The organism is Marinobacter sp. RI1, assembly GCF_041155085.1.
Taxonomy (GTDB): Bacteria; Pseudomonadota; Gammaproteobacteria; order Pseudomonadales; family Oleiphilaceae; genus Marinobacter; species Marinobacter nauticus.
The window spans coordinates 2,580,303-2,695,645 of the sequence record NZ_AP031605.1 but is presented as its reverse complement, the minus strand read 5'-3'; the positions used below and the strand labels follow the sequence as shown (position 1 = coordinate 2,695,645).

Annotated in this window: 101 protein-coding genes, 1 tRNA gene and 1 other RNA gene (2 of these 103 cut by a window edge); 74 read left to right on the top strand and 29 right to left on the bottom strand. The window is 57.2% G+C overall.

Annotated elements, in window-relative coordinates; translation table 11 throughout:
- The 3 genes in view from ACAM27_RS12140 to ACAM27_RS12130 are tightly spaced (at most 30 nt apart) and all read right to left on the bottom strand, a layout consistent with a single transcriptional unit that may run on beyond the window.
- Positions 1-629: the 5' portion of an SDR family oxidoreductase gene (locus tag ACAM27_RS12140; RefSeq protein ID WP_011785102.1), read on the bottom strand. 319 nt of this gene lie to the left of the window's left edge; only the first 629 of its 948 coding nucleotides appear in the window; its start codon is at positions 627-629; the stop codon falls past the left edge of the window.
- A complete protein-coding gene (locus ACAM27_RS12135) occupies positions 629-1,444 on the bottom strand; it encodes a lysophospholipid acyltransferase family protein (RefSeq protein ID WP_022991126.1) in 816 nt (271 codons plus the stop codon). Before ACAM27_RS12135 ends, ACAM27_RS12140 begins: the two co-directional genes overlap by 1 nt.
- Before the next feature lie 30 nt (positions 1,445-1,474).
- On the bottom strand, positions 1,475-2,395 hold the full coding sequence (locus ACAM27_RS12130; protein ID WP_014421327.1) for a D-hexose-6-phosphate mutarotase: 921 nt from the start codon (positions 2,393-2,395) through the stop codon (positions 1,475-1,477).
- 109 nt (positions 2,396-2,504) lie between these two features.
- On the opposite strand from ACAM27_RS12130, the gene ACAM27_RS12125 reads away from it, so the two are divergent.
- The 21 genes from ACAM27_RS12125 (at position 2,505) to ACAM27_RS12025 (ending at position 21,819) form a co-directional block, all read left to right on the top strand.
- Entirely contained in the window at positions 2,505-3,260 is a 756-nt protein-coding gene (locus ACAM27_RS12125) for a 2OG-Fe(II) oxygenase (protein ID WP_369612032.1), read from the top strand.
- A 71-nt stretch (positions 3,261-3,331) separates the two neighbouring features.
- Positions 3,332-3,428, top strand: an RNA gene (gene ffs, locus ACAM27_RS12120) — signal recognition particle sRNA small type.
- Between the two features lie 124 nt (positions 3,429-3,552).
- Entirely contained in the window at positions 3,553-5,466 is a 1,914-nt protein-coding gene (gene dnaX, locus ACAM27_RS12115; protein ID WP_369612031.1) for a DNA polymerase III subunit gamma/tau, read from the top strand.
- A 4-nt stretch (positions 5,467-5,470) separates the two neighbouring features.
- Entirely contained in the window at positions 5,471-5,794 is a 324-nt protein-coding gene (locus tag ACAM27_RS12110; RefSeq protein WP_011785097.1) for a YbaB/EbfC family nucleoid-associated protein, read from the top strand.
- 33 nt (positions 5,795-5,827) lie between these two features.
- Positions 5,828-6,430: a recombination mediator RecR gene (gene recR, locus ACAM27_RS12105; protein WP_011785096.1), complete on the top strand. Its 603-nt coding sequence runs from the start codon at positions 5,828-5,830 to the stop codon at positions 6,428-6,430.
- A 17-nt stretch (positions 6,431-6,447) separates the two neighbouring features.
- Complete coding sequence (locus ACAM27_RS12100) at positions 6,448-7,599, top strand: ribonuclease D (RefSeq protein WP_369612030.1); 1,152 nt, start codon at positions 6,448-6,450, stop codon at positions 7,597-7,599.
- Positions 7,596-7,889 (top strand): YcgL domain-containing protein, encoded by a 294-nt coding sequence (locus ACAM27_RS12095; protein ID WP_369612029.1) that lies wholly within the window; start codon positions 7,596-7,598, stop codon positions 7,887-7,889. The genes ACAM27_RS12100 and ACAM27_RS12095 overlap by 4 nt, the downstream gene beginning before the upstream one ends.
- The gene (locus ACAM27_RS12090) at positions 7,886-8,332 is read left to right on the top strand and encodes a YcgN family cysteine cluster protein (protein ID WP_369612028.1); all 447 of its coding nucleotides are present in this window, start codon (positions 7,886-7,888) and stop codon (positions 8,330-8,332) included. The genes ACAM27_RS12095 and ACAM27_RS12090 overlap by 4 nt, the downstream gene beginning before the upstream one ends.
- Positions 8,332-8,676, top strand: coding sequence for a hypothetical protein (locus ACAM27_RS12085; protein WP_011785092.1), 345 nt, complete (start codon positions 8,332-8,334; stop codon positions 8,674-8,676). Before ACAM27_RS12090 ends, ACAM27_RS12085 begins: the two co-directional genes overlap by 1 nt.
- A gap of 84 nt (positions 8,677-8,760) precedes the next feature.
- Positions 8,761-10,845, top strand: coding sequence for a VWA domain-containing protein (locus ACAM27_RS12080; protein ID WP_369612027.1), 2,085 nt, complete (start codon positions 8,761-8,763; stop codon positions 10,843-10,845).
- A gap of 18 nt (positions 10,846-10,863) precedes the next feature.
- Positions 10,864-11,706, top strand: a complete 843-nt coding sequence (locus ACAM27_RS12075) for a MoxR family ATPase (protein WP_011785090.1) — start codon at positions 10,864-10,866, stop codon at positions 11,704-11,706.
- A gap of 22 nt (positions 11,707-11,728) precedes the next feature.
- Positions 11,729-12,907, top strand: a complete 1,179-nt coding sequence (locus ACAM27_RS12070; RefSeq protein ID WP_369612026.1) for a VWA domain-containing protein — start codon at positions 11,729-11,731, stop codon at positions 12,905-12,907.
- A 419-nt stretch (positions 12,908-13,326) separates the two neighbouring features.
- Positions 13,327-13,800, top strand: coding sequence for an AraC family transcriptional regulator (locus ACAM27_RS12065; protein WP_369612025.1), 474 nt, complete (start codon positions 13,327-13,329; stop codon positions 13,798-13,800).
- Between the two features lie 18 nt (positions 13,801-13,818).
- On the top strand, positions 13,819-15,459 hold the full coding sequence (locus ACAM27_RS12060; protein ID WP_369612024.1) for a tetratricopeptide repeat protein: 1,641 nt from the start codon (positions 13,819-13,821) through the stop codon (positions 15,457-15,459).
- Positions 15,456-18,275 carry an outer membrane protein assembly factor BamD gene (bamD, locus tag ACAM27_RS12055; protein WP_369612023.1) on the top strand — a complete coding sequence of 940 codons (2,820 nt, stop codon included), beginning with the start codon at positions 15,456-15,458 and terminating at the stop codon, positions 18,273-18,275. The genes ACAM27_RS12060 and bamD overlap by 4 nt, the downstream gene beginning before the upstream one ends.
- The gene (locus tag ACAM27_RS12050) at positions 18,272-18,760 is read left to right on the top strand and encodes a tetratricopeptide repeat protein (RefSeq protein ID WP_222533762.1); all 489 of its coding nucleotides are present in this window, start codon (positions 18,272-18,274) and stop codon (positions 18,758-18,760) included. The genes bamD and ACAM27_RS12050 overlap by 4 nt, the downstream gene beginning before the upstream one ends.
- The gene (locus tag ACAM27_RS12045; protein WP_369612022.1) at positions 18,757-19,128 is read left to right on the top strand and encodes a hypothetical protein; all 372 of its coding nucleotides are present in this window, start codon (positions 18,757-18,759) and stop codon (positions 19,126-19,128) included. The genes ACAM27_RS12050 and ACAM27_RS12045 overlap by 4 nt, the downstream gene beginning before the upstream one ends.
- A gap of 26 nt (positions 19,129-19,154) precedes the next feature.
- Entirely contained in the window at positions 19,155-19,805 is a 651-nt protein-coding gene (locus ACAM27_RS12040) for a MotA/TolQ/ExbB proton channel family protein (RefSeq protein WP_206851906.1), read from the top strand.
- Positions 19,806-19,845: 40 nt separating this feature from the next.
- Positions 19,846-20,376 (top strand): biopolymer transporter ExbD, encoded by a 531-nt coding sequence (locus ACAM27_RS12035; protein WP_011785082.1) that lies wholly within the window; start codon positions 19,846-19,848, stop codon positions 20,374-20,376.
- Positions 20,373-20,861: a biopolymer transporter ExbD gene (locus ACAM27_RS12030; protein ID WP_011785081.1), complete on the top strand. Its 489-nt coding sequence runs from the start codon at positions 20,373-20,375 to the stop codon at positions 20,859-20,861. Before ACAM27_RS12035 ends, ACAM27_RS12030 begins: the two co-directional genes overlap by 4 nt.
- Positions 20,854-21,819 carry an AgmX/PglI C-terminal domain-containing protein gene (locus ACAM27_RS12025; RefSeq protein ID WP_369612021.1) on the top strand — a complete coding sequence of 322 codons (966 nt, stop codon included), beginning with the start codon at positions 20,854-20,856 and terminating at the stop codon, positions 21,817-21,819. Before ACAM27_RS12030 ends, ACAM27_RS12025 begins: the two co-directional genes overlap by 8 nt.
- A gap of 13 nt (positions 21,820-21,832) precedes the next feature.
- On the opposite strand, the gene ACAM27_RS12020 is transcribed toward ACAM27_RS12025, so the two are convergent.
- Positions 21,833-22,318: a MaoC/PaaZ C-terminal domain-containing protein gene (locus ACAM27_RS12020; RefSeq protein WP_014421343.1), complete on the bottom strand. Its 486-nt coding sequence runs from the start codon at positions 22,316-22,318 to the stop codon at positions 21,833-21,835.
- A 223-nt stretch (positions 22,319-22,541) separates the two neighbouring features.
- Between ACAM27_RS12020 and ACAM27_RS12015 the strand changes: the two genes are divergently transcribed.
- The 3 genes from ACAM27_RS12015 (at position 22,542) to ACAM27_RS12005 (ending at position 29,514) form a co-directional block, all read left to right on the top strand.
- Positions 22,542-24,218, top strand: coding sequence for a long-chain fatty acid--CoA ligase (locus ACAM27_RS12015; RefSeq protein WP_014421344.1), 1,677 nt, complete (start codon positions 22,542-22,544; stop codon positions 24,216-24,218).
- Positions 24,219-24,345: 127 nt separating this feature from the next.
- A complete protein-coding gene (gene hrpA, locus ACAM27_RS12010) occupies positions 24,346-28,266 on the top strand; it encodes an ATP-dependent RNA helicase HrpA (RefSeq protein WP_369612020.1) in 3,921 nt (1,306 codons plus the stop codon).
- 126 nt (positions 28,267-28,392) lie between these two features.
- The gene (locus ACAM27_RS12005) at positions 28,393-29,514 is read left to right on the top strand and encodes a beta-ketoacyl-ACP synthase III (RefSeq protein ID WP_369612019.1); all 1,122 of its coding nucleotides are present in this window, start codon (positions 28,393-28,395) and stop codon (positions 29,512-29,514) included.
- A 6-nt stretch (positions 29,515-29,520) separates the two neighbouring features.
- On the opposite strand, the gene ACAM27_RS12000 is transcribed toward ACAM27_RS12005, so the two are convergent.
- Entirely contained in the window at positions 29,521-29,928 is a 408-nt protein-coding gene (locus ACAM27_RS12000) for a thioesterase family protein (RefSeq protein WP_014421347.1), read from the bottom strand.
- Between the two features lie 88 nt (positions 29,929-30,016).
- On the opposite strand from ACAM27_RS12000, the gene ACAM27_RS11995 reads away from it, so the two are divergent.
- Genes ACAM27_RS11995 through dinG form a run of 5 tightly spaced genes read left to right on the top strand, consistent with a single transcriptional unit; the run spans position 30,017 to position 36,944 of the window.
- Positions 30,017-30,799: a VacJ family lipoprotein gene (locus ACAM27_RS11995; protein WP_014421348.1), complete on the top strand. Its 783-nt coding sequence runs from the start codon at positions 30,017-30,019 to the stop codon at positions 30,797-30,799.
- Positions 30,800-30,822: 23 nt separating this feature from the next.
- Positions 30,823-32,310 (top strand): DUF3336 domain-containing protein, encoded by a 1,488-nt coding sequence (locus tag ACAM27_RS11990; RefSeq protein WP_113880148.1) that lies wholly within the window; start codon positions 30,823-30,825, stop codon positions 32,308-32,310.
- 6 nt (positions 32,311-32,316) lie between these two features.
- Positions 32,317-34,005 (top strand): ExeA family protein, encoded by a 1,689-nt coding sequence (locus ACAM27_RS11985; protein ID WP_369612018.1) that lies wholly within the window; start codon positions 32,317-32,319, stop codon positions 34,003-34,005.
- A 3-nt stretch (positions 34,006-34,008) separates the two neighbouring features.
- Positions 34,009-34,767: a general secretion pathway protein GspB gene (locus tag ACAM27_RS11980; RefSeq protein WP_222197499.1), complete on the top strand. Its 759-nt coding sequence runs from the start codon at positions 34,009-34,011 to the stop codon at positions 34,765-34,767.
- The gene (dinG, locus tag ACAM27_RS11975; RefSeq protein WP_369612017.1) at positions 34,767-36,944 is read left to right on the top strand and encodes an ATP-dependent DNA helicase DinG; all 2,178 of its coding nucleotides are present in this window, start codon (positions 34,767-34,769) and stop codon (positions 36,942-36,944) included. Before ACAM27_RS11980 ends, dinG begins: the two co-directional genes overlap by 1 nt.
- 250 nt (positions 36,945-37,194) lie before the next feature.
- Here the strand turns inward: dinG and ACAM27_RS11970 are convergent, their stop codons facing one another.
- Entirely contained in the window at positions 37,195-39,945 is a 2,751-nt protein-coding gene (locus ACAM27_RS11970) for a LuxR C-terminal-related transcriptional regulator (RefSeq protein ID WP_369612016.1), read from the bottom strand.
- A 260-nt stretch (positions 39,946-40,205) separates the two neighbouring features.
- Between ACAM27_RS11970 and cysB the strand changes: the two genes are divergently transcribed.
- Positions 40,206-41,183, top strand: a complete 978-nt coding sequence (gene cysB, locus ACAM27_RS11965) for an HTH-type transcriptional regulator CysB (protein WP_014421354.1) — start codon at positions 40,206-40,208, stop codon at positions 41,181-41,183.
- A 73-nt stretch (positions 41,184-41,256) separates the two neighbouring features.
- On the opposite strand, the gene ACAM27_RS11960 is transcribed toward cysB, so the two are convergent.
- On the bottom strand, positions 41,257-41,982 hold the full coding sequence (locus tag ACAM27_RS11960) for a phosphoadenylyl-sulfate reductase (RefSeq protein ID WP_081496559.1): 726 nt from the start codon (positions 41,980-41,982) through the stop codon (positions 41,257-41,259).
- A 206-nt stretch (positions 41,983-42,188) separates the two neighbouring features.
- On the opposite strand from ACAM27_RS11960, the gene thrH reads away from it, so the two are divergent.
- Positions 42,189-42,803 (top strand): bifunctional phosphoserine phosphatase/homoserine phosphotransferase ThrH, encoded by a 615-nt coding sequence (gene thrH, locus ACAM27_RS11955; protein ID WP_022991156.1) that lies wholly within the window; start codon positions 42,189-42,191, stop codon positions 42,801-42,803.
- Positions 42,804-42,851: 48 nt separating this feature from the next.
- Here thrH and pabB read toward each other — a convergent pair whose 3' ends face one another.
- On the bottom strand, positions 42,852-44,201 hold the full coding sequence (gene pabB / locus ACAM27_RS11950) for an aminodeoxychorismate synthase component I (RefSeq protein WP_222197502.1): 1,350 nt from the start codon (positions 44,199-44,201) through the stop codon (positions 42,852-42,854).
- 216 nt (positions 44,202-44,417) lie between these two features.
- Here pabB and ACAM27_RS11945 point away from each other — a divergent pair, with 216 nt between their 5' ends.
- Entirely contained in the window at positions 44,418-44,966 is a 549-nt protein-coding gene (locus tag ACAM27_RS11945; RefSeq protein WP_222197503.1) for a hypothetical protein, read from the top strand.
- A 159-nt stretch (positions 44,967-45,125) separates the two neighbouring features.
- Positions 45,126-45,944, top strand: coding sequence for a DUF6160 family protein (locus ACAM27_RS11940; RefSeq protein ID WP_222197504.1), 819 nt, complete (start codon positions 45,126-45,128; stop codon positions 45,942-45,944).
- Between the two features lie 127 nt (positions 45,945-46,071).
- On the opposite strand, the gene ACAM27_RS11935 is transcribed toward ACAM27_RS11940, so the two are convergent.
- Positions 46,072-46,683, bottom strand: a complete 612-nt coding sequence (locus tag ACAM27_RS11935) for a hypothetical protein (RefSeq protein WP_222197505.1) — start codon at positions 46,681-46,683, stop codon at positions 46,072-46,074.
- A gap of 254 nt (positions 46,684-46,937) precedes the next feature.
- Here ACAM27_RS11935 and ACAM27_RS11930 point away from each other — a divergent pair, with 254 nt between their 5' ends.
- The 10 genes from ACAM27_RS11930 to ACAM27_RS11885 all read left to right on the top strand — a co-directional run bounded on the left by ACAM27_RS11930 (position 46,938) and on the right by ACAM27_RS11885 (position 57,818).
- Complete coding sequence (locus tag ACAM27_RS11930) at positions 46,938-47,960, top strand: DUF58 domain-containing protein (RefSeq protein ID WP_369612015.1); 1,023 nt, start codon at positions 46,938-46,940, stop codon at positions 47,958-47,960.
- Positions 47,957-50,047 carry a DUF3488 and DUF4129 domain-containing transglutaminase family protein gene (locus ACAM27_RS11925; RefSeq protein ID WP_369612014.1) on the top strand — a complete coding sequence of 697 codons (2,091 nt, stop codon included), beginning with the start codon at positions 47,957-47,959 and terminating at the stop codon, positions 50,045-50,047. Before ACAM27_RS11930 ends, ACAM27_RS11925 begins: the two co-directional genes overlap by 4 nt.
- Entirely contained in the window at positions 50,040-51,071 is a 1,032-nt protein-coding gene (gene holB, locus ACAM27_RS11920) for a DNA polymerase III subunit delta' (RefSeq protein ID WP_369612013.1), read from the top strand. Before ACAM27_RS11925 ends, holB begins: the two co-directional genes overlap by 8 nt.
- Positions 51,072-51,136: 65 nt before the next feature.
- On the top strand, positions 51,137-51,487 hold the full coding sequence (locus ACAM27_RS11915) for a PilZ domain-containing protein (RefSeq protein ID WP_008171779.1): 351 nt from the start codon (positions 51,137-51,139) through the stop codon (positions 51,485-51,487).
- 12 nt (positions 51,488-51,499) lie between these two features.
- Positions 51,500-52,414 (top strand): alpha/beta fold hydrolase, encoded by a 915-nt coding sequence (locus tag ACAM27_RS11910; protein ID WP_369612012.1) that lies wholly within the window; start codon positions 51,500-51,502, stop codon positions 52,412-52,414.
- Entirely contained in the window at positions 52,411-53,319 is a 909-nt protein-coding gene (locus tag ACAM27_RS11905; protein WP_369612011.1) for a DUF4892 domain-containing protein, read from the top strand. Before ACAM27_RS11910 ends, ACAM27_RS11905 begins: the two co-directional genes overlap by 4 nt.
- Before the next feature lie 4 nt (positions 53,320-53,323).
- Complete coding sequence (locus tag ACAM27_RS11900; protein WP_369612010.1) at positions 53,324-54,532, top strand: patatin-like phospholipase family protein; 1,209 nt, start codon at positions 53,324-53,326, stop codon at positions 54,530-54,532.
- 75 nt (positions 54,533-54,607) lie between these two features.
- The gene (gene prmB, locus ACAM27_RS11895) at positions 54,608-55,513 is read left to right on the top strand and encodes a 50S ribosomal protein L3 N(5)-glutamine methyltransferase (protein WP_369612009.1); all 906 of its coding nucleotides are present in this window, start codon (positions 54,608-54,610) and stop codon (positions 55,511-55,513) included.
- 37 nt (positions 55,514-55,550) lie between these two features.
- Entirely contained in the window at positions 55,551-56,645 is a 1,095-nt protein-coding gene (gene aroC / locus ACAM27_RS11890) for a chorismate synthase (RefSeq protein WP_121206582.1), read from the top strand.
- An 18-nt stretch (positions 56,646-56,663) separates the two neighbouring features.
- Positions 56,664-57,818 (top strand): MFS transporter, encoded by a 1,155-nt coding sequence (locus ACAM27_RS11885; protein ID WP_369612882.1) that lies wholly within the window; start codon positions 56,664-56,666, stop codon positions 57,816-57,818.
- Here the strand turns inward: ACAM27_RS11885 and ACAM27_RS11880 are convergent.
- Positions 57,812-58,699, bottom strand: coding sequence for a LysR family transcriptional regulator (locus ACAM27_RS11880; protein ID WP_226610810.1), 888 nt, complete (start codon positions 58,697-58,699; stop codon positions 57,812-57,814). The two genes, ACAM27_RS11885 and ACAM27_RS11880, sit on opposite strands and share 7 nt — an antisense overlap.
- Before the next feature lie 545 nt (positions 58,700-59,244).
- Between ACAM27_RS11880 and leuC the strand changes: the two genes are divergently transcribed.
- From leuC to cobA, 20 genes are all read left to right on the top strand, one after another.
- Positions 59,245-60,663, top strand: coding sequence for a 3-isopropylmalate dehydratase large subunit (gene leuC, locus ACAM27_RS11875; RefSeq protein WP_011785051.1), 1,419 nt, complete (start codon positions 59,245-59,247; stop codon positions 60,661-60,663).
- A 17-nt stretch (positions 60,664-60,680) separates the two neighbouring features.
- Complete coding sequence (gene leuD, locus ACAM27_RS11870) at positions 60,681-61,328, top strand: 3-isopropylmalate dehydratase small subunit (protein WP_183578477.1); 648 nt, start codon at positions 60,681-60,683, stop codon at positions 61,326-61,328.
- Positions 61,329-61,346: 18 nt separating this feature from the next.
- Positions 61,347-62,420, top strand: a complete 1,074-nt coding sequence (gene leuB, locus ACAM27_RS11865) for a 3-isopropylmalate dehydrogenase (RefSeq protein ID WP_369612008.1) — start codon at positions 61,347-61,349, stop codon at positions 62,418-62,420.
- A 126-nt stretch (positions 62,421-62,546) separates the two neighbouring features.
- On the top strand, positions 62,547-63,662 hold the full coding sequence (asd, locus tag ACAM27_RS11860; protein ID WP_369612007.1) for an aspartate-semialdehyde dehydrogenase: 1,116 nt from the start codon (positions 62,547-62,549) through the stop codon (positions 63,660-63,662).
- A 313-nt stretch (positions 63,663-63,975) separates the two neighbouring features.
- Positions 63,976-67,149, top strand: coding sequence for a FimV/HubP family polar landmark protein (locus ACAM27_RS11855; protein ID WP_369612006.1), 3,174 nt, complete (start codon positions 63,976-63,978; stop codon positions 67,147-67,149).
- 84 nt (positions 67,150-67,233) lie between these two features.
- Entirely contained in the window at positions 67,234-68,142 is a 909-nt protein-coding gene (gene truA / locus ACAM27_RS11850) for a tRNA pseudouridine(38-40) synthase TruA (RefSeq protein WP_369612005.1), read from the top strand.
- Positions 68,139-68,768, top strand: coding sequence for a phosphoribosylanthranilate isomerase (locus tag ACAM27_RS11845; protein WP_369612004.1), 630 nt, complete (start codon positions 68,139-68,141; stop codon positions 68,766-68,768). The genes truA and ACAM27_RS11845 overlap by 4 nt, the downstream gene beginning before the upstream one ends.
- Complete coding sequence (gene trpB / locus ACAM27_RS11840; protein WP_374730307.1) at positions 68,761-69,969, top strand: tryptophan synthase subunit beta; 1,209 nt, start codon at positions 68,761-68,763, stop codon at positions 69,967-69,969. Before ACAM27_RS11845 ends, trpB begins: the two co-directional genes overlap by 8 nt.
- A gap of 17 nt (positions 69,970-69,986) precedes the next feature.
- On the top strand, positions 69,987-70,799 hold the full coding sequence (trpA, locus tag ACAM27_RS11835) for a tryptophan synthase subunit alpha (RefSeq protein WP_369612003.1): 813 nt from the start codon (positions 69,987-69,989) through the stop codon (positions 70,797-70,799).
- Positions 70,800-70,837: 38 nt separating this feature from the next.
- On the top strand, positions 70,838-71,767 hold the full coding sequence (gene accD, locus ACAM27_RS11830) for an acetyl-CoA carboxylase, carboxyltransferase subunit beta (RefSeq protein ID WP_023010323.1): 930 nt from the start codon (positions 70,838-70,840) through the stop codon (positions 71,765-71,767).
- Positions 71,748-73,070 (top strand): bifunctional tetrahydrofolate synthase/dihydrofolate synthase, encoded by a 1,323-nt coding sequence (gene folC / locus ACAM27_RS11825; protein WP_369612880.1) that lies wholly within the window; start codon positions 71,748-71,750, stop codon positions 73,068-73,070. The genes accD and folC overlap by 20 nt, the downstream gene beginning before the upstream one ends.
- Positions 73,071-73,162: 92 nt before the next feature.
- Positions 73,163-73,834, top strand: a complete 672-nt coding sequence (locus ACAM27_RS11820) for an SPOR domain-containing protein (protein ID WP_369612002.1) — start codon at positions 73,163-73,165, stop codon at positions 73,832-73,834.
- A gap of 93 nt (positions 73,835-73,927) precedes the next feature.
- Positions 73,928-74,497: a CvpA family protein gene (locus ACAM27_RS11815; protein WP_369612001.1), complete on the top strand. Its 570-nt coding sequence runs from the start codon at positions 73,928-73,930 to the stop codon at positions 74,495-74,497.
- A gap of 34 nt (positions 74,498-74,531) precedes the next feature.
- On the top strand, positions 74,532-76,055 hold the full coding sequence (gene purF / locus ACAM27_RS11810) for an amidophosphoribosyltransferase (RefSeq protein ID WP_014421385.1): 1,524 nt from the start codon (positions 74,532-74,534) through the stop codon (positions 76,053-76,055).
- 27 nt (positions 76,056-76,082) lie between these two features.
- On the top strand, positions 76,083-77,306 hold the full coding sequence (locus ACAM27_RS11805; RefSeq protein ID WP_369612000.1) for an O-succinylhomoserine sulfhydrylase: 1,224 nt from the start codon (positions 76,083-76,085) through the stop codon (positions 77,304-77,306).
- A 22-nt stretch (positions 77,307-77,328) separates the two neighbouring features.
- Positions 77,329-79,929 (top strand): DNA translocase FtsK, encoded by a 2,601-nt coding sequence (locus tag ACAM27_RS11800; protein WP_369611999.1) that lies wholly within the window; start codon positions 77,329-77,331, stop codon positions 79,927-79,929.
- A 40-nt stretch (positions 79,930-79,969) separates the two neighbouring features.
- Complete coding sequence (gene lolA / locus ACAM27_RS11795) at positions 79,970-80,590, top strand: outer membrane lipoprotein chaperone LolA (protein ID WP_236040750.1); 621 nt, start codon at positions 79,970-79,972, stop codon at positions 80,588-80,590.
- Positions 80,590-81,924: a replication-associated recombination protein A gene (locus ACAM27_RS11790; protein ID WP_328798419.1), complete on the top strand. Its 1,335-nt coding sequence runs from the start codon at positions 80,590-80,592 to the stop codon at positions 81,922-81,924. Before lolA ends, ACAM27_RS11790 begins: the two co-directional genes overlap by 1 nt.
- 114 nt (positions 81,925-82,038) lie before the next feature.
- A complete protein-coding gene (gene serS, locus ACAM27_RS11785; protein ID WP_113880119.1) occupies positions 82,039-83,313 on the top strand; it encodes a serine--tRNA ligase in 1,275 nt (424 codons plus the stop codon).
- Positions 83,310-84,161 carry a uroporphyrinogen-III C-methyltransferase gene (gene cobA, locus ACAM27_RS11780; RefSeq protein WP_222448052.1) on the top strand — a complete coding sequence of 284 codons (852 nt, stop codon included), beginning with the start codon at positions 83,310-83,312 and terminating at the stop codon, positions 84,159-84,161. The genes serS and cobA overlap by 4 nt, the downstream gene beginning before the upstream one ends.
- A 16-nt stretch (positions 84,162-84,177) precedes the next feature.
- Here cobA and ACAM27_RS11775 read toward each other — a convergent pair whose 3' ends face one another.
- Positions 84,178-85,257: a 3-deoxy-7-phosphoheptulonate synthase gene (locus tag ACAM27_RS11775; protein WP_011785031.1), complete on the bottom strand. Its 1,080-nt coding sequence runs from the start codon at positions 85,255-85,257 to the stop codon at positions 84,178-84,180.
- A 183-nt stretch (positions 85,258-85,440) separates the two neighbouring features.
- Between ACAM27_RS11775 and ACAM27_RS11770 the strand changes: the two genes are divergently transcribed.
- A complete protein-coding gene (locus ACAM27_RS11770) occupies positions 85,441-87,267 on the top strand; it encodes a DUF1631 family protein (protein WP_374730287.1) in 1,827 nt (608 codons plus the stop codon).
- A gap of 8 nt (positions 87,268-87,275) precedes the next feature.
- Positions 87,276-87,692, top strand: coding sequence for a PilZ domain-containing protein (locus ACAM27_RS11765; RefSeq protein ID WP_141066949.1), 417 nt, complete (start codon positions 87,276-87,278; stop codon positions 87,690-87,692).
- A 56-nt stretch (positions 87,693-87,748) separates the two neighbouring features.
- Here the strand turns inward: ACAM27_RS11765 and ACAM27_RS11760 are convergent, their stop codons facing one another.
- The 7 genes from ACAM27_RS11760 to gloB form a co-directional block, all read right to left on the bottom strand.
- Positions 87,749-88,534, bottom strand: coding sequence for an enoyl-ACP reductase (locus ACAM27_RS11760; protein ID WP_014421393.1), 786 nt, complete (start codon positions 88,532-88,534; stop codon positions 87,749-87,751).
- Between the two features lie 67 nt (positions 88,535-88,601).
- Positions 88,602-90,200 (bottom strand): ABC transporter ATP-binding protein, encoded by a 1,599-nt coding sequence (locus ACAM27_RS11755; protein WP_014421394.1) that lies wholly within the window; start codon positions 90,198-90,200, stop codon positions 88,602-88,604.
- Between the two features lies 1 nt (position 90,201).
- Positions 90,202-91,224: an ABC transporter permease gene (locus ACAM27_RS11750; RefSeq protein WP_011785026.1), complete on the bottom strand. Its 1,023-nt coding sequence runs from the start codon at positions 91,222-91,224 to the stop codon at positions 90,202-90,204.
- A gap of 2 nt (positions 91,225-91,226) precedes the next feature.
- Entirely contained in the window at positions 91,227-92,312 is a 1,086-nt protein-coding gene (locus tag ACAM27_RS11745) for a microcin C ABC transporter permease YejB (RefSeq protein ID WP_022991191.1), read from the bottom strand.
- A 43-nt stretch (positions 92,313-92,355) separates the two neighbouring features.
- The gene (locus ACAM27_RS11740; RefSeq protein ID WP_369611997.1) at positions 92,356-94,185 is read right to left on the bottom strand and encodes an extracellular solute-binding protein; all 1,830 of its coding nucleotides are present in this window, start codon (positions 94,183-94,185) and stop codon (positions 92,356-92,358) included.
- 12 nt (positions 94,186-94,197) lie between these two features.
- A complete protein-coding gene (locus tag ACAM27_RS11735; RefSeq protein WP_369611996.1) occupies positions 94,198-95,940 on the bottom strand; it encodes a LysM peptidoglycan-binding domain-containing protein in 1,743 nt (580 codons plus the stop codon).
- Between the two features lie 169 nt (positions 95,941-96,109).
- Positions 96,110-96,901: a hydroxyacylglutathione hydrolase gene (gloB, locus tag ACAM27_RS11730; RefSeq protein ID WP_369611995.1), complete on the bottom strand. Its 792-nt coding sequence runs from the start codon at positions 96,899-96,901 to the stop codon at positions 96,110-96,112.
- A 122-nt stretch (positions 96,902-97,023) separates the two neighbouring features.
- Here gloB and ACAM27_RS11725 point away from each other — a divergent pair, with 122 nt between their 5' ends.
- From ACAM27_RS11725 to ACAM27_RS11710, 4 genes are all read left to right on the top strand, one after another.
- A complete protein-coding gene (locus tag ACAM27_RS11725) occupies positions 97,024-97,833 on the top strand; it encodes a class I SAM-dependent methyltransferase (RefSeq protein ID WP_369611994.1) in 810 nt (269 codons plus the stop codon).
- A complete protein-coding gene (gene rnhA / locus ACAM27_RS11720; RefSeq protein ID WP_011785020.1) occupies positions 97,833-98,276 on the top strand; it encodes a ribonuclease HI in 444 nt (147 codons plus the stop codon). The genes ACAM27_RS11725 and rnhA overlap by 1 nt, the downstream gene beginning before the upstream one ends.
- Before the next feature lie 52 nt (positions 98,277-98,328).
- Complete coding sequence (dnaQ, locus tag ACAM27_RS11715; RefSeq protein ID WP_011785019.1) at positions 98,329-99,039, top strand: DNA polymerase III subunit epsilon; 711 nt, start codon at positions 98,329-98,331, stop codon at positions 99,037-99,039.
- A 210-nt stretch (positions 99,040-99,249) separates the two neighbouring features.
- The gene (locus ACAM27_RS11710) at positions 99,250-100,956 is read left to right on the top strand and encodes a hypothetical protein (protein WP_022991196.1); all 1,707 of its coding nucleotides are present in this window, start codon (positions 99,250-99,252) and stop codon (positions 100,954-100,956) included.
- A gap of 85 nt (positions 100,957-101,041) precedes the next feature.
- On the opposite strand, the gene ACAM27_RS11705 is transcribed toward ACAM27_RS11710, so the two are convergent.
- Entirely contained in the window at positions 101,042-101,356 is a 315-nt protein-coding gene (locus ACAM27_RS11705) for an SCP2 sterol-binding domain-containing protein (RefSeq protein ID WP_011785017.1), read from the bottom strand.
- 232 nt (positions 101,357-101,588) lie between these two features.
- Here ACAM27_RS11705 and sohB point away from each other — a divergent pair, with 232 nt between their 5' ends.
- The gene (gene sohB, locus ACAM27_RS11700) at positions 101,589-102,650 is read left to right on the top strand and encodes a protease SohB (protein WP_369611993.1); all 1,062 of its coding nucleotides are present in this window, start codon (positions 101,589-101,591) and stop codon (positions 102,648-102,650) included.
- 49 nt (positions 102,651-102,699) lie between these two features.
- Here the strand turns inward: sohB and ACAM27_RS11695 are convergent, their stop codons facing one another.
- From ACAM27_RS11695 to metH, 4 genes are all read right to left on the bottom strand, one after another.
- On the bottom strand, positions 102,700-103,206 hold the full coding sequence (locus tag ACAM27_RS11695; RefSeq protein ID WP_224848464.1) for a DUF934 domain-containing protein: 507 nt from the start codon (positions 103,204-103,206) through the stop codon (positions 102,700-102,702).
- Entirely contained in the window at positions 103,199-104,851 is a 1,653-nt protein-coding gene (locus ACAM27_RS11690; protein ID WP_369611992.1) for a nitrite/sulfite reductase, read from the bottom strand. Before ACAM27_RS11690 ends, ACAM27_RS11695 begins: the two co-directional genes overlap by 8 nt.
- A gap of 351 nt (positions 104,852-105,202) precedes the next feature.
- Positions 105,203-105,436, bottom strand: coding sequence for a DUF2970 domain-containing protein (locus ACAM27_RS11685; protein ID WP_014421407.1), 234 nt, complete (start codon positions 105,434-105,436; stop codon positions 105,203-105,205).
- A 15-nt stretch (positions 105,437-105,451) separates the two neighbouring features.
- Positions 105,452-109,150, bottom strand: a complete 3,699-nt coding sequence (gene metH, locus ACAM27_RS11680; protein WP_369611991.1) for a methionine synthase — start codon at positions 109,148-109,150, stop codon at positions 105,452-105,454.
- A 238-nt stretch (positions 109,151-109,388) separates the two neighbouring features.
- Here metH and nfuA point away from each other — a divergent pair, with 238 nt between their 5' ends.
- The 3 genes from nfuA to ACAM27_RS11665 all read left to right on the top strand — a co-directional run bounded on the left by nfuA (position 109,389) and on the right by ACAM27_RS11665 (position 111,752).
- Complete coding sequence (nfuA, locus tag ACAM27_RS11675; RefSeq protein WP_029653412.1) at positions 109,389-109,976, top strand: Fe-S biogenesis protein NfuA; 588 nt, start codon at positions 109,389-109,391, stop codon at positions 109,974-109,976.
- A gap of 183 nt (positions 109,977-110,159) precedes the next feature.
- Positions 110,160-111,371, top strand: a complete 1,212-nt coding sequence (locus tag ACAM27_RS11670; protein ID WP_369611990.1) for a DUF445 domain-containing protein — start codon at positions 110,160-110,162, stop codon at positions 111,369-111,371.
- Positions 111,372-111,392: 21 nt separating this feature from the next.
- Positions 111,393-111,752, top strand: a complete 360-nt coding sequence (locus ACAM27_RS11665; protein WP_369611989.1) for a hypothetical protein — start codon at positions 111,393-111,395, stop codon at positions 111,750-111,752.
- A gap of 23 nt (positions 111,753-111,775) precedes the next feature.
- Here ACAM27_RS11665 and ACAM27_RS11660 read toward each other — a convergent pair whose 3' ends face one another.
- The 5 genes from ACAM27_RS11660 to ACAM27_RS11640 all read right to left on the bottom strand — a co-directional run bounded on the left by ACAM27_RS11660 (position 111,776) and on the right by ACAM27_RS11640 (position 113,968).
- Entirely contained in the window at positions 111,776-112,102 is a 327-nt protein-coding gene (locus ACAM27_RS11660) for a TusE/DsrC/DsvC family sulfur relay protein (RefSeq protein ID WP_031210926.1), read from the bottom strand.
- A 3-nt stretch (positions 112,103-112,105) separates the two neighbouring features.
- The gene (tusB, locus tag ACAM27_RS11655) at positions 112,106-112,393 is read right to left on the bottom strand and encodes a sulfurtransferase complex subunit TusB (protein ID WP_022991207.1); all 288 of its coding nucleotides are present in this window, start codon (positions 112,391-112,393) and stop codon (positions 112,106-112,108) included.
- 9 nt (positions 112,394-112,402) lie between these two features.
- On the bottom strand, positions 112,403-112,753 hold the full coding sequence (locus ACAM27_RS11650; RefSeq protein ID WP_369611988.1) for a DsrE family protein: 351 nt from the start codon (positions 112,751-112,753) through the stop codon (positions 112,403-112,405).
- A 2-nt stretch (positions 112,754-112,755) separates the two neighbouring features.
- Positions 112,756-113,166, bottom strand: coding sequence for a sulfurtransferase complex subunit TusD (gene tusD / locus ACAM27_RS11645; protein WP_369611987.1), 411 nt, complete (start codon positions 113,164-113,166; stop codon positions 112,756-112,758).
- Positions 113,167-113,266: 100 nt separating this feature from the next.
- Entirely contained in the window at positions 113,267-113,968 is a 702-nt protein-coding gene (locus ACAM27_RS11640; RefSeq protein WP_011785004.1) for a Bax inhibitor-1/YccA family protein, read from the bottom strand.
- A 263-nt stretch (positions 113,969-114,231) separates the two neighbouring features.
- Here ACAM27_RS11640 and ACAM27_RS11635 point away from each other — a divergent pair.
- Positions 114,232-114,322: transfer RNA gene (locus tag ACAM27_RS11635), tRNA-Ser, on the top strand.
- Positions 114,323-114,604: 282 nt separating this feature from the next.
- On the opposite strand, the gene ACAM27_RS11630 is transcribed toward ACAM27_RS11635, so the two are convergent.
- A protein-coding gene (locus ACAM27_RS11630; protein WP_369611986.1) for a biotin-dependent carboxyltransferase family protein crosses the window boundary here: on the bottom strand, positions 114,605-115,343 show its 3' portion. It continues 215 nt past the right edge of the window; the window shows 739 of its 954 coding nt (coding positions 216-954); the start codon falls outside the window, past its right edge; it ends in the stop codon at positions 114,605-114,607.

The following is a 115,343-nucleotide window of genomic DNA, read 5'->3' as shown; positions in this document are numbered from 1 at the left end:
ATATCGTCGATATGGATGAACTGCATCATCGGCGAAAAGCCAGCCAATACGGGTGCCCGCTCACTGCTGAGCAGGGTGCTCATGGTATTGCGAACACCGGGGCCCACGATGTTGCAGGGCCGAAGAATAGTGATGTTGAGTTCCGGGTAGCGCCAAAGATAGATGTTGGCGAGGTTCTCAAGCTCCACTGAATCCACCAGGTCGGCACTCAGGCCTGCGCTTTTGAGGGGGGCGGACTCGTCAATCAGCGCCGGGTTATAGGCCACGGCACCATAGACGTGGTAGGTGGAGAGCACAATCACCCGGCGTATGCCGTATTTGTGCGACAGGTCCAGTAGCTTCTGGGTGCCCAGTACATTGGCGTTATAGCGGCGCATGCGGGTCAGTTGGCTGGAGAGGATGCGGCCGAGATGTATCACGCCATCAAACTCGTAGCGTCGGAACAGGTCTTCAAAGACCCGCTTGTTGAAGTCAATGCAGTAGCTGGGAATGTCATCGCCCAGATAAACCTGTTCCCGGAAATCGACGGCCACCAGGTCGCAGCTTTCTCGCAGGCGGCGGATCACCTGCTGGGCCAGCGCACCGGCAGCACCGGTGATCAGAATGCGGGGTCTTTGGTGCTTGCTCATCAGAACAGCCTTTTCCTTTCGCTCAGTCCCTTGTCAATCAGTCGGCTGATCTCGGCTTTCACAGCCTCTACCCGTTCGGTGACCTGTTCTTCAGGGATTTCGGTATCATCAAAATACATGGGTTCCCCGAAATTCAGGTGTACCTTGGCGGGGAGCACCACGGGCAGGGCGACAGGAACGTAGGGTACGCCCAGGGCATTGGCCAGGGGTTTGATGTTGGCAATGGCCGGGATGGTCTCTTCGCAGCCCACTACGCCCACAGGCACAATGGGCGCCTTGTACTTCATGGCCAGATGCATAAAACCGTTGCCGAAACGCTTCAGTTGATACCTGTCCCGGTAGAGCTTGCCGGAGCCTCTTACGCCCTCCGGAAACACAATCACTGCTTCGTTGTTGGCGAGCATCTTCGCGCAGTTAACCGGGTCTCCGAGCACGGCGCCGATTTCGTTCAGGAGGTTGCCAAGCCACGGCACCGTCGGAAAGAAACGCTCGATCATGGCGCGGGGAATTCGAGGATTTTTTTCCCGTGAGGCGAGGGCATAACCAATGAGCAGGCCGTCGATGGGTAACTGGCCGGAGTGGTTGGCAATAATCAGCACCGGGCCCTCTGCCGGCACATTGTCAACGCCGGAGGCGCTGACCCGAAAGTATTTCTCGTAGATTTGTCGGGCAACGGAAAAACCGTACTTCACCGCTTCGTTGTTATAACCCCATGGATCGTAGCCCAGTGTGCCGATGGGTTTGCGAATGCGGTTTACCTGTTCGTCCAGTTCCGCTGGTATCAGTTTCGATCTCAGATACGATGCCAGGCCCATGCCCGCTCCCTGTGTCAAAGAAGTTGCCGCTCAGGCGCGGCCGATGAATACGCCCAGTGTGTGGCTCTGGCCTTCATTTAATACCCGATAATCCGATGCTGCATTGGCTGTTTCGACGCACAGCATTTTCTGCCAGGCAGAGTCTGGAAAATCAGAAAGACGCTGCGCTTTTCCCGGGCCCGGGTTCCAGACCACGGTTGAATCGCTACCCACAGACGTAAGCTTTCGCTTGCCGGAAGGTGTTACTACGGTCAGTGCTTCGCCGGTTTCGTATATCCGGTCCACTTCACCTTCGAAATACACTGGCCCTTCCTGTGAGACGTAGTCCCAGTCTTTCAGCGTGTCGATGTACTGGCTGTTTCCCAGGCCCAGCACGCGGGTTCGCTGAATGTCGTCAGTGGGCAGGTAAGTGTGAAGGGCCTGGCTGAACGCCAGCGGTGCTTTCGAAAGATTGGTGGTTGTCAGTGCGATCTGGCAACCGCGAATGGAAAAACTGAAGGTGATCAGGGCCAGGGCGTGGCCGTCCCAGTGTTCCTGGAAATCGTCGTTGGCGCTGAGGGACAGGCTGACTTCTACCTCGTGGGCGCTTTCCCGAACATCTTCCAGCCGCCATAAAGCGGTGCGGGCAAAGCCATGGGCTGAGGATGACGCTATGCGCTTGCGGATTTCCGGCGGGTTCCGGAGTGGGTCTCCAAACCAGGGCCAGCACACGGGAATGCCACCGCGAATTGCTCGGCCAGGTTGAAAACGGGCGAGTTCACTGAGCCAGAGCCAGTTGCGTTCATCCTTTGGCGCGAAATGGGTGAGGTGTGCCCCCTGTAGAAACAACGTGGCCTGGAACAATGGGTGATGAACTTCAAGTGCCTCCAGTTGCCCGATGGTACTCCAGCGGGTAAATGACCAGTTGCCCGGGCCTCCGGTTGCTGGCGGCTTGCTACTGCTGTCCGACATATTCAGAAACGGCTTCCTTTAGGTAAAACTCCGTAGCTTCAGAGTAATTTAAAACCGTGCGCGCGGCGAGTTTCTGAATACAATACGTCAAAATTGTGAGGGTCTGAACATGGAATCAGAAAATCCGGTAGCGTCGGTCTTGCCGATGCCGGAGCCGCTTCTCGAGCAGTCCGCGGGCCAGTTGGACAAGGTGGCTGGAGACATTATCGGGGCAGCTGGCCGCTGTGATTCTTTGTTGGTCTCCGATGGCTGGTTGGACGAACTTGCCGATAGCCTGAGCGAGAAAGCCTGGATGGAGCTGGATCTGCTCGGTCATTTGCCCGTTGGCCTGATCGCTGCGCTTCGAAACGAGGTAGAGATACTGGGCCGTACCGAAGCCATGGGGCGAGCAGGGATTGGGCGCGGTGCCGATCTGACCCGTGATCGCAGCGTCCGCCGGGATAAAATCGCCTGGCTTGATGGCTATACCGCCGCCCAGTCGGAGCTGTTCCGGTTCTTTGATGCCCTGCGGGTTGGTCTGAACCAGCGCCTGTTTCTTGGGCTGAAGCGCTATGAAGCGCATTATGCCACCTACCAGCCTGGCGATTTCTACAAGCGCCACCTGGACAGTTTCCGGGGCAGGGCATCCCGTGTGGTCAGCCTGGTGCTCTATCTGAATGAAGGATGGCAGCTGCAAGACGGGGGAGAGTTGCGGGTGTTCAGCCCCGACAACGAAGATCAGATGGTTGGTCTGGTGCGGCCGGAAGCAGGGCGTGCGGCTCTGTTTTTGAGTGAGGATGTGCCCCACGAGGTATTGCCCGCCAATCGCACCCGGTACAGCATTGCCTGTTGGTTCCGGCAGGACGAAGTCCCTTTGCCGTTGTAGTCCTTATACCCTTCTGTTAATATGCGCGCCGCTTTCGAGGGAAATGCCCCGAAACGCCGTTATGGTGGCCCCATTGGTGCCTCCGCAACATGAAACCGTGAACCCGGTCAGGCCCGGAAGGGAGCAGCCGAAGCGGTGGATGTGTGTGCCGGGGGATCGCTGGTGGGGTCACCCCCATATCCAGCCTCTTGTTTTGCCTGTTTCCTCTCCCGTTTGTCGCGCAAGCGCATGCTTCTTCTGATTGCCTGTCCATGCTAGAGTTGTTCCCATTTTTCAGAGCAGTTGATGGATCATGAGCTATCAGGTTTTAGCCCGGAAATGGCGCCCCCGTACTTTTGAAGACATGGTGGGGCAGGAACATGTGTTACAGGCGCTTATTCACGCCCTGGAACACCAGCGCCTGCACCATGCCTATCTGTTTACCGGCACCCGGGGCGTGGGCAAAACCACCATTGGCCGCCTGCTGGCCCGCTGTCTGAACTGTGAGACCGGCATAACGCCGAATCCCTGCGGTGAATGCGACAGCTGCAAGGAGATCCTGGAGAACCGTTTTGTTGATCTGATCGAAATCGATGCTGCCTCCCGCACCGGTGTAGATGACATGCGGGAACTGACCGACAACGTGCAGTACGCTCCCACGCGCGGCCGCTACAAGGTGTACCTCATCGATGAGGTGCACATGCTCACCAACCAGTCCTTCAACGCCTTTCTGAAAACCCTGGAAGAGCCTCCTGAACACGTCAAGTTCCTGTTGGCCACCACCGATCCCCAGAAGCTGCCGGTGACGGTGCTTTCCCGGTGTCTGCAGTTCAATCTCAAGCGGATGACGCCGGAGCACATTGTTGGCCACCTGAAGCATGTTCTGACCGAAGAACAGATCCCGTTTGAAGACCCGGCTCTGTGGCTGTTGGCGAGGGCGGCCGATGGCAGTATGAGGGATGCCCTCAGCCTGACCGACCAGGCGATTGCATTCGGCAACGAGAACCTGGCTGCCAGTGATGTCAGCAATATGCTGGGCACCATCGATCAGCGCGATATCCAGCGCATTGTTAACGCATTGGTTGAGCGTGATGGCCCCGGCCTGCTGTCTGAAATTAACCGGATCTCGGATTTTGCCCCGGATTATGGAGTCATCCTGTCCGATATGCTGTCCCTGTTTCATCGCGTCACCATGGAGCAGGTGGTGCCGGGCAGTGCCGACAACGCCATGGGCGATGCTGCCCAGGTGCAGGAACTGGCCCGTCGTCTCAGTGCCGAAGATGCCCAGTTGTTTTACCAGACCGCGTTGATTGGCCGGAAAGATCTGTCGGTAACGCCGGATGCCCGTATGGGCTTTGAAATGACCTTGCTGCGCATGCTGGCGTTTCGACCGGGTGCCGATCGCCGGGAACCGCCGGCACTGGCCTCTGGCAACAGTAACAATGGCCCGGCGGATTCAGAACCTGAGCCTGGCCCGGTTTCGCAAACTGCGCCCACCCAGGCTGTCGCCGCGGCACCGCAACCGGAGCCGGCACCCCAGCCGGTTCTCAGCCCGGAGCCGGTAGCTGAACCCGAGCCACAGCCACCCATGGTGGATGACCCGCCACCCTGGGAGCCGGACGACTACGGTGTTCAGGCAGAACCATCAGAGTGGCAAGAGCGGGTGCCTCAACCGGATTCCAGTATTGAACCTGAGGCAGAGGCGATATCCGAGACAGCGCCAGCGCCGGAACCAGAGCCGGCCCCTGCGCCCGTGCAGTCAGAACCAAGCGCCGACCTGGCCTCGGCGAAGGAGGCTGAGCCGGCACCTGCCGAGCCCGAGCAACCGGTTACCGCCGATGGGTTTGTCTGGGAACGCGATTTCCGTTCGCTGGGTATTACCGGCATGCCCGGTAACCTGGCCAGTTATTCGTCCATGAGAATGGAAGGGCAGGTAGTCGTTCTGACTCTGGACGAAGGCCATGCGCGGCTGCTCAACGCTCGCCACGAAGAAAAAATACTGGCGGCCTTGAGATCACGCTTCGGCGACGCCACACAGTTGAAGATAGAGCAGGGTGTGCCGGGGTTGCATACGCCCGCCGCCTTTGAGGAGCGCCAGCGAGCGGCGCGCCAGAAAGCCGCGGAAGAGTCCATCCGGCAGGATCCTCTGGTCAAGAGTATTGTGGAACGATTTGAAGGGCGGGTCGTCGAAGAAAGTATCCGCCCCGCAGAAACAGCCAGGAGATAAGCAGATGATGAATAATATGGGCGACCTGATGAAAAAGGCCCAGCAGATGCAGGAGCAGATGCAGAAGGCTCAGGAAGAGATCGCCAAAGCGGAAGTTACCGGTGAATCCGGCGCAGGGCTGGTGAAAGTTACCATGAACGGCCGGCACGATGTCCGCAAGGTGGATATCGATCCGTCTCTGCTGTCTGAAGACAAGGAAATTCTGGAAGACCTGCTGGCTGCCGCCGTGAACGATGCGGTTCGCCGGGTAGAAGCAAACCAGAAAGACAAAATGTCCGGCATGATGTCTGGCATGGGGATGCCGCCCGGTTTCAAGATGCCGTTCTGAGCCGGCCTGCCATCGATTTTTTGAGGAGTAGTCATGGCATTCAGCCCCCTGGTTGATGAATTGGTGGAATCCCTGAGATGCCTGCCCGGTGTTGGCCAGAAAACGGCCCAGCGCATGGCCTTTCATCTGCTGGAGCGGGGCCGCTCTGGCGGAACCCGGCTGGCAGCGGCGTTGAATCATGCGATGGACGGCGTGCGCCGTTGCGACAGCTGCCAGAATTTTTCGGATACCGAAATCTGCCAGATCTGCGAAAAACCCGAGCGCCGCAATGGCACCCTGTGTGTTGTTGAAAGCCCTTCAGACCTGCTTGCCATTGAGCAGGCCGGCGATTACAAAGGCAGTTACTTCGTGTTGATGGGGCACCTGTCTCCCATCGATGGCGTGGGCCCGGAGGAGATCGGGATCGAGCGTCTGCTTGATAGAGTGCGCCGTGAAGGCGTAACCGAATTGATCCTGGCCACCAACCCCACGGTGGAAGGTGAAGCGACCGCCCACTACATTGCTGACCGCCTTGATGGCCAGAATATCCTGATCACACGCCTGGCCCATGGCATTCCCGTTGGCGGTGAGCTGGGCTATGTTGACGGCTTTACACTCACCCATGCATTCCGGGGTCGCAAACCCCTGTCTGAATAAGTCCTCAGGTTCTGTCTATGACCCACACCGACCCGGCCGTAACCATTCCAGCGGCCCCGGATACCGTTCGCTGGCTGGAGACACCCGAGCAACTGGATCAGTGGCTCGGCTGTCTTGACCTCGGCATTCCGGTTGCACTTGATACCGAGTTTGAACGGGTTTCCACCTTCTACCCGATTCCAGGCCTCGTGCAGTTAGGCGCTGACGGACAGTTCTGGCTGGTGGATCCGGGGGTAGCCGAGGCCGCTGGGTCGTTCCGGGCCATGCTGGCCGATGAAAGCCGGCCAAAACTGCTGTATGCCATGAGCGAGGATCTGGAGTTATTTCGCCATTGGCTGAAGGTGGAGCCAGCGGGTGTGCTGGATTTGCAGATCGGTGCCGCACTGGCCGGTGCCGGATTTTCCGTTGGTTATGCCCGCCTGGTTGAGACCCTGTTCGGAGAGGCGCTCGATAAATCCGCCACCCGTTCGGACTGGGTGTCACGGCCACTGACGCCGGCCCAGGAACGCTACGCTCTGGACGACATCCGTTTTCTTGAGCCACTTTACGGATGGGTGTTGGCTAACCTCAGGCAGCGTAACCTGGAACATGCCCTGGCGGATGAGTCCCGGCGATTTGCCAACGAGGCCGCTACCCAGGAAGACCCGGAGCAGCATTATCTGAAACTCCGGGGCGGCTGGACCCTGAACCGGGAACAGCAAGCGGTTCTCCGGGCACTGGTCGCCTGGCGCGAGCAGGAGTGTCGACGCCAGGACCGGCCACGCAACAGGGTCCTGAACGATGGCTTGCTGATTGCCATTGCTGAGCGTTTGCCGTCATCTGCTGCGGTGATCAGGGATGTTCAGGGCGTACCCGGGGGGTTCGTTAAACGTTATGGCGAGCAGTTGGTTGAACTTGTGCAGGCCGCCCGTGCTACCGATAATTCCGGGCTTGAGCTCATCCCCAGACCGCTGAGTCGGGATCAGCAAGCGCTTTACAAGAAGGTTAAGCGTTACTTTAGCAATGCAGCCGAACGCTTTGATATTCCAATGGAAATATTGGCGCCACGTAAACGTATTGAGAAACTGATCCAGGATGGCACCCTGGCGGGCCAGACGTTTTTTGAGGGATGGCGCGAGGAAATTATCGCGCCGGTAAAGCAAGATATTGAGGAACTGCTCAACCAATGACTGAACGCGAATTTGTATCGGTGTTTCGCAGCAGCAAGAAAGGCGACACCTATCTCTTTGTCCGCCGAGGGCAAAAGTGGGACGGTTTACCGGAGGCGCTGAGAGGTATCTTTGGCTCGCCCATCCACTCGATGGATCTGCTGTTGACGCCAGACAAGAAGCTCGCGCGCACAACCGGAAAGGAAGTGTTGGCGGCAATTGAGGAAAAGGACTTTTTCCTGCAGATGCCGGAAGAGCAGGACACCTACATCGTCGACTTCAAGCGCAAGATTGAGCAGCACCGGAAATGATTGCGCAGATTCCCTTCTGGCAGCGTAAACGACTGGCGGATATGACGCAGCCGGAATGGGAGTCCCTGTGTGATGGCTGCGGTAAGTGCTGTTTACAAAAGCTGGAGGATGAGGATACGGGGGAGGTGTATTACACCGACCTTGTATGCCGTTACATGGACCTGGATACCTGTGGCTGTGCGGTCTATGAGCAACGATTGAAAAAGGTACCGGGGTGTACGGTACTGACCGCCGATACGGTTCTCAGCTACCACTGGTTACCATACACCTGTGCGTACCGGACCCTCGCCGAGGGAAGGCCTCTGCCGGACTGGCACCCGCTTCGCAGCGGAGATCCTGATACCGTTCATCAAGCCCGTGTTTCGGTGCGGGGAAACGTGGTGTCGGAAGATTCTGTGCCGGAAGAGGATTGGGAAGAACACATTATTCACTGGATTCTGTAATGATGGATACAGACGCTTCACTCGCTTATGGAGTTTTCTGGGCGGCCTATGCAGTCGCTTTCGTTGTGTTTTTCTACATGATGAAATCACTGTTCCGGGTATTGCCCTTTTATGGTCTGCGGACGTTGCTTTTGTCTGCGCTTGTGGTACTGGTGCTGACCCCCGTGGAATCGCCAGACGTGGCCGGCTGGTGGATACCGGCCTGGCTGTTTGCGGGCTATGAGCTGATTCTTGGCGACACCGATGCCGCCGGTCGCGCGCTATTTAATTTCAGCATCGCCGCGATTGTTATGCTACTGGTATGGATACTTGATCTGGTTCGGTACCGGCTGGTTCGCAAGTAGACGTTTTCTGAGAACTACAAAAGATAAGGGCGCAGTTCAATGAAGGGGTTCAAACGCATTTGGGTGGCTGCAGCTTTGCTGCTGATGTCTTGGCAAGCAGGTGCGCAGGACCCGGCACTGTCTCTGCCCGGCAACGCGGATGTGCGTATTGTGGTGGATATCTCCGGCTCCATGAAGGAAACCGATCCACAGAATCTCCGCCGCCCAGCGGTTCGTCTGCTGGCCCGGACCCTGCCGGAAGGGGCCAGTGCCGGTCTCTGGACTTTCGGGCAGTACGTCAACATGCTGGTGCCCTACGGTGTGGTTGATCAGTCCTGGCGCGACGCTGCTATTGAGCGTTCCGAGCAGATCAATTCGGTAGCGCTGCATACGAATCTCGGTTTGGCGATGGAGAAAGCCGCCAACGACTGGTTGTCTGGAGGTACCCTCGAGAACACCCATCTTATTGTCCTCAGCGATGGCAAGGTCGACGTGCCAGGTGGTGACGACGCAAGTCAGGCTGAGGAAAAACGCATAGTCGATTCCTTGTTGCCAGCGCTGAAAGACAAGGGCGCCACAATTCATACGGTTGGTCTGTCTGAGAAAGCGGACATCCGGTTTCTTCGTAACCTGGCCCGGGAAACCGGTGGCAGCTTCCAGCTGGCGCAATCTGCCGAGGCGTTGAATCTGGCGTTTGCCAATGCGCTGAATACCGCAGTGCCGCAGGAACAGGTTCCCATTGAGGGCGATGGCTTTGCCGTTGATGATGGCATCAGCGAGTTTACGGCACTGATCTTCTCCGGACAGGATGCTTCTGGCGAAGAGCCGTTGGCACTTGCTCAGCCTGGTGGTGAGCCGTTCACCCGGGAGAGCGCCCCGGAGAATGTGCGTTGGGCATCTGAGCCGGGCTATGATCTGATCACCGTTACTGAACCGGTCTCGGGCCGCTGGCGTATCATTGGTGATCTTGGCCAGGGGAGCCGCGTGACGGTGGTCAGCGATCTGCGCATGGCCGTGAATCCGATTCCCGCTGAGTTTACCGAAGAGCAGCCTCTGGCCATTGAAGTGGCTTTTTTTGAGGAAGCCGAAAAGATTACCGGGTCAGACTTTCTCTCGGTCATGGACGTTAGCCTGTCGATAACCGCGAGTGATGGTCGGCAAGGTACCAAGGTTTTGTCTCCCGACACCCCGCCGGAAGACGGCGTATATCGGGACACCGTACCCAGATTGCCTGCACCTGGCCGCTATCAGGTTGATGTGGTGGCGGATGGCGGAACTTTCTCCCGCAAATTCAGCGCCATGACGACGTTTACCGTGCCAGGGGAAGAGCCACCTCTGGAGGTGGTGACCGAACCCATGGTGCCAGACCTGTCTGAACAGGCGGAGCCGCTGCCGGATTTTGATGGCGGAGCCAACTCTTCAGAACCGGAGCCGCCAGCGGAAGCTGAGCCTCCGGTCGAAGCTCCGGTTCAGGAATCTGAGCCGGAACCAGAACCAGCGCAGGTCGTCGAGCCAGAGCCTGAAGCGCCGATCGAACAGCCGATTGCTGAACAGGAGCCTGAGAAGGGGACCCTTCTGGGTATCCCGGTTTGGGCCTGGGGTGCCGGCGCAGCCTTGCTGGTTGCTATCGTGGGCCTTGGTTTGTTTGCATGGCGTCAGAAAAAAGCGAGGGCAGAACAGGAGCAGGCGGCAGCGGCTGAGCGTGAAACCCTGGAAGACCTGGCTGAAGAGTCTGAGGAGCCACCAGTGGTTGAGCCGGAACCTCCGGCAGCGTCAGAGTCGGTGGAAGCGGAGGCTGAACCTGAACCTGCCCTGGAAACAGCTCCAGAGCTGGTGTCTGCCGAAGAGCCGGAACCTGAAGACATTCCGGAACTCTCGCAGGCTGACAGCGAACCGGACGAGATTCCGGATGAGGCCGTACCCGAAGTAACGGAAGAGCTGCCATCGGCTGAACTGGAGCCGGAAGAGGATGACATCCCCTTGGCAGACGATACGGTTGGCGCCGAGGCGGAGCCAGATCCTTCTGAAGCTGATGAGATCAGCGAGTCGGAGTTCGACATTGATGAGGACGAGTTTGGTCTGGAAGACTTCGACCTCTCCGAATTCGACGATTTGCCCGATTATGATGAAGAGTCTCCGGAGGACGAAAAGTCCAAACCGGCGGACAAGAAAGAGAATCCGAAAAAGTAACCAACAGGAATCAGACACATGAAGTTTACCGGCACCGATAAATACGTAGCCACCGATGACCTGCAAATGGCAGTCAATGCAGCGATCGCGCTGCAGCGTCCGTTGTTGATCAAGGGTGAACCCGGCACCGGTAAAACCCTGCTGGCGGAGGAAATGGCCGCGGCGCTGGGAATGACTCTGATTCCCTGGCACATCAAGTCGACCACCAAGGCCCAGCAAGGCCTGTACGAATATGATGCGGTGTCCCGCCTTCGGGATTCCCAACTCGGGGACGAGAAGGTCAAAGACATTCGCAACTACATTGTGAAGGGCAAGCTCTGGGAAGCCTTTGAGGCGGACGAGCAGGTGGTTCTGCTGATCGACGAAATTGACAAGGCGGATATCGAGTTCCCGAACGACCTGTTGCTGGAACTGGATCGAATGGAGTTTTTCGTTTACGAAACCCAGGAGTTTGTGAAAGCGAAGAAACGCCCGATTGTGGTCATCACCAGTAATAACGAGAAAGAGCTGCCAGATGCCTTCCTGCGCCGCTGCTTCTTCCACTACATTAGCTTCCCGGATCACGACACCATGAAGAACATCGTGGATGTTCACTTCCCGGGAATTCAGCAGCAGGTGGTGCGGGATGCGCTGGAAGTGTTTTTTGACGTTCGCAAGGTGCCGGGGCTCAAGAAGAAGCCGTCGACATCCGAGCTGATCGACTGGCTCAAGTTGCTGATGGCGGATGAGCTCTCTGCCAAAGCCCTGCAGGAGAAAGACTCCAGTTCGGCTCTGCCACCGCTCTATGGTGCCCTGGTGAAGAATGAGCAGGACGTTCATTTGCTGCAGAAGCTGGCTTTCATGGCGCGTCGCCGAAACTGATCACCGACAAGAGCTCTGCTTTATGTTGATTGATTTTTTCCTCGAAGTACGGCGGGCCAAGGTGCCTGCCAGTCTGCGGGAATTCCTGGACCTGCTGGAGGCCATTCAGCAGCGTCTGGCGTTCGCAGACATGGAGGAGTTCTATTACCTGGCGCGGGTGTGCCTGGTTAAGGATGAGCGGCACTTTGACAAGTTCGATCGCGCCTTCCAGGCCTATTTCGAAGGCATCGAGAATCTCGATGATCTGCTCGAGGCGCTGATTCCGGACGACTGGCTGCGTGCCGAATTCGAGAAACACCTGACCGACGAAGAGAAAGCCAAGATTGAGTCTCTCGGCGGGCTGGAAGATTTGATCGAAACCTTCAAGAAGCGCATGGAAGAGCAGAAGGAACGTCACGCCGGTGGTAACAAATGGATTGGTACCGGCGGAACCTCACCGTTTGGTGCCAACGGTTATAACCCGGAAGGCTTCCGCATCGGCCAGAACAAAGGTCGCCACGGCCGGGCTGTCAAAGTCTGGGAAAAGCGCGAATTCCGTGATCTGGACGACAGCATCACCCTGGGCATCCGCAACATCAAGGTGGCCCTGCGCCGGTTGCGTAAATTTGCCCGACAGGGTGCCGCAGACCAGCTCGACATGGATGACACCATCCGCTCAACGGCCCGCAATGCCGGATATCTGGACCTGAAAATGGTTCCCGAGCGGCACAATGCCGTGAAGGTTCTGATTTTCTTTGATGTGGGCGGTTCAATGGATCCTCACGTTCGCGTGTGTGAAGAGCTGTTCTCCGCGGCACGTCTTGAGTTCAAGCACATGGAGTATTTCTACTTCCACAATTTCATTTATGAAAGCGTGTGGAAGAATAACATCCGGCGCATGAACGAGACGCTCAGCACCTGGGACATCCTGCATAAATATACGCCGGACTATAAGGTGATTTTTGTCGGGGATGCCACCATGGCGCCTTATGAGATCACGCATCCCGGTGGCTCGATCGAACACTGGAATGAGGAAGCAGGCGCCACTTGGTTCCAGCGTGTGACCGAGCATTTCCGAAAGGTGGTGTGGCTCAACCCGTTACCGGAAAGCTACTGGGGATCGGGTGGTTCACTGGGCATTACCCAGCAATTGGTCAATAATCATATGTACCCTTTGACCATTGAGGGGCTCGAATCGGCCATGAGGCAGTTGAGTAAATAAAAAAAGCCGATGCGGTTGAGGGCATCGGCAAAGCTCGGCATATTCAAGCGGGGGTTGCCTGAAAGGCGCTCCCGCCAACTCTGGTAGAGCAAATCCGGGGCCATGCCCCTGTATAAATGATTAATATCAATAGCTTGCATCGTCATAGGGCCGGTCGGTCCTTTGTGATCAGCCTTCCTTTCCTTTATTTCTGTCAAATTAGTCGACACTTTTCGTTGCCGATACCCGGCCAAATGCTCATTTGGTGAAATGGATACCGTTCTTGGTTGTTAGCGGGTGTTACTCTTTATTTCGAAATGTTACCTGAGCCGCGCACCAGCACGGCCCGGCAAGGCAGGAAAGTGATGTTCGGCAGACAAAAACCACAAAAGTGCCGGATTGCCCCAGGGATCAGGGGGCTTTGTATATCCGGAATGATCATGGCCGCGATGGCGGCCACCTCCCACGCATCGTCGCTCGATGCGCAGATCGAGCGTCTGAACGCTGACATTACCCGGCATACCGCAAGTGTGCATGCCCTCGAGCAGAAACTGCTGCACCCGGTGAATACCCGGGTGGCGGTCTTTCTGTCTTTGGCGAACAGGCAAGCTCTTGAGCTGGATTCGGTAGAACTGTTCGTCAATGAGCAGCCGGTTACCGCTCATCTTTACACAGAAAACGAACGGAGCTCACTGGGCCAGGGCGGCGTGCATCAACTGTTTATCGGCAATCTGGCGGACGGACGGCACAGCCTCAAGGCGGTGATCAACGCCCGGGCGGCCAACAATCGTTTCGTGCGCCGGGAGATTGTCCACGACTTCCGGAAGCAGCCGGGCACTCTGCGCCTGCAGATGACGCTGAACGCCAAGGCACCGGACTATGAACCGGAAGTTTCATTTGTTGAGTGGAAATAACCGGCCATGAATGGGCGCATGTCTCTGCTTTTCCGAAATAGCCTCGGTGTCTTGGCTGCGATGCTTGCAGGTGTGGCAGCTCCGGTGGCAAACGCCATGGACAACCCGCTGGCAACCGGTGTGGTTCGCTTTGCGCTTGATACGGGTGAAGCTGAGAAGGTTGTCGGGTTGGCCGCGAAGCTTGAAGGCGAATCGGCCGATTATCTCCGGGCCAGACTGTTGCTGGCCTCTGGGCAGGATAACAAGGCCAGGGCAGGGTTTGAGGGTGTATTTAACGGTGCCTCTCACCGTGGCGAAGCGGCCTTGGCTCTGGCTGAAATGGCACAGGAAGAGGGCGATCTCACCGGTGCGGAAAACTGGTACCAACAGGCGCGCCGAACCGGCTATGGCGAAGTTTCTCAAAAAGCGCTTCTTGGTCTGGCGGAGCTGGCCAGAATACAAGGTAAGACAGACGCGGCCGGTCAATACCTTGCGCGTATGGAAGATGGCTACTGGGCGGCTGTGGGCTATATGAACCTGGCGGCGGATTTCGCCCGCGATGATCTCGATTCGTCACGGGCCCTGGTTTCGCTCCGGGTTGCCATGGCCATGGCTGCCAAGGATACCGACACCAGCCGGAGCCGGGCACTGCTTGATCAGCTCAATCTCCGGGCGGGCTATCTCGCACTGGGTAGCGAAGATTACGACAAAGCGATTGATTTCCTTGAGAAGGTCTCTCTGGAAAGCTATCACACACCTCAGGCTCTCTATCTTCATGGCCTTGCCCTGTCGAGCAAAGGCAACCACCGTGCCGCCATGCAGAGCTGGCACCGTGCCAAGAAATTTCCGCTGGCATTTCCGGGTGTTTCAGATGCGTGGATTGGTATGGGCCGTGGTTATGATCTTTCCGGGTATCCGGGCCAGGCGGGAGAATCATGGTTGGCAGCCAACGCGGCCTATGAGGGAGAACGGGTTACTCTTGGCAAATTGTCCGAAAGGATCACGGCTGAAGGAGCCTACAAAGCTCTGGTTCAGGATGCCCGTAGTGACGACATTCAATGGTTTTTGGCCGATAACCGAACGTTAACCCAGCCACGAATGGCGTATCTTCTGCGCTTCATGGAAGAACCCGGGGCCCAGGTGGCGGTGCGGAGGGTAGCGCGCCTTGATGAGATGGTCGCAACACTGGATGCGAGCAAGTACAACCTGGAGGTTTTCATCCAGGCCCTTGAAGTCTTTATGGCCTCGGCCGGTTCAGGGGGGGTGGCGCCACAAACCGCTGGGCTTGAGCAACAGCAGAGTGATCTGGAATCCAGGTTGAATGGGTTGGTGGAGCAGGCGGCAACGCCTGCCCAGGTCACAGAGTTGCGTCAGCTAAAACAGTCCCTGGCAGGAGCCGGCCGCCGCATGGGCGCGTTGAATGAGCAGATCCTCCAAAGACCTGAGCGCCTGGAAAAGGTTCTGGACGAAGCTCGTGCAATGAGAGACGCCACCAAGGATTTACGTTACAAGGCCCTCAGTCTCCGGGAGCAGGCTGCGCGAAAACTGGATGCACTGGCACTGGCGTTTGTTAAAAAGCAGACCCAGCACATGACTCACGCGCTGGACAAAACCGAGCAGCAAATCGCCCATCTCTACGAGTATCTGGCTCTGGAAAACCTCGGGGAGGGTGCACAGTGAATCTGCCTTTTGCTCCCAAGTCCTTTGCGACATCCCTTGTCATGATTATGGCGTTGGCCCAAGAGCCGGTTTCTGCGCAGGAATCGTTCCGCGTGGAGTTGGGGCGGGATGGTGAAACCCTGGGGGATATGCGCCCGGTGTTTCTGAAATTTGAGAGCCGGCCGCTGCCGGCGATTTCGCCTCTTGAAGTGGCTCGCCGTTATCAGAAGCTGTTTGAGTCCTCGGATGAGCCTGAAGTGCGGATAGACGCCCTGAATCGGCTCAACAACATCCGTGATAGGTCTGGAGAGGACGTCGGGTTCTCCGAAGAGCGGGAAGCGGCCATCTATGAGGAAGTGCTCGAGAGCTACGAAAGCATTCTGGCCAAAGGGTCCTTTTCCGGGCGTCTCGACGAGTTGCTGTACCAGATGGCCAAGGCCCACGCGCTGACCGGGCAACCGGAGCAGTCCATCGCAAGACTGAAACAGCTTGTTGGGCTTTACCCGAACTCGGAACTGGTACCTGAGGCCCGTTTTCGCATAGCGGAAGCGGCCTTCTCCGCCGGCCGTTACGCAGAGGCTGAGGCCGGTTACCGGCAGTTGCTGGAGCATGACAGCCATCAGGAGCTCGCCGCCAAAGCCCGCTACATGCTCGGCTGGAGTCAGTTTAAACAGGGTGAGCCCGCCTGGACCCGCGCGGCAGATACGTTCATGGCGGTACTGGATCAGCAATTGCCCGACCAATCCACGCTGGCCAACCCGCCGGCGCAGTCCATGGATATGCTGGAGGACACCTTCCGGGTGCTGGCTTTGATGGCGTCCCGCCAGAGTGATGCCCGGACCCTTGCCGGCTGGCTGGATGGTCGTGAGTCATCAGCATGGCAGCATCTGTTATACGACCGGCTTGCGGATCTGCATGCGGTGGAACGTCGTTATGAACGGGCGGTGTCAGTCAACAACGCTTTTGTGTCCGAGTTTCCGGGCCACACAGCGAGCCCGGATTTCCTGGCCCAGAGTGTGTCCTACTGGCAACTGGCCGGTATAACCTCAAAAGCTCTGGCGGCGCGGGATGATTACGTCCAGCGTTTGGGGGCAGAGGCCCGATTCCAGACGATGACTCCTGAGCAGAAGGGGCTTTGGGCGCAATACACCCGCTTCCTCGCTGATCACTACTACGCCACCGGTACAGACCTCAGTAGCCGGAACCAAACGGCTGCCGCCAGTGAAGCCTGGGCCAAAGCCGCCCATTATTACGAGCGGCTTGCATCTCGCTCGGATCAAGCCGGGGAACTGCTCCATCTCGCAGGCGATGCCCGGTTACTGGCTGGCGATCGGGCTGAAGCCGTCAGGAATTTCCGGGCCGCCGCCTACGACCATCGCCACGGGGATTCCCGGGATTCGGCCTGGGCCGCTATCCGAATTGTTCGTGAGGATCTTGAGCTGGCATCAGGAGAGAGCAGAACTGCGACGCTGCTCGTCCTGAGCAACGAAGAGCAGCAATATGCAGAGGCGTTTGGCCCGGATGAACGTCTGTCGGGGCTCCGTGCCGACCTTGCCAACCGTTGGTACGACCTGGGCGAATTCGAGCGTGCCCTGCAATACGCCAGCTCTACACTGACCTGGGAGCGGGCGGGGGTTACCGAGCGTTACGCCGCGTGGTTGGTGACCGCGCGTATTCGACAGAAAAACAACGAGTTTGGGCTCGCTGAACGTGCGTGGCGCCAGGCTTTGCCATTGGCTGACGAAGCCAGCCCGGATGCAGAAAGCCAAAGGCGCAGTCTTCTGGAACAACTCGCGTCCGCTATCTATCAGCAGGGTGAAAAGGCTGCTCGTGCCGGCGACGCAACTTTGGCCGTGGCGCATTTCCAGAGGGTTGAGGGCGTAATGCCGGGCTCTGAAATTGCGATCAAGGCTCGCTATGATGCCGCGAATACCCTGCTTCGGGCATCCGACTGGCTGGCTGCCATCAATGAACTCCAACGCTTCCGGATGGATTATCCGAGTCATGAGCTTACGCCTGAAACCAGTGAGAAGCTGGTTCTTGCCTATCAGGAATCTGGCCAGGGATTAAAAGCCGCTGAAGAGCTGCTGAGTCGCTCAGAAACGCTTGCGGACCCGTGGCCCACCAGGCTGCGTGCTGCGGCCATTTTCCACGCAGAGGGTGACAGCGCTTCCAGAAACCAGCTTTACAAAAACTGGCTGGCGGTTGCACCCACGCCCGATTCCGCCGAGGAGCATGTTCAACAGCAGACCATGCGCCAGCGCCTGATCGAATCGGGCGACGCTACGGGTGCCATACGTGAACAACTGCTGGCTCAGGAAAGAGCCAGTCAGTGGCATTCTGAGGATACCCTGCAATGGGCTGCCGATGCTGCACTGTTCTTTGGTGCCCAGACGGCAGAGCGTTTTTCCGGCATTGCACTGGTTCACCCGCTGGAGCAGTCACTTGCACGAAAGCAGGCGGCCATGCAGCAGGCTCAGGAGTATCTCCAGGAGGCAGAGTCCTTTGCCGGCGATGGAGTACGTTCGGAGGTTTTATATCGCCGTGCTGAACTCTATCGAACACTGGCGTCTGACCTCATGTCCTCTGAAGTACCTGCGGAACTGAACGAAATGGAAGCCATGCAGTATCAGATGCTCCTGGAAGAGGAAGCGTTTCCGCTTGAGGAAGAGGCCATGGCGCTGCACGCCCGCAACCACGAACGTATCCCCACGGAGGGTTTCGATGAGTGGATTCAGCGCAGCCTGGAGGCCCTGGCCACCATGCACCCCGGGCGCTACGACCGACAGCTTCGCTGGATGAGTTGGACGACGGACACCAATCAGGGAGGCTCATGATGAGGTTGAGAGGGATACCCCAGGTTTTCCGGTTTTTACTTCTTCTGGTTCTTGCGGGGTTGGCTGGCTGCGCTTCCAAAGCGCCGGCACCTGAAAAAGTGGCGCCGGTGTATCAGCCGGAACAGTCAAAAGAGTGGGAGCGGCAGGGCCGGCAGGCCTACGAAGCCGGTGACCGGAAGATGGCGCTGGAGGCCTGGCACCAGGCGGTTGCGGCGGATCCTGCCAACGTGAGGGTTCGCAACAATCTGGCACTGCTTCTTAAAGAGCAGGAGCGCTTCCAGGAAGCCGCTGAGATGCTGGAAGCGGGGTTGAAGGTGACGCCTAAGGTGGCGGAACTGCATTACAACCTGGCGGTGATATCAGAGCTCTACCTGCTGGACCTCGACAAGGCGCTGGAACATTACCAGCAATATCAGTCCCTGGTGGGGGAGGAAGGCTCGCAGGTTGCCGGCTGGATCGCAGATCTTGAAAGGAGGCTGGAATGATACTGTCCAGGTTAACGTGCTGCGGTTTCCCCCTGTCTGTTCTGTTGCTTTGGCCGGTCATCGGCTATTCCGCAGAAGGCATCAGTAACGGTGGGCAGAGCCAACAGAACGTTCTGCAGGTACGGGGGCTCTCCGCTGGCACCGGCGAAGACGATCCGAGAATTCTGTACATATTGCCCTGGCAAACGCCGAGCCTGCCCCGGCGCCCGAGAACCGAGCTCAATCAACAGGCACCGGAACTCTTGCGTCCGGTGCCTCAACCGGTTCTGGAGAATCACCGCCAGTTCCGCGAAACCCTGAATCCCCTCGTGCTGAAATCAACGCTGTCTGCAGGGCAGCGCGCCGCAACCGCCGAATCGCAACCGTAACGTCGCAGTAGATGGAGAACTACACCATGCTTGATACCGTTATCCGCTTTTTCCAGGAGGGTGGTCCCTTCATGTACCCGATTGCCATTGTGCTTGCACTGGGGCTGGCGATCACTCTGGAACGTTTTCTGTATCTCGGAGCGGTTCGCCGTCGAAACCGGGTGGCATTTGAGCGCGGCATTCTGCCCGCCCTGCAAAAACGTGATTACCAGCGTGCCATGAAGGCGGCGTCCAGCTCAGACAGCGCAATTGCTTCAGTGCTTGGCGCAGGCATTGCCCGGTTGATCAATAACTGCCGGCGTGAAGACGTCGAATACGCTATGGAAGAGGGGCTGATGGAAGTATTGCCCCGACTGGAAAAGCGCACGCAGTATCTCGCCACCCTGGCCAACATCGCCACTTTGCTGGGCTTGCTTGGCACCATTATTGGCTTGATTGCGGCATTCACCGCGGTTGCTGCCGCAGACCCCGCGCAGAAGGCATCGCTGTTATCGGAAAGTATTTCGGTGGCCATGAATACCACCGCTTTTGGCCTCATGTCGGCCATTCCGCTGCTGCTGTTCCATGCGGTACTTCAGACCCGCACTAACGAGATTGTCGACAGTTTTGAAATGGCGGGGGTCAAGCTCCTTAACATGGTGTCTGAGTCCGCAAACCGGCCGGCGGCGGCCGCCTGATGGTGCCGGCATTCCAGGATCTGATCAGGAGTAGCCGAACATGAGACGTCGACATCGCAGACTGACAGCCTCGGCAGACCTCGACATTACCGCCTTTCTCAATCTGATGATTGTGCTGGTGCCGGTGTTGCTTCTGGGCATGGTGTTCAGCCAGATCCGGATGATCGAGCTTAACTTTCCGGGCATGGAAGCGGGGCAGGCGCCGGATGCCGAATCGTTCCGGCTGGTGGTGACGGTGCTCCCGGAGGGTATTGAGGTGGCGGACAGCGACCGCGGCCTCATTGATGTGTTGCCTGTTACCGGGCAGGGCCAGGCCTATTCACGTCTGAGTGAACTGTTGCAGCGGATTAAATCCCGGATGCCCGACAAGACGGACGTGATCCTGGAAGTCGGACCAGACGTTGACTACCAGACTCTGGTGTCGGTTATGGATACGGTGCGCTCTTACCAGGCGGTGGTGGCAGCGAGCGTTGTGGAAGCAGAGCTCTTTCCGGATGTGTCTTTGATGGATGCTGGTGAGGATCGCAATCTGGCCGCGCGACCGATGGAAGGCAAAGGAGAAGGCGCGTGAAGTTGTCGAGACGAGCCCGACTGCGCCAGCGACACTATGGCCGGATGCACAAGGCGGGCGGCCTGAACCTGGTGTCACTGATGGATATCTTTACCATCCTGGTGTTCTTCCTGATGGTGAATTCCTCGGATGTGAAGGTCATGCAGAACACTGCGGATGTTCCCCTGCCCAGTTCGACCGCCCAACAGGAAGCCGTGGAAAATCTGACCGTACAGGTGGTCGGCCAGTCCATTCTGGTCCAGGGCCGGGAAGTGGCGCGCCTGGACGGCATCGAAGCCACGGATACCCGCATTGCCGGCTTGTCCGAAGAGTTGGCGTACCGAAGGAACCGTTGGGCTGAGGTACCGGAAAACGGTCTTGAAGTTACGATTATGGCAGCGAAAGATACCGATTACCGGTTGCTGAGAAAGATCATGCAGACCTGTGTCGATGAGCAGTTCCGGCAGGTACGACTGGCGGTGGAGTCGGAGGTTCGAAATGGTTGATCACAGGGAGCTGTCGCAACCTTCCCGGCTGCCCTGGTCCAGGGACAGAGCAGAGTCAGGCCGCTTCGGCCTGATAACCGGGCTGATGCTGGCGCTGTTTCTGATTCCTGCCCTCATTATTCCGGGCCTGCAGGTACCGGAACCTGAGCGTGAACAGGCGGAGCAATTGCCGCCTCGGCTGGCGAAGCTGGTACAGCCACCCAAGCCGGTTGAGCCACCCGAGCCGGTTGTGGAGCCAGAACCTGAGCAACCCAAGCCAGAGCCAGAGCCGGAACCGACGCAGGTTGAGGAGCCGCCACAGACCCGTCCTGAGCCGACTGTCGCAAAAACGGAGCCGAAGCCTGCGCCGCAGACGACCGAGCAGGCTCGTGAAACCGCCTCACGTTCCGGCCTGTTTGCCATGAAAGACCGGCTCAGTGCTCTGACGTCTGTGGACACTCCGGCACCTGAGGTGCAGCGTGTCGCGAATGTTAATAACAGTCAGGCGGTTGGCCTGGCACCGGAAACGCCGAATGATTCGGTACTGCAAGGCAGCGGCGGTGTTGAAACCCGCGAAGGGCCAGTTAGGGAAGTCGAACTGGCTAAGCATGAAACCAGTGACGTAGCCGCTCTCCGGGAAACCGCGCCTCAGGTGGCAAGCCAGCCGGAACCCGCCCGGCCGTCAGTGGGCGAGCGTGCCATGAGCAATATCCGGCAGGTATTTGATGCCCAGAAGAGCGTGCTCTATTCCCTGTACCAGCGGGAGTTACGGCAGGATCCAACCCTTGAGGGTAAGGTTACCCTGGAACTGGTGATTGAGCCGGATGGCAGTGTCTCAGCTTGTGACGTGGTGGGCTCGGAGCTGGACCACCCGATGCTGGAGAAGCGCATTGCTTTGCGCGTACAGATGTTCAATTTCGGGGCAGCCAATGTGGAAACCCGGAAGGTACGATTCCCCATCGATTTCCTTCCGGGGTAATGCCAGCCGAAACTCAGTTTTCGATGGTGATTTTCGGCAAGCGGGGTTTTTGCAACGAAATCTTTTCGGTGGGGGCAATCACCTTGGCCTCGCCGGTAACCACCTGATCACCGTTCTGATTGCACACATCGCAGCCAAAAGAGACACGGTTTTTAGGTTCCTTGCGAAGCACCGACAAGGTGACGGTCAGTGTGTCGTCCAGCTTGACCGGTCGTTTGAACGACAGGCTCTGTTCCAGGTAGATGGTGCCGGGGCCGGGCATGACTGTGGCCAGGGCGGCAGAAATCAGTGAGCCACTCCACATACCATGAGCGATGCGCTCCCGGAACATGGATTCTGCGGCAAACTCGGAATCCAGGTGTACCGGGTTTACGTCTCCGGATACCGCAGCAAACAGCACCAGCTCATCTTCGGTGAGGGTGCGTGTGAAGGTGGCTGAATCGCCCTCGTTCAGTTCGTCGTAGGTAATGTTTTCCAGCGTATCCAGGGTGTCGCTCATCACAGGCTCCGGTGATTCAGTGTTCAAGTACGGTTGTACCGTTTCCTGATCTGAAAACTACCTCATCGTTAACAAAACTGCTATTCTCTCCACACTTTTTTGAGGCTGATACTTTCGTCGGGTTGATTTTCCCGAGCGATCGGTCTTGGCAAAACATTACAATCAGGGGGCTTCTGAACCCATCCGGTAGTACCCCACAGCGCCAATCAGACAGGAGATGGTGATGGATTTTGAGCAGTTCTATCAAGACAAATACCCAGCTGGCATCCCCCGGGAAATCGATCTCAATAAATACAAGAACATGGTGGATGTTTTTGAGCAGGCGGTACAGAAGTTTGCAGACAAGCCTGCGTTTACAGCAGTTGGCGTTACCCTGACCTATCGGGATCTTGATACTCAGAGCCGTAACTTCGCGGCCTGGCTGCAGAACAAAACTGACCTGAAACCGGGCGACCGCATTGCGGTGCAGATGCCGAACGTAACCCAGTATCCGGTGGTTGTGTTCGGGGCCATGCGCGCTGGCCTGATTGTGGTGAACACCAACCCCCTGTACACCACTCGTGAGATGGAGCACCAGTTTAACGATTCTGGCGCAAAGGCACTGGTTGTTCTGGCCAATATGGCGGACAACGCGGAAAAGGTTTTGCCCCATACCGGCATCGAGCACGTGATCGTGACCGAGATTGCCGATATGCATTCCCCCATCAAGCGTACCCTGATGAATGCCGCGGTGAAGCACCTCAAGAAGATGGTTCCGGCGTTCAACATTCCGGGTGCTCATAAGCTGCCGGCGGTACTCAGCGCCGGTGCCCGTGAAAAGTTTACCCCGGTCGACATCAAGCTGGATGATCTGGCCGTGCTGCAGTACACCGGCGGTACCACTGGTGTTGCCAAGGGTGCCATGCTGACTCACGCCAACCTGGTGGCCAACCTGACGCAAGTCAGGCCGATGCTGGAAGATCAGGTGGAAGAGGGCAAGGAAGTGGTGATTGCACCGCTGCCCCTGTACCACATTTACTCCTTCACCCTGAACTGCGGCATTATGCTGGAAGCAGGTGCCCATAACGTTCTGATTCCGAACCCGCGTGATATCCCCGGCTTTGTTAAAGAGCTGCAGAAGCAGAAGTTCTCTGCCTTTATTGGCCTGAATACCTTGTTTGTGGCCCTGTGCAACAACGAGGACTTCCAGGATCTGGACTTCTCTGGCCTCAAGCTGACTGCCTCTGGTGGTATGGCTCTGACCAGTGATACCGCGAAAATGTGGCAGCGTGTGACCGGTTGCGAAATCAGCGAAGGCTACGGTATGACCGAGACTTCTCCGGTGGTTACCTTCAATCCCCGCAGCGCCATCCAGATCGGCACCATCGGTCTGCCGATTCCGTCCACTGTGGTCAAAACCATTGACGACGACGGCAACGAAACGCCGGTCGGCGAGCCGGGCGAACTGTGCGTGAAAGGCCCGCAGGTGATGCGCGGTTACTGGCAGCGTCCCGATGATACCCAGAAGTCGTTCACCGATGACGGTTTCCTTAAGACCGGCGATGTGGCCCTGATCCAGGAAGATGGCTATATCCGCATTGTGGATCGTAAAAAGGACATGATCATTGTGTCCGGTTTTAACGTGTTCCCGAACGAAATCGAAGATGTTGTGACCACACACCCGAAAGTGGTGGAGTGTGCCGCCGTGGGGATCCCCGATGCCAAGAGCGGCGAAGCGGTGAAGGTTTATGTAGTGCCCACCAAAGAAGGTGTAACCGCCAACGAACTCAAGGAGTTCTGTCGGGAGCGTCTGACCGCCTACAAGGTACCCAAGCACTTTGAGTTCCGTGATGAACTGCCAAAGAGCAACGTGGGCAAGATCCTGCGCCGTGAGCTGCGGGACGAGGCCAACGCCAAGTAACAGGCGAGGCCCGCATACCAACCAAAGACCCTGCTTCGGCGGGGTCTTTGTGTTTCTTGGCTCCGGTTTTCGTTAGACTGTTTCGCCCTGACGTTCCACCTACCCATTGATGAGCCTGCAGCTGTTAATGACTGACAACACTCGTTCCGAAACTCCCGTTGATTCCCGGGCCGCTGTCAAAGCGATGATGAGCCAGCTGGACGCCTGCAACCAGCAGGAGGCCGCCCGCATCATTCGTCGTGTAAGCCGTTGCAAGGGTAACCCTGGTAACAAGGACCTGGAAAAGATGGCGCAATGGCTGGATCAGGGGCTCGACAAGGTGCGTAAGCGTCAGGCATTGCACAAGCCGGCGACCTTTCCCGCCGGGTTGCCGGTCAGCGATCGCGTCGAGGACATCAGTGATGCCATCAACAACCATCAGGTGGTGATCATTGCTGGTGAGACCGGGTCCGGTAAAACCACTCAGATTCCGAAGATTTGCCTGAACCTGGGGCGGGGCACCCGCGGGCTTATTGGTCATACCCAGCCCCGGCGGATAGCCGCGCGCAGTGTTTCCAGCCGGATTGCCGAAGAACTGGGTGAGACGGTAGGCCAGCAGGTCGGGTACCAGGTGCGGTTTACCGACAACACCTCGGAATCGTCCCGGGTCAAGGTAATGACCGACGGCATCCTGCTGGCAGAAGTGCAGCATGACCGTTTTCTGGATCGCTATGACACGCTGATTATCGATGAGGCCCACGAGCGCAGCCTGAATATTGATTTTCTGCTCGGCTATCTCAAGCAACTGTTGCCGAAGCGCCCGGATCTGAAAGTCATCATCACCTCGGCCACGATCGAGGTGGAGCGCTTCAGCGAGTTTTTCAACGAAGCGCCGGTGATTGAAGTCAGCGGTCGTACCTTTCCGGTAGATATTCGATATCGCCCCCTGGTTGGAGACGAGGACGACAGGGATCAGGGCTGGACCGACGGTGTTCTCTCGGCATTGGACGAGATTGAACAGCATGAACGGCAGGAAAAGCAGCCTCCGGGCGATGTACTGGTTTTTCTGCCAGGCGAGCGCGAGATCCGGGCCCTGAGCAAGGTGCTGCGCCACGCCGACCTGCGTCATACCGAAGTGTTGCCGTTGTATTCCCGCCTGAGCAACCAGGAACAGAACCGGGTGTTTCAGGGCCACAAGGGACGACGGATTGTGTTGTCCACCAACGTGGCTGAGACCTCGCTGACCGTGCCCGGTATTCGCTACGTGATTGATACTGGCGTTGCGCGCATCAGCCGGTACAGTGTGCGCTCGAAAATACAGCGGCTGCCAATTGAACCGATTTCCCAGGCCAGTGCCAATCAGCGGGCAGGTCGGTGTGGCCGTGTGGCGCCGGGTATCTGTTTCCGTCTGTACGACGAAACGGACTTTTTGAACCGCCCGGAATACACCGATCCCGAAATCCTGAGAACCAACCTGGCCTCCGTTATCCTGCAAATGGCGACATCCGGACTGGGTGAGATCCGGCATTTTCCGTTTCTTGAGGCGCCGGATCGTCGTCAGGTCAACGATGGTTACAAGCTGCTGGAAGAGCTTAGCGCCGTCGATGACAAACGGCGTGTCACCAGGCTTGGGCGCACCATGGCCCGATTGCCGCTGGATCCCCGGTTAGCCCGGATGCTGGTGACCTCAGCAGAGCAGGGCAGTCTGGCGGAAGTGTTGATTGTGATTGCCGGCCTGAGCGTTCAGGACCCCAGGGAACGCCCACAGGACAAGCAGCAGGCGGCCGACCAGGCTCACGCACCGTTCAACGACAAGGAATCGGATTTCGCCACCCTGCTGAATATCTGGAACTGGTTCGAAGAGCAGCGCCAGGAATTGTCCCAGAACCAGCTCAAGAAACTGTGCCAGAAAACTTTCCTGAGCTGGATGCGAATGCGTGAGTGGCGGGACATTCACCGCCAGCTCACCCTGATCTGCCGGGAACAGAAGCTGACATTGAATAACCAGCCGGCCAACTACGACGCAGTGCATAAAGCCATTCTGGCCGGCTTGCTTGGCCAGGTGGCGGTGAAAGTGGAAAAGCGGGAGTATCTGGCCACCCGAAACCGCAAGGTAATGATTTTCCCGGGTTCCAAAGTTGGCAAGACGGCACCCAAGTGGATTGTGGCGGCCGAGATCGTCGAAACCAGCAAGGTGTTTGCCCGAATGGTGGCGGCCATTCAGCCCGAATGGGTGGAGCCGCTGGCAGGCCACGTGGTAAAGCACCACTATTTTGAACCCCACTGGGAGCAGAAGCGTGCCCAGGTGATGGGGTACGAGAAGGTCACACTTTATGGCCTGGATGTGGTCCCCAAGCGCCGTATTCCCTACGCCAAGGTAGACCCCGCCGAGTGCCGGAATCTGTTTATTCGCCGTGCCCTGGTTGAGGGGGATTTCCAGTCCAGGGCGCCGTTCATTGCCCGTAACCGCGAAATGCTGGATACGGTCGAGAATCTGGAGAAGAAGACCCGGCGGCGGGATCTTTTGGTGGATGATGAAGTTTTGGTGGCTTTCTACGACCAGAGACTGCCATCGGATATCGTTAGTGGCCGACATTTTGAATCCTGGTGGAAAGGATTATCTGCCGAAGAATTGAAGAAGCTGGAGCTGACAGAGGCCGACGTACTGCAAAGGCCTCTGGATGAGACCTCGGCCCAGCAGTACCCCGACTACCTGGAATGGGAGGGGGTGAAATACCCTCTGAGTTATGAATTTGAACCCACCAGTGAGCGCGACGGTGTCACCCTCAACGTGCCCTTGATGGCTTTGCGACAGATCCCCGCCCGGCGTCTGGAGTGGCTGGTGCCGGGGCTGCTTCGGGAAAAATGCATTGCCCTGGTCAAGGGGCTGCCGAAAGCGTTGCGCCGGAATTTTGTGCCGGTACCGGACTTTGTCGACGCGGCTCTGGCCAACCTGCAGCCAGGCAACGAGCCTCTGGCGATCAAACTGGGTGAACAGCTGCGACGAATGACCGGGGTCCAGATTGATCCGGATGCCTGGCCGGAGGAGGAGCTGCCCCGCCACCTGAGGATGAACCTGAGGGTGACCGGCGATAAAGGCAAGGTCATCGCCGAAAGCCGAGACACCGATGAGCTCCAGGCCAGACTGGAGGGCCGGGCCGAAGAAGCGCTGGCCTCGGCGACGAGAGATGAACCCGGGAAAAAACAGGCGGGTGAATACACCGACTGGCAATTCGGCAACTTCCCGGAGCAGGTTCAAACAGAAAAAGGCGGTATGCAGGTCACGGTGTACCCGGCTCTGGAAGATCTGGGTAATAAGGTGCGGGCTTCTCGTTGTCTGGACAAGCTCACCGCAGAGGATGCCCATCGTCGCGGCGTTGCGCGGCTGATTGTGAACCGGTTCGGCAATACCCTGGCGGATCTTGAACGAAAGCTGCCTCGGTTCAAGCAGTCTGCGTTGATGTTTGCACCGATCGGCCAGGCAAAGGGACTGCTGGATGATCTGGTGTTGTCGACGGTTATGCAGCATTTTCTGGCGGACCAACTGCCCAGAACCGAACAGGCGTTCGCAGAGCTGTTCGACCTCCACCGGGGTGACTTCATTCCTGCTCTGGAAGCTGCTGATGAGCGCCTGTTTCAGGCCATGAACGGCTACCAGAAAGTCGCGAAACAGCTCAAGGGCAAGATTAATCTGGCGCTGGCAGCAAGCATGGCCGACCTCAAGTTCCAGTTGCAACATCTGGTATATCCGGGTTTCCTGGTCAATACCCCGGCTCAGTGGCTGGAACGGTTCGGCACCTACTTTGAAGCAGCGGACATCCGGTTGGAAAAAATGGCGCGGGAAATGGGGCGTGAGCGGGAATTTCTTCACACCATTGAGCCATTATGGGCGCGGTATGCCGCGAAACTGGAGCAACAGAAGCGCCAGGGCGTGCGAGACCCGGAGCTGGAAACCTACCGCTGGATGATGGAGGAGTTCCGGGTGTCGTTTTTTGCCCAACAACTGGGCACGGTAATGACGGTTTCGGCGAAGCGGTTGGATAAACAATGGGAAAAGACCCGTATATAACGTTTTCGGATGCACTATAACGGGGCCACTGGACGATAGTCCCACGGGCAATTCTGCCGGACTGTGTTAGTATTTCTGACATCGTGATGTCAGAAACCGTTTTTATAATTGTGACGTGGGGTTATTGTGATTAAAGCCGTCATCAGCGGAACCGGCCTGTATACGCCGCCCGCCATTATCGAGAATGATGAACTGGTTGAAGCGTTCAATCAGTACGTGGAGCTGTTCAACAACGAGCATGCCGACGAAATTGCCCGTGGTGAGGTCGCTGCCCTGCAACCCTCGTCCTCTGCCTTTATTGAAAAAGCCTCTGGCATCAAGCGCCGGCATGTTATTGATCGGGAAGGTATTCTTGATCCCCACCGGATGACCCCCTACATTCCGGAGCGCAGCAACGATGAACCGTCGGTACAGTGCGATATGGCTGTGGCCGCGAGCAAGGAAGCCCTGGCCCAGGCGGGTAAAACGGCGGCCGATGTCGATGCCGTCATTGTTGCCTGTTCCAACCTGCAAAGGCCGTATCCGGCCATCGCCATTGAAGTGCAGGAAGCCCTGGGTATTGAAGGCTTTGCCTACGACATGAACGTGGCGTGCAGTTCTGCCACTTTCGGCCTGCAGGCGGCAGTCAACTCGGTCGAAAATGGTGCAGCACGTTCGGTGCTGGTGGTCAGCCCGGAAATCTGCTCCGGCCACTTGAATTTCAGGGATCGGGACAGCCACTTTATCTTCGGTGATGCCTGCACGGCGATACTGGTTGAGCGTGAGGAAGACACTAAAGCCGGCCAGGGTTTTGAAATTCTGGGTACTCGTCTGAAAACCAAGTTTTCCAACAACATCCGGAATAACTTCGGCTTCCTCAATCGTGCCGATGAATCCGGCATTGGCAAGGCGGACAAACTGTTTATCCAGCAGGGGCGGAAGGTGTTCAAGGAAGTCTCGCCCCTGGTGGCCGAGACCATTCAGAGCCACCTGGCATCCCTTTCCCTCAGCCCGGATAATCTCACCCGGATGTGGCTGCATCAGGCCAACCTGAACATGAACCAGTTAATTGCGCGTAAGGTTCTGGGTCGCGATGCCAGTGTGGAAGAGGCTCCGGTGATTCTGGACGAATACGCTAACACCAGTTCCGCTGGTTCCATCATCGCGTTCCACAAATACAAGGACGATCTGAAAGCCGGCGATCTGGGCGTGATCTGCTCATTCGGCGCCGGCTATTCCATTGGCAGCGTCGTGGTTCGCCACCGCTGAGCCTGTTTATCTCGCTGCCAGCGCCCGCAAGGTGTCTGGCAGCGGGGTGGATTTGCGTGTCGCCCGGTCCGTCCAGACGATTTTCGCATAGCCTTCCGCGTAGATATCTCCGGTATCCTTGTCTTTCAACAGGTGGTAAGTGTCCAGGCTGGTATTTCCGGCTTTGTCCGCGTAAGTTTCCACCACCACATTGGCGGGGTGAGTCAGCTCCTTCAGGAATGTGGCGCTGGTCTTTATAATGACCGGCCCGGTGGCGTCTTCGGCACCACCGAGTTCCAGTGAGGCAAGCCAGACAATCCGGGCTTCTTCAAAGAAACGAAAGTAAACTGTGTTATTGGCGTGGCCGTATGCATCCATATCACCCCATCGCAGTGCCATGGTGAGGGAGCTGACGGGATTTCCCGGTACTGACATCGGATTTCCTCCGGAAGGTTGAAAAATAATAATAAAGCGCCGGTATTGTTGACGAAACTGAACAGGTTAAACAACCCAAGAGAGCGACATGAAAGAGCGTAAGTCCCGGCGCTGGTCATCCTGGATGGTCATCGCAGTTTTCCCGGCCCTGGCGGTCTTTAATCCGGCCATGGCCCAGAATCTCCAGGAGCCCCCGGGTGAACAGACTATGCCGGTTGAAACCGGCGATCCCTATGAAAACTGGAACCGAAAGGTCTTCGCCTTTAATGATGCTATTGACCGGTGGTTTCTCCGGCCGGTAGCCAAGGGCTATCGCACTGTCACTCCAGATCTGGTGGACCGGGGGATTACCAATTTTTTCAATAACCTGACCGAAATCCGTAACTTCACCAACAGCCTTCTGCAGCTGAAGGGTGAGTCTGCGGTTGTGGCGGTTGGCCGTTTTACCTACAACACGGTTTTCGGTCTTGGTGGTTTCTTTGATGTTGCCAACGCCTTCGAGCTGCCCGAGCGGCCAGAGGATTTCGGCCAGACCCTGGCAACCTGGGGAGTGGATTCCGGTCCTTACCTGATGCTGCCGTTGCTTGGGCCGTCCACGCCCCGGTATTTCACGGGTATGGCGGCGGACGGGTTCATGCTGCCTTCGGCGTGGGACTCGGTCGAGAACCCCGAATGGTATTACCTGCGAATGCTCCAGATTGTGGATAAGCGAGCAGACCTGATCCCGGCGGAGAATTTCATTTCCGGGGATCGGTACACGTTTATGCGCAATGCCTTCCTGCAGCGTCGTGAATTCCTGATTAACGATGGTAAGATCACCGAAGATCCTTTCGCGAGTGATGATGACGATCTGATGCTCGACGATTTCTGAGTGTACAAGCCGGGAGGCGACAGGTGATCAAGGACCCGAGAATAACCCGTTTCCGAAAAATGCTGGCGCAGGCCACGAATTATGAACAGTGGAAAGCGGCCGCACTGGAGCTGGATTTTCTTGAGGGCAATGCGGAGTGGAAAGAGGATTTTGCCTCCGATCTTTATCATTACGAGCTGATCTATGATCGCCTGTCCAATCTCAAGCAGTATCGCCAACAGAATGATTTCGAGCGCCTGAAGCGCGCGCTCAGGGAAGGGTTGCATCACGACCTTGGCAACATGGGGAATCCGGCGCTGTACACCCGCTCCCGCGTCGGTACCAAACACCTGATTGAAGAATACATCACTCAGGTCTGTGAGTCGCTGGATTACCTGTGTGACCACCCGGTCCCTGGTTTCCCGGTGTATGACAAACTGCAGTTTTTCCGCGACACCCTGACAAGCTACGGGCGGCCCACCTTACTGTTGAGTGGTGGCGCCAGTCTGGGCATGTTCCATTTTGGGGTTATCAAGGCGCTCTGGGAGAAAGGCCTTTTGCCGCAGGTGATTGCCGGCTCCAGCATCGGCGCCATTATCGCCGGCATTCTGGGGGTTCATACCGATGCTGAAATTCCTGAAATGCTGGTGCCTGAAAGCCATAACCTGAAAGCATGGAAATGGCGGGGGTTGTTAAGCGCCATGCGCGGAACCGGTCTGATGGACCAGGACACATTGCGCCGATGCCTGCGGGAGAATATTGGCGACTATACCTTTGAGGAAGCCTACCAGCGCACGGGGCGCAGTATTAATATCAGTGTGTCTCCGGTGCAGGCGCATCAGAAAGCCCGCTTGCTGTGCGGTTACACGTCACCGTACCTGTTGGTGTGGAGTGCCGCCCTGGCCAGTGCGGCTGTACCGGGTATTTTCCCGCCAGTAACGCTGATGAAAAAAGATCTTAACGGTAATTCGCTGCCCTACATGCCGCGGCTCAAGTTTGTGGACGGCTCTGTTGTGAGCGATCTGCCTATCGAACGACTGATGCACCTTTATGATGTAAATTTCACCATTGTCAGCCAGACCAACCCTCACGTGGTGCCGTTTCTGACTGATCGTGGCCAGGATGAAAAACTGTCGCTGACCAATCTGCCGTCCCACTTGCTGAAATCCGAGGTACAGTTCCACGGGCAAGGCGTATTCGATTACCTTCGAAAACGTGTTCGGCCAGAGATCCTGCGGCAGCTTTCCGGCCAGATGTATACCATTATGGCTCAGCGATACTCCGGCGATGTGACCATCGCACCAAACTATTCCCTGCGGCATTTTCGGCGTATGCTTGCCAACCCGAGCCCTGAGTATGTTCGTGAGATGATTCTGGAAGGTGAGCGGGCGACCTGGCCCAAGATATCCATGATCCGCTCCCACGCACGGATCTCGAAAACCCTGGAGCGTTGCGTTCGCCGCCTGAAACAGCAAAACCGGCGCGCAGCGGAACTCAAACTGGTAAGCGGTGATACCCCGGCCAGGCCCTGAGGAAACATGTACTACGATTTCTTCGGCTTTCGTGAGCCGCCATTTTCAATCGCTCCCGACCCCCGATATCTCTACCTCAGCGATCGCCACAAGGAAGCACTGGCGCACCTGATGTACGGTGTGCAGGGGCAGGGCGGTTTCATTGTGATCACTGGCGAGGTGGGCACCGGTAAAACCACGGTTTGTCGCTGCTTCATAGAAAACGCGCCGGCACATGTGGATATTGCGTTGGTCCTGAATCCACGCCTGTCAGCCAGGGAACTGTTGTCGTCCGTTTGTGATGAACTGGAAATAGCGCACCAACCTGATGCCAGTATCAAAACCCTTGTCGACAGCATCAACCAGGATTTGTTGAAAGCCCACGCTGCGGGCCGGCACAAGGTGTTGATTATTGACGAGGCCCAGAACCTCTCTGCTGAGGTGCTCGAACAGCTGCGCCTGCTGACCAACCTGGAAACCTCGGAAAAGAAACTGCTGCAGATTGTTCTGCTTGGCCAGCCGGAATTGCAGGAGATCCTGGCTCTGCCGGAACTTCGCCAGCTTAATCAAAGGGTCACGGCACGCTACCACCTGGATGCAATAGACCGGCAGGAATTGCCTGCCTATCTGCAGTACCGGCTTAATGTTGCCGGTATGCGGGGTGATATTTTTACCCCCGGGGCGGTCCGTAGACTGTATCGGGAAAGTCAGGGCGTACCCCGGCTTATCAATCTGATCAGCGACCGGGCACTGCTCGGCGCCTATGCGGAGGGAGATCATCTGATCTCCGTCACCCACATTCGCAAAGCGGCAAAAGAGGTCAATGGCGGGCTGGCGATGGCCCCGGCCGGCCGGACGTTCCGAAGCCGGGGCAGTCATGTATGGTTGGTTGTCGCCTCGGTCATACTGGCCATCATTGGCACCTTGTGGCTGCTTGAACTTCCTGGTTCACCCACCCCGGCACTCGCCGAGCCCAAGGCCGAACGGTCCGTTGCAGGTGTGATTGAACGGGAGGCAGAGCCTGAGCCGCAAACGGTATCAGATTCTGACCAGCCGGAAATCGTGGCGCCGGAGCCAACATCGCAGGGGTTCGTGTTCAACCAGCACACCCAGTCGTTGGCTGAGGCCTTCGGCGCTTTGTTTGATCTGTGGGGCAAGAATTATGAACCGTCGGCCAACCCGATCGCCTGTGATTACGCCGCAACGGTAGGGCTGGCCTGCCTTGAACGCCAGGGCAGTCGGAGAAGCCTGGAGTTTATCAATCGGCCGGCCATCCTTCAGTTAAGGGATGAACGCGGTCGTACCCGCCAGGTAGTTGTGGAACAGCTGGATGGTGAGCTGGCCATGATTGCGACGCCGGTGGGCAGCCAACAAGTGCCGTTTCGCGAGATTGAGGAATACTGGTACGGTGATTTCAGGGTACTTTGGCGAATTCCTGAATTCATGACCGGCGATGGTTTCTACGGCGATGACTCCGGCCAGCAACTATGGATCGGTGCCCGGATGATGGAACTTGCAGAGCGTCTGAGCAGCAGTGGGCAGGAGGCGGCCCGGGTCAAGCGTATGGAGATGACGGACCAGGTGCGCTGGTATCAGGAAAAACGCGGGCTCACTGTGGATGGTATTGCAGGCGCCATGACCATTATCCAGATGAACAACGATCTGGCCGAGAATATTCCTCGTCTGGTTTCGTCGGTGATGGTCAGGAGCGGTTAGCGTATGTCGTATATTCTCGATGCGCTCCGAAAATCCGAAGCGGAGCGCCGACAGGGCAAAGCGCCTGATCTCGGACAACCGGTACAGATGGTTTACCGCCCCAAACGTAAGCCGGTATCGGCCGTGGTGTGGGTTGCACTGGCCTTGTTAGTGAACGCGTGTGTGCTGGCCTGGTTGTTCTGGCCGGAGCGAGACGCAAAGATCGTGACGGTGAAGGAGGCTCCTGCTGTAGCCCAGGAACAGTCCGAACCGGTACCCGATGTGCCGGCGGCTCAGCCTGAGCCTGAGCCGCTTGCAGAGACTGAAATAGCGGATCCGGTCCGGGTATCCGGAGGGCAGGACCTATCTCAGGCAACAGGTACAGGCGTGGTCACTGAGGCAGATGGTGATGCCATGTCAGATGAGCCCGGCGTCAACCAGCAGTCCTGGGACGAACCTGTCGTCATTGTTCCAAGTCGGTCCGAAAGTGAGCCGTTGCCACAATCTGCCTTGACGGAACGGGTGCCGCAGGGCAGGGTGCCTCACCTTGTGGAACTACCCCTTTCTTTTCAGAAGAGTGTCCCTGATTTGACCTTTAACAGTCACATATTTGCATCTGATCCCTCCGCCAGTCGTGTCATGATCAATGGCCATTACCTGAAGCCGGGAGATGGCTTTGGGCCGCTGTTGGTAGAACGTATTACCGAAGACGGTGTGGTGCTCAGCAAGAACGGCCAGTTTTTCCGTGTAGGTACCGTACGTGACTGGGTGAGCCCGAGATAATGGCGCTGACAGAGGACGTTAAACAGCAAATTCAGCAAGCCTATCGGGATGTGTTGGCGGGCAAGGATATCCGTGCCCGTTATGGCCAGCGCTTGATGATTGCGGAGATTGCCCGGTACATGGGGGAGATCACCGACAACGATGGCCAGCGCACTTCCCCGCCAGCTACCTGCGTGGTGGAGGCTGGGACCGGTACAGGTAAAACGCTGGCCTACCTCATCGCCGCCATTCCGGTGGCGAAAGCCCTTGGCAAGACTCTGGTGATTTCCACCGCCACGGTGGCGCTTCAGGATCAAATCGTTCTGAAAGATCTGCCGGACCTGCGTAAACACAGCAAGCTGGATTTCAGCTGGACTCTTGCCAAAGGCCGTGGTCGTTACCTGTGTATGTCGCGACTGGAAGCGAGGCTGCACGATGAGGGCCATGGTGACAGCGATACCATGCCCTTGTTCCTGTTGGATCAGCCGGTAGACGACGAAGCCCGTAGCCGGGCCACCTTTGAAAACATGCTTGCCAGTTATGGTTCCCGGGACTGGGACGGTGACCGGGATCACTGGCCGGAACAGATTCCCGATGAAATCTGGCGTCAGGTGACGACTGATCATCGCCAGTGCACCAACCGGCACTGCGCCTACTTTGACAGTTGTGCGTTCTTTGATGCCCGCAAGGATCTGGACGATGCCGATGTGGTGGTGGCCAATCATGACCTGGTGCTGGCGGATCTGGCCCTGGGCGGTGGCGCCATTCTCCCGGAGCCAGAGAACGCGCTGTTCATCTTCGATGAAGCCCATCACCTGCCAGACAAGGCCCTGAACCATTTCGCCGCGTCAGTGCCGCTGAACTCCACCCGGCAATGGCTGAAACAGCTTTCCCAGGCGCTGGTCAAGATGCAGCCCTGGCTTCCAGCGGGCTCCCAGGCCGCCAAAGCGGTTGAAAAGATCAGTACCGCGGGCCGGGACTTGGACCTGGCTCTCACTCGCGTGTACGAAGAGGTTGAGCAGAATACCGGCTGGGAATTCAACGAAGAGCGCCGCAGTGCCCAGTGGCGGTATCCGGATGGTGCCTTGCCCGAGAAGCTGGCCGAACTGGCTGGGGAAACACGAATCGCCACGGCAGGGTTGTGTCGGCACCTCGGAACATTGGTCGATGAACTCCAGAGCGCATTCGATGAGCGCAAGGATCCCGAGCTGGACCGGGACACAGCAGATTCCTGGTATCCGGTAGTAGGTTCCTTTCATGCAAGGGCGGAAGATCAGCTGCGGTTGTGGATTGCCTGGAGCGAAGGTGTCGCCATCGTCAGTGATGAAGAGAAGCCGGTGGTCGAAGTTCCTGCCCGTAAAGGCCCACCGGCGGCAAGGTGGGCAGTGCGCCAGCGTTGGGACCATGCTGAAGACATTACCTTGTTCTGCTCGCCGGTACTGGCCGATAACCTGCTGTATTCGAGATTGTGGTCGAGGGCTTACGGAGCGGTACTTACCAGCGCCACGCTGACGGCGCTCGGGCGCTTTGATCGCCTTCGTTCACGGGCCGGATTGCCTGAGGCCAGCCGTTATCTGGTAGTGCCCAGTTCTTTCCGGTACGCCGAAATGGCGACGGTGGAAGTGCCGGCCATGGTCGCGATGCCTACCGACGATGGTTTCGCCGATGCCCTGGTCAAGCGTTTACCGGAGCTCTGGGCCGGAGAAAAGGCGACACTGGTCCTGTTCACGTCGCGCCGTCAGATGCAGCAGGTTCGTGATGCGCTGGCGCCTGAATACCCGGAACTGATCCTGACCCAGGACGATATGGCCAAGAATGAGGTGCTCAGGGTGCATTGCAGCCGGGTTGACGAAGGTAAGCCCAGTGTACTGTTTGGTGTGGCCAGTTTTGCAGAGGGCATTGACCTGCCGGGGCGCTATCTGCACCACGTGGTTATCACCCGATTGCCCTTTTCGGTACCGGATGACCCCATTGAAGCCAGTCTGGCCGAGTGGGTGACCCAGCGCGGAGGCAATCCCTTTATGGAAATCACGGTGCCGGATGCTTCTGTCAAACTGGTGCAGGCCGTTGGCCGCCTGCTGCGAACGGAACAGGACACGGGGCGGGTGACCATTCTGGACCGCAGGATTGTGGCTCGACGCTACGGCCAGTTGCTATTGGATGCACTCCCGCCGTTTCGCCGCATCATTGAACACTAGATTTCTCGCAAATCTGTAAACTGACCCATAAAAAAAGAGCCAGCCCGCAAGGGGTGGCTCTCATGGAAGGGGTTCTTAACGAACCCGGGCGTCGAAACAACGCGGAACAAGAAGTCTGAAGGCCTGAATTTCAGATTTCGAGGTAAGGCGTTAACCTCACCATGGTTAAATGATAGGGCTTAAAGGGGCGTAAACGGATCGTCCAAAGGGCGTAGTGACCAGGCTTAATTGGTGTCAAATGTGATGTCCATCACGTTTTCGCGACACCCTCCAGCAACCCTACCTCCCGTGCTTTCGCCAGCGCCTCGGTGCGCCGGCTCACGCCGAGCTTGCCGTACAGGTTCCTGATGTGCGCTTTCACGGTAGCCGGGGCAACGGACATGCGCTCAGCAATTTCTTTGTTGGCCAGCCCCTGGTGGATCAGCACGAGAACTTCCTGCTCACGCTGGCTCAACGGTTCTGTCAGGGCATTTACATGCTCGCCTCCCGGGCGGGCAGTATCGATGGGGTGATTGGCTTCCCGGGAGCCATTAAAAGACGCCTTGCCAGGCTGTCCGGCGGCCAGATCCCTGAGCATCCCGAGCAGTTCCCGGTTCCATCGCCCCGGGGTTCGTAGTCTGGGAAAATCCAGTAGCATGTCCCGTAGTGCAGTGCTCTCTTCCGCAAACAGGCGCAGAAAGCCTGCGTTTTCGGCCCGGTCCAGTGCTTTCTCCAGCATGGCATCGGACTCGTCATTGCGGCCCTCGTGGGCCAGCGCCTCGGCGTACACCAGTAAAATCTCTACCAGGTGTCGATTGTGCGCGTTGCGTTCTGCGGCTGGTATCAGAGCGGACAGGGTGTCCTGGGCTTGCTGATATTCGCCCAGTGCATTCTGCACCCGAGCCAGGGCAATCTGGTTCTGCTCCCGGTTAAGCGGATTTGTCGCTGGTTGGTCCAGAGCGGGTTGCAAACAGGCGCGGGCCTTGTCGGCGTGGCCGGAGGCCAGGTAGCAGCGTGCCAGCAACGCGGAAGCGGCCGGGGGCTCGAATACAATGTGTTCCCTCCGGCGCCGGCCGGTGGTCACGGCATCTTCCAGTGCCTCAACCGCCGTTTCCAGGTCACCCCGGGTAAAGGCGAGGTGTCCCCGTACGTACTGGATCACCACATGCTGGCCCGGTTCGGTACCCTTTCGTACATGATCGAGCAGGGGGGCCAGGTACCCGTCAGCGGTGCTGATCTGGTTTCGCTCGCGATAGATTTCTGTCAATGCACTGTTTTGCCAGCAGGAGATCAGTCTCGGTTGGCTGGGGTCCGAATAGTGTTCGTCCACCCATTGTCGGACTCGCCCCGTCGTCTCAAGAGCAAGATCGGTATCGCCACGGTGGTATTGAATCCAGGCGAGCAGGCCGCCGGATGACAGAACCGTACTGGCTTTGCGCTCTACCTGGCCATAATGAACGGCAGACTCCAGAGCCTCCTCGGCGTCATTCAGTTCGCCCTTGCCGAAATAATCCAGGCCCAGGCCGTAATAGGTGACGGACTTCAGGGGAATGCTGATCTGATCAATGTCCTTCAGCACCTGCCGGGTAAGATCCGAGGCGTTTTTCTCATCGTTGCGGGTGCGGGCCAGGTAGGATCTCACCAGCGAAATCTCGCTGTGCAACGCCAGGGCGCCTTCCGCGTCCGGGTGTGAATCGGCAACACGGCGGTCCAGCAGGTCCTCAACTTCCAGCAGAAGCGGGTCAAGGCTTTCAACCCGGTTTGCGAAAAACAGGCCCCAGATTCTGAGCATCTGCAGTTGCGGGCTGTCCTGAATCTTGTGGGCAGGGATAGCATCCAGCCATTCAAGTACCGGAAGGTGATAGCCGCCATGAATCAGGTTGTTGCCGTGTTCCGCCAGAACCGCCGCCAGATGGTCTGTATCGTTGCGCCGGACGATCTGGACAATCCCTTCCTGGACATGGCCATGGCGCAGTAGCCAGTCAATGGCTCGGGATTGCAGTTCCGAGGCATGGGAGGGGGCGGCACTCTGGATTCGCTGTAACAGGGCTTCCCGAAACAGGTCGTGGTAACGGAACCACTCGTTGCTGTTGTCCAGCGGGATCAGAAAGAGATTCTGGGACAAAAGGCTGGACAGCTTTTCCTGACTGTCCTGGCGTTGCCTGACGGCATTGCACAAAGGGGCGCATAAGCGCGGACAACAAGCCGTTTCCAGCAGGAAGTCCGTCAGATCTTCGGGAAGCTGCTCAAGCACTTCTGTAAGGACATAATCGGAAATCAGTCGGCTGTCCGGTGAGCCCAGGGCCTGACCGGGCAGGACGGCTTCTTTCTTGCCGGCCAATGCTGAAAGCTGCATGGCGGCGACCCAGCCTTCGGTTTTACGGCATATCGACCGAATGTCGTCCTCGGACAGTTCCATGGCCATCGTACTGCGGAAGAATTCCTGACATTCCTCTTCGGAAAACGCCAGCAGACCGGGGTGGATGTCCTGAACCTGGCGGCGGACGCGCCAGCGGGCCAGGGGCAGCGGTGGCTCTGTTCGTGACGCCAGGGTCACCAGAATTCCGGGTGGCAGATAGTCCAGAAACCAAGCGAGCTGGCGATGGAGGGTGTCGTTACTGATAACGTGGTAGTCATCCACCACCAGAGACCAGGCATTGCCATCGGCCGCGAGAACATTCAAAAGGCCGGTAATGGCGGGTGTAAGTTCGTCGGCGTCCTGCCTGGCCAACAGTTTCTTGCAGTCCTCCAGTCCGATCAGGCCGGCATGCTCGAAGGCGCCAATCACGTACTGCCAGAACTGCCTTGGCTTGTCGTCCTGCTCGTCCAGTGAGAGCCAGGCGGTGGGCATGCTGTTGCCGGCGCACCACTGGCTGACCAGTGTGGTCTTGCCATAACCCGCCGGAGCAATAACCAGATTCAGTCGTTTGCCGGATTCCGGTTGCAGCAGGGTGTCCAGCCGTTGACGTTGAACGGCTCTGGAATCGGGTGTTGGCCGGAGGAATTTGGTTGTCAGCAGCATGGCTTCCCGGGATCTGGGCACGTTTGATTAGCGATTGTGTGCTTTGTCACACACAAGTCAAGGGCTGTGTTGACGCAAGGTGTTGTCGGGCCAGCGAAACCAGAGATTTGGTCTACACTGAATACAGATTGTCTTGTATACCAAAAAAGAATGAAAAATTGATCCTTTATGCGTATTATCCGGTTATGAATCCACCAGCGTTCACGAGTTGAGCCTGAGACACTGACTCAGGGCCGGAAATCCAGGGAGCGACAAGATTAATGAAACTACAGCAGCTGCGTTATATCTGGGAAGTTGCGCACCACGACCTGAATGTGTCCGCCACCGCCCAGAGCCTGTTCACCTCACAACCGGGCATTTCCAAACAGATTCGTTTGCTCGAGGACGAGCTGGGGCTTGAGGTGTTTGCCCGCAGCGGCAAGCACCTGACCCGCATTACCCCCGGCGGCGAGATCATCATCCGGGAGGCAGGGGAGATCCTGCGTCGGGTCGAGGGCATCAAGAAAATTGCCCAGGAGTTCAGTAACCAGCGTAAAGGCGACCTGAGCATCGCGACCACCCACACCCAGGCGCGTTATGCGCTGCCGCCGGTGATCCGGGGTTTTATCGAGGAATACCCGGATGTGTCCCTGCATATGCATCAGGGCACGCCGATGCAGATCTCAGAGATGGCCGCCAACGGTGCGGTGGACTTTGCCATCGCCACGGAAGGCATGGACCTGTTCAACGACCTGATCATGATGCCCTGCTATAAGTGGAATCGTTGCGTGATCGTTCCCAAGGATCATCCTCTGGCCAAGGGCCAGGAACTCACTCTGGAGGAACTGGCGGAGTACTCGCTGGTTACCTACGTATTCGGGTTCACCGGTCGGTCCAAGCTGGATGAGGCATTCCAGTCACGGGGACTGACCCCGAAAGTGGTGTTCACTGCAGCTGATGCCGATGTCATTAAGACCTACGTGCGGTTGGGGCTGGGTGTCGGCATTATTGCCAGTATGGCGTTCGATCCCAAGGTGGATACCGATCTCGTGGCGCTGGATGCCAGCAAGCTGTTCAGGCCCTCGGTCACCCGTATTGGCTTCCGTAAAGGCACCTTCCTGCGGGGCTATATGTACGACTTCATGGAACGGTTCGCGCCCCATCTCACCAAGGAAAAGGTGGATGAAGCCGTGGCCCACCAGGGTAGCCGTTCCGAGATTCAGGAGCTGTTCAAGGATATCGAGCTACCAACCTACTGAGGTTGGGGCCAATGAAAAGCCCGCGGGCCGTTAAGGCGACGCGGGCTTTTTTGTGGGCGCAGCTTCGGGCCGTTCAGCCAGACTTGCCGATCAGGTTGCCGGCATGCAGACCACATTCCTTGTGTGTGGCTTCTTCCCACCACCAGCGTCCTTCGCGCTCGTGCTGGCCAGGGAGCACCGGGCGGGTGCAAGGCTGGCAACCAATACTGACGAAGCCCTGCTCGTGTAGCCGGTTATAGGGCGCCTCAGACATGCGGATGTAATCCCAGACTTCTTTGGAACTCCAGTTTGCCAGCGGGTTAAATTTTATCAGTGGTTTTGCATCAGTTGAGAAGGCGGTGTCCAGCTGGACCACCGGCACTTCATTCCGGGTACCGGGGCTCTGGTCCCGACGCTGGCCTGTAACCCAGGCATCCAGCGTGGCAAGCTTACGGCGCAGCGGGTTAACCTTGCGGATACCACAGCATTCCGAATGACCCTCTTCGTAAAAACTGAACAGGCCTTTGCGGTTGACCATGTCCTGAACTTCTTTGGCATCCGGGAACAGGACTTCAATATCGATGCCGTAGTGTTTGCGCACCCGATCGACAAACTCGTAGGTTTCCGGGTGCAGTCGGCCGGTATCCAGGGTAAACACCCTGAGATTGTCGGTCAGTTTGTGAGCCATTTCGATCAGCACGACGTCCTCGGCGCCACTGAACGAAATGGCAATGTTGCCATAGTGGGCGAGGGCGGCTTTCAGGATCGCCCTGGGGCTTTGACCATCCAGTTCGGCCCGGAGAGAGTCGATATCAGTCATAATCATCCAGTCTGTACCAATAACTTGTGTGGCTAGCTTAGCAGTAAACCTTTAATGCCCTGAAGGAATGAGGATCTATATCTTTATGCCATCAAAGATGGGCAACACCGGATACACGATGCATTTGGCCGCGCTTTTTCATATCATACGCCCACCAACCGGGGCGCAGGTGCCTCATCTTTTTATTTATCGTTCAGGAGACCGTTGTGGAACTCGCATGTCTTGACCTTGAGGGCGTACTCATCCCGGAAATCTGGATCGCCTTTGCAGAAAAAACCGGCATTGAAGAACTCAAGGCAACCACCCGGGATATCCCTGATTACGATGTCTTGATGAAGCAGCGCCTGGGCATTCTTGATCAACACGGCTATGGCTTGCCGGAGATTCAGGAAGTGATTGGTACTCTGGACCCGCTTCCGGGCGCCCGGGAATTCCTCGACTGGCTGCGTGAGCGCTTCCAGGTGGTGATTCTCTCCGATACCTTTTACGAGTTCGCCATGCCGCTGATGAAGAAGCTCGGTTATCCGGCGTTGTTGTGTCACAAACTGGAAGTGGCGGAGAGTGGCCAGATCACCAATTACCTGCTGCGTCAGCGGGATCCGAAACGCCAGTCTGTGCGTGCATTCCAGTTGTTGAACTACCGGGTGATTGCCGCTGGTGACTCCTACAACGATACCACCATGCTCGGCCAGGCAGAGGCGGGTATTCTGTTCCACGCGCCCCAGAACGTTATTGATGAGTTCCCGCAGTTCCCGGCGGTGCACAATTTTGACGATCTGAAACAGGAATTTTTGAAGGCGAGCGCGATTCACAGCGCCTGATCCTTCGAAACGCTGATCTGTGCCGCGGCTGTGCGGCTGTGGTGCAGATCAGAACTTCAGCTTTTCCAGAAAGTCCATCAGTGGTTTGACCTTGGTGAGTGTCTCCTGATACTCGGCCTCCGGGTCAGAATCCGCCACAATGCCTCCGCCCCCCCAACAACGAATCGTACCGTTGGACTCGCACAGCAGGGTTCGTATCGCGATGTTGCTGTCCAGCCGACCATCAAGCCCGTAATAGAAGACAGACCCGCAATAGGGCCCGCGCCAGTGTGGCTCCAGCTCCCGAATGATTTCCATCGCCCGGATTTTCGGAGCACCAGTGATGGAGCCGCCAGGAAAGGCATCGAACAACGCTTGAAGTGGGCTGATTCCCGGTTTTAACCTGGCCTTGATATGGCTGACCAGGTGGTGGACGTTGGCGTAGGACTCCAGGGCAAACAGCTGCTCAACCTGCACGCTTCCGGCCTCAGCGTGGAGGCTGAGATCGTTCCGCAACAGATCCACAATCATCAGGTTCTCGGCACGGTCTTTCTCGGATGCCTGAAGTTCATCCGCTAATTTGATATCGGATTCCGGCGACGAGCCGCGGGGGCGTGTACCTTTGATGGGGCTGGTTTCGACTATGCCCTGATCTATTTTCAGGAACCGCTCGGGCGATATGGAAAGAACCGAGGCGTCACCGACGCTCAGGAAGGCGCTATAGGGCGTCGGGTTGGCGGCAGTGAGCTTCTCGAAGGCCAGCCAGGGATGGCCGCAGAATCTGCCAGAGAATGCCTGGGAAAGGTTGGCCTGATAACAGTCGCCAGCTTCTATGTAGCGCTTGACGGCTTCGACACTCGATTTGAATTCTTCTGGCGTTTGCGCCGGAGCGAACGGGGCTTCCATGTGCCAGTGCATCTGGTGGTTTGCCGGGGCCGACAGCCATTGTTCAACGTGATCCTGAATCGGAGCAGGGCATGACGGGTGAATCCAGAGACAGTAGCGACCGCTATTTCGGTCAAAACTTGCGGTCCAGAGATAGAGCCCGGCGTGCATTAAAGGAATGGTCGAAGCGTGGCGCAGTTCAGCCAGCCGCCGTTCCCGGGCGTAGCCCAGCTCGTAACCCAGATAGCCGATCCAGCCGCCGGTGAGATGACTCTGATGTGTGCCGTGCTCGACCTGAAAAGGCGCGGCAATCTCTTCCATTTCCCGGGCGAGATTGGCGGTATCAATGGGGCCCGAACTGTTGCCGGGCAGTTCCAGAGAGCGCACGGCCATGGCCGAAAAGCCACAAAGGGTGCCTCGGCCGGGGCCATCGCCTGTGCTCCCCAGAAAGGCGAAATCGGGTGCCCGGCATGCATGCATCAGAAGCTGGTGGTAGGTCGCCCGGGTAAGTTCCCGTGTTGTTGCCCGGCCCAAGGGTCCTCCGGAATCTTGCTGAAATGATAAACAGGCCACAAAAACAGCGTTGTAGCGTTTGCGGCGGCACTGATCTAATGAAATAGCGTCCTGTTCGGACGGAGAGAAAAAGCCGGTGGCTATTCTAACCGAGATAGCAGGGCACCCCCAGCATAAAAACAATGTGAAAGCCGCGCGCTCCTGTTGCGCGAGCTTTTTGAGGAAAGTGGAGTAGGTATGACACAGCTAAAATCCCGTTTGATGACCTTTCTGATGTTTCTTGTTCCGGTGCTGATGGTGCCGGGATACGCCAATGCGCAGCAGCCGTCCGAAACTGAAATCAAGAAGATGATCCAGGAACAGTTTGAGCGGATGTACCAGAAGGGGGTCGATGACCTTGAAAACCGGATCGTGGTGACTGGCGGGGTAAAACCGTTTGCCGTGGTAACCGACACGGGAGACAAGACCAAAACGATTCGGATCAAGCAGATTGAGGAAATGCCGGCGGATGTCGCCCTTGAGGTACTCCGGCGTTCGCTCATTGCACTGGTAAAGAAAGGCAAGATCGGCGCGACCGCAGTGTTCTACACAACGGCCAATCCCAATAAAGAGTCGGAGGCGGACCGGGTACTGGTGGTCGAGATGGAGCATATCTTCGGACCAACGCTGGCCCAACTGGTGCCTTTCACCATTGATGAAGGCAAAGCGCTTTTTGGCGAGCAGGTGGTTGTGGAGATGGAGAAAAGGATCTTTAACATCAATGTGGATGAGGAGCCCGCTGAATAGTGTTTTTGTGTCCGACAATCCAAGTATCGATTACGTGAAGGTGGTCACGGAACATTCAGTTACCTCTGCAGTACTCTGTAGCCGTGCAGATACAAAAGTACACCAAACAGTCTGCATGAGATGGAAATAACAACAAACTGTTCCAATTAGGAGAACGTTATGAAAGGCCTGAAAAAAATCGCACTGGCAACGGCCGTTGCTGCAGCTCCTTTTGCCGCTCAAGCTGATCTGAAAGCGCTTGACGACACCACCATGGGTAACGTGACCGGTCAGGCCGGTGTGACCATCGAACTGGAAACCGAAGTTTCCATCGGTGAGTTCCGCTACACTGACGAAGGTTACCTGGCAGTTAACGACATCTCCATCGGTGGCGGCTCCGTTGAGCGTGATGCCAACGGCGCGGTAACTGGCGTATCCGGCATGCTGGATGACCTGGTTATCGACATCGACGTAGAAGCCGACGGTGACGCGTTCATTGATGTTCACAGCATCTCTGGCGCTCCGATCGACTTCGCCATGGCTGTTGGTTCTGCCTCTCTGAACGCTACTGACGGCAGCGGTGACTCCACTCTGCTGGCCAGCAACATCGGTATCGAGGGTAACCTCGGCCTGCTGAACATCCGTGTGGATACCGCCACTGACAACCTGATCATGAACGTTGGCTTCAACGTGACTGATATGGATATGGACGTGGACTTCCTGGGTGTTAACGTGCGTGATCTGACCGTTTACGGTTCACAGTTCTTTGAGCAGGGTCCAGCTGGCGGCTTGCCGGCTCTGTTTGCTCAAGCGCAGATCACTGTAGGCAAGGGCACCTCTGCTGCCACCGGTGGCGACGCCCTGGAAATCAGCATCCCGACGTTTGCAGCTGACATCGGTGTTGGCGCGGTTGAGATCGGCGGTGAGTCCATCGGTTCCTTCCGTGTAGACAACCTGCTGGTGCAAAACACCACCATGAAGGTTTACGGTCACCAGTAAGTTGACCTGACACCTTAACGCGGTGATAGCGCCCCGCACTGCGGGGCGTTTTTCTGTCTGACCGAATCAGCGGACAAAAAAACGGCGACCTTTCTGGTCGCCGCTTTTGGTTTCAGGGGTGGGGTAATTATTGATCGGGTACCCGGATGGAAAGGTCAAACCCTCCGCCCGGGCGTGGAGTCAATGTAATGGGGCCTTCGTTGATCGCTTCGGGGATCTGGATCTGATCGATGCCCGGCGGGTTGCCGATACTGAAATTCAGATTCTGGCCATCGAAGCCAATGCCCAACTGATCGTTCAGGAAAGTCTGGGTGAAGGGTTCATCCGGGATTTCCGGTTGCTGGCCAAAGATAATCGGCATTGTCCTTGGGGTGAAGTCCGCAGGAGGCTGTGCTCTGGCCAGTTCGTCGACCGGAAGCAGCAGAGCTCTGCGCAGGAACTCCTCTTCGGCATCGGACAGCGCATCTTTCTTACCCTCATGAAGATAGCGCTGAAGGGCTTCCCGATACGCTTCTTCTTCAGCTTCGCTCAGAACGGGTTCACCTGGCGAGATGGTGAGGGCGCGGATGATCTTTTCCCGATCCGCCTCGGACTTCTGTTGTTGGCGCGGGACAACAATAACGGCGGAATCCTCCACGTAGGTTTCTACCATCTCGTCGGAGGTCATGGTTTGCACTCCGGCCCAGGCCGGTGTGAGAGTGGTGGCCGTGATTGCGGCTGCAAGCAGTTTGCGACGCATTTGGGATTGCCTCATGCTGAATCGGTTCAAAAGAGGCGCTGCTGAGTGTACTGCTTCAGTCAATACGCTTCATACTATTACTTTTGAGTATTCGGTTTGTCCGACAGTTTTTCAACCGTAAAGTGCCTGGTGTGTGATCAGAATCCGGTGCTCGAGGGTAAATAGTTAAGGAACCATTATTTTTGTGGTTTTATGTCCGGATTACTTGCAACCACATTCCTTGAACTTTTGGGCCTGAACCCAGTCGCAGGAGCATGATGCGAAATTCTTTAAACGCCCGTTGGCGACGATGGATCAATCGCCGAATTCCGAGAGCAGACAGCCAGACCCTCAGCCAGAAGAACATCTTCATTCTGCCCACCGCGGCCGGCGTGGTGTACGGCTTGTTGCTGTTGGTCATGCTGATTACCGGGATCAATTACCAGAACAGCCTTATCTATCTGCTTACGTTTATTCTCGGAGCCTTGTTTGTGGGAGCCATGCACCAGACCCACAGAAATCTGTCCGGTCTTTCTGTTGCCCTGGTCCGTCCCGGTGAAGGTCGGGCGGGTGACGACATTCCGTTTGTGCTGCGGGTGACTGCAGGTAAGGATCCAGGCCTTGGCCTGAGCCTGTCGGTTGAGGATTCATCGGTTGAGAGCGTGCATGTTTCGGCGGGGGAATCCCGGGACGTGTTGCTGCCAGTGCCGTCTGCCCATCGCGGCTATCTTCGTCCGGATCGGATCCGTATCGAAACCCGTTTTCCGTTCGGGCTGTTAAAGGCCTGGTCATGGTTGCGTCCTTCGTCTGCCGGAGTGGCCTTTCCCAGGCCCCTACCGGCACCCGATGCTGCCGGGACCGTGCAGGATGGTAGCGAAGCCGCGTCGTCTGCGCCTGTGGCCGGCCAGGACAATGCCGACCTTCGTTCCTGGCGTGAAGGCGATATGAGTCAGCGGGTCATGTGGAAACGCTTTGCCCGCACAGGCCAGATGATTGTGGCCGACTGGCAGGGCGAGCAAGGCAGTCCGCACTGGCTGGATTTCCAGGCGTTTCCTGGCGTTGATGCCGAGTTGCGGCTGAGTTATCTGGCCTGGATGGTGGCGGACCGGGTACAGAAGAATGCAAGGTTTGGTCTCAGTTTGCCCGGCGATACCATAGAGCCGGATAGTGGTTCACTGCATGGAGAGCGTTGTCTGCGTGCGCTAGCGGTGTGGGGCGAACAACCGCCGAGGGATCCAGATGGTCAGCCTTTTGGTACCCGTCAGGCCGAGAATGCGAAAGCGGGAGTATCTGGATGATATTGACCATAGCCAGAGTTTTCTCCGCAAAACCGGCAGAACAGGCGCCCATCGAAGCCATCCCCGGTAACGCGCTTTTGTGGTTGATTGCCAGTTTTGCACTGCTCCTGGTTCCCCAATGGGATCGCCTGCCCTGGTGGCTCATCGCGGCCTGCGCTGTGCTGGCAAGCTGGCGCTGGTTGGCACAAAAGGGCCGGGTGAAACTGCCAGGGCGGCTGCTGCGCACAGGAATCATGGTGACTTTGATTGGTGTTTATGCGGCCACCGTGCAGGGGCGATTCACCGTGGATACCGCCGCGTCGTTCTTTGTGTTGGCCGTTGGGTTGAAATGGCTCGAAACCCGGTCCGCCAGGGATTTCTATGTGCTGTTTTTTATTCAGGTTTATCTTGCGGCCGTGAACTTCCTGTTCAAACAGGACATTGCCTGGGCATTGCTGACGTTCGCCGCCATTGGGTGCCTGATGGTGGGCCTTCAGATTCTCAATGCACCGGATCTACCCGGCAGCCTGAGGGCTGGCTGGAAGCGCCTGGGTTTGCTGCTACTGAAAACCCTGCCAGTGGTTGTCCTGCTGTTTGTCTTTTTCCCACGTATGGCGCCACTCTGGAGTGTTCCGTTGGTGTCCGGCCAGGCCCGCAGCGGGATTTCGGATACCATGCGACCAGGCGATATTTCCAATCTGGCCCAGAGTAGTGAAAGGGCGTTCCGGGTAACCTTCGGGGGCGAGTCGCCACCATATCGGGAGCGTTACTGGCGGGGTTTGATTCTCGACTATCTGGATGATGAAACCTGGCGCCAGAGCGACCCCGACGGTTTCCGGCGGCCAGCCAGGGTAGACAACGACGGTGGTGTCGGGCCGTTGCGAAGTAATGAATACGATATCCTGCTGGAGCCAACAGACCAGCGGTGGGCGTTTGCTCTTGATAACTCGGTAGCAGTCTCGGGCAACGTGGTAAGTACGCCGGAGGATTTGTTCCGCTTTCAGCGCCCCGCCGACAGCCCGGTGCGTTATCGCCTGGCCCGGGTTTCCGCTGTGCCAGCGCCGGCTGAAGCCCTTTCCCCGGCAGAAACTCGGCGCTATCTCCAGCTTCCTCCATCCGGGAACCCCCGGGCCCGGGAGCTGGCACGAGAACTGTCTCAAGATCTGTCCCATTGGGAAGTCGTCAACACGTTGCTCCGCCGTTTTCGGGAGCAAGCCTATTTCTATACGTTGCGCCCGCCCACCATGCCAGACGACAGTGTTGACGCGCTGTTGTTTGATGAAAAACGGGGCTTTTGTGCTCACTATGCCGGTGCGGCGACCTTTGTCTTCCGGGCAGCCGGGATTCCTGCCCGAATTGTGGTCGGCTATCAGGGCGGCGACGCCGGGGCGGGCGGAGATTACCTCATTGTCCGTCAGTACGATGCCCACGCCTGGGTGGAGGTGTGGCTGGAAGGCCAGGGCTGGGTGAGGGTGGACCCGACAGCTGCCATTGCGCCAAGCAGGATTGAATCCGGATTGCGGGATGCGGTGGCCGATGAGGGCTCGTTCCTGGAAAATGATTTGACCTCGCCGCAGCGCTACGGTGATGTCGCGATCCTGCAATGGGCGTCGCTCCAGCTCGATCGAATCAATTATCACTGGCAGCGATGGGTGGTAGGTTACCAGGGGCAGAGTCAGATGGATCTGATGTCCCGGTTGCCGGGCAATTTCGGGCTCAAGGAACTTGGCTACCTGACGGCTGGAGTGGTTGGCTTCACCTTGCTGATCGCAGGGGTTGTCTCGGCTCTTTCGATTCGCCGCGGCGCCCGTAAGGATGCTTTCGGTCGGGTGGTTTTGGCCTGGCATCGGCTGTGCGAAAAGGTGGGCGTGCCGGTCCGTACCGGTGAAACCCCCACGACGCTGGCAGAACGCCTGTCGGAGGCGCGCCCGGAAGTTGAATCGTCCGCCCGCCTCTTTGCCCGGGCGGTAAACAGCCATTACTATATGGCCTCAACGCAGGAAGCTTCCGTGCGCGAAGCGCGCAGGCTTACCCGGCTACTGAAAACGATGAAACGACAGCTCCGTCGTAAATCTGAACCCGCTTCACGGACGCCCCGACATGACTGATATCGCGAAGGACATGCCCTGGCTCGGCCGCGCCTGGACAGCGGTACAACAGCGCCTTGCCCAGGACCGCCTGCCTCATGCTCTGCTGGTGGTTGGTGAGCAGGGTGTCGGGAAAAGGGCGTGGGCAGACGCCGTCGCGGGGCTGCTGTTGTGCGACCAGCCGGTCGGGCTTGACATCGGTGCACCGGTAGCCTGTGGTCAGTGCCGCCAGTGTCAGTTGATTGCGGCGAACAGTCATCCCGATGTCCGGGTGTACGCACCGGAGAAGTCCCGGATGGTAAAGGTGGACCAGATTCGCGCGCTGTCGACGTTTGCCGTGGCGTCGCCCCAGGTTGCCCACCGCAAGGTGGCCATTGTCGACCGGGCGGACCAGCTCAACATCAACGCCGCCAATGCCCTGCTGAAAACCCTGGAAGAGCCCTTACCGGATGTGACTCTGTTGCTGCTTCAGGAAAGCGGGCGGCCGGTACTTCCCACCATAAGATCCCGCTGCCAGGCCCTGACCATACCGTTACCTGATGCCGAGGATGCCGGGCGATGGCTGTCTGCTAGGGTATCCGAGTTGGATGAATCGGCCCGTCCGTCACCAGACACTCTGGCCAAAAGCCTGATGCTGGCGGGTAATGCCCCCAGGCTGGCGCTGGAGTATGCCACCGGTGAGTTTCTTCCACAGAGGGATGAGGCTTTTGAAGCATTTCGGCAGTTCATGAAAGGCCAGATGACGGTGGGGGATGCCGCCCGCCGCTTCAAAACGCTGGGGCTGGACGATACATTATGGTTGTTTGAAAGCTGGGCTGCCGACCTGGCTCGGTGCAGTGCCGGGGGCGAGGTTCAGGACCCGGAGGCGGCAGACATGTTGGGCTATCTGGCCAGATCCAACCCTCCGTGGCGCGCTCATCAGTTGCTGGACCGGGTTCGGGAAAGCCGGAGTGCGGGCGTATATAATGCCAGCCCGGAGCTTGAAGCCACCCAGCTTCTACTGGCCTGGCGGGAGTTGATGCCCCGGAAGCGGCAGACAACGTGAGCGTTGTTCAGGATCAACTGCTATCATTGCGAAATATCAGTAAATTTGCGTAAAAGGTATTTGATATGGGGCCCGGATTCGGAGCACGCAGCGGTATTCTAACCCTGACGATCAAGGACAAGGCGGTTCTCTATGCGGCGTACATGCCCTATATCCGTCAGGGAGGCCTGTTTATTCCTACTCAGAAACAATATCAGTTGGGCGATGAGGTATTTCTGCTGCTTAACCTGATGGATGAGCCGGAGAAAATTCCGGTAGCTGGCAAAGTCATCTGGATTACCCCCAAGGGCGCTCAGGGAAACCGTGCCGCAGGCATCGGCGTCCAGTTCAATGGCGATGACGAAACCGCCCGCACCAAGATTGAATCCTACCTGGCCGGCTCGCTGAGTTCCGATCGTCCCACCCACACCATGTAAGGCCGCTACCGAATGACGGAGACCTCGTTACCCGGTAGCGTTCCAGAACCACAGGCCGGTTGCCATGAAATGCACTGGCCCCTGGATAACATGACTCTTTCGGGTCTGACCTGGCCGAACTCCAGCGAGGAAAGCTCTCGACCACCGGCTATCCTTCTGCACGGCTGGCTCGACAACGCCATGTCCTTTGCCCGACTGGCGCCGTTGTTGGCCGAGAACACCACGGTACATGCGGTGGATATGGCAGGACACGGACACTCGGGCCACCGGCCGCCGGGTTACAGCTATTGGCTGATGGACTACGTCGGGGATCTATCCGAACTGGTGGAACGGCATTTTCCTGAAAGCGAACGTTACCCTCTGGATCTTGTGGGGCATTCTCTCGGCGGGATTGTCTGCGCACTTTACGCCGCCGCATTCCCGGAACGGGTGCGCAGACTGGTGATGATTGACAGTCTGGGCGCGCTCAGTCGGCCAGCACGTGAGACGATCCCCCAGTTGCGGCGGGCACTACAGAAACGCAGGGCTGGTTCGGCTGCTCCGGCGGTCTATCCGGATATTCAGAGCGCGGCCCGAATTCGTGAGGGCGGGCTGAGCCCCCTGAGCCCCGAGGCGGCAAGAACGCTGGTGCCCAGAAACATGCGCATGGAAACTGGCGGGTTTATATGGCGCACGGATGCCCGTTTACGCCACCCGACACCGCTGATGATGACCGAAGAACAGGTCAGGGCGTCTTTGTCGGCCATCCAGACACCCACTTTATTCGTAAGGGCAGAAGAAGGGTTGCTGGTTTCCCGCGGTGGGCTCGATAGTCGTGCCGGTCTGGTCTCCAACCTTGAAACAGTCGATGTGCCCGGTGGGCATCATTGTCATCTTGACGGGGACGTGACTCCCGTTGCCGAAGCGATTAACAGGTTTCTTGCATGATTGATCGTGGTATTTGTTCGATGGTCGGTGCGCTGGCCGGCCTTATGTTGTTATGTTTGTCCATTCCTGCAATGGCGGCGTGGCTTGAAGACCCGCCAGCCCCTTTTCCGCAATCAACGCTTGAATCCACGGTCGAGATACAGTCTGCTGGCCACCTGGTGCTTTTTAGTCCGGTTCGGGAAATTCGTGATGAAATCCGGTCCGAGTCCATGGCTCGCTTGCCGGTGCAGGGTCAGGGTCAGCTGTTTCAAATCTCTCGTGACTCCACACGTCAGGCTGCGAGGGCTCATTACTACCAGCAGTTATCTGAAGGTGGCGCGAAAATCCTGTTTGAGTGTGCAGGCATCGCCTGTGGCCGGAGTAATGTCTGGGCCAACCAGATCTTCCAGCAGTCTCGTCTTCTGGGAAGGGATGCCACCCAGGATTACCTTGTTGCCGCCACAACGGCAGACGACGGGCAGCAGTGGTTGACCCTTGTTTACACGGTGACAAGAGGCAACCTGCGGGAGTATGTCTGGGTCGAGCATCTGAATGTTGGTTTCGGTGCGGCCATTCCCGGGTATACCATTGGAGCTGGCCCGATTCAGGGGCCTTTGGTGATCCCCTGGTCCGGCGGAGTGACGTTTCGTTTTGAGTGGTCAGCGGATGATCGGCGAACCCTGAATGACTGGGCTGGCGATGATGCGGAAGTGGTGCTGGCCTCGTTCACCGATCTCGAGCAGGACGAGCCGATCGAAGCGGCTTTGGAGCGCTCTCGCGCTGCGGCCGAAAGCCTGGCCGCGCTGCTGGGCAAGACGGGTATTTCGCTGAGTCAGATACGCATTGTTCCGGTTGGGCCGGCCGTCCCGATGAATGACCCGACTCGGCAGGGTAACCGGGTTGAGGTGCTGGTTATCAAGAGGTAAGGAAATGGCAGAAAAGGATAGCCCGGAAAAGGAAGCGTCAGGCGGAACCGCAGCCGCGCAGGACGGCGTCACGTCGGTAGTGACCAGTTCTGGTATTTCTGCGGCGTCAGCGCCGGCCAGTACCGAGCGCATGGAGCCATTGCCTGGCAAGGGCAAAACCGTTGCACTCACCCTTGGTAGCGGCGGCGCCCGTGGCTATGCCCACATCGGTGCGATTGAAGTCCTTCAGGAGCGTGGTTACGAGATCGTTGCCATCTCCGGCTGCTCCATGGGCGCCCTGATCGGTGGCATGTACGGTGCCGGTAAGATGAAAGACTACAAGGACTGGGTGACCGGGCTCGGCCAGTTTGATGTTTTGCGATTGCTGGATGTGACCTTCACTTCTGTCGGCGCTATTCGTGGAGAGAAAGTCTTTTCTGTGGTGCGGGATATTCTGGGCGATACGCGTATTGAGGATCTGCCCATTGCTTACACCGCCGTGGCAACCGATCTGCTGGCCCACAAGGAGATCTGGTTTCAGGAGGGCCCGCTGGATCAGGCTATCCGCGCCTCCATTGCCATACCCAGCGTGGTGACGCCTCTGGTGCTCAACGGCCGGGTATTGGTGGATGGCGCACTGCTCAATCCATTGCCTATTATTCCCACCATCTCAGCCCATGCAGATCTGGTAATGGCCGTTAACCTGAGCGGTGAGGATGACCAACAAAGGCGCATTCCAGACGCTGTGTTTGCTCCGGAAGAAACCAGTAGCGATATGGAGGAATGGGTCGATGCCATTCGCGAAAAGGCGTCCCGCTGGTTTGATTGGGATACCCTGAAAACGCTGGGTTCCCGAAAACCGGAAAGTGGCGAGTCGCCGGAACAGAAAATAAGCCGGGAAATGGCAAAGAAAACAGCACCCGAGAAAAAGCGTGAAGACGAATCGGGGCGGTCCAGGCATCGTGACGAGCACGAGACCATTGACTGGGACAAGCTGGGCATTGGCAAATTCGACGTAATGAACCTGACCATCGAGACCATGCAAAGCGCGTTAGTGCAGTACAAGATTGCCGGCTACCCACCGGATCTGTTGGTTAACATTCCCAAAAATGCCTGCAGAAGCTACGACTATCACAAGGCCCCGGAGCTGATACAACTGGGCCGGGAGCGGATGTTGGCCGCCCTGGACCGGTTTGAACAAAGCCGCAGCAGCTCCGGCCCGCTGGCTCTCTGAGCCACAAGAGCTGCAGCCCGCGCCGCAATGCGCGTATAATGCCGCGCACCATTAGCCAGACCAGGAAGCTAAGTTTTGACCAGTCCCGTTGACGACCTGCACTCCATCCGTGACCTGCTTCGGTTCACGGTTTCCCGTTTTGCGGCTTCGCCAATCTACTTTGGCCATGGCACTGATAACGTCTGGGATGAGGCCGTTCAGCTGGTATTGCGCAGCCTGCATCTGCCGCTGGAAAATAACAATCTGTTCCTGGATGCGCGACTGACACGTTCAGAGCGGGAACTGATTCTTGAGCGCGTAGAGCGTCGGGTCAACGAGCGTATTCCGATTGCTTACCTGCTTGGCGAAGCCTGGTTTATGGGGATGCCGTTCAACGTTGATGAGCGCGTTCTGGTTCCCCGTTCGCCGATTGGCGAGCTGCTGGAGAACGGTCTTCAGCCCTGGTTGGGCGCTACGCAGGTTCAACGAATTCTGGATTTGTGTACTGGCAGCGGCTGTATCGGTATTGGCGCGGCGACGGTTTTTGACGAGGCGGAAGTGGATCTGTCTGATGTTTCGGCGGATGCCCTCGCCGTAGCTGAGTCCAATATTGAACTTCATGGACTGGAGGGTCGCGTACGCGCGATTCAGTCGGATGTTTTCGACAACATTGAAGGTCGCTACGACGTAATCGTCAGTAATCCGCCTTATGTGGATGCGGAAGACCTTGCAGACATGCCGGCCGAGTATCACCATGAGCCCGAACTGGGCCTGGCTGCCGGAGACGATGGGCTGGACATTGCCCACCGCATAGTTGCCCAGGCTGCCGATTACCTCACCGACGACGGACTCCTGATTGTGGAGGTTGGCAACTCCTGGGGTGCCATGGATGATGCCTACCCGGATTTGCCGTTAACCTGGCTGGAATTCGAGAACGGCGGCGATGGCGTATTCCTGGTCACTGCCCTGGATCTGCGTGAATGGCAGGCCCGAAAAAGCTAAGATCGTAAATTACAAAACCTGTATAAAGTGCTGAATTATGTCGGGAAATACATTCGGAAAGCTGTTCACCGTCACCACCTTTGGTGAAAGTCACGGCGCGGCCCTGGGCTGCATTATCGACGGTTGCCCTCCGGGCCTGGAGCTGTCAGAAGAGGATATGCAGCGGGACCTGGATCGCCGCAAACCCGGTACTTCCCGGCATACGACCCAGCGTCGTGAGGCGGACGAGGTTCGGATTCTGTCTGGTGTGTTTGAGGGCAAAACCACGGGCACACCGATTGGTCTGATTATCGAAAACACCGACCAGCGTTCCAAGGACTATTCCAAGATTGCTGCCCAGTTCCGCCCGGCCCACGCAGACTACACCTATCACCACAAGTACGGTGCCCGGGATTATCGTGGGGGTGGCCGCTCTTCCGCCAGGGAAACCGCCATGCGGGTTGCTGCCGGCGCCGTCGCCCGGAAGTTTCTTGAGCAGCGTCTCGGGATCAAAGTTCGGGGTTATCTTTCCCAGTTAGGGCCGATCAAGGCAGACAAGCTGGATTGGGAGCAGGTTCACCAGAATCCGTTCTTTTGTCCGGATGCAGACAAGGTCTCCGAAATGGAAGCCTACATGGATGCTTTGCGTAAGGAAGGGGATTCGATTGGCGCCCGCATCAATGTGGTTGCGGAGGGGGTTCCTCCAGGCCTCGGTGAGCCGATTTTTGATCGTCTGGATGCCGATCTTGCCCACGCCCTGATGAGCATCAACGCGGTCAAGGGTGTGGAGATCGGTGCCGGTTTTGATTGCATCGAGCAGAAAGGAACAGAACACCGGGATGAGATGACGCCAGAAGGCTTCCTTTCCAATAATGCCGGTGGTGTTTTGGGCGGCATTTCCTCCGGCCAGCCGATTGTTGCCAGTATTGCACTAAAGCCAACATCAAGCTTGCGCCTGCCCGGCAAGGGCATTGATGTAGACGGCAATCCGGTGGAGGTGATCACCACTGGTCGGCACGACCCGTGTGTAGGTATCCGCGCGACGCCCATCGCCGAGGCCATGATGGCGATCGTCCTGATGGACCATTACCTGCGTCATCGCGGCCAGAACGGCGATGTAGAAGTCACCACGCCGGTCCTCGGCCAGCTCTGATCCAGGGGAGGCGCTACCATCTACTGGCGGCTGTCGAACCTCTATTTCTGGTTTTTCGCCCTCCTTGGAGGGCTTTTGCCCTATTGGTCCCTCTATCTTGAGGGGCAGGGCTACTCCTATCTCCAGATCGCCACATTGATGGCGACCATCCAGCTAACCAAGATCGTTGCACCCAGCGTTTGGGGTTACATCGGTGACCGGACCGGCCAGCGGGTCCGCCTGGTGCGATTTGGTGCTATTTTCGGCTCGCTGTTTTTCGCCGGCGTGTTTCTGGAACCCGGATTCTACGGTCTGTTGCTGGTCATGCTGGTGTTCACTTTTTTCTGGAACGCCATTTTGCCGCTGTATGAAGTCATTACCCTGCGGGTACTCGGCAAGCACCGGGACAAGTACGGCAAGGTTCGTCTTTGGGGCTCTGTAGGATTTATCGGAGCAGTGGCTCTGATCGGCGGGCTACTGGAACTGGTGGAGATTCAGTACTTGCCGTGGCTGTTATTGCCGGTATTCGCAGGGATTGCCGTCTCGGCATTTCTGGTACCTTCCGAGCGTGGTGAGCGCAAGCAGCAATCCGCACCTGTCGGTAGCCTGAAAGCAATTGTCACTCATCCGGCTGTGATTGCTTTTTTCGCGATGAATTTTCTGCTTCAGGTATCACATGGTGCCTACTACACCTTCTTCAGTATCCACCTGGAACAGCATGGATACGGCAAGCTGGCTATCGGGTTGCTGTGGTCACTCGGAGTCATCGCAGAGATAGGCTTGTTTCTGATTATGCACAGACTATCCCGGCGTTTTAGTGTACGGCAGGTGGTGCTGGGGGCGCTGGTTCTGACGATGATCCGCTGGGGCCTGATTGCCGAGCTTACGTCGGTATTGCCGGTACTGATCTTTGCCCAACTGCTGCATGCGGCTTCTTACGGCGCGTTGCATGCGGTATCCGTCCAATACATTCAGGGCTTTTTCGGTAAACACCATCATGGCCAGGGTCAGGCTCTATACAGTGGCCTGACCTTCGGCGCCGGCGGGGCGCTCGGTGCATGGTTATCCGGGTTCCTGGTGGATGGTTTCAGTACCTCCGCGGCGTTCTGGGGTGGTGCCGCCGCAATGGCCCTTGCGATTATCGTGACCTGGCGGGGCTTGCGGCCGCCGCCGGAACCCCAGCTAGCTCATTGACCGGACTCTGGTCGCGTTTCTTCCTCTTCCACTATCTGCAGCATTGCCTGTGCGGCACTGCCCAGTTGTCGTCGGGACAGTGCCACGGCACCCAGAACCCGGGTAACAGGGTGGGGCACTTCAAGCACTTTCAGGCTGTTATCGAGCATGCTGACCGGCAAAATGCTCCACCCAAGGCCAACGCTTACCATCATTTTGATGGTTTCCAGATAGTTGGTTGGCATGAGGGGTTTCAGGGTGAGGTTGGCTTCCAGGAACAGACGGCTGACCACCCGGTAGGTGGCGGTACTGGTATCCGGTAGCAGCGCCGGGTGTGGAGCGAGGTCAGAAAGCGAAGGGCTCGCCAGTGTTGCGAGAGGGTGTTCTTTCCCAACCACGAAGGCCATTGGGTCTGGCCACTGGGCAAGGATGGAGAATTCCGGATTCATGCTGTCGCTGAGGGTCACAAAGGCCAGTTCTGCGTTGCGTTTGTTCATCTGGTCGTAGGCGGCATCGGATTCCATGAATTGCAGATGCAGATCCACTTGAGGGTATTCCCGACGGTAGCGGCGCAGCCAGTTGGGCAGGTGGTGCAGGCCAATGTGGTGGCTGGCGATGGCGTGGAGTTCGCCTCCGATGCTGTCGGCGCTGGTGGTCAGGGCCATGCGGGCGTTGTGGATTTCGTCGAGGATTTTGCGGGCATGGGGGAGGAGTCTTGTGCCGGCTTCGGTCAGGCGGATTTCCCGGTTGCTGCGGTCGATCAGTCGGGTGTCCAGTTGGGTTTCCAGGGCGGCCAGGCGTTTGCTGATGGCTGGCTGTGTCAGGTGCAGGGTTTCAGCGGCTTCTGAGAAGGAGCCCTGGTCGACGATTGTCAGGAATGCTTTCAGGGAGTTTGCGTCCATAGTTGCTGCTCCAATTGATGGGTGGATTCCACGTTGGTGCAGAGATCAGATTCAGGAACCCCCTCCCAAAAACCGCTACAAGCACCCGCAAGCGGGTCCAGCCAGCAATCATAGATTGCTGGCGTTCGGCGGCGCATGAAGCTTCGCTTCATAAACGCTTGCCTCACCCATGTGCGCTTCTCTCCGGCCATCCATGGCCTCCGACATTTTTGGGAGGGGCTCCTGTAGCTACTCGCCAAGCCGTGGTGCGTGTGTTCGAAAGACTCCACGAAAGACTTTGGGGCGCAAACGGGTGGGAAGAGCTTTTCAAAACCGTTGAGGGCCAAGGACGGCCCGAAACGAGCCCACAGGGATGTGCTTGTAGGCGTGTTTTGAAAAGCTCTTCCCACCCGTTTGTGACCTGCACCAAGTTTGATATCTACTATCGTCGATAACCAAGTGGAATGCAAAGAATAAAAAACATGAATTGAGGTTATTCGTGGCGCAGGGGTATGATGTCACCATTCGAAGCAGAAACAGAAACCCCCAGAGAGTGAGAGAGAATCATGGCGGGCAAGACTTTATACGACAAATTGTGGGACGACCATTTGGTCAAGCAGCGGGACGATGGTTCCGCGTTGATTTACATTGATCGTCAATTGCTGCACGAAGTGACATCACCTCAGGCCTTTGAAGGCCTTCGTCTGGCTGGCCGCAAGCCTTGGCGGATTGATGCCAACATCGCCACGCCGGATCATAACGTACCGACCACGGATCGTGACAAAGGCATCGACGGGATTGTGGACCCGGTCTCCCGAACCCAGGTGGAGACGCTGGACAAGAACTGTGACGAGTTCGGGATTCTCGAATTCAAGATCAAGGATCAGCGTCAGGGTATCGTGCACGTGATTGGGCCGGAGCAGGGTGCGACGTTGCCGGGCATGAGCATTGTCTGCGGTGATTCTCATACTTCTACTCACGGCGCTTTTGGCTGTCTGGCTCATGGTATCGGCACGTCTGAAGTGGAGCATGTTCTGGCGACCCAGTGCCTGGTCCAGAAGAAGATGAAGAACATGCTGGTAAAGGTGAACGGCAAGCTGGGCGCGGGTGTGACCGGCAAGGATGTGGTTCTGGCGATCATCGGCAAGATTGGTACTGCCGGTGGTACCGGTTACGCCATTGAATTTGGTGGCGAGGCGATCCGTGGTTTGAGCATGGAAGGCAGGATGACCATTTGTAATATGTCCATCGAAGCCGGTGCCCGGGTGGGTATGGTGGCAGTGGATGACACCACCATCGAGTATGTCAAAGGTCGTCCTTTTTCTCCCAAGGGTGAGACCTGGGACAAGGCGGTTGAATACTGGCGCACACTCCACAGCGACGATGACGCGGTGTTCGACAAAGTGGTTGAGCTTGACGGTTCCGCCATTCAGCCTCAGGTGAGCTGGGGCACGTCGCCGGAGATGGTGGTTGGTGTAGAGGGCGCGGTGCCGGATCCTGCGAAGGAAGAGGATCCCATCAAGCGCGAGGGAATCGTCCGCGCGTTGAAGTACATGGGCCTTCAGCCGAATCAGAAGATTACCGATATCAAGCTGGATCGCGTGTTTATCGGTTCATGCACCAACAGCCGGATTGAGGATCTGCGGGAAGCTGCGGCGGTGGTTAAGGGCCGTAAGGTGGCTGCCAGCCTCAAACAGGCGATGGTGGTTCCGGGTTCCGGTCTGGTAAAAGCCCAGGCGGAGCAGGAAGGTCTCGACAAGGTCTTTATCGAGGCGGGTCTGGAGTGGCGTGATCCGGGTTGTTCCATGTGTCTGGCCATGAACGCCGACAAGTTGGGGCAGGGCGAGCATTGCGCGTCTACCTCCAACCGGAACTTCGAAGGTCGTCAGGGCTTTGGTGGGCGGACTCACCTGGTGAGCCCGGCTATGGCCGCCGCGGCAGCGGTGACTGGCCACTTCGTTGATGTCCGTGAATTGATGAACTGAGCCACAGGAGAGAGACCATGCGAGCATTTACGCAACACCAGGGCATTGTTGCCCCCATGGACCGTTCCAATGTGGACACGGACATGATCATTCCCAAGCAGTTTTTGAAGTCCATCAAGCGCACGGGCTTTGGCCCGAACCTGTTCGATGAGCTGCGTTATCTGGATGAAGGCAAGCCGGATCAGGATTGCTCCAACCGCCCCCTGAATCCGGACTTTGTGCTGAATCAGGATCGCTACAAAAACGCCAGCGTGTTGCTGGCGCGGACCAATTTTGGCTGTGGTTCGAGTCGTGAGCACGCGCCATGGGCGCTGGATGATTTCGGTTTCCGGGTGATTATTGCTCCGAGTTTTGCTGATATTTTCTACAACAACTGCTTTAAGAATGGACTTTTACCCATTGTTTTAGATGAAAAAGTGGTTGATAAGCTGTTCCGGGAAACCGAAGAGAATGAAGGCTATCAGCTGACGGTCGATCTCGAAGCGAAAACGGTGACGACGCCCGGTGGCGAGTCGTTCAGTTTTGAGGTGGACGATTTCCGTCGTCATTGCCTGCTGAACGGTCTGGACGACATTGGCGTGACCCTGGAAGATGCGGATACCATTCGCGCTTATGAAGAATCCCGGCGCAAGACCGCTCCCTGGTTGTTTAATACTGGAAACTGATTAACAAGGAATTGGATTATGTCCCGTAATGTATTGCTCCTGCCGGGCGACGGCATTGGTCCGGAGATTGTGGCAGAAGCGGAGAAGGTTCTGCATAAGGTAAATGACCAGTTCGGTCTGGGTCTGAGTTTTGAGTCTGCTCTCGTTGGTGGTGCGGCGATTGATGAAACCGATACGCCGCTGCCTGAAGAAACCCTGGAGAAGGCCCTTAAGGCCGATGCGATTCTGCTGGGGGCCGTAGGCGGCCCTAAGTGGGACAGTCTGCCGATGGCGAAGCGTCCGGAGAAGGGGCTGCTGGGGCTTCGCTCCAATCTTGAGCTGTTCGCCAACCTGCGTCCGGCCATTCTGTATCCGCAGCTGGCGTCTGCCTCGTCTCTCAAACCGGAAGTGGTTTCAGGGCTGGATATTCTGATCGTGCGCGAGCTGACCGGTGGTATCTATTTTGGTCAGCCTCGCGGCGTGCGTGAACTGGAAAGCGGTGAGCGCCAGGGCTACAACACCTACCAGTACACCGAGTCCGAGATTCGGCGTATTGGACGGGTTGCCTTTGAGGCGGCCCAGCAGCGGGGCAAGAAGTTGTGTTCGGTTGACAAGGCCAACGTGCTGGAAGTGACCGTGCTGTGGCGGGAAATCATGGAAGACCTTAAGCGGGAATATCCTGATGTGGAGCTTTCCCATATGTACGTGGATAACGCTGCCATGCAGCTGGTCCGTGCGCCGAAGCAATTCGACGTGATTGTGACTGGCAACATGTTTGGTGATATTCTTTCTGACGAAGCGGCAATGCTCACCGGTTCTATCGGCATGCTTCCCTCAGCGTCACTGAATTCCGACAAGCAGGGTATGTATGAGCCGTGTCACGGCTCGGCGCCGGATATTGCCGGGCAGGGCGTTGCCAACCCGCTGGCTACCATCCTCAGTGCTGCAATGATGTTGCGTTACAGCCTGAATGAGGAGAAAGCTGCCCTGGCCATCGAGGCGGCGGTCAGCAAGGTGCTGGACCAGGGGCTGCGTACCGCCGACATTATGTCGGAAGGCGGTCAGAAGGTATCTACCCGCGACATGGGTGAAGCGGTTCTGAACGCGCTTTAACGCACCACTGGTTTACTTAATCGAGACCCGACAACGGCAGGATGCAGCCGTTGCGGGATCATCCATCCTGTCCCTGCCAGCGATAACGGTAGAGGGTGGGCATAAAACGAGGTTCAAAGGTCGCACATGAAGCGAGTTGGACTTGTAGGTTGGCGTGGCATGGTGGGCTCGGTCCTCATGCAGCGCATGCGCGAAGAAAATGATTTTGCCGACATCGATCCGGTGTTTTTTACCACTTCCCAGGCAGGGAAGCCGTCCCCGGACGTAGGCAAAGACGGCGTTCCACCACTGCAGGACGCGTTCGATATCGACATCCTCAAGGGAATGGATGTGATCGTTACCTGTCAGGGCGGCGATTACACCACCGAGGTTTACCAGAAGCTGCGTGATGCAGGCTGGGACGGTTACTGGATTGATGCGGCATCCACCCTGCGTATGGTCGATCACTCTGTGATCGTGCTGGATCCGGTTAACCGAAACGTGATCGATGCGGCCCTGGATAAGGGCGTAAAGGATTATATCGGCGGTAACTGCACCGTGAGCCTGATGATGCTGGCCCTGGGTGGCCTGCTGGAGCAGGATCTGATCGAGTGGGTGTCTCCGATGACGTACCAGGCAGCGTCCGGTTCTGGTGCCCAGAATATGCGGGAACTGTTGAACCAGATGGGCACGCTGAATGAGAGCGTCAAATCTGAGCTGGCTGATCCGTCTTCCGCCATCCTCGAAATCGATCGCAAGGTGACCGATACCATGCGTTCCGGCGATTTTCCTACCGAGCATTTTGGTGTGCCGCTGGCGGGCAGTCTGATTCCGTTTATCGACAAGCAGCTCGATAACGGCATGAGCAAGGAAGAGTGGAAAGCGGGCGTCGAGACCAACAAGATTCTGGGTCGTAGTGACAATCCGATCCCTATCGATGGTATCTGCGTGCGGATTGGCGCCATGCGCTCCCACAGTCAGGCGCTGACCATCAAGCTGAAGAAAGATCTGTCGGTTTCCGAAATCGAAGGCATTCTGGCCAAGGCCAACGACTGGGTAAAGGTCATTCCCAATGATCGCGATGCCACCATGCAGGAGCTCACTCCGGCGAAAGTAACCGGCACATTGAGCATTCCGATTGGTCGTATTCGCAAGTTGTCTATGGGGCCAGAATACATTTCCGCTTTCACAGTGGGTGACCAGTTGCTGTGGGGTGCTGCAGAACCGCTGCGTCGGATGCTGCGAATCCTTCAGGAACGTTAAAAAGTGTTACACAGCGGTAATTAATGCCAACTGTGTCCGGTTTTTTGCAAGCCGGTCAGGGGCGGAGGCTGATTTCAGCGTCCGCCCCTGTTATTTTCAAAGGCGCTAAGGAGTTCCGCCCGATAGATAAAAAAACGGTGCAAGGATTGCAGCTGATTGATTGATAAAACGGGTTTTATCAACAATACTTGCCAAACCGAACGGTATAATTGCGATATAAAAACGAGAAATAACAAGGCGAAAGTCATCCAACCTCGTCCGATTCTGTTGAGATACGGCAGTAAAGAATAACGGAGACTGGAAAGGAATAAGCATGAAGGTACGCAAGCTTGCGGTTGCCCTGGCGCTGGCGGGAGGGCTCGGCTCTGGAATGGCTCAGGCGCTTGGACTTGGAGAAATTGAGCTCCAGTCCTGGCTGAATGAGCCACTGGATGCAGAAATATCACTGAATCAGAGTCGCGGTGTTGATCCCGGTGAAGTGTTCGTCAATGTGGCACCGGAGGCCGCTTATGAGCGTGTCGGCCTGGACCGCCACCAGTTTCTGAGTCAATTAAGGTTTGAAGTGGTTACCGGGACGGATGGCAATCTGGCCATCAATGTTTCTTCCCGGGCGCCGGTACGCGAGCCGTATCTGAATTTCCTCCTCGAGCTGACCTGGCCCAATGGTCGCCTGATGCGGGAATATGCCGTGCTGGTCGATCCTCCGGTCTACGCCGAGGAATCTGGTATTGAGGAGCAAGTCAGTGCTCCGGCCACGACAGCCACCAGACAGCAGCCGGCGCGCAGCCAGGAATCTGTCCGCCGCCAGGCGGCAGCAGAAGGCTCCCTGTCGCGTGGCTACCAGGCAGATACGTTCGGTCCGACAGGGCCATCAGACACACTCTGGACCATTGCTCAGCAGGTGCGTCCGGATGGTTCGGTTTCCATGCAGCAGGTCATGCTTGCGATTCAGGATCAGAATCCCAACGCGTTCATTGGTGGGAATATCAACCGCCTGAAGCGTGGTGAGGTATTGCGGATTCCCTCTCTGGATCAGATTCAGAGCCGTAGCCGCGCCGAAGCAAACCGGGTAGTTGCACAGCAGAATCAGGAATTCCAGTCTCCGAGAACCGTTGATGCAACGGATACCGCCCAGGCTGCAGCAGGCCAGGGTGCTGCTCAGGCGGCAGCGGGTGATGAGTTGCGCCTGCTGGTTGCCGATGAATCGGAATCCCGGTCGACCGAAGACGGTGGCTCTGCCGGCGGTGATGGCGATCTGCCGGGCGGTGTTGATGCCGGTTCCGCAGTTGCGATGGAAGAGCTGGAAGCCGCAAAACGCGAAAATGACGAGCTCAATACCCGTGTCCAGGATCTGCAGGATCAGGTTGAGACCCTGCAGCGGTTGCTGGAGCTGAAGAACAGCCAACTGGCGGACATGCAGGGTATGGTGTCGGAGGAAGAGTCTCCGGCCCCGACCGACACTGGCGTGACCGAGTCTGACGCTGAACCGGCGACCACACCTGTAGAAGGTGATCTGGGTGCCGGCACCGGCGAAGAACCGGTATCAGACGGCCAGTCTGATGAAGCCGCTGATGGTGAATCGGCCGACACAGCGATGGCGGAAGAAGATAGCGCCATGGCCCCGGACGAAGCTGATATTGCAGGTGAAGAGCCGTTTGGTGGTGATGTCGACGCGGGCGCTGCGGATGAGGTGGTGGCAGAGCAGCCTGCGGTTACCGAGCAGGAATCATCATCTGAACTTGAGCCAGCGGCCGTCCCCCAGGCCCAGCAGCCAAAACCGCAGCAGCCAGTAACGGCGCCTGAAAAGGCATTTCCGGGTAACATTATTGACGGTATTCTGAACAATCCGATGTATCAGATTGCCCTCGGTGGTGGCCTTATCCTTCTGCTTCTGTTGTTGCTGCTCGTGGCACGACGCAATGCCAATCGAGAGAAAGAGTTCTACGACCAGTTGAACAGTGATGAGGGCGAAGGCGGTGATTCGTTCGACCTCAGTCTCGAAGATGAGGGTGAGGCAGAAGCGGAAGCCGGTGATGCCATTGCCGAAGCAGAAACCTATGTTGCCTACGGTCGTCACGATCAGGCAGCCCAGGTGCTCGAGAACGCCATTTCACGTGAGCCCAGCCGTACTGATCTGCGCCTGAGGTTGTTGTCTGTGTATGCGGACAATCAGGACCGTGACGCGTTTGAAAAGCAGTACCGTGAAGTTGAAGCGCTGGATGATGAGACCGCTATCCAGGAAGCTGAATCCCTCCGGGAGCGCCTTGCTGAAGCTGAAGCGATGCCCAGCATCGACGACCTTGAATCTCAACTGCGTTCGGATTCGTTCGGCAGTCAGCCAGAGCAAGAGCCGGCCACCGAGCAGGCTTCGGATGACTGGGATATCTCCGACGAGCTGAAAGCGGACGAATTTGAAGCCACTTCAGGGCCCGCTGACGAAAATGAGTTCGGTGAGCTGGAATCTGATGTCAGCAAAGAATCCGACGGCCGGGATGACATGATTGAGTACGATCTGTCCGGCATTGGTGAAGAACCGGAGTCTGAAGACGAGTCCGCCACCGAAACCGATTACGCTTCCCTGGATCTGGATTCCGGTCTGGATGAGGCAACCGGGACTTCCGAATCCAAAGAAGAGGACTTCAGTCTGGATTTCGAGTCGGCCTTTGAAGACGACGCGCTCGCCGGTTCAGATGAGCCCTCCTTGGAAGCCGATGAAGCGGCGCCGGTTGAGGCGGATCTGTCTGGTACCGGTTCGGATCAGGAAGACGATCTTGAGCTGGGCTTCGATCTTGATGACGACCTTGAGTCGACGGAAGAAGAGTCAGTTAAGCAGGAAGACACCGAGGTATCGGATCTGGACCTGGAGTCTGATTCGCTTGACGAGTCCTTCCTGGACGAGCTTGATGCGGAGCTGGATAAGGTTGCCGGCGAGGACGATGAGCCTTCTGAACTGGAGCTTGGAGAATCCGATCTGGATGACCTGGAACTGGATGTATCTGATGAAGATCTCGCGCTGATGGAAGAGTTCTCTGATAACGGAGAACCTGCAGGTCCTCAGGAAGACGAACCATCCCTGGAAGATGAGCTTGGGCTGGAAGATGCACTCAGCGAATCCGAGGCTGATGAGCCGGGCGTTGACCAGCAGAATCCGGAAGAGCTGGCGGAGCAGACAGAAGAGGTTGCTGAGGCCGAACCGGCTCCTGAAGAGCTGGAGGACGAAGTCGTGCCGGTGGCGTCAGACTCTCTGGATGAAAGCTCCACTCGTAGTGATAGCGGGTTGGATATTGATGAGAACGCTCTGGATGACGAGGATGACTTTGACTTCCTCGCCGGTACTGACGAAGCCGCTACCAAACTCGATCTGGCACGAGCCTACATCGAAATGGGTGACAGCGACGGTGCCAGGGATATTCTGGAGGAGGTTGCTCTGGAGGGTAACGAAGAGCAGAAGGCAGAAGCACAAGAGCTTCTTAAAAATCTCTCCTGATTCGTTATAATCAACTAACCGCGGCAAGCGCCGGCCATTGAGCCGGCGTTTTGCTTTTTCAGTGGACAGCAATCGGGTCAGCACTTGTTCCTCACGCCTCAGCCTCTCACCACAGACACTGCCGTTGGTAGCGGACGGGTTGCCATCATCTTTGAGTACGACGGTCAGGCCTTCCATGGCTGGCAATTGCAGAAAAGTGGCGTGCGTTCGGTGGAGGCAGAACTTTCCAGGGCTGCCGCCCGCGTTGCCGACCATCCGGTCGACCTGGTGTGTGCGGGGCGAACCGACGCCGGCGTGCATGCCAGTTTTCAGGTGGCGCATTTTGACACGCCATCGGTTCGAAACCTTCGTTCCTGGGTCATGGGAATGAACACGGCGCTGCCGGATGATATTTCTGTGCACTGGGCCGGGAACGGCCAGGGTGATTTTCACGCCAGGTTTTCCGCGATTTACCGCCGCTATCGGTATGTGATCTACAATCATCCGGTTCGTCCGGGGATTCAGCGTGGGCAGGTGAGCTGGACGTTTCGCCCGCTGGATGCCGAAAGGATGCATCGTGCAGCCCAGGCACTGGTCGGCGAACATGACTTCTCTTCGTTTCGCGCTGCCGGTTGCCAGTCCCGGACTCCCGTTCGGTTTCTGGAACGGATTTCGGTAACCCGATGCGGAGAGTTTGTCGTAATAGATGTGCAGGCCAACGCCTTTCTTCATCATATGGTACGCAATATTGCCGGTGCCTTGATGGCGGTTGGTAATGGTCAGCAGCCTGAAGACTGGATTGGTGATATTCTGGAATTCCGTGATCGCAAACTTGCCGGTGTGACCGCCCCGCCTTACGGGCTTTACCTGGTGGATGTCGGTTATCCCGAGTCGTTCGGGATTCCCAAGGCATTGTGCGGACCGGCATTCGTCAGTCCCTGGTTTGATCCGGCCAACAACGCGCCGATCACACCAACTCACATACACCCGAAACAGGGAAAGGCTCCGGCATGACAGCCCGCGTAAAAATATGTGGCCTGACGCGCCCGCAGGATGTGGAGGCAGCGGTAGCCTGTGGCGCCGATGCCGTAGGCCTGGTGTTTTATGCGCCGAGCCCGAGAGCGGTTAATCTGGAGCAGGCCCGAATTCTGGCCGCCAAGGTTCCTGCGTTTGTGTCGGTTACGGGACTGTTCGTGAATCCTGAGCGGGATTTTATCGAAACGGTATTGGATGCCGTGCCGCTGGATCTGCTGCAGTTCCATGGTGATGAGAGCCCCGAGTTTTGCCAGTCTTTTGGCCGGCGCTGGATCAAGGCCGTGAGAGTTCGTGAGCCCGGGCAGATCGAACAGGCCTTTGCCGATTATCAGCAAGCCTCCGGTTTGTTGGTGGACGCCTGGGATCCAAACCGCTATGGCGGTACCGGCCAGTCGTTCAACTGGTCACTGATTCCTGAAAGCAGGCGCTTGCCCCTGATATTGGCCGGTGGGTTGTCATCTGATAACGTAGCCCGCGCGATTGAGCAGGTACGCCCCTGGGCTGTTGACGTCAGCGGTGGGGTGGAGGAGAGCAAGGGTAAGAAAGACGCCACCAAATTGTCTCAATTTTTCAAAGAGGTTCACCGTGTCTGTAAAACTGACTGAAGAAATGTTGAAGGCGCTTCCTGATGCGAGAGGTCACTTCGGTGCCTTTGGTGGACGGTTTGTTTCAGAAACCCTGATGGATTCTTTGATGACCCTGGAAAAGGAGTACCTTCGGTTGAAGGAAGATCCTGAATTCCAGGCGACTTTTGATAATGACCTTGCCGACTATGTTGGCCGTCCCAGCCCGCTCTATTTCGCGGAGCGCCTGACCCGGGAAGCCGGTGGCGCACAGATCTGGCTCAAGCGCGAAGACCTTAACCACACCGGTGCCCATAAGGTGAATAACACCATTGGTCAGGCACTGCTGGCGAGTTTTCTGGGCAAGAAGCGCATCATTGCCGAAACTGGCGCCGGTCAGCATGGTGTGGCCACGGCAACGGTGTGTGCCCGTCTGGGGCTTGAGTGTCACGTTTTCATGGGGGCAGAGGACGTCAAGCGTCAGTCCCTGAATGTGTACCGCATGAAACTGCTGGGCGCGACCGTTCATGCCGTCCAGAGCGGTACAAAAACCCTGAAAGATGCCATGAATGATGCCATGCGCGACTGGGTCGCGAATGTGGATGATACTTTCTACATCATCGGCACAGTGGCCGGGCCGCATCCCTATCCTTTACTGGTGCGCGATTTCCAGTCGGTGATTGGGCGTGAAATCCGCAAACAGGCCATGGAAAAAGTGGGTAAACTGCCGGACGCACTGGTGGCCTGCGTCGGAGGGGGTTCCAACGCCATTGGCATGTTCTATCCGTTCCTCGCGGATGAATCCGTGGAACTTTATGGTGTTGAAGCCGGTGGTTTGGGTATTGAAACCGGCCAGCATGCGGCGCCGCTTTGTGCAGGTCGCCCCGGCGTGCTGCATGGTAACCGGACCTACTTGATGGAAGATGAGAATGGCCAGATCGCCGGAACACATTCCGTCAGTGCTGGTCTGGACTATCCCGGAGTAGGGCCCGAACATGCCTGGTTGAAAGACATTGGCCGAGCCAATTACGTGTCGGTGACTGATGACGAGGCCCTGGATGGCTTCCGTAAACTGACACGCGTGGAGGGGATTATGCCGGCACTTGAAACCGCCCATGCCGTGGCTTATGGCGTGAAGCTGGCCTCAACCATGGACAAGGACCAAATGCTGGTGATCAACATCTCCGGTCGCGGCGACAAGGATATTCACACCATTGCCCAGCTTGATGGCATTGAGATCTGAAGGTATCAGGAGCAGGCATGAGCCGAATTGAAGGCGTATTGAAAGCATTGAAAGAGCAGGGCCGCAAGGCGCTTATTCCCTATATTACCGCGGGCGATCCACATCCGGATCAGACGGTCAGCCTGATGCATACCCTGGTCTCTGCCGGTGCTGATATTATCGAGCTGGGCGTGCCGTTTTCGGACCCGATGGCTGACGGCCCGGTGATTCAGCTGGCCTGTGAAAGGGCGCTCAAGCACGGTACGTCGCTGCGTCAGGTGATGGCGATGGTCAAGGAGTTCCGCAAGACCGATCCGGATACCCCGGTGGTGCTGATGGGTTATCTGAACCCGATGGAGGCCATGGGCTATGAAGCGTTTGCAGATGCGGCAGCGGACGCAGGTGTCGATGGTATTCTGACAGTCGATCTGCCACCGGAAGAGGCAGATCAGGTAGCACCGCTATTTGCCGACCGCCATCTGGATCCGATTTTCCTTTTGGCGCCGACCACCACGGATGATCGGATCAAGGCGATCAGCGAGCACTCATCCGGCTATGTGTACTATGTTTCTATCAAGGGCGTGACCGGGTCCGCAACCATTGATGTTGATGAGGTCGCGAAGAAAGTAGCCCATGTGCACGAGCTCACAGCGTTACCGGTAGGTGTGGGCTTTGGTATCCGGGATGCGGAAACTGCCGCCGCCGTAGGCAGAGTATCCGATGGTGTAATTGTTGGCAGTGTTCTGGTCGATACAATAGCCCGACATCAGACAGATCCTGACGCGTTGCGTAACGCATTGACGGATCTGCTGCACCCGATGCGCGAAGCGCTGGACAGCCTCGCTCACTGAGCGGGCATTATCCAGGCATCAAAGGACAGGACGAGAGCATGAGTAACTGGCTGGACAAAATCATGCCGAGCAAGATTCGCTCGGAATCACGGCAACGTACCGGAGTGCCGGAAGGGTTATGGAAGAAATGCCCCAAATGCGGCGCATTCCTGTATAAGCCGGAGCTCGAGAAGAACCTGGACGTTTGCCCCAAGTGTAATCACCATCTGCGGGTGTCTGCACGTCGTCGACTGGATATCTTTCTGGACAAAGATGGGCGTGAGGAGCTGGCAGCCCACCTTGAACCGTCAGATCGGCTGAAGTTCAAAGACAGCAAGCGCTACAAGGACCGACTCGCGGCGGCGCAGAAAGCGACCGGCGAAAAAGATGCGCTGATTGCCATGCGTGGCACAACCATGGGTGTCCCTTTGGTTGCCTGCGCGTTCGAGTTCAACTTCCTGGGCGGTTCGATGGGTCAGGTGGTTGGCGAGAAGTTCGTCCAGGCAGCGAATGTGGCTCTTGAGCACCGGATTCCCCTGGTCTGCTTCTCCGCCAGTGGCGGTGCCCGCATGCAGGAAGCCATACTGTCTTTGATGCAGATGGCCAAGACCGCGGCGGTGTTGGAGAAGCTCAAGCAGGAAGGCATACCATACATTTCAGTGATGACCGATCCGGTCTTTGGTGGTGTATCGGCCAGCCTCGCTATGCTGGGTGACCTCAATATTGCTGAACCTTACGCTCTGATTGGTTTCGCGGGCCCGCGGGTTATTGAACAAACCGTGCGCGAAAAACTGCCGGAAGGTTTCCAGCGCAGCGAATTTCTGCTGGAGCATGGTGCCATTGACATGATTCTGCATCGTCATCAGATGCGTGAGCGCATCGCCCATCTGTTGGCGAAGTTTACTGCCCAGGAAAAGCCCGGCACCGAAGCCCCCATCGAATTTGAAGTTACTGAAAAGCCGGACGTTGATGAACCAGAAGGGCAGTGAATCCTCCTCAGCCCCCGTTGGGCCTCCGGCCCGCGGGGCGTCTGTTCAAGAATGGCTGCACTGGCTCGAAGCCATTCACCCCACAGAAATAGATCTCGGTCTCGACCGGGTATTGGTGGTTCTGCGGCGGTTGTTCCCGCGCAAGCCTCAGGCTCGCATCATTACCGTGGCAGGGACCAATGGCAAAGGCACCACGGTTACGGCACTTGAGTCGATTTTGCTGGCAGCCGGCAGGAGCACCGGGGCTTATATGTCCCCCCATCTGTTTCGCTATAACGAGCGGGTTCGGATTGGTGGCCAGGAAATTTCCGATGCGGCCCTGGTGACCGCCTTCGAGCGGGTGGAGGCGGCTCGCCGCGGGGTGACTCTGACCTATTTTGAATTCGGAACGCTGGCCGCTTTTGTCGCATTTGCAGACGCCGGCGTTGAGAATTGGGTGCTGGAAGTCGGGTTGGGAGGTCGCCTGGATGCAGTCAACGTGCTGGATCCGGACTACGCGGTGATCACGTCAGTAGATATCGATCATATTGGTTTTCTGGGGGATAACCGGGAAGTCATTGGTTTTGAAAAAGCGGGGATCCTCAGACCGGGTATTCCCGCCGTTTGTGCGGATCCAAATCCTCCATCCTCAGTCCTTCAACAGGCCGCGGCGCAGAAGGTGGCGCTGAAGCTCACCGGCCGTGATTATACGCTTGCGCCCGGTGCTCCCGGACAGGTTTTGCTCACTATTGGCGCCGAGAAGATAGAGTTGCCAGCCGGCCCCTTGCCTGTCCAGAGCGTGGCGGCTGCGACGGTGCTCTCCCGGCAACTCGTTCCCGAGCTTTCACTGGAGAGCCTTCAGCATGCAATACATAGCGTGCGGGTCCCAGGCCGATTTGAAACCATTCATCACGATCCGGATGTCATTATAGACGTTGGTCACAACCCCCATGCTGCTGCCTGGCTCGCTGACAACCTCCGTAGCCTTCGATGTGATGGTGATGGCCACGGGCGTATCCTGGCTGTATACGGCGCGTTGGGAGACAAGGACGTGGAGGGTGTGGTCAGTGCCATGTCCTCCGTCGTTGATCAGTGGTATCTGGCGGGCCTGAATGTTGACAGAGGGCTTGATTCCGACAGTCTGATGAAGCGTGTCGCAACCGTGCCACTTCATGGAACGCCCGGTGCTTTTGGTTCTGTGTCTGAGGCTCTCGCAGCGGCCATGGGCGAGGCAATGTCCGGTGATCGGGTCGTGGTGTTCGGTTCGTTCTTCACGGTGGCTCTGGCCAGGGAAGAACTTCTGCCGGCTTCGGAAGCGCCTTAAAGTTTGTCCATAGGCACCTGGCAAGCTTTGAGTTCTTGCGAGTGGCCGGTTAGTATCGTGATCAAACAGGTTGTTAACGGGAGCCCTCTCAGGTGGATGGACTGAAGCAGCGGATCATTGGCGCACTGGTGCTGGTTTCACTCGCGGTTATTTTCGTGCCGATGATTTTTGACGAGCCCCATTCCCAGAGACAGTCAACCCCCATCACCATTCCCGAGGAACCTCCGTTCCCCGAAGTTGAGATGCCTGAATCTCAGTATCCGGATAGCGAGACCATCGGCGCAGAGGCCCCCAGGAGTTCCGCGCCGTCCGTTAACGACGAGCCGGCGGCCGGTTTCCGGATCATCGAGGAAAACGCTGTTGCCGAGGAGGAGCCCGCCCCGGAGCCAAATTCCCAACAAGTGAAACCAGTATCGGCAGAATCCTCCGCTAAGCCGGAGCCTGCGGCGCCAGCCGAACAGCAAGATGCTGCCTCCACAGCCGGTACAGAACGCGGCGATAAGGCCGAGTTCACCGGTTCACTTGAAGGTGCGTGGGTGGTGCAGCTTGGCAGCTTTGGCAACCAGGACAACGCCCGGCGTTTGCGGAACAAGGTTCTCGACATGGGGTACGGCGCCCACCTGCAACAGGTTGATCGCGGCGATAGCACCCTGACCCGGGTATTCAGCGGCCCGTTCGTCAACAAAGACGATGCCCAGAAAGCCAAGGCGGCCCTTGATAAAGCCTTCGGCTTGAACAGCCTGGTCACCACCGGCGACAAATAACTGGCCGTTGCCGGATTTAATCTGGCTTCGGCAGTTTGGTGTCACCCGGTTTCCTGTTAGAATCCGCCTTTCGTTTTCTCCACCGGGTTTTCCATGGAAGCGCTGATCTGGATAGACTGGGTCATCATTGCCCTCATTACCGTCTCCACGCTTATCAGTCTGAAGCGGGGCTTCGTCCGTGAAGCGTTGTCGCTGGTTACCTGGGTTGGTGCATTTATCATTGCCCGGACGTTTCACCCCCAGATGCAATCGCTTCTGGAGTCCACGGTGGAAACACCGCTGGTGCGGTTGATTTCAGCGTTTGCCATCCTTTTCTTTGGCACCCTGATCGTTGGCGCGATCATCAACAATATGATCGGCCACCTGGTGCGTGCGACCGGCCTGTCAGCAACGGACAGGGTACTCGGCATGGGGTTTGGCCTTCTCAGAGGGGTTGTGGTTGTGATTGTCGCCATTGCCTTCACGCGCTACACGCCGCTGGCCGAGGATACCTGGTGGAGAACTTCGGTCATGATTGAACGCCTTGCGGTAGTTGAGGATTGGTCCAGGCGCACGCTCGGCGACGAGTTTGCCCGCTTCCTCGGTCCGGAGCAGGGCGCTCAGACAGCCCCGGAGGCGTCCGCAGAACCTGAAGGCGTGGAACCCGCGTCTGCATCCCGTTAACATTCAGTTTTAACACTCGGAGATATATCCAGCCATGTGCGGCATTGTCGGTATCGTCAGTACTTCCAACGTCAATCAGCTTCTTTATGATGCACTGACTGTTCTTCAGCACCGTGGCCAGGATGCGGCGGGTATTGTTACCTTCCAGGACAACCGATTCTTTTTGCGTAAAGACAATGGACTGGTGCGGGATGTTTTCCATACTCGCCATATGCGCCGGTTGGTGGGTAACGTGGGCATCGGGCATGTGCGTTATCCTACGGCGGGTAGCTCCAGTTCAGCGGAGGCCCAGCCTTTCTATGTGAACAGCCCCTACGGCATTACTCTGGCGCACAACGGCAACCTGACCAATGCCGATGAGCTGAGCAGCGATCTGTTCCGAACCGATCTGCGCCACATCAACACCAACTCGGATTCTGAAGTTCTGCTGAACGTGTTCGCCCACGAACTGCAGAAACTGGGTAAGTTGAACCCCACCAAGGACGAGATTTTTTCCGCTGTACGCGCAGTGCACAAGCGTTGCAAAGGCGCCTATGCTGTTATCGCCATGATCACCGGTTATGGCATCGTCGGTTTCCGGGACCCGAACGGTATCCGGCCCGCCTGCTACGGTGTCCGGGAAAATGAAGAGGGCCAGAAGGAATACATGATCGCGTCGGAAAGCGTCGCCCTCAATGCTGCCGGTTTCAGCATCGTTCGTGACATTGCTCCGGGCGAGGCTGTCTATATTGAAACCGATGGCACCTTGTATTCAGAACAGTGCGCCGAATCACCCAAGCTCTATCCGTGTATTTTCGAACATGTCTATTTTGCCCGTCCGGACTCGATCATGGACGGCGTTTCCTGTTACAAGGCCAGGCTCCGGATGGGCGAGGTGCTGGCAGACAAGGTCCTGCGCGAGCGGCCCGACCACGATATCGACGTAGTCATTCCCATTCCGGACACCAGTCGTACGTCCGCCATGCAAATGGCCCATCAGTTGGGCGTGAAGTATCGCGAAGGCTTTATCAAGAATCGGTACATTGGCCGTACCTTTATCATGCCCGGCCAGAAAATGCGTAAGAAATCGGTACGCCAGAAGCTCAACCCGATTGACCTGGAATTCCGTGGCAAGAACGTCATGCTGGTGGACGATTCCATCGTACGGGGCACTACCTGTAAGGAAATTGTGCAGATGGCCCGGGATGCCGGAGCACGTAATGTCTATTTCGCGTCGGCTGCGCCCCCCGTGCGCTATCCCAACGTTTACGGCATCGACATGCCTTCTGCCAGCGAACTGATTGCCCATGACCGCACGGTGGAAGAGGTTCGGGATCTGATCGGCGCCGACTGGTTGGTGTATCAGGACCTGGATGACCTGATTTCCTGTGTCAACGATGTCAACGAAGACATTAATGGGTGGGAATGCTCGGTATTCACCGGGGATTATATTACCGGCGACGTGGATGAAGCTTACCTGACCAGGCTGGAGGATCTTCGCAAGGACGAGAAGCGCTCAACCAGCCAGGTCGCCAATGCCGACAATGCCATTATTGACCTGCACAACGATGAAGACTGACACCCGCAACTGCGCCAGGAGACTGCCATGACGTTCGGCCGAGACGAGCAAGTTTGGATTCCCGAATCGGACCTGGAAGGCATGTCGGTTGATACCCTGGCCGTGCGGGCAGGGCAGATCCGCACCGGGCAGCTTGAACACAGCGATGCGATCTTCCCGACCTCCAGCTTTGTCTATGGCAGCGCTGCCCAGGCGGCCGCCCGTTTCGGCGGTGAAGAGCCCGGTAATATCTACTCCCGTTTCACCAACCCGACCGTGCAGGCATTTGAAGCCAGAATTGCGGCCATGGAAGGGGGGGAGCGTGGTGTTGCGACCGCTTCGGGTATGGCTGCGATTCTCAGCACCTGCATGTCTTTGCTGAAATCTGGCGACCATGTGATCTGCTCCCGAGGTGTGTTCGGGACGACCAACGTACTGTTTCAGAAGTACATGGCCCGATTTGGCGTAGAAACCAGCTTTGTCAGCCTGACGAACACCGATGAGTGGAAGGCTGAGATTCGTACCGCCACCCGGATGCTGTTTCTGGAAACCCCGTCCAATCCGCTGTGTGAAGTGGCGGATCTTGCTGCCTTGTCTGCGATCGCCCGCGAAAACGATGCCTTGCTGGTGGTCGACAACTGCTTCTGCACACCTGTGCTGCAGCGGCCACTGGAGCAGGGCGCCGACATCGTTATCCATTCAGCCACCAAGTATCTCGACGGCCAGGGCCGTTGTGTCGGTGGCGTGGTGGTTGGGCCGTGCAAGTACCTGGACGAGATTTATGGTTTCATCCGTTCCGCGGGCCCGACCATGAGTCCGTTCAATGCCTGGGTGTTTCAGAAAGGCCTGGAAACCTTACCGATTCGTATGCGCGCCCACTGCGACAATGCGTTAGAGTTGGCTTTGTGGCTGGAACAGCAGGACTGTGTGGAGAAAGTTTACTATGCAGGCTTGCAGAGCCATCCGCAGCACGAGCTGGCGAAAAAACAGCAGGACGGCTTTGGTGGCGTGCTCTCCTTCCTGGTAAGGGGTGGCCGGGAACAGGCGTGGAAGTTTATTGACGCGACCCGGATGATTTCCATCACCGCCAATCTGGGGGATGTGAAAACCACCATCACTCATCCGGCGACAACCACTCATGGACGCCTCTCTCCCGAGGACAAGGCGAGGGCAGGCATTACCGAGAACCTGATTCGTCTGTCCGTCGGTATCGAATCCATCAAGGATCTGAAAACCGATCTGGACAGAGGTTTCCAGGCGTTGAAAGACTAACAACCGGACGGTTTGAGTATTCATGGCGGAATCCGCGAAAGCGAAGAAAGCAGTAGCCACAGAACTGACCGACAAGCAGAAGCGATTTCGTCGCCTGATGGCCCAGGGAGCCAGAGAAGGCGCAGTTATTGCGCTGATTGTGCTGTGCATCTATCTCGCCATGGCCCTGTTTACCTTCAATCCGGCTGACCCAGGCTGGGCCAGTATTGGCCATGATATCCGTGTGCAGAATTACGCAGGCCGCACCGGTGCCTGGCTGGCGAGCCTGTTCATGGACTTCTTCGGCCATGTGTCCTGGCTGTTTCCGGTGATGGTTGCCGGTTACGCCATCATGCTGATTCGTCGTCGGCACCAACCGCTGGATATGCACTGGCCACTGTTCATGGTTCGCTTTGGTGGCTTCGTTCTTATTCTGCTGTCTGCTACCAGTCTGCTTTCTCTCTACTCCGTATTTGGCCTGGGCGCCTCCTCAGGTGGCGTTTTGGGCACTGCCGTGTCTGAAGCCATGGTTCGGTTTTTTAATCTTCCGGCGACCACGCTACTGCTGATTGCCATCTTTCTGTTTGCCCTGACGGTGACGATCGGCTTGTCCTGGTTCCGACTGATGGATCAGGTGGGCGGCTTGACCCTGAAATTTGCCCTGGCGGCCAAATCGCTGTTCGCCGGGGCAGGAAAGAAGCCTGATAAAAACACCGGCCAGGGAACTCCAGCAGCCAGGGCGGAAGCACCAAAGCCCGAACCGGAACCCCCGGTTGTGCGTGAAAAAGTCCGGGCTCTCGAGAAGGGTAAAAATGACCGAAAGGCAGGCCAGCAGAGCTGGTGGCAGCGGATATTTGCTCGTCGTGCAAAACCCGCAGAGGATACCAGCACCCGGGAGCCCCAGCGCGAGCGGAAAGAACCGGCTATCGAAGGGCTGCCTGCATCCATAGCGGAACCAGAGCACCTGGAGAGTTTCAGTTCTCGGGATGTAAAGTCAGAGCCATCGCCTCCCCCGGCTGAAAAGGCCAAGGCCCGTTCCCTGAAGATTTCGCCGTTCAAGAAAGAAGAGCAGGGCGGTGCGCCGAAAAAGGGTGATGAGCGCCAGGGCTCTCTGCTGGAAGACATTGAAAGCCCGATTCCGCCGATTTCATTGCTGGATCCTCCCGAGGAGCACAAAGAAAGAGGTTATTCGGAAGAGTCTCTGGAGCACATGTCCCGTTTGCTCGAAGAGAAGCTAAGCGATTTCGGGGTGTCGGTTGAGGTAGTCGAGGTTAATCCCGGCCCCGTGATTACCCGCTTCGAGATCAAACCGGCGCCCGGGGTCAAGGTCAGCAAGATCTCCAACCTGGCAAAAGACCTGGCCCGATCCCTGGCCGTGCTCAGTGTGCGGGTGGTCGAGGTGATTCCGGGCAAATCCGTGGTCGGCATCGAGATTCCCAACGAGGAGCGTGAAATTGTACGCCTGAGCGAAGTGCTGGGTGCAAAAGTGTTCACCGAATCCTCCTCTCCACTGACATTGGCTCTGGGGAATGATATTGGGGGCAACCCCATGGTTGCCAACCTGGCCAAGATGCCCCACCTGCTGGTCGCCGGCACCACCGGTTCCGGTAAGTCGGTGGGGGTGAACGCCATGTTGTTGAGCATGTTGCTGAAGGCCACTCCGGACGAGGTCCGGTTCATCATGGTTGACCCGAAGATGCTTGAGCTGAGCATTTACGACGGGATCCCGCATCTGTTGGCGCCAGTGGTCACCGACATGAAGGAGGCCGCCAATGCCCTGCGTTGGTGTGTGGCCGAGATGGAGCGCCGCTACCGGCTGATGGCCAGCCTGGGGGTTCGAAATATTGCCGGCTACAACAAGAAGGTAAAAGATGCCCGGGCGGAGGGAGAGCCGCTGCTGGATCCAATCTGGAAGCCGGATGAATACCTTGCAAATGATGAGCAGGAGCGCCCTGAGCTGGATACACTGCCGTTTATTGTGGTGGTGATCGATGAATTTGCCGACATGATGATGATTGTCGGCAAGAAAGTGGAAGAATTGATTGCCCGGATTGCCCAGAAGGCACGGGCGGCCGGCATCCACCTGGTTCTGGCAACCCAGCGGCCCTCCGTTGATGTGATTACCGGCTTGATTAAGGCCAACATTCCCACCCGGATGTCGTTCCAGGTGTCCTCCAAGATCGACTCCCGTACCGTTCTCGACCAGGGCGGTGCAGAGCAGTTGCTGGGCCATGGCGACATGCTTTATCTACCACCCGGGTCAGGTTTACCGGTGCGGGTGCACGGTGCCTTTGTCGATGATGACGAAGTTCACCGCGTCGTCAGTGCCTGGAAGGCCCGGGGTGAGCCGGAGTACGTGGATGATGTACTGAATGGCGCCGAGGGCGAGCACCTTCCTGGCGTGCCCACGCTTAGCGAGGGCGGCGCCGGTGGTGGCGAAGAGGGCGACGCCCTGTTTGACGAAGCTGTCGCCTTTGTTACCGAAAACCGGCGGGTGTCGATTTCGTCGGTCCAGCGTAAATTCAAGATCGGCTACAACCGTGCCGCCAATCTGGTGGATGCCATGGAAGCTTCGGGGGTAGTCAGCCCGGCGGGCCACAACGGTGCCAGAGAAGTTCTCGCACCGCCGCCTCCCAGAGACTAGGAGTTATCAGATGATCAGAATGTTTTCAGGAATCCTGTTGATGCTGGCCGCAACGTGGTCTGGCCTGTCCCAGGCTGAGAGCGTACAGGCATCCCGGGGCGCGGCTGAGCAGTTGACCTCGATTCTGAAAGGCTACGAGACCTATCAGGCGGATTTCATACAGATTGTGGTCAACGAGAATGGCAGTCAGGTTCAGGAAACCCGTGGATCGCTCAAAGCCAAACGGCCTGGTTTGTTCTACTGGGAGACCGGAGCACCCCTGTCCCAGTTTATTGTCAGCGATGGCGATAAAGTGGAGGTGTACGATCCGGATCTGGAACAGGTAACCATTCATTCCCTCGATGAGCGGGTTCAGACCACGCCGGCACTGCTGTTAAGCGGCAAAGTAGAGAACCTGGATGAGAGTTACGAAGTGAGCGTTCGGGATCTTGGCGAAAGCACCCGTGAGTTCACTCTGGTACCCCGTAGCCAGGATTCTCTGTTTACCTCTCTGCGACTGAGCTTCTATGACGGAGAGCTGCAGGAAATGCGCATGCGGGATTCATTGTCCCAGATGAGCATTCTCAGCTTCGACCATATTGAACTGAATCAGGCACTCGACTCCAGTGTCTTCCGCCTCGATTATCCGGAGGGGGTTGACGTGATTCGGGATGGTGCCTGATGCAGGACAGCCTGTTTCAGACTGAGACCGGCTTTCAGCCCCTGGCCGCTCGTATGCGGCCGACCTCTCTCGAAGGCTATGTCGGCCAGGCTCACCTGGTCGGCCCTGGAAAACCCCTGCGCCGGGCTGTGGAACAGGGGCAGCTGCATTCCATGATTCTCTGGGGTCCGCCCGGAGTTGGAAAAACCACCTTTGCTCGCCTGCTGGCCAATGTCGGCGACCTTTCCTTCGAAACCATCTCTGCAGTCCTCAGTGGCGTTAAGGAAATTCGCGAGGTGGTGGAGCGCGCTCGCAACCGTAAACAGTCCCAGGGCAGGGATACGCTTTTGTTCGTGGATGAAGTGCATCGCTTCAACAAAAGCCAGCAGGATGCATTCCTTCCCCACATCGAAGATGGCACCTTTATTTTCGTGGGCGCAACCACCGAAAACCCATCCTTCGAACTGAACAGCGCCCTGCTGTCCCGTACCCGTGTTTATGTCCTGAAAAACCTGGAGGCAGCGGATATACGACGGTTGCTGGACAGTGCCCTTGAGAGCGAACAGGGCTTTGCTGGCCAGCTTCGGGTAGAGGAGTCGGTGCTGGCGACCATGGCGGAAGCGTCAGGTGGCGATGCCCGGCGAGCGCTGAACATTCTGGAAGTGGCCGCCGACCTCGCTGAGCCGGACGATGACGGGAATAATCGGGTTACCGCTCAAACTCTCGAACAGGTACTGCAGACCAGTCTCCGCCGTTTCGATAAAGGTGGGGATGTCTTCTACGACCAGATTTCGGCGCTGCACAAATCGGTGCGGGGCTCCAACCCGGACGGTTCACTTTACTGGTTGTGCCGGATGCTCGACGGAGGTTGCGACCCGCTGTATGTCGCCCGGCGCCTGGTTCGTATTGCCAGTGAAGACATCGGTAATGCCGACCCGAGGGCGCTCCAGATTACCCTGCAGGCCTGGGATGCTCAGGAACGCCTGGGCTCCCCGGAGGGCGAGCTGGCCCTGGCGCAGGCGGTCACCTATCTGGCGCTTGCTCCGAAAAGCAATGCCGTTTACAAAGCTTACAATCAATGTATGGCGGACATCCGCAGCGATCCGGACTATGAAGTTCCGGTGCATCTGCGCAATGCGCCCACCAAACTGATGAAAAGCATGGGGCACGGAGAAGAGTACCGGTACGCCCACGATGAGCCGGATGCCTATGCGGCAGGAGAAGCCTACCTGCCGGAGGCGATCTACCAGCGCCGCTATTACCAACCGGTCCAGCGGGGACTGGAAATCAAGCTGGCTGAGAAGCGCGAACGGCTGGACTCGCTGGATGCCAACAGCCCGAAAAAGCGATACTAAGCCCCATCCCTTGCCAATTTTCCTGCCTGTGCCCGGCTGGTGGTGGTCAGCGCATTCACGGCAGGTATAATGCCCGCATAACCATTCATTCGTTAACCGGAAATCAGGAACAACATGCTCGATCCGAAACGTGTCCGTACACAGACTGAAGAGATCGCCCGTCGGCTGGCTATCAAGAATTTCGAGTTTGATATTGCCACCTTCGAGCAGCTTGAGGAACGCCGCCGGGCCATTCAGGTTCGTACGGAAAACTTGCAGAGCGAGCAGAACAAACGGTCGAAATCCATCGGCAAAGCCAAGGCGGCCGGTGAGGATATCAAACCGTTGCTGGAAGAAGTCGAAAGCCTGAAGCAGCAACGTGGTGACGCCGAGGACGAACTGCGTTCCGTGCAGGAATCCCTGAATGCCTTCTTTGCCGGTATTCCCAACCTTCCCGACGACGACGTGCCACCGGGCGCCAGTGAAGACGACAACGTCGAGACCCGGGTCTGGGGCACGCCCCGTGAGTTCGATTTTGAACCGAAGGATCACGTCGCCCTGGGTGAGCAGCTCAAAGGCCTGGACTTTGAAAAGGCCACTCAGCTGGCCCATTCCCGTTTTGCCGTCATGCGCGGTCAACTGGCCCGCCTGCACCGGGCATTGGCCCAGTTCATGCTCGATCAGCACACGTTGCAGCACGGTTACACCGAGGCTTATGTGCCTTATCTGGTGAATGCCAATACCCTGTTTGGTACCGGCCAGTTGCCGAAATTTGAGGAAGATCTGTTCCGTACAGCCGGCGACAATCCTCTGTACCTGATTCCGACCGCGGAAGTTCCGGCCACCAACCTGGTGGCGGATACCATTCTGGATGATGCCGAACTGCCGCTGCGCCTGGTTTGCCATACGCCGTGCTTCCGGAGTGAGGCAGGGTCTTACGGCCGGGATGTGCGGGGCATGATTCGTCAGCATCAGTTCGACAAGGTGGAGCTGGTGCATATTGTTCGCCCGGAGGAGTCCACCCAGGCGCTGGAAGAACTGACCGGACACGCCGAGAAGATCCTGCAGCTGCTTGAGCTGCCTTACCGTGTGGTCACCCTCTGTGGCGGCGACATGGGTTTCTCCGCCGCCAAAACCTACGATCTGGAAGTCTGGCTGCCGGGGCAGGGCAAATACCGCGAAATTTCTTCCTGTTCCAACACCCGTGATTTTCAGGCACGGCGTATGCAAGCCCGCTGGCGTAATCCGGACACCGGAAAGCCCGAACCGGTCCATACCCTCAATGGTTCCGGCCTGGCCGTAGGTCGCGCCATGATTGCGGTTATGGAGAACTACCAGCAGGCGGACGGCAGTATTCTGGTGCCCGAGGTACTCAAACCCTACATGGGAGGCGTCGAGCGTATTCAATGAATGATCAATCCAGGGATGCACCAGTAAAGGGCGTACCCGTCTGGTCTGCACCGGCGCGGTACAGGGCCAATCCGGTTACGGATAACCCCAACAACTCGGCCGGTGAAGTGGCGTTGGTCGGTGCCGGCCCCGGCGATCCGGAGTTGCTCACCCTGAAAGCCTGGCGTTTGATCCAGTCGGCGGAGGTGGTGTTGTACGACCGCCTGGTTTCTCCGGAGATCATGGCGCTCATCCCTGAGAGCGCCCAGAAAATCCACGTTGGCAAACAGCGCTCGAACCACACGTTGCCGCAGGATCAGATCAATCAGCAGCTGGTGGATCTGGCCCGGGAAGGCTATCGGGTGGTGCGCCTGAAGGGTGGTGATCCTTTCATCTTCGGCCGTGGTGGCGAGGAAATTGAAACCCTGGCCTCGGCCGGAGTCCGTTTCCAGGTTGTGCCGGGTATCACCGCCGCCTCAGGTTGCGCTGCCTACGCCGGTATTCCTCTGACGCACCGGGATCACGCCCAGTCAGTGCGGTTTATTACCGGTCACCTGAAGAATGACACCTGCAATCTGCCGTGGAAGGACTTTGTTCAGAATAATCAGACCCTGGTGTTTTACATGGGCCTGGTCGGTTTACCGATCATCAGCCGGGAGCTGATGGCTCACGGCATGCAGGCGGATATGCCCGTGGCTCTGGTGTCCAGGGGCACCACGCCGGAACAGGAAGTGATTACCGGCACTCTGGAAACGATTGTGGATCGGGTTCAGGAGAAGGGTGCACAGGCGCCGACGCTGGTGATCATCGGCAATGTGGTATCTCTTCGAAACCGTCTGGACTGGCTGGGAGCAGAAGCCGGGCGCTGAGCCCCGGCTTCTGGATTCAGGCAGAGGCGGTCCGCTTGGGCAGAACGTCTTTCAGCTTTTCACGCATGTCGCGAATGGCTTTTTCGGTGGTTTCCCAGTCGATACAGGCGTCGGTGATGGATACGCCGTATTTCAGGTCAGCCAGGTTTTCCGGAATAGACTGACTACCCCAGTTGATGTGGCTTTCCACCATCAGGCTCTGGATAGACTGATTGCCTTCCAGAATCTGGTGAGTCACATCCTGCATTACCAAAGGCTGAATAGCCGGATCCTTGCTGGAGTTGGCGTGACTGCAATCCACCATGATGGATTTGCGCAGCTTGGCCTTATCCAGTGCCTGTTCACACAAGGCTACGCTGACGGAGTCGTAGTTTGGCTTGCCGCCACCACCACGAAGCACGACGTGGCCGTAGTTGTTGCCCTTGGTGCGAATAATGGCAACTTTGCCCTGCTGGTCGATGCCCAGGAAGCTGTGGGGATGAGAGACCGACTTCATGGCGTTAACCGCAACGTCGAGGCTGCCATCGGTGCCGTTCTTGAAGCCGATGGCCATGGACAGGCCGCTGCTCATTTCCCGGTGGGTCTGGGACTCGGTGGTACGGGCACCGATAGCAGACCAGGCTATGGTGTCCTGAAGGTATTGGGGAGATATTGGGTCCAGGGCTTCAGTGGCGGCCGGAAGGCCCATCTCATTGATGTCCAGCAGCAGGCGGCGACCAATGTGCAGTCCCTGCTCGATATCAAAGGTATCATTCAGGTGCGGATCGTTGATCAGGCCTTTCCAGCCTACGGTGGTGCGTGGCTTCTCGAAGTACACGCGCATGACGATCAACAGTGTATCGCTGACTTCATCGGCGAGCTTTTTCAGTCGGGCGGCATAATCGCGGGCAGCTTCTACATCGTGAATCGAGCAGGGGCCTACGACAATGAACAAACGATGATCCTTGCCATCCATAATGTCGTAGATGGCTTGCCGACCATTGGCAACGGTTTCGGCTGCCTTGTCTGACAGTGGCATCTCTTGCTTCAGTGCTTCAGGAGTGATCAGTGTTTCCTGGCTGGCCACGTTCAGGTTTTCCAGTTTCTTACCCGACATCTTGTTGTGCTTCCCCGAATCTTGTCGTTACCTCACCCGGTATATTCATTCTTTTGTCCGGATGATTGAATAATAAGTGCGAGTGGGATACTAGGTTGCAGTAAACCCCGGCGAGTTGGTTATACTGCGTTATTTGCAGGCCCTTTTCAACGCTTCTCAACGCTTCAGGACAACAGGTAACGGATGTCGCCCTCATCAACGAAACCACAGGCTGTCGCTCCCTCCCGAAAGGTGGTTTCAGAAAGGATTACCCAGGTTCTGTCCGGGATCCGGGTGCCCGATCTGCCATACCCCGCCAGTAAGTCTTCTCCGGAGCAGGAACCGGACTGGCGTCCCTTATTGATGTCCTGCTGGACGGAACAGCGGGATGAGCGGGTAACCAAAGTGCTGCGTTCGGTTCAGATTGAGTGGACCGTCCGGCAGGTGAATGCGGCCTACCTTTCCGACCGGATCATGGACGTCTTCCTGAAAACCTCGGGCCTGCATGCCACCCTGGTGGGGCGCATAGCCCGCCTGCGGTTCTGGCTGGCCTGGCAGCTGGATCTGTGTGGTACGGAAGTGTTCAGCGGGGTGCTTCTGGACTGGCTTGATAACCTTCAGGAATGGCGTGGCTGGAGTGATACCGGGGGGCGTTCATCCCGGGTATTGCTGGATCAGCTTGATAGCCTGGTGATTGCCGTATCCGGCAGTTTTGAGGCCGGCAGCCGTGAACCAGTGGAGCAGTACTGCACGCAGTGGCTTGCCGATACCCGAAAGCGGGATGACCAGGTGGCACGACTCCGGGAACGGCTGCTGGAAACCGAGCAGGGGGCTTCGCGTCAGCGTTTGTCCGATCAGGTGGTCAGAGCACTGATCGGCCGGGCCTTGACGGGTCGCCAGCTGCCGCCGCCGATTACCCGCTTTATCCTGACTGACTGGCACAAGGTACTGAAACAGAGTGTCTGGGCCGAAGGCACTGACAGTGAAGTGCATCGGCACGCCAACAAGTTACTGGAGTGGCTGGTCTGGGTGGGCGACCCCCAGCTTTCTGATCGCGATCGTAACCGGCTGTATCACGTCGGAGAGCAACTCGGCGACCGCGTCCGCGATGTCTGGACCAGAGCCCTGGGTGAGGGAGCCCCCGAACAGGCATTGCACGATATCCAGGCGGTGATTGTGGCTCGTATTCGAGGGGAAACACCAGAACTGGAGGCCGCGCTTTCGCCCGATTCCGATTTTTCCTGGGATAGCAGTTGGCTGGTGAATGAGCCGGTGCCGGCCGATGAATCCGAACCTCTGGTCGGTCAGTGGTTTGTAGAGGGTGAGGGTGCACGGGAGCAGCGACGTTTCTTCTTTGCTCTGTTACCTGACAGCGGAGAAGTGCTCTGGACCAATGGTGCCGGCGTCAAACTTGGGCTGCAGCCCTGGAAGGAATTCCAGACCGAACTTGCCAGCGGAGGGCTCAGGCCGCTTCCGGAGCCCACAGCCTTTGGCCAGGTGCTTGCCGAAACCCTCGAAGTGCTGTCTAAAGTATGCGCCAGGCAACTGGAACAGCGTGAAAAAGCGGCCAAGGAAGCCCGCGCCCGGGCCGAAGCGCTTCGGCAGGAACGGGAAGCGGCCGAGCAACGCCGTCGGGAAGAGGAGCTTGCACGCCAGCAGGCACTCGAACGGGAACGTGAAGAGGCCGAGCGCCAAAGGGTGGCAGATGAAAAGGCAGAGCAGGAGCGTTTGCGAAAAGAGGCAGAGCTGGTGGCCACCAAACAGGTTGAAGGCATCGCGCTCGGCGGCTGGATTGTGCTCACTCAGGAAACCCGGGATGACGACCCCGTCCGGCTCAAGCTCGCCGTCAAGATTTCTGCTTCGCGGAAATATGTGTTTGTGGATCGTCTGGGGCTCAATCGCCGGGAGTTTCTCCAGGACGAACTGGTTAACGGGATCGTGGAAGGCCGAATTCGTGTGCTTGGCAGTTCAGCCGAATTTGATGACACCCTTAGTCGTGTTGTCGGGCGTATCCGTGTTGGTCGGAACTGAGGTGAACGATGATCGATGATGATTATGGCTTCGGATTAGAGGACGAGTTGCCGTCAGGGAAAGACCTTCGTGAGGATTACCGTCTAACGGCGCGGGCGCGAGCCTGGATACTCCCGGAATCGCCCGAACCGGAGTCTGAGCCGTCGACACTGGATGGTGTATCCGGAAGGCTGGAATGTCAGGTGCGCGACATATCGGCCCGTGGAATCAGTCTGTTGTGCGAGGCATCGCTTAGCATCGGGTCGATTTTGGTTGCGGAGGTAAGTCTTGGGGAACACGCAGAGCACTTCCGGCTGAGTGTCGAGGTCATGTGGTGTCGCGAGGCGGAGTGGGGGTATCTGATTGGCGTCCGGGTACTTGAGTCAGATGAAACTGACTATCTGGACTGGATCGAGGCGGTTGCCAGAGCACTCTCGGAAAGCTGAACGAAAAGAGCCGGCATCGCGCCGGCTCTTTTGCGATGGCTGATGTTAGCAATCCATCAGGCGTCCATCTCCGCCATGCCGGTGATGTTGAAACCACCGTCCACATACAGGATTTCACCGGTGATACCAGAGGCCAGGTCGGACGACATGAAGGCGGCGGCGTTGCCAACTTCTTCTGTGGTCACGTTACGACGCAAGGGGGCCTGCTTGGCGTTCTCGGCCAGCATGCGGCGGAAGCTCTTGATGCCCGAAGCGGCCAGAGTCTTGATCGGACCCGCAGAAATACCGTTCACCCGGATGCCTTCCTTGCCCAGGCTGGCGGCCATATAACGTACGTTGGCTTCCAGGGATGCCTTCGCCAGTCCCATCACGTTGTAGTTCTGGAGCACCCGCTCGGCGCCCAGGTAGCTCAGGGTCAGCAGACTGCTGCCTTCGTGCATCATCTTGCGCGCGCCCTTGGCGAGGGCCACGAAACTGTATGAGCTGATATCGTGGGCAATCCGGAATCCGTCACGGGTGGTGACGTCCACGTAGTTTCCATCCAGCTCATGGGCCGGCGCATAACCAACCGCATGGATGATGATGTCGATGTTGTCCCAGTGTTTGCCCAGTTGCTCGAATACCTGGTCAATCTGCTCGTCGCTGGCGACGTCACAGGGGAAGGTCAGTTTGCTGCCCCACTGTTCCGCAAACTTCTCAACGCGGGACTGCAGTTTCTCGTTCTGATAGGTGAAGGCCATTTCGGCGCCTTCACGAGCGAAGGCCTCGGCAATGCCGTAGGCAATGGAATGTTTGCTGGCGACGCCAACAATCAGTGCTTTTTTGCCACTGAGGATTCCCATGGGTTTCTGCTCCCTGTGTTCCGTGGTTTCGGCGCATTATCCCCGACCTGTCAGGGCCGGGTAACGCTCAATTGGTCGTAGACTGATAGAAAAAAGCGGCATTCAGCAGTTCCCGGGTATACGGCTGTTGTGGTTCCCGGAAAATGGCCTCTGCATCGCCGTATTCCACAATCCGGCCTTGCCTGAGTACCAGCAGTTTGTGGCTGAGTGCGCGAACAACGGCCAGATCATGACTGATAAAGATGTAGCTTAGCCTATATCGGGCCTGAATTTCCCGTAAAAGCTCGATCACCTGCTTCTGTACCGTTCTGTCGAGGGCGGAGGTGGGTTCATCCAGAATCATCAGGTCTGGCTGGAGAACCAGCGCGCGTGCTATGGCAATACGCTGGCGCTGGCCGCCGGAGAATTCGTGTGGATACCGATGCCGTGCGTCCGGATCCAGCCCCACATCCTGAAGGGCCTGGATAACTCTGGCTTCGTGCTGCCCGGAACTCCCGGGCTCGTGGATTTCCAGTCCTTCACGGATGATTTCTTCAACGGACATCCGCGGGCTGAGGCTGCCAAACGGATCCTGGAAGACAATCTGAACGCGCCGGCGCCATGGCCGGAAAGCCTTCTGGGAAAGGGCGGACAGCTCGGTACCGCAGAGGCTGAACTTGCCTGTGCTCGGAGTGAGTTTCAACAAGGCGTGGCCCAGTGTGGTTTTGCCACTGCCACTTTCGCCGACAATACCGAGGGTTTCACCGGCACGCAGCTCGAAGCTGGCATCCTGTACCGCGTGGAAGCTTTCTTTTACCTTGCCCAGCAGGGTCTTGCGAATGGGGAAATGCACATTCACGTTGTCTACGGTCATCAGGGTTTCGGTGCCGTTGGCGGCAGGCAGAGGGTGCTCCGGTGGTTCCGCGTCAATGAGTTTACGGGTGTAGGTATGAGAGGGCGACCTGAACAGCGCTTCTGTCGCGCCTTGTTCGACCATTTTTCCCCGTTCCATCACCACCACGTAATCGGCATACCGGCGGACGATGCTCAGATCGTGGGTAATTAATAGCACTGCCATGCCCAGCTTCTGCTGCAATGATTTCAGCAACTCCAGCACCTGTTTCTGAACCGTCACATCCAGTGCCGTGGTGGGCTCATCCGCAATCAGCAGATCAGGTTCATTGGCCAGAGCCATGGCAATCATTACCCGCTGTTTTTGCCCACCCGATAATTGGTGTGGGTAGCTCGTCAGGCGGGTCTCCGGGGCCGGAATCCCGACCAGTTCCAGTAATTCCAGGCAGCGTTTCCGGGCCTGGGGGCCGCGCATGCCTTTGTGGAGTTCCAGGGTCTCACTGATCTGCTTTTCAACGGTATGCAACGGATTGAGCGAGGTCATCGGCTCCTGGAAGATCATGCTGATGTGCCGGCCACGAATCTGACGGAGGCGCTTTTCCTGAGCCTGCAGCAAGTCTTCGCCCTTGTAGAGGATCTGTCCGGCGGGATAAGCCGCATGGCGTTCATCCAGCAGCCGAAGTATTGACAGGGCAGATACCGACTTGCCGGAGCCGCTTTCGCCAACCAGCGCGAGAGTCTGGCCTTTGTCGATGCTGAACGACAGCCCGTCAACCACCCGTGGGCCGTTGTCGAAGGTGATGGACAGGTCCGAGATGGAAAGCAGGTTACTCATATCAGTTCTTTCTCGGGTCAAAGGCATCGCGCACCGCTTCACCCACAAACACCAGCAGCGTGAGCATGACGGCCAGTGACACAAACGCGGAAATGCCCAGCCAGGGTGCATGGAGGTTGGCTTTGCCCTGGGCAATCAGCTCGCCCAGCGACGGTGAACCCGAGGGCAGGCCGAACCCCAGGAAATCCAGAGACGTGAGCCCGGTTATGGCGCCGGTGAGAATAAATGGCATGAACGTGAGGGTTGCTACCATGGCGTTGGGCAAAATGTGCCGGAACATGATTCTGCGATTGTCCAGGCCGAGTGCTCTGGCGGCTTTCACATACTCGAAGTTACGGGCGCGGAGAAACTCAGCCCGCACGACATCCACCAACCCCATCCAGCTGAACAGTAGCATGATGCCCAGCAACCACCAGAAATTGGGCTGAACAATCGAAGACAGAATGATGAGCAGGTACAACATGGGCAAACCGGACCAGATCTCGATAAAGCGCTGGCCAAACAGATCGATCTTGCCACCGTAGTAGCCCTGCAGTGCGCCAACGGCAACGCCAACGATGGAGCTGGCGATGGTGAGCGTCAGGCCGAACAACACCGAAATGCGAAAACCATAGATCACCCGGGCGGCCACATCCCGACCCTGATCGTCGGTTCCCAGCCAGTTCTCGGCACTGGGCGGCGCAGGCGAGGGAACAGTCAGGTCGTAGTTGATGGTGTTATAGCTGAAGCGAATCGGAGGCCAGAGCATCCAGCCATTGCTTTCGATTTCGCCCGCTATGAAGTCATCGCGATAATCGGCTTCCGTGGGCAGAAACCCACCAAAGGTTTCTTCGGGCACCTGCTGAATGACGGGAAAGTACCAGTCGCCGTGATAGGAAACCACCAGGGGTTTATCGTTGGCGATCAGTTCGGCACATAGCGAAAGGCCAAACAGCACCAGGAAAATCCAGAGACTCCAGAAACCGCGCCGGTTGGCGGTAAAGTTATTGAGTCGTCTGCGCTGAATCGGAGAGAGGGTTGCCATGATTACGCACCCTCCCGGCTTTCAAAATCGATGCGCGGATCAACAGCGACATACGTGAGGTCGCTGATCAGCTTCATCACCAGCCCCATCAGCGTCAGGATGTAGAGAGTGCCGAAAATGACCGGATAATCCCGGTTGAGGGCGGCCTCAAAACCAAGCAGGCCGAGGCCGTCCAGCGAGAAGATTACCTCAATCAGCAACGAGCCGGTAAAGAACAGCGCCACCAGAACGCCGGGCATACTGGCAATGACAATCAGCATGGCATTACGGAACACATGGCCGTAAAGCACCTGCTTTTCTTCCAGGCCCTTGGCCCTGGCGGTGACCACATACTGCTTGCTGATTTCGTCCAGAAACGAGTTCTTGGTCAGCAGCGTGAGGGTAGCGAACCCGCCGATCACGTTTGCGGTTACTGGCAGGGCGAGATGCCAGAAATAATCAGCAACCTTCTGGTACCAGGTCATCTCGTCAAAACCCGGCGAGGTCAGGCCCCGGAGCGGGAACAGATCGAAATAGCTACCGCCGGCAAACAGTACGATCAGCAGGATGGCAAACAGGAATCCGGGAATGGCGTAGCCGACCACGATCGCGGAACTGGTCCAGACATCGAACCGGGAGCCATCAGTGACCGCCTTACGGATGCCCAGTGGAATGGAGACGAGGTAGATAATCAGCGTGGACCAGAGGCCGAGGGAAATGGAGACCGGCATCTTGTCCAGAATCAGTTCGACGACGCTTCTGTCCCGGAAAAAGGAATCGCCGAAATCGAAGGTGGCGTAATCGCCCAGCATTTTGAAAAAGCGTTCGTGCGCAGGCTTGTCGAAGCCGTACATGGCCTCAAGTTCTTCAAGAAGTTCGGGCGGCAGGCCCCGGGAGGCCCGGCTGTCTCCGGAACTGCTCGCCACTTCACTGCCGACATCGCCACCACCGGCTCGAGCCAGAGCGCTGCTGCCGTGGCCTTCCATCTCCGCGAGAATCTGTTCAATGGGGCCACCGGGAGCGGCCTGAACAATGACAAAATTCAACAGCATGATCCCCACCAGGGTGGGGATGATCAGGGCGAGGCGGCGGAGTATGTAAATGCCCATTCAGGGAGCAGTCCTTACTACAGCGTCGTGATAGCGAACGGTATCAGCGTTCACTCCACCAGTTGTTAAGGTCGATGCCGTTCTTGGGCGTGTTGGCCGGGCGTTTCAGGTGGTTCCAGTAGGCCACCCGATCCTTGCGCAAATGCCAGTGCGGGATCACGTAATGGCCATTCAGCAGCACACGATCCAGTGCGTGCACCCGGTGTACAAGCTCTTCCCGGTCCGGCGCCTGAATGACCATGTTGACCAGCTCATCGATGACAGGATCGCTAACGCCCATGAAATTGCGGGAGCCGGGTACATCGGCATTACTCGAGTGCCAGTAGTCCCGTTGTTCGTTGCCCGGAGAATCAGATTGAGGCAGCACCTGGGTGATCATGTCGAAATCAAAACTCCGAACCCGCTGAACATACTGGTTACTGTCGACCAGCCGCACCGACACATCGATACCCAACTTTCCAAGATTCTGTTTGAAGGGCAGAACCACTCGTTCAAAGCTTTTCTGGAACAGAAGGATCTCGAATGCCAGTGGTTTGCCAGTCTCCTGATGGACCATTTTGCCATTCTTGATCTGATACCCGGCTTCGGTCAGAAGTTTTAGTGCGGTACGCAGATTGTCCCGCAGGCTGACGCCTTTACCGGTATCCGGTGGGACATAGGCCTCTGTGAAAACGTCGGGGCTTAGTTGATCCCGATAGGCTTCAAGAATTTCAAGCTCTCGCCCTTCAGGCAAGCCCGACGAGGCAAGATCGCTGTTCTCAAAATAGCTGCTGGTGCGAGTGTACTGGCCAAAGAACAGGTTCTGGTTGGCCCACTGGAAATCAAAACCGTAGGCCAGCGCCTCCCGAACCAGGGGATCCTGAAACACCGGCTTGCGGGTATTGAAGATAAAGCCCTGCATGCCGGTGGGGCGGTGGTGCTCAATGGCTTCTTTCTCAATATCGCCGCTCTCGAACTGACGACCGGTATAGGCAGTGGCCCAGTTCTTGGCGGAGGTTTCCTGGCGGAAATGGAAATTACCGGCTTTGAAAGCCTCCAGGGCGACGGTGTCGTCGTTGTAGTACTCGTAGGAAATGGTGTCGAAGTTGAACCGGCCTTTGCGTACACCCAGATCTTTGGCCCAGTAGTCGTCGACTCTTTGATAGGTAACCGAACGGCCGGCATCAAAAGAGGCAATCCGGTAAGGGCCACTGCCCACCGGGATGGTCAGGCCGCTGCTTTCAAACTCCCGATCCTGCCAGAAATGTTCTGGCAGGACGGGCATCTGACCAAGAATCAGGGGCAGTTCCCGATTGTTGGTTTGCGCAAAGTCAAAGCGAATCCGGTGACTGTTTTCAATGGTCACCTTGTCGACATCCGCGTAGTAGTTGCGGTAGAACGGGTGACCTTCGGTGGTCAGAATCCGGTAGGAAAATTTCACGTCTTCAGCGGTGATTGGTTCGCCGTCCTGAAAGCGGGCATCTTTATTGAGGTTATAGATGACGAAGCTGCGGTCTTCCGGCACTTCAACGGATTCGGCAATCAGCCCGTACTCGGAAAACGGCTCGTCGGCAGAGGACTCCAGAAGGGTATCGTACACGTAGGCGTTAATACCCGCCGCAGAAATACCGCGGATGACAAAGGGGTTAAAGCTATCGAAGCCGTTGGCAACCACGGATAACTTCAGTTCGCCGCCTTTCGGGGCCTCCGGGTTGACGTAGTCGAAGTGACTGAAATCCGCAGGGTACTTCAGTTCACCGTGCATGGCGATGCCATGCACAGGAGTGGGGTTTTCGGTGACGCCTTCATCGGCTAAGGCGAAACAGGCAGACGCTGCCAGAGCCAGCGTCGCGGTAATTCTGGTCAGCAAGGGTGCTTCTGGTTTTTTTGTCATGGTTCTCGCACGTTACGGACTGTTTCTTATGTCCACGTAGAGTACCAGACTTTGGCCGGGTTGGAGATAACGGTCCGTATTAAGATCGTTCCATGATGCGATGTCTCGCACATTCACCGAAAACCGGCTGGCGATGGCGGACAGGGAGTCGCCGCTGCGAACCCGGTATCCCACCTTGCGCACCATGGCCTTGCCACGGGTATTCGAAGCTACCATGGTCGGCTTTGAAGTTTTCGACCAGATCACCAGTTCCTTGCCTGGAATCAGGGGGTCTCCCGGTGCCATGCCATTCCAGGCAGCCACTTCCCGAACCGAAACCCGGTGCTCCCTGGCGATATCCCAGAAGGTATCGCCCCGGCGCACGGTGTACCGTACCTTGTTGCCGCTACGCTTGCGATCCTGAGTTCGCTCCAGTCGCTGGGCCTGGCTTAGGGCATAGGCGTCGGAGCCCTTGGTGGAAGACGGAATCAGCAGTTGCTGGCCGATCCGGATCAGGTCACTGTTGAGCTTGTTGACCTGCTGAATGACCGATGGGGTAGTGGAGAACTTGCGGGCAATGGTGTTCAGACTGTCACCCTTGCGGACTTTATAGTTCTGCCAGGATACACGCTGTTCACTTGGGAACTTTGCAAGCGCGGTTTGGAATGCCTCCGCCTGTTGCTTGGGTACCAGCAAGCGATGGGGGCCATCCGGATTGGTTGCCCAGCGATTGTAGGACGGGTTCAGCAAATAGATTTCATCAATATCCACGCCGGCTAATTCTGCGGCCTGGGCCAGGTCCAGCTGGGAGCCGGTATCCACCACTTCGAAATACGGTTCGTCTTTTAATGGTGGCAGGTCGATACCGTAGGCTTTCGGATCGTCGAAAATTTTTGCCAGGGCAATCAGTTTGGGCACATAGTGGCGGGTCTCCGTCGGTAATGTCAGAGACCAGTAGTCTGTGGCTTTTCCGGCGTTGCGGTTGCGGCGCATGGCGCTGGATACGGTCCCGCCCCCGGAATTATAAGCGGCCAGGGCCAGGGTGTAATCGCCATCGAACCGGTTGGCCAGGCGCTCCAGGTAAGTCAGGGCAGCATCGGTAGCCGCAATGACGTCCCGTCGGTCATCATGCCACCAGCTTTGGGTCAGCCCGAAGTATTTGCCGGTAGACGGGATGAACTGCCAAAGCCCGGCAGCGCGACCGTGGGAGTAGGCAAAAGGATCGAAAGCGCTTTCTACCACTGGCAACAGAGCCAGTTCGCTGGGCAGGCCCCGTTTTTCGGTTTCATTGACAATGTAATGCAGGTACCGGGAGCCTCTTTCCACCACGCGATCGATGTAACGGGGGTGGCGCACGTACCAGTCCAGTTGGGCCTGTACCCTGGCATTGTCGACGGAGTGATCCATGGTGAAACCGGCGCGAAGTCGTGACCACAGATCGTCTGTTCTGGTGGATGCGTCGGATTGCCGGGCGGGATTGTCCAGTTTTTCCCGAGCTTGCTGGGCCTTGGCCTGAAGTTCCGGGGAGATGGCGTCATCTAATCGTGCCCCGCTGGCGCTGTCCTCACCATTGCCCGCGGCGACGTCAGCCTTGAGGTCCTCATCGCCCTTGGCAACAACCACTTGCTGTGAGTCCAGGGGGTCTCTTTGCTGATTCTCTTCCTCGGTCCCGAACCAGGCCGAAGGTGTATGCCAGTTTTCGGCGATCTGGCTGGTACTGCAGCCGCTGAAAAGGGTCGAGGCGAGAAGGATGAAGGGCAGTCGTTTTACCGGCATAAACACAGGGTTCCGGGTGAAGCCGGCGGGTATCTGTAAAAATAGCCGGCATATTTAACGGGTTACGTTCGATAATTGCTCGAAATTCTATGGGAGCGTTTTCCGGGCGGTCAAGCTGAGCCATGTTACGGCTGTGAGATAAATTGTTAAGCAGTGACCGCCCGCACGCTCAGAAGTTATCCTTGCCGTGCCGCACGGCCGCAAAAACCGCACAATCCGAGCCGGTGGCAAGGCGGTGTGTGGTGCTGTAATTCTCGGCGGCCTCTATGACCATGGCATCATCCCACCGAAGGAATGGATTCAGCTGTTTCTCCTGGCCAATCGTGGTCGGCACGGTGGGCTTACCCCGTTCCCGAAGGTCTTTGCAGGCGTTCTCAAACTCGGCCAGCGCCTTATCTTCGGGTAGCCAGTGACGGGCGAAGCGAAGGTTTGCCAAGGTGTATTCATGAGCACAGTATACTGCAGTGTCATCCGGAAGGTTCCGCAGGGTCTGGAGCGAGGTGTGCATCTGCTCCGGTGTGCCTTCGAACAGTCGCCCGCAGCCGCAGACAAACAGGGTGTCGCCGCAGAACAGAACGGGTTTGTCATTTACCTGGGTGTGGCTGTAATAGGCAATATGATCCAGTGTATGGCCGGGAACTGCCAGGACATCGAACGTGATGCCTTCCCAGACGACTTCATCGCCGGCATGGACCGTGTTTGTGGCACCCTTGAAGGGCGAATCCGTCGGGCCAACAATACGGATGTCCGGATACTGTTGCTGAAGCTCTTTCACGCCGCCGGTGTGATCCGGGTGGTGATGGGTGATCAGGATGGTGTCTGCTGAGAAACCGCTGTCACTGAGATAGTCCAGTACCGGCTTTGCCTGGCCGGGATCGACTATCAGGGTCTTGCCGGACTCAAGGCTGGTAAGGCACCAGATATAGTTGTCTGAGAATGCCGGAACCGGATGAATGCGCAAGGTGACCACCCCATGTGTTCAATGAATGTGCCTGTTATGATAATGCAACAACGAGTACAGCCCAAGGAGGCGCGGGTTGCGCGAGCAATCAAGCCTTTAGTAGATCGGGTAGGGGAGCCAGCGTGACAACCAGCGGCGTGATTGACTATTCAGCACGACATGAGAGTTTTGAACGTTGGGTGCAGACCCCCCTTGGCCGCTCCCTGCTGGCCAGCCAGAGAGCAGTACTTGATAAGGAGCTGCAAGGCCTTACCGGGGCAAGACAACTACAGGTCGGCCTGAGTCACCGATTGCCTTTGGCGAGTGGTACCGATTTTGCCCAGAAGATTATTGCCTGCCCGGCCTGGCATGCCCATATGCCGGAGGGCGTGGCGGTTTGTGACGCCGACGAGTTGCCGTTTCCCGGTGATTCCATGGATCTTGTGATCCTTCATCATACGGCCGATTTTTCCCCGGATCCGCACCAGGTGCTTCGCGAGTCCGCCCGCGTATTGCGAGGTGAGGGGCGCATCGCTCTGGTTGGGTTCAACCCCCTCAGTCTCTGGGGCGTACGAAGACTGGTTTCCCGCCATCGGTTTGGCCCCTGGGGTGGTCGGTTCCTGATGCGATCACGAATGGAGGACTGGCTCAGGTTGCTGGGGTTCGAGCTGGAAAACAGTGGCACCTATTTCTGTACCCTTCCGCTGCAGCGAAAACACGGGGCATCCGGAAGACGGCAGCGTTTGGCCGCCAGTAGCCGCCCTCATGTACTGCCCACGGGCGCCTATTACTGTATCCTTGCCCGCAAACGCGAATACGCTCGGATCCGGACCAGGGCATCCTGGCGCAAGAGCAAGGTGATTTCTTTGCCCGGAACCGTGGGGGTATCCAGTGGCTGTGCCAGCCATAGCTCAGGCAGGGTGGACAGGCGTGGAACAGAACAGGAGCAGTAATGGCTGGTAAGGTAGTGATGTATACCGACGGAGCCTGTAAAGGTAATCCGGGGCCCGGGGGGTGGGGTGTTGTGTTGCGCTATGGCGATGCGTGCAAGACCATGCACGGTGGCGAGTTGCAAACCACCAACAACCGAATGGAGCTGATGGCGGCCATTCGAGGCTTGAGGGAGCTTAAGCGCGCTTGCCAGGTGGAGTTGTATACGGACTCACAATACGTGCGCAAGGGCATTACCGAATGGATGAGTGGCTGGAAGCGCAATGGCTGGAAAACCTCGGCAAAGAAACCGGTCAAGAATGCGGATCTGTGGCAGGAGCTCGATGCTGAAACTGCCAGGCACACCGTAAACTGGCATTGGGTGAAGGGTCATTCAGGGCATCCTGATAACGAATTGGCGGATGAGTTGGCCAACCGCGGAGTCCGCGAACTGAACGGGGCCTGAACCCTGGCCCCTGGAAAACCGATTAATGAGCAGTGAGTGAGAGCGCAGTTGCATGAGACAGATCGTACTGGATACCGAAACCACGGGTATTGATCCGAACGAAGGTCACCGCATTATCGAAATTGGTTGTGTGGAAGTGATCGAACGCGAGCTGACCGGTCGCAACTACCACGTATACATTAACCCTGAGCGGGAGGTAGAAGCGGAGGCTATCACCGTTCACGGTATCACCAATGAATTTCTGGCCGACAAGCCAAAGTTTGCGGAGGTTGCCGACGAGTTCTTTGAGTTCATCAAGGGTGCAGAGCTGGTCATCCATAACGCCGCGTTCGACGTGGGCTTCATGGACTCCGAATTCGCCCGTCTGAAACCGGTTCGAAAAACAGCAGACCATTGCGGCATTGTCGATTCACTGGCCATTGCCAGGAAAAAGCACCCGGGCCAGAAAAACAATCTCGACGCCCTGTGCAAGCGTTATGGAGTGGATAACTCCAACCGTGACCTTCACGGGGCATTGCTGGACGCCGAGATCCTGGCAGACGTCTATCTGCTGATGACCGGCGGCCAGACCGCGCTTTCCCTGGATGCCGGCTCCGGCGATGAAGGTGGCGATGGCGGTATTCGCCGAATCTCCGGTGAGCGCGCGCCGTTGGCGGTGGTTCGGGCCACCAGTGATGAAGCCTCTGCCCATGATGAGTTCATGGCGATGATGGAGAAGCAGGCCGGCGAAACGGTGTGGTCCCGGTTGCAGGCAACAGAATGAGAACCACGTTCAGCTGTACCATTTGTTACATTCCGGCTTTCTTGAGCTACTTGAGTTTTGTGTTATAAGTAATGATAAGTTCGCCAGTTTTTTGCGAACCGTTCAGGTATGGGCAAGGGCTGCCTCGCTGAACAGGAAGGACCTGCCCGTATGCAGGCTGCAGTTCATGAACAGGATGCGGTAGTCTCCGCAAATTAACAGGAAGCGTTTATGGTTCAATCGTCTCTGGCGACGAAATCGCAGTCGTTTGATCTGGTCAAAAGTGAAATCGAACAGACCATCAAGCAGGCAGAATCCAGCCTTGAGCGCTTTCAGGAAAACCGCGAGAGCGGGGAAGATCTGCAGAATTGTGTTGATTACCTGAACCAGCTTCGGGGAATCTTCATTCTGGTGGAGCTCCGGGGCGGAACCCTGCTTTGCCAGGAGGCGGTTAATCTCGCCAATGATGTGCCAGTTGGTGCCAACGACGACAAGAATATACTGCTGACGGCACTTAACAGCGCGCTGTTCATTCTCCGCCGTTACGTCGAGTACTACCATCAGCAACGTGAAGATCATCCCGAGCTGCTGCTGCCCGTGATCAATGATCTACGTGAAGCCCGTCGTGAGAAACCTTATCCCGAATCCTGCTTCTTTGATATCGACATCAAGGAGCGCCCGGACTTTTGCAGCGATCTGGGGCTCAGGCCCATGGATGATGCAGAGTCTGAATATGAAATCCTGGCCCGTCGCATGCGCCTGACCTTCCAGGTGGCACTGCTCGGCATTCTCCGCGAGCGCAACGAAGCGGTTAGCAAGAAGCTCATTGCCAGGGCTGCCCGTGGTCTCGCACGGCTGTGTCAGGGAGCGCCTATGGGGCAGATGTGGTGCCTGCTGGCGTTGGTCTCCGATACCATGCTGGATCGTGCCATGGGCTTTAGCAAGGCCCGCAAGCGTCTGCTGATGCGAATCGAGAAATACGCGCGGGAAGTGGTATATGTCGGCAAGGTAGCTACCGCCAAGGACGCCCCCGAATCGCTGATCAAAGATCTGGTCTATCTGCTTTACCGCAGTGGCTCAGCCAACCCTGAGGTGACGCGGGTACTCTCTGCTTATCAGCTCGGTCCTGCCGAATTCCCGGACGCACTTCTTGAGGCTCATTCCCGGCGCCTCTATGGCCCTGGCACGGACGTGCTCAAATCCCTGTCTGAAGCCTTGCAGGAAGAGCTTAATCAGCTGAAAGACAAGCTGGACATCATTGAGCGCGGAATAGAACCGGATCTGGCCGAACTTGCCTCGATTGCCGATACTCTGGAGCGCCTGGCCAATACGCTGGTGATGCTCGATCTGAACCGCCTGGCCAGTATTTCCCGTGAAGAAGCTGCCAAACTGCGTAAATGGGAAGAGGAAAACCGCCTGCCAGCGGAGGAGGAGCTCTATCGTCTGGCGGATTCCGTGCTGGGGGTAGAGGATGCCGTCATGCAGATCGTGACCCGCGGCATTACCTCAGAGACCGATGCCCTTGCTGGTGCAGACCGGAGCCGGGACGAATCCGTGTACCTGCAGGAAGCCATCTGGGTTGTGGCGGATGAGGCCCGTAGTGCGTTGACCCTTGCCAAGCGAGCGATTACAGCATTTATCGAATCCGATTACGACAAGCTTCATCTGGCCAACCTGCCGGGGACACTGCGCAGTATCTGGGGGGGCTTGCAAATGGTGGACGACCCGATCGCAGCGGACGTCATTGCCAGGGTCGCGACGTCTATTCAGGAGCGCCTGCTGGATGCGCGCGAAGCCCCTGCGTCACAGGTTCTGGAAGCGCTGGCGGATGCTCTCACCTCGCTCGAGTACTACATTGAAGGCGTCGGTCGGCGGGAAGACCGGAATGTAGACCTGCTCAAGCTGGCCCAGAGTTCTCTGGATGACGTCGGTCTGTAGACGCCAGGGTGGCCTGAATTTCTGAATGGCATAAAAAAACCTGCGGTTTGCGCAGGTTTTTTTTGTCGCTGGTGTTTAACCGGGCTTAGCCCATGTTGAACAGCTCGCCCAGCTTGGTTGCCAGCATCATGTCGCCTTCGGCGCGCAGCTGGCCAGCCATGAACGCCTGCATGCCGTCGGTCTCGCCAGAGACGATACCCTGCAGGGTTTCAGAGTTCATAATCAGGGTAACAGAAGGATCGTCGTGTGCGCCTTCGTGCAGCTTGCAGGTGCCGTCATTGATCACGAGGTGATAAGTCTTGTCGTCTTCGATGTCGAACTGGAATACCAGGTCCAGGCCCTGTGCTGCGTCTGCGTTGAAGTTCTGTTCGAGTTTTTCAAATACCTGAGCTACAGACATTGTTTTACCCTTTTTGATGGTTGTCTTGTCATGGTGGTGACGACTAGTGATCCCTGGCATTGGCAGCCTGTAAAGCGGCCGGGGTAGCGCCAACCTCGCAATCCGACTTTATGGTTAGAGCCGGTTCGTGTCAAGCTTGATCGAACGCTTGTTTTAATTTTATCGCGGGCTTATCAGGCCTGTGCCGAGGCGGTACACTTCGGGGTTTGCAAATACGTGTGGAGACTGCATTTTGGAATTTCTGACCGAATACGGCCTGTTCCTCGCCAAGGTGGCGACTTTCGTGGTGGCGGCGATTGTGCTCGTGTCCATCATTGTCTCGGCAACCCAGAAAGACCGGGACGATCACGAAGGTGAGGGTGAGCTGAAAATACGCAAGCTGAATGATCAGTATCGCCGGCTCAAGGAGTCAATCCAGGCCAGATTGATGACAGATCAGGAGCGCAAAGCCTGGCAGAAGAAAAAGAAGAAAGAAGACAAGGCTGAAAAGAAAGCCGCGAAGAAGCAGCCAGAATCTGATGTTACCGAAGAGAAAACAGCCCGTGTTTACGTCCTCGATTTTGACGGCGACATTAAAGCCAGCGATACCGATACCCTGCGGCGTTCAGTGTCGGCGGTTCTGAGTGTTGCCAATCCGGAAACGGACGAAGTGGTTATCCGCCTGGAGAGCGGCGGTGGTCTGGTTCATGCCTATGGCCTGGCGGCAGCCCAGCTGGATCGTGTTCGCAGCAAAGGTATCAAGTTGACCGCCTGCGTCGACAAGGTTGCGGCCAGCGGAGGCTATATGATGGCCTGCGTGGCTGATCGCATTATTGCCTCGCCGTTCGCCGTACTCGGTTCTATCGGGGTGGTGGCGCAACTGCCGAACTTCCACCGATTCCTGAAAAAGAACGACGTGGACTTTGAGGTACTCACTGCCGGCGAGCACAAGCGTACGCTGACAATCTTCGGTGAGAACACCGATAAGGGACGCCAGAAGTTCCTCGAGGACCTGGAGGATACTCACGTCCTGTTCAAGGAGTATGTCGGTGAGCGGCGTCCGGATCTGGATATTCAGGCGGTTGCCAATGGTGATATCTGGTTCGGCAAACGCGCCCTGGACGTGAAGCTGATCGATGAGATCAAAACGTCTGACGAATACCTGATTGAGGCTTGTGAGCGAGGGGATGTGATCTCAGTGTCTTTCCAGCGCAAACGGACACTGCCGGAAAAGCTCGGCCTGGCCACCAGTGCGGCGCTTGAACATACCGTCTGGAAAATCCTGAGTGCGTTCCGGAATCAGAAAATCCAGTAAACCAGAACTGAACACCAGCGCATGACGACTCATGCGCTGGTGATTGGTCTCAGGAGGCCCGACGGCGGAACAGGGGCTGATCCGTGTCGGTGGCAGCCTGGTAAGTCTGGGTGAAGAAGCTCAGGCACTTCGGTGCCTTCGCAATATCCTTGTCAGCGCGCAGCACGTAGCTGTCAAAACCACAGCGCTTCATGAACTGAAGCTGGTCAAGCAGTACATCGCCGATGGCTCGCAGCTCACCGCGGTACCCGAACCGTTCACGCAGCAAACGGCCAATGCTGTAACCACGGCCATCGACAAAGCGCGGGAAATTCACCGCGATCAGTGGCAATTCATTCACTTTCTCGCCAAGCAATTCCGGCTCATCGTGGCTGTCAAACCAGACACCCACGGAGGGCTTTCCGGCAAAGTGCTCATGGCCGGCCAGCCACAGATCTGCCGGAATCAAGACCGGCTTATCTTCAGGAATATCCATGGATTCACCCGCCGCAGGGCGGGGCACCACAACCCAGTCGTCATTACGAATCGTGCCGTCAGCGGCAATTACATCAGGCATATACCCGCTCCTTGAAAGGATCCAGACCGACCCGGCGATAGGTGTCCAGGAAGGTTTCCTCTTCCGTCCGGTTTTCCACGTAAACATTGATCAGCTTGGCGATGACCTCTGGCATTTCCTCACGAGCGAAGGATGGCCCCAGAATCTTGCCGATGGTGGCGTCGTGGTGTGACGATCCACCCAGGCTGATCTGATAGAACTCTTCGCCTTTCTTGTCGACGCCCAGAACACCAATATTGCCCACGTGATGGTGGCCACAGGCGTTCATGCAGCCAGAAATGTTGAGGTCGATGGGGCCAAGGTCGTACAGGAAGTCCAGGTCATCAAAACGACGCTGGATTGCTTCGGCCACAGGAATCGACTTGGCGTTGGCCAGGGCGCAGAAATCGCCGCCAGGGCAGCAGATCACGTCGTTCAGTGTGTTCAGGTTCGCGGTTGCGAAGCCCAGAGGCACAAGCTTTTGCCAGAGCTCAAACAGCCGATCCTGGCGAACGTCTGCCAACACCACATTTTGTTCGTGGGTGGCCCGGGCTTCGCCGTAGCTGTACTCATCCGCAAGGTCGGCAATCTGTTCCAGCTGGAAGTCGGTGACATCCCCCGGGGGCGTGCCGGTTTTCTTGAGTGTCAGGGTCACAATGGCGTAGCCGGGCTTTTTGTGACTGTTGACGTTGTGGGTCAGCCACTTGTCGAACTCACGGTTCTCGAAGCGCTGTGTCGCCAGCAGGTCGGTGGCATTGTCCAGTGCATCATACGCCGGCTCGGTAAAGTAGCCCTGGAATTTGGTCACCACCTCAGGAGTCAGCCGGGAAGGCGAGTCCTTGATGTGGGCCCATTCTGCTTCCACCTTTTCGGCAAAGCCCTCGGGGCTCAGCGCCTTGACCAGAATCTTGATGCGCGCCTTGAACTTGTTGTCCCGGCGGCCGTAACGGTTGTAAACCCGGACGATGGCTTCCAGGTAAGTCAGCAGATCCAGTTCCGGCAGGAAGTCGCGGATGACCGGGCCAACCATGGGGGTGCGACCAAGTCCGCCACCGACGTGCACCCGGAAGCCGAGTTCGCCCTGGTCATTGCGCACCAGCTGCAAGCCGATGTCATGGACCCGGATAGCCGCACGATCCGTGTGTTCAGAGGCGTTCACGGCAATTTTGAATTTACGTGGCAAAAACGCAAATTCCGGGTGGAATGTCGACCACTGGCGAATAATCTCGCAGTAGGGGCGAGGATCAGCAATTTCGTCTACCTGGACACCGGAGAACGGATCCGTGGTGGTGTTCCGGATGCAGTTGCCGCTGGTCTGATTCGCGTGCATTTCCACTTCAGCCAGCTCTGCCAGAATATCCGGCACGTCTTCCAGATTCGGCCAGTTCAGCTGGATGTTGGTGCGGGTGGTGAAATGGGCATAGCCCTTGTCATAGTCCCGGGTGATGCGCGCCAACCGCCGAAGCTGCTCGGAACGTAGCATGCCGTAAGGGATACAGATACGCAGCATGGGCGCAAGACGCTGAACATAAAGGCCGTTCTGCAGTCGAAGTGGAAGAAATTCCTCTTCAGCCAGCTCGCCGGCAAGGGCGCGCTCGGTCTGGTCGCGGAATTGGGCAACACGCTCTGCGGCTATCTGCCGGTCGTGCTCATCATAAACGTACATAGTGGAACGTCCTGCCTGCTACATCAGAAGAGCTAAAATTTACGGCCGGGTTTCATGGACCGGGCCTTATTCCTGCGAGGCAGGATACCATCGTGTTTTTATTCTCAAAATGATTATTTCAACATAACATTATCGATTCAGGTGATAAGTGATCGACGCCGGAACTGGACGAATGTCAATTTGCTGCTTTACTTGATCGGGAAAGCCAGAAAAACAACAACTTTGGGTAGGAAGGAGGAAGTGCCATGAAAAAATCCGTGCAATCAGACAGCCAGGCCGATGCAGTGGCGGCGGTATTGCTCGTGCTGCTGGCAGTTGCTTTTGCGGTGGTCTGGGTATCCGGGCAGTAGGTTACTGCCCGGCCAACACCAGTTTCACCACGATGATCAGCCCGCCCACAAACGCAACGGTAAACAGAACGCCTGCAACGATATAAGGCAGCGGGCTGTGGTGTGAAAAGTCTTCCTGGCGGCGCTTGTCAGACTGCACTCCGAAAGCGCCGGCAAGGATGCTTTGCATGATCTTCAGAACCCCCGGGCTGCGGGGGCGTTCATTGTTATTGTTGTTTTCGGTCACGTCATTCATGGAATACGCCTCAGGTTATTCCGCCGGATCGTACGCCAGGCTTGGCATCAACCAGCGTTCAGCCTCGGCCTTGGTCAGGCCTTTGCGTTCAGCATAGTCCTCAACCTGATCAACGCCAATTTTGCCAACGGCAAAGTATTTGGCTTCCGGGTGGGCGAAGTACCAACCGGAGACCGCTGCGGTTGGATACATGGCGAAATGCTCCGTTAGCTGGAGGCTGGTGTTGGCGGTGGCATCCAGCAGTTTGAACAGAGTGGCCTTTTCGGTATGGTCCGGGCAGGCAGGGTAGCCGGGGGCCGGGCGGATACCACGGTAGCGCTCCTTGATCAGGTCCTCGTTGGCCATCTGTTCATCGGTGGCATAACCCCAGAATTCCTTGCGCACCCGTTCGTGCATGCGTTCGGCAAAGGCTTCGGCCAAGCGGTCTGCCAGGGCCTGCACCATAATGGCGCTGTAGTCGTCGTGGGCGTTTTTGAACTCAGCGGTCAGTTCGTCCACGCCGATGCCTGTGGTCACCGCAAAGCCTCCGACATAATCGCCCAGGTGCAGACTTTCCGGCGCCACGAAGTCGGACAGCGCCATCATTGGCTTGCCTGGAGCCTTCTCATCCTGCTGACGCAGGTGGTGCAGGGTAGTGAGCTCTTCGGTCCGGGATTCATCGGTGTACACGACAATGTCATCACCCCGGCGATTGGCGGGCCAGAACCCGACAACGCCTCTTGCCGAGATCCGCTTGTCCCCGATCATCTGTTTCAGTAGTTTCTGGGCATCGTCAAACAGGGTACGTGCGGCTTCTCCTCGTTTCGGGTCGTCGAAAATGGCCGGGTATTTGCCGGCAATGTCCCAGGAAATAAAGAACGGTGTCCAGTCGATGTAGTCCACCAGTTCCTTCAGATCATAGTCCTCGAAGACCCGGACACCGGTAAATGCGGGCTTGGGCGGCTGGTAGTTCTCGAAATCGATTTCCGGTGCACGGGCACGGGCTTCTTTCAGCGACACCAGCTTGGTGCGGTCACCACGGTTTTTGCGGCGTTCACGAATTTCGTCATATTCGGTGCGAGCTGCTTCAACGAAAGCGGGCTTCGCGGTCTTGCTCAACAGCTGGGACGCTACGTTCACGCAGCGGGATGCATCAGAAACGTAAAGGGCGATGTCGTTCTTGTACTGGGGCTCGATTTTGACCGCTGTGTGGGCTTTCGAGGTGGTGGCACCACCAATCATCAGCGGGATATTGAAGTCCAGTCGCTGCATTTCCCGGGCCACGTGCACCATCTCATCGAGTGACGGTGTGATCAGGCCGCTCAGGCCGATCATGTCGACATTTTCTTTTCGGGCCGTTTCCAGGATTTTCTCACAGGGCACCATTACGCCCAGGTCGATCACCTCGTAGTTGTTGCACTGCAGGACAACGCCAACAATGTTCTTGCCAATGTCGTGTACGTCGCCCTTGACCGTAGCCATCAGGATCTTGCCCTTCGCCTGCTGGTCCTCGGTTTTCTCAGCTTCGATGTACGGAATCAGGTGCGCCACGGCCTGCTTCATTACCCGGGCGCTCTTGACCACCTGAGGCAGGAACATCTTGCCGTCACCGAACAGATCGCCGACCACGTTCATGCCGGCCATCAGAGGGCCTTCGATCACTTCAATGGGATGGCTGGCGTTCTGACGGCAGGCTTCCGTGTCGTCGATAATGTAACTGGTAATGCCTTTAACCAGGGCATGCTCCAGGCGCTTCTCAACGGGCCACTCACGCCAGGCAAGGTCTTCTTCTTTGGCCTGGCCGCCTTTACCTTTGAACTTTTCGGCGGCTTCAAGCAGGCGATCGGTGGAGTCATCCCGGCGGTTTAGCACCACGTCCTCCACCAGTTCCTTCAGATCCGGCTCGATCTCGTCGTAAATCACCAGTTGGCCGGGATTCACGATGCCCATATTCATGCCGGCCTTGACCGCGTGATAGAGGAAGACGGAGTGAATGGCCTCACGTACCGCATCGTTGCCGCGGAACGAGAATGACACGTTGCTGACGCCGCCGGAGATAGAGGCGTGGGGGCAGTGCTCCCGGATCCAGCGCGTGGCGTTGATAAAGTCCACCGCGTAGTTGTTGTGCTCTTCAATGCCGGTGGCAATGGCAAAGATGTTGGGGTCGAAAATAATGTCGGCCGGGTTGAAACCGATGCCGGTCAGCACGTCATAGGAGCGTTTGCAGATTTCGGTTTTGCGTTCGAAGGTATCTGCCTGGCCGTCTTCGTCAAAGGCCATCACCACCACCGCGGCGCCGTAGCGCATACAGTCCCTGGCACGTTTGATGAACTCTTCTTCGCCTTCTTTCAGGCTGATGGAGTTCACCACGGCTTTGCCTTGGATACAGCGAAGACCCGCTTCGATCACATCCCACTTGGACGAGTCGATCATGATCGGCACGCGGGAAATGTCCGGTTCAGAGGCCACCAGGTTCAGGAAGGTAACCATCACCTCTCTGGAATCCAGCATGCCCTCGTCCATGTTGATATCGATGATCTGCGCACCGTTCTCAACCTGATCCCGGGCAACGCTCAGGGCTTCCTCATACTGTTCTTCCTTGATCAGCCGCAGGAAGCGCTTGGAGCCGGTTACGTTGGTGCGTTCACCCACGTTGATGAACAGAGTGTTTTCGTCACCGGTAAACGGTTCCAGGCCGGAGAGTCTGAGTGCTTTCGGGCGTTCAGGAATCTGTCGGGGCGGATACTTGGCCACTGCCTTGGCGATGGCTTCAATATGATCCGGGCGCGAGCCGCAACAGCCGCCGATGATGTTCAGAAAGCCGTCTTTGGCAAAGCCTTCAATGATCTCGGCCATTTCCTCCGGTGTCTGGTCGTATTCGCCAAACTCGTTGGGCAGCCCGGCATTGGGGTGGGCTGATACGTAGGTTTCGGCCTTGTTCGACAGTTCTTCCACATAAGGCCGAAGTGCGTCCGCGCCAAGTGCACAGTTCAAGCCCACGGAAATCGGTTTTGCGTGGGCAACCGAGTTGTAGAAAGCCTCGGTGGTTTGCCCGGAAAGCGTTCGCCCAGAGGCATCGGTGATCGTGCCGGAAATCATGATCGGCAGCTCAATACCACTGTCGATAAAGAACTGCTGGGTCGCGTAGATTGCCGCTTTGGCGTTCAGAGTGTCGAAAATGGTTTCAATGAGGATAAGGTCTGAGCCGCCCTCGACCAGGCCGGAGACCGCCTCGTAGTAATTGTCGACCAGAGTCTGGAAATCCACATTCCGGTAACCGGGGTTGTTTACATCCGGTGAAATTGAGGCGGTGCGGGAGGTGGGGCCCACGGCACCGGCCACAAACCGCGGCTTGTCGGGATTCCTGGCCGTAAACTCGTCGGCGATTTCCCGTGCCAGCTTCGCCGCAGCCACGTTGAGTTCCCTGGCCAGCTCTTCCAGACCGTAGTCGGCCTGTGACAGCTTGGTGGAGTTGAAGGTGTTGGTCTCGATAATGTCGGCGCCCGCATCCAGGTATTCTGCATGGATGTTGCGGAGCAGGGCAGGCTGGGTAAGGTTCAGCAGGTCGTTGTTGCCCTGAACTTCCCGTTCGTAATCTTTGAACCGATCGCCCCGGAATGCGGCTTCATCCAGCTTCTGGTTCTGGATCATGGTGCCCATGCCACCATCAAGAATGACAATACGTTCCTTGAGGGCTTGGTGCAGCTGTTCCAGGCGTGTATTACGATCGGTCATAGAAAACTCTTCCGGGTGTCGTTATTAACGTCGTGTTTTACGTTTTGGCGCGGGATCATAGCAAAAATGCCGAAAGGCGTCTTAGTACGGATGATCATTATCAAGTTCCGGTTTGGCAGTCGTTCGCTGGCATAAGGGAAATTGATTACCCCATTAATGCCCGACTATTTTACTTGGTCTTTTATGTTCCCGCGATCTCTCATAAAATGGCAGTCACACTTGATAACAGGTAGGAAGCATGGCTCTGGTAACTGTGACTGATTCCGCAAGGGATTATCTTGCGCAACTGATTGAAAAGCAGGATGTTGAAGGCATGGGCGTACGCATTTTCGTGACCCAGCCCGGCACCCGCAACGCAGAAACCTGTCTGGCGTACTGTCCGCCCAATGAAGTTGTGCCAACCGATGAGCAGGTCGATCTGGAGAAGTTTACCCTGTATCTGGACCATAATTCTGTGCCGTTTCTGGAAGACGCCTACGTCGACTATTCCAAGGATCAGATGGGCGGCCAGCTGACCATCAAGGCGCCCAACGCCAAGGTGCCGCAAGTGGCTGACGATGCGCCGCTGCCGGACCGTGTAAACTACGTTCTGGCCTCTGAAATCAATCCGAACCTTGCGGCCCACGGCGGCGATGTGTCGTTGGTTGAAATCGTCGAGGAATCGGTGGCTGTACTGCGCTTTGGTGGTGGGTGTCAGGGTTGTTCTGCCGTCAGCCTGACGCTGAAGCAGGGCGTTGAGAAAACCTTGAAGGAACGCGTTCCCGAAATCTCCGCAGTGCGGGATGTGACCGACCACTCAAACACTGAAAACGCTTACTATCAATAAGTTGCACCCTCCCTCCGGCAGCCGCTCGATTGCTGGCGGCTGCCAGAAACACCCGCCTTGCCTGGCTACACGGCCAATGGCCTGTTAAGCGCAATACTTCATTATCGGTCACATAAACAGAATCAAAGCCCGGTTATTATCCGTGCCGTGTGAGCGAACGCTTTTTCTATTTCGGGGTAACGCTTGACTGACCTTGCTCTTGTGTCCGTGCCTGTTATGGCTGCCGTGGTGGGATGGTTCACCAACTGGCTCGCCATTCAGATGTCCTTTCATCCTGTCCGGTTCATCGGCGTTGGGGTTATTGGCTGGCAAGGGGTGATTCCGCGCAAGGCCGAGAAAATGGCCCACATCTGCATTGATCGCACCCTGCAGAAGTTTGGCGACCTGAATTCTGTGTACCAGAAGCTGGAGCCCAACCGCATTGTGGAACAGGTGGTGGCTCAGGTAACGCCCCGTATGGATGAGTACATTGACGAGGTCATGTATGAAATCCAGCCAGTGCTCTGGGATAATCTGCCGCTGTTTGTTCGGGCCCGGATCTATCAGTGGGCGCGGCAACAGTTACCCAATCGGGTAGAAGAACTGGTGGAGGATTTTGGTGACGACCTGGATGAGCTGGTCGATCTCAAGGCGCTGTTGAGTCGGGAGTTGCAGAACCATCCGGACCTGATGAATCGTATCTTCCAGCAGGCCGGTGCGGTTGAGCTCAGGTCGGTCATTAATCGGGGCGCGATTATCGGTGCCTTGATGGGCGCGGTGCTGGCGCCGGTTTCGGTGTTCTACCCCCAGCCCTGGTTACTGCCGGTAGGCGGCTTTTTTATTGGCTTTATCACTAACTGGATTGCCATCAACCTGATCTTTGCACCGGTGCGTCCGCGCCGGGTATTGTTCTGGCAGTTGCAGGGGCTGTTCCTGCGTCGGCAGGATGAAATCAGCGATATCTGGGCGCGCCTGGTGGCGGAGGAATTGATCACAGTGGAGAAAGTCGCCGATGCCATGATCAATGGCCAGCACGGTGACCGTACCCGTGCCATTATCCAGAAACACCTGCGCCCCATGCTCGACAATTCCATGGTCATGAAGCTGGCGGCCCAGGTGTCTGTGGGCATGACCGGTTACACCGAGCTCAAGCGCGTGATGAATCAGAAAGCGGTGCTGGCAACCCGGGATGTATTCAGTGATCCCGCTTTCAATCGGGAGCGTGCACCCGTCGTGGCGGGGGTGCTGGCCAGCCAGATGAAAGCCCTGCGCCCGGAAGAGTTCCAGGACATCCTCAGGCCAGCGTTCCGGGAGGAAGAAATCCAGCTGATGTTCGTAGGTGGCTTGTTTGGTGCCGTGGCCGGGCTCGTTCAGTTTCTTGCCATGACCGGCTTGCCCCAGGCCATTCTGGGCTGAGTACACCAGGGAGAATAGCGTATGCCAGTTTGGGCACAGATACTCACACAGGTTTTGCTGACAGCGGCCACCGTAACGGCCGTTCTCTTCGGTTTCTGGTTCTGGGTGGTAAAACCATGGCTGGCTGAGCGCATCCAGGAATTGATCGACACCGCCAATGAGATTGAGCCGAAGGTCACGAGTGGCGTTCAGAAGGGCGTTGCAGAATCTATCCGGCAGATACCCCAAAGCGCCTGGGACGGTGCAACCCGTGAATCCACTCGCCAGTTCCTCAAGTTTGGCTCGAACCTGTTTGAAAATGGGCTGAGCACCTTTCTGGGTGCCGCTGCCGAAGAGCAGCAAGCGGCCCGGGCACGGTCAGCCGAAAAGCGAGACGGATAACCGCGGCTCTATCAGCCTCGGGTTCAGAGGCAGTTCGTAGGGCGAGGCAGACCAGCTATCCGGCAGGCCGTTTTGGCGGGTGTTCCGGGGAACAGCGTCATCAGGTAGATGCTGTCGCCTTTTTCGTCCCCCAGCGCCTCTCTTACGGCCTTCACGAACAACCGGTTCGACGGTGGCGACATCTCATGCTGTTTATAAAAATCCCTTAAAAAATATATGATTTCCCAGTGTTTTTCAGTTAACTCAATATCGTCTTCCTGAGCGATTTCCTGGGCTACCTCATTGGTCCAGGTGGCCGCGTCCTCCAGAAAACCTTCGTTGTTTCTCACAGGCGAATTCGAAGCACTCATGGTTTACCAGTTGATGATTCGTGAATGATTGACGGTCAGCTGCACAAAACCGGCGTAGTCGACCAGCTGCTCCGCGGGGACGCGATTGGCCACGGCGCGCGCATTCGCGTCTGTCTCCAGGCCATAAGACGCCCCTGGCAGCTGTCTTTCCCGATCAAGCAGTGCGAGCACCGCATCCTCAATCAGCAGTAGCGTGTCACCCTGCTGAACAGATGCCAGACAATGCCGGAACCTGGCGTGTTCCGGAGCCTTGTTGATGATGTGCAGGGTAGTGTTGACGTTCTCAGGCATGACAGGGTCCTATCCGGCAAAAACGACGCGGCTATACTGGCCCAGGGTTTCGGAAATTGACTCCGCTGCCGTAGTCCCTGGCAGTAAATCGCTGGTCTCCAGCCCGTACTTCGCGCAAGCCCGGGAATCCACCAGTATCTGTTCAACGCCGAACAGGGCGGCCGCAGCGAGATTCTTCTCCACAGATTTCTGGCCGACGGCGTCGGCGGCCTGGCCTTTGCACAGCCAGTTGACGCCAGCCCCCAGAAACAGCATGGTGGCGGGCTGGTCGAAGGCTGCCAGGGAGAAGGTCATGTCCAGCGCTTCTCGTCCAGTCCAGGAGCCATAGGGTGGCTGATCGATCACAATCAGGGTGGTCATGGTCAGTGTGCCCCGTGAAAATAAAGAACCCGGTTGGACTTCAGGTTACCCTCTACCCATTCGCCAAGACCGGCAATCTCGAAGGGTGCCCTGAGATTGCTGGCGGTCAGTTCGTAACGGGCCTGCTCGGTCTCATCGACAATGCCACGGCGCAGTGCCGAAGCAACGCAGGCGACCGCTGTGATGTCGTTCCGGGAAAGGAATTCAGACCACAGTCTCGGCCAGTGTTGCTCATCGGAGGGAGGTGCGCTCAGGGCTGACGCCAGGTGCACGCCATCGCCATACAGGAATACCCGGTCGATACGGTGGCCCGCTTTCAGCAGGGCCTGAGCGAATGACAGGGCAGTCTGGGGAGCCTGTGTTGCCCAGGGGGCACCGGTAATCACGAGTGTGTAACTGAGTGGCTGAGGCATGGAACTGGATGCTGACTGATGGAAACCCTGCAAGTGTACCTAAAGCAAAAACCCCGGCATAGGCCGGGGTTTTCTCAAGGCATTGGACTGAGATTGATGATCAGTCTTCGCCGCTGAACGCAGACAGCAGGTGCAGCAGGCTGACGAACAGGTTGTAGATGGACACATACAGGCCCACAGTGGCGATGATGTAGTTACGCTCGCCACCCTTGATGATCTGGCTGGTTTCGAAAAGGATCATGATCGAAGCGAAGATCGTGAAGCCTGCTGAAACGGCCAGGTGCAGAGCAGAACTCTCCATGAAGAACGCCAGCAGCATGGCCCCAATCAGCACAAATGCGCCAGCGGTCAGGAAGCTGGACAGGAAGCTGAAGTCCTTCTTGGTGATGATGGCGGTTGCGGACAGGCCTACGAACGCGACGGCCGTCAGCGTCAGTGCCTGAGCAACAATCTGCGAGGCGCCGGCAGCAACAAACGCACCGATGATCGGGCCAAGGGTGTAACCCATAAAGCCGGTCAGTGCGAAGGTGGTGACGATGCCCCAGGGGCTGTTCTTCAGTTTATAGGTGGCAAACAGCAGGCCGATGTAGCCCACGATGGTAATCAGGAAGCCCGGGTGCGTGCCATTCATGTTGAGGAACGCAGTCACGGCTGAAAACGCCAGGGTCATACCGAGCAGCATGTAGGTGTTACGCAACACCTTCATGGCGTCGTCGCTGATACCGGTCGTTGCGCGACTGGTTTCGCTGGCCGGCGAGTAGGCCGCCTGGTTGTTCTGAACGCCGAAACGTCTGTCTTCCATTGTCATCTCCGTTTAGTGCTCTAGTGCAACTGGATACTGTAGACCATCATAATGTCGAAACCGCAACTTTCAATCATTTACGACAGAGAAACACCAAATGGATTCCATTAAAACGCGGTAATCTTGTCTAAGCTCTGACCAGAAGCCACGGAATTTGCTTTGTTTTTATTGCAGGGCGTTGACAGAGGGGGCAAATCCGGTATCATTCCTCCCGCTGTCGACAAGGCAGCTAGCCGAAGCGTTTCCCGATGCTTCGACCAGACGGTGGGCTGGCAGAGTGGCTGAATGCAGCGGTCTTGAAAACCGCCGACGGTTAATAGCCGTCCCGGGGTTCGAATCCCTGGCCCACCGCCATTTTTCTTCTTGTTTTTCCTCTCGATACCCCAATATCCTGGTTACACCAATCCCTCCGTTGGATTCCAAACACCACGCTTCATATCCGGGAGATTTCATCCATGGCTGAAGAACCGGAAAGTCAGGAACAGTCAGATCGCAAAAACCGCCGCTTCGCAGTGTCAGCCAATCGAGGCAGGGCGAGCCATCGCGTGCGTTATGTCGAGACCGGTGGCGCGGCCGTGGATACGGAAGAGTGCACTTTTTGCCAGGCCGTTCCCGACCTTGAACATGCCGGGGGAATCAAAGCCACTCAAGTGCCTGGCCATTCTGACACCAGCGAGTGTTCTGGTAGTGAAGCTCAAAAAGCCGACGCTGATTCTGCGCCGTAGCCAGATCGCATAATTCAAACCGGACACGGCCACCGGGTAGTTGCTGGGCCAAACGGCTGCAATCCAGGATCGGTACCACGCCAGGCTTCGGGTAGCCACCAATCGTCTGGCCATCGTTCAGCAGCACGATAGGCTGACCATCACCGGGAATCTGAACGGATCCGTGCGCAATACCTTCGGAGATGATGCCGGGCGGAGGGCAGTCCAGGGCCGGGCCCTGAAGCCGGAAACCCATACGGTCGGATTGATCGCTAACGGTGTAGCTGCTGGTTGTCAGCCGCAGGATATCCGTACGTTGAAACTGCGAGTATTGATAGCCCGGTATCAGGCCGATAACCACCTCTGAACTAAAATCAGGGCGCTGGTGTGCGGGCACTTCCCGGCTCGGCACTTTTCGTTGCGGTTCCCGTGGTACCAGTTTATCTCCGCGCTTTAACGGGCCCCGGCCCTCGAGCTTTTCCCGAACAACCACCGTACGACTGCCGAACTGCTCCGGTGAATCCAATCCCCCCGCCACGGCCAGGTAGATAAGCCGGTTATGAACCGAGTGGCTGATGGTCAGCTCGTCACCGTCATTCAGGTTCAAGGTTCGCCACAGCTCAACCGGTTCACCGTTCACGGCCACCCTGGTTCTGGCGCCGGTGATGGCA

Excerpts from the sequence above, each read along its gene's own strand:
- ACAM27_RS12135 (WP_022991126.1), bottom strand. The coding sequence starts at position 1,444 with ATGGGCCTGGCATCGTATCTGAGATCGAAACTGATACCAGCGGAACTG.
- ACAM27_RS12130 (WP_014421327.1), bottom strand. The coding sequence starts at position 2,395 with ATGTCGGACAGCAGTAGCAAGCCGCCAGCAACCGGAGGCCCGGGCAAC.
- ACAM27_RS12125 (WP_369612032.1), top strand. The coding sequence starts at position 2,505 with ATGGAATCAGAAAATCCGGTAGCGTCGGTCTTGCCGATGCCGGAGCCG.
- dnaX (WP_369612031.1), top strand. The coding sequence starts at position 3,553 with ATGAGCTATCAGGTTTTAGCCCGGAAATGGCGCCCCCGTACTTTTGAA.
- ACAM27_RS12110 (WP_011785097.1), top strand. The coding sequence starts at position 5,471 with ATGATGAATAATATGGGCGACCTGATGAAAAAGGCCCAGCAGATGCAG.
- recR (WP_011785096.1), top strand. The coding sequence starts at position 5,828 with ATGGCATTCAGCCCCCTGGTTGATGAATTGGTGGAATCCCTGAGATGC.
- ACAM27_RS12100 (WP_369612030.1), top strand. The coding sequence starts at position 6,448 with ATGACCCACACCGACCCGGCCGTAACCATTCCAGCGGCCCCGGATACC.
- ACAM27_RS12095 (WP_369612029.1), top strand. The coding sequence starts at position 7,596 with ATGACTGAACGCGAATTTGTATCGGTGTTTCGCAGCAGCAAGAAAGGC.
- ACAM27_RS12090 (WP_369612028.1), top strand. The coding sequence starts at position 7,886 with ATGATTGCGCAGATTCCCTTCTGGCAGCGTAAACGACTGGCGGATATG.
- ACAM27_RS12085 (WP_011785092.1), top strand. The coding sequence starts at position 8,332 with ATGATGGATACAGACGCTTCACTCGCTTATGGAGTTTTCTGGGCGGCC.
- ACAM27_RS12080 (WP_369612027.1), top strand. The coding sequence starts at position 8,761 with ATGTCTTGGCAAGCAGGTGCGCAGGACCCGGCACTGTCTCTGCCCGGC.
- ACAM27_RS12075 (WP_011785090.1), top strand. The coding sequence starts at position 10,864 with ATGAAGTTTACCGGCACCGATAAATACGTAGCCACCGATGACCTGCAA.
- ACAM27_RS12070 (WP_369612026.1), top strand. The coding sequence starts at position 11,729 with ATGTTGATTGATTTTTTCCTCGAAGTACGGCGGGCCAAGGTGCCTGCC.
- ACAM27_RS12065 (WP_369612025.1), top strand. The coding sequence starts at position 13,327 with ATGGCCGCGATGGCGGCCACCTCCCACGCATCGTCGCTCGATGCGCAG.
- ACAM27_RS12060 (WP_369612024.1), top strand. The coding sequence starts at position 13,819 with ATGTCTCTGCTTTTCCGAAATAGCCTCGGTGTCTTGGCTGCGATGCTT.
- ACAM27_RS12050 (WP_222533762.1), top strand. The coding sequence starts at position 18,272 with ATGATGAGGTTGAGAGGGATACCCCAGGTTTTCCGGTTTTTACTTCTT.
- ACAM27_RS12045 (WP_369612022.1), top strand. The coding sequence starts at position 18,757 with ATGATACTGTCCAGGTTAACGTGCTGCGGTTTCCCCCTGTCTGTTCTG.
- ACAM27_RS12040 (WP_206851906.1), top strand. The coding sequence starts at position 19,155 with ATGCTTGATACCGTTATCCGCTTTTTCCAGGAGGGTGGTCCCTTCATG.
- ACAM27_RS12035 (WP_011785082.1), top strand. The coding sequence starts at position 19,846 with ATGAGACGTCGACATCGCAGACTGACAGCCTCGGCAGACCTCGACATT.
- ACAM27_RS12025 (WP_369612021.1), top strand. The coding sequence starts at position 20,854 with ATGGTTGATCACAGGGAGCTGTCGCAACCTTCCCGGCTGCCCTGGTCC.
- ACAM27_RS12020 (WP_014421343.1), bottom strand. The coding sequence starts at position 22,318 with ATGAGCGACACCCTGGATACGCTGGAAAACATTACCTACGACGAACTG.
- ACAM27_RS12015 (WP_014421344.1), top strand. The coding sequence starts at position 22,542 with ATGGATTTTGAGCAGTTCTATCAAGACAAATACCCAGCTGGCATCCCC.
- hrpA (WP_369612020.1), top strand. The coding sequence starts at position 24,346 with ATGACTGACAACACTCGTTCCGAAACTCCCGTTGATTCCCGGGCCGCT.
- ACAM27_RS12000 (WP_014421347.1), bottom strand. The coding sequence starts at position 29,928 with ATGTCAGTACCGGGAAATCCCGTCAGCTCCCTCACCATGGCACTGCGA.
- ACAM27_RS11995 (WP_014421348.1), top strand. The coding sequence starts at position 30,017 with ATGAAAGAGCGTAAGTCCCGGCGCTGGTCATCCTGGATGGTCATCGCA.
- ACAM27_RS11985 (WP_369612018.1), top strand. The coding sequence starts at position 32,317 with ATGTACTACGATTTCTTCGGCTTTCGTGAGCCGCCATTTTCAATCGCT.
- ACAM27_RS11980 (WP_222197499.1), top strand. The coding sequence starts at position 34,009 with ATGTCGTATATTCTCGATGCGCTCCGAAAATCCGAAGCGGAGCGCCGA.
- dinG (WP_369612017.1), top strand. The coding sequence starts at position 34,767 with ATGGCGCTGACAGAGGACGTTAAACAGCAAATTCAGCAAGCCTATCGG.
- ACAM27_RS11970 (WP_369612016.1), bottom strand. The coding sequence starts at position 39,945 with ATGCTGCTGACAACCAAATTCCTCCGGCCAACACCCGATTCCAGAGCC.
- cysB (WP_014421354.1), top strand. The coding sequence starts at position 40,206 with ATGAAACTACAGCAGCTGCGTTATATCTGGGAAGTTGCGCACCACGAC.
- ACAM27_RS11960 (WP_081496559.1), bottom strand. The coding sequence starts at position 41,982 with ATGACTGATATCGACTCTCTCCGGGCCGAACTGGATGGTCAAAGCCCC.
- ACAM27_RS11945 (WP_222197503.1), top strand. The coding sequence starts at position 44,418 with ATGACACAGCTAAAATCCCGTTTGATGACCTTTCTGATGTTTCTTGTT.
- ACAM27_RS11940 (WP_222197504.1), top strand. The coding sequence starts at position 45,126 with ATGAAAGGCCTGAAAAAAATCGCACTGGCAACGGCCGTTGCTGCAGCT.
- ACAM27_RS11935 (WP_222197505.1), bottom strand. The coding sequence starts at position 46,683 with ATGCGTCGCAAACTGCTTGCAGCCGCAATCACGGCCACCACTCTCACA.
- ACAM27_RS11930 (WP_369612015.1), top strand. The coding sequence starts at position 46,938 with ATGATGCGAAATTCTTTAAACGCCCGTTGGCGACGATGGATCAATCGC.
- ACAM27_RS11925 (WP_369612014.1), top strand. The coding sequence starts at position 47,957 with ATGATATTGACCATAGCCAGAGTTTTCTCCGCAAAACCGGCAGAACAG.
- holB (WP_369612013.1), top strand. The coding sequence starts at position 50,040 with ATGACTGATATCGCGAAGGACATGCCCTGGCTCGGCCGCGCCTGGACA.
- ACAM27_RS11915 (WP_008171779.1), top strand. The coding sequence starts at position 51,137 with ATGGGGCCCGGATTCGGAGCACGCAGCGGTATTCTAACCCTGACGATC.
- ACAM27_RS11910 (WP_369612012.1), top strand. The coding sequence starts at position 51,500 with ATGACGGAGACCTCGTTACCCGGTAGCGTTCCAGAACCACAGGCCGGT.
- ACAM27_RS11905 (WP_369612011.1), top strand. The coding sequence starts at position 52,411 with ATGATTGATCGTGGTATTTGTTCGATGGTCGGTGCGCTGGCCGGCCTT.
- ACAM27_RS11900 (WP_369612010.1), top strand. The coding sequence starts at position 53,324 with ATGGCAGAAAAGGATAGCCCGGAAAAGGAAGCGTCAGGCGGAACCGCA.
- aroC (WP_121206582.1), top strand. The coding sequence starts at position 55,551 with ATGTCGGGAAATACATTCGGAAAGCTGTTCACCGTCACCACCTTTGGT.
- ACAM27_RS11880 (WP_226610810.1), bottom strand. The coding sequence starts at position 58,699 with ATGGACGCAAACTCCCTGAAAGCATTCCTGACAATCGTCGACCAGGGC.
- leuC (WP_011785051.1), top strand. The coding sequence starts at position 59,245 with ATGGCGGGCAAGACTTTATACGACAAATTGTGGGACGACCATTTGGTC.
- leuD (WP_183578477.1), top strand. The coding sequence starts at position 60,681 with ATGCGAGCATTTACGCAACACCAGGGCATTGTTGCCCCCATGGACCGT.
- leuB (WP_369612008.1), top strand. The coding sequence starts at position 61,347 with ATGTCCCGTAATGTATTGCTCCTGCCGGGCGACGGCATTGGTCCGGAG.
- asd (WP_369612007.1), top strand. The coding sequence starts at position 62,547 with ATGAAGCGAGTTGGACTTGTAGGTTGGCGTGGCATGGTGGGCTCGGTC.
- ACAM27_RS11855 (WP_369612006.1), top strand. The coding sequence starts at position 63,976 with ATGAAGGTACGCAAGCTTGCGGTTGCCCTGGCGCTGGCGGGAGGGCTC.
- ACAM27_RS11845 (WP_369612004.1), top strand. The coding sequence starts at position 68,139 with ATGACAGCCCGCGTAAAAATATGTGGCCTGACGCGCCCGCAGGATGTG.
- trpA (WP_369612003.1), top strand. The coding sequence starts at position 69,987 with ATGAGCCGAATTGAAGGCGTATTGAAAGCATTGAAAGAGCAGGGCCGC.
- accD (WP_023010323.1), top strand. The coding sequence starts at position 70,838 with ATGAGTAACTGGCTGGACAAAATCATGCCGAGCAAGATTCGCTCGGAA.
- folC (WP_369612880.1), top strand. The coding sequence starts at position 71,748 with ATGAACCAGAAGGGCAGTGAATCCTCCTCAGCCCCCGTTGGGCCTCCG.
- ACAM27_RS11815 (WP_369612001.1), top strand. The coding sequence starts at position 73,928 with ATGGAAGCGCTGATCTGGATAGACTGGGTCATCATTGCCCTCATTACC.
- purF (WP_014421385.1), top strand. The coding sequence starts at position 74,532 with ATGTGCGGCATTGTCGGTATCGTCAGTACTTCCAACGTCAATCAGCTT.
- ACAM27_RS11805 (WP_369612000.1), top strand. The coding sequence starts at position 76,083 with ATGACGTTCGGCCGAGACGAGCAAGTTTGGATTCCCGAATCGGACCTG.
- ACAM27_RS11800 (WP_369611999.1), top strand. The coding sequence starts at position 77,329 with ATGGCGGAATCCGCGAAAGCGAAGAAAGCAGTAGCCACAGAACTGACC.
- lolA (WP_236040750.1), top strand. The coding sequence starts at position 79,970 with ATGCTGGCCGCAACGTGGTCTGGCCTGTCCCAGGCTGAGAGCGTACAG.
- ACAM27_RS11790 (WP_328798419.1), top strand. The coding sequence starts at position 80,590 with ATGCAGGACAGCCTGTTTCAGACTGAGACCGGCTTTCAGCCCCTGGCC.
- serS (WP_113880119.1), top strand. The coding sequence starts at position 82,039 with ATGCTCGATCCGAAACGTGTCCGTACACAGACTGAAGAGATCGCCCGT.
- cobA (WP_222448052.1), top strand. The coding sequence starts at position 83,310 with ATGAATGATCAATCCAGGGATGCACCAGTAAAGGGCGTACCCGTCTGG.
- ACAM27_RS11775 (WP_011785031.1), bottom strand. The coding sequence starts at position 85,257 with ATGTCGGGTAAGAAACTGGAAAACCTGAACGTGGCCAGCCAGGAAACA.
- ACAM27_RS11770 (WP_374730287.1), top strand. The coding sequence starts at position 85,441 with ATGTCGCCCTCATCAACGAAACCACAGGCTGTCGCTCCCTCCCGAAAG.
- ACAM27_RS11765 (WP_141066949.1), top strand. The coding sequence starts at position 87,276 with ATGATCGATGATGATTATGGCTTCGGATTAGAGGACGAGTTGCCGTCA.
- ACAM27_RS11760 (WP_014421393.1), bottom strand. The coding sequence starts at position 88,534 with ATGGGAATCCTCAGTGGCAAAAAAGCACTGATTGTTGGCGTCGCCAGC.
- ACAM27_RS11755 (WP_014421394.1), bottom strand. The coding sequence starts at position 90,200 with ATGAGTAACCTGCTTTCCATCTCGGACCTGTCCATCACCTTCGACAAC.
- ACAM27_RS11750 (WP_011785026.1), bottom strand. The coding sequence starts at position 91,224 with ATGGCAACCCTCTCTCCGATTCAGCGCAGACGACTCAATAACTTTACC.
- ACAM27_RS11745 (WP_022991191.1), bottom strand. The coding sequence starts at position 92,312 with ATGGGCATTTACATACTCCGCCGCCTCGCCCTGATCATCCCCACCCTG.
- ACAM27_RS11740 (WP_369611997.1), bottom strand. The coding sequence starts at position 94,185 with ATGACAAAAAAACCAGAAGCACCCTTGCTGACCAGAATTACCGCGACG.
- ACAM27_RS11735 (WP_369611996.1), bottom strand. The coding sequence starts at position 95,940 with ATGCCGGTAAAACGACTGCCCTTCATCCTTCTCGCCTCGACCCTTTTC.
- rnhA (WP_011785020.1), top strand. The coding sequence starts at position 97,833 with ATGGCTGGTAAGGTAGTGATGTATACCGACGGAGCCTGTAAAGGTAAT.
- dnaQ (WP_011785019.1), top strand. The coding sequence starts at position 98,329 with ATGAGACAGATCGTACTGGATACCGAAACCACGGGTATTGATCCGAAC.
- ACAM27_RS11710 (WP_022991196.1), top strand. The coding sequence starts at position 99,250 with ATGGTTCAATCGTCTCTGGCGACGAAATCGCAGTCGTTTGATCTGGTC.
- ACAM27_RS11705 (WP_011785017.1), bottom strand. The coding sequence starts at position 101,356 with ATGTCTGTAGCTCAGGTATTTGAAAAACTCGAACAGAACTTCAACGCA.
- ACAM27_RS11695 (WP_224848464.1), bottom strand. The coding sequence starts at position 103,206 with ATGCCTGATGTAATTGCCGCTGACGGCACGATTCGTAATGACGACTGG.
- ACAM27_RS11690 (WP_369611992.1), bottom strand. The coding sequence starts at position 104,851 with ATGTACGTTTATGATGAGCACGACCGGCAGATAGCCGCAGAGCGTGTT.
- ACAM27_RS11685 (WP_014421407.1), bottom strand. The coding sequence starts at position 105,436 with ATGAATGACGTGACCGAAAACAACAATAACAATGAACGCCCCCGCAGC.
- metH (WP_369611991.1), bottom strand. The coding sequence starts at position 109,150 with ATGACCGATCGTAATACACGCCTGGAACAGCTGCACCAAGCCCTCAAG.
- nfuA (WP_029653412.1), top strand. The coding sequence starts at position 109,389 with ATGGCTCTGGTAACTGTGACTGATTCCGCAAGGGATTATCTTGCGCAA.
- ACAM27_RS11665 (WP_369611989.1), top strand. The coding sequence starts at position 111,393 with ATGCCAGTTTGGGCACAGATACTCACACAGGTTTTGCTGACAGCGGCC.
- ACAM27_RS11660 (WP_031210926.1), bottom strand. The coding sequence starts at position 112,102 with ATGAGTGCTTCGAATTCGCCTGTGAGAAACAACGAAGGTTTTCTGGAG.
- tusB (WP_022991207.1), bottom strand. The coding sequence starts at position 112,393 with ATGCCTGAGAACGTCAACACTACCCTGCACATCATCAACAAGGCTCCG.
- ACAM27_RS11650 (WP_369611988.1), bottom strand. The coding sequence starts at position 112,753 with ATGACCACCCTGATTGTGATCGATCAGCCACCCTATGGCTCCTGGACT.
- tusD (WP_369611987.1), bottom strand. The coding sequence starts at position 113,166 with ATGCCTCAGCCACTCAGTTACACACTCGTGATTACCGGTGCCCCCTGG.
- ACAM27_RS11640 (WP_011785004.1), bottom strand. The coding sequence starts at position 113,968 with ATGGAAGACAGACGTTTCGGCGTTCAGAACAACCAGGCGGCCTACTCG.